Genomic DNA, 112,733 nt, shown 5'->3' on the forward strand with positions numbered 1-112,733 from the left:
CCCGCCCCCGATGCCCACGCCTCCGCCCGCGTACGGCGCGCCGGCTCCGCTCCCGGTGCCCGGCGCCGCGTACGGCGGCCCGCCGCCGCCCGCCGCTCCCGCGGCCGCCGCTCCGCCCGCGACGCGCGGGCGTCCCGGAGGGGGCGGCAGGCCCGGCGCGCGGGCCAGGTCCGCCGCGCCCCCGGCCCCGCAGGCGCCCGGTGGCGCGCCCGCTCCGGGCATGGCCGCACCGCCCCCGCCGCCGGAGCCGGTCGTCGGCCCGCCGCGGCCGAGCGGCGCCGAACTCGACTACGCCGCCCTGGTCCTGGGCGGCGCCGACGAGCGCCCGGGCCGCCGCGGCCTGCTCTCCCCCGCCGCCCCCGCCGACCCGGTGGCCGAGGAGCACCGGCGGCGCGCCGAGTCGGTGGCCCGGCTCGCGCTGCCCGGACACGCGGTACGGCCGCGCCGGTCGGCGGGCTCGTTCGACCACCGTTTCGACGCCGCCGCCCGCGTCGACATCCCGTCGGACGGGGTCTGGCACACCGTCACCGTCGGCGAGATCCCGATCGGGCTGCGCACCGAGTACCTCTGCGTGCCGTCCGTGGAGCCGACCGTGTACGCGACGCTGGTGCTCTCCAACGCCACCGACCAGGCGCTGCTCGCCGGCCCGGTGGAGGTCTCCCTCGACGGCGACTTCCTGCTGACCGCCGCCCTGCCGACGCTGGCGCCCGGCGGCGTCCGCCGGGTGGGCCTCGGGCCCGCGGAGGGCATCCGCGTGACCCGTCGTACGCATGTGAACGAGTCGACCGCGGGACTGCGGAACAACGTCACCGTGCTCGACCACAAGGTCCATGTGGAGCTGGCCAACGGGCTCTCCCGGCCGGTCACGGTCGAGGTCCGCGAACGGGTGCCGGTCACCTCGGAACCCGATGTCCGCATCGAGGAACGCGCCGGCTGGACGGCGCCCGAGGAGGACGGCGCGGTGAAGCCCGAGCACCACGCCCCCGGCACCCGTCTGTGGCGGGTCGACCTGCCGGCCGGCGGCACCGCCGCGCTCGACGGCGGCTACGAGATCCGCATCCCGGCCGGCAAGGCCCTCGTCGGCGGCAACCGCAGGAGCTGAGGCACACCATGTCCGTCACCACACCCGCCGCCGCGGCGTCCGCGCCGCCGCTCGCCCTGCCGGTCACCGCCGTCACCTGCCTGGAGGACCGCGCCCACGTCGAGCGCAGCGTCACCCTCGGCCTGGAGGCCGGGGTGCAGCGGCTGCGGCTCGGTCCGGTCAGCGCCCTCGCCGTCGACCGCACCCTGCACGCCGAACTGACCGCCGAGCACCCGGCGTCGGTGCTCGACGCCCGCCTCGTGCGCACGTGGACGCCGCACGGCCCCCGGCCGTCCGACGACGACTCGGCGCTGCGCCACCGGGTCCACGCCCTGGAGGAGGAGCGGGAGACGCTCGACGGGCGGTGCGACCGGCTGCGCGGCCGGCTCGACCTGCTCGGCCGCATCGCCGCCGACCTGCTGCGGGAGATCGGCGAGTGCTCCGGCGCCGGGGAGACCGACCGGGACCGCTGGGCCCGGGAGCTGGACCGCGTGGACGGCGAACGCGAGGTGTACGGCGAGGAGCTGCGCGCCGCCGAGGGCCGTCAGGTCGCGCTGCGCGACGAGCTCGTGGACGCCCGGCGGGCGCTGGAGTCGGCCGAGGAGCGGCCCGCCGAGCTCGTCGCCTACCTCGAACTGACCGTGGAGGCGGCCGCGGCCGGGCCGGCCGGGCTGGTCGTCGGCCACCTCACCCCGTGCGCGCTGTGGCGGCCCGCGTACCGTGCCGTGCTCGACGGCGACTCGCTGACGCTGGAGACCGACGCGGTGGTCTGGCAGCGCACCGGCGAGGACTGGTCGGACGTACGGCTGACGCTGTCGACGGCCCGGTCGGCGCTGGCGTCCGATCCGCCACGGCTCGGCGAGGACCGGCTGACGCTGAAGGACCGCACGGCGGAGGAGCGCCGGACGGTCGACGTCGAACTGCGCGAGGAGGAGATCGGAGACCTGGGCCCCGCCCCGGTGGAGGGCCTGCCGGGCGTGGACGACGGCGGCGAGACGCGGGTCCTCGTGGCTCCCGCGCCGGTCTCGGTGCCGTCGGACGGCCGCGCCCACCGCGTGCCGCTGTCGGCGTTCACGACCGCCGCGAGCAGCGAGTACGCCTGCTCGCCGGAGCTGTCGCCGCTGGTCACGCGGGTGGTGCGGTGCGACAACCGGTCCGGGCACGCGCTGCTCGCCGGTCCGGTGGACCTGGTCCGCGACAGCGGCTACGCCGGCCGCGGCACGCTGGACTTCACGGCTCCCGGCGCGCCCATGGAGCTGGCCTTCGGCAGCTGCGACGACCACCGGGTCGTACGGGAGACCGAGGAGTCCCGGGACACCGGCGGCATCATGCAGCGCACGGTGGTCACGCGGACGGTCACCCTTCGCCTGTCCCGGTTCTCGGCCCCCGGCGAGCAGGGCGAGCGGACGGTCGTGGTCCGCGAGCGGATCCCCGTCTCCGAAGTGTCGGCGGTGGAGGTGCGGCTGCGCAAGGAGGGCTGCTCGCCGGCGCCGGACGCGGTCGACGCGGAGGGGATCGTCCGCTGGGACGTGCCCCTGGCGCCCGGCGGCCGCCGTACGGTCACGCTCTCGTACGAGCTGTCGGCGAGCGCCAAGGTCGCCGGTCTCTGAGCGGGCCGACGGAGTCCGGCGGTCCGCCGCCGGACTCCGTCGTCTTCGCCCCGCGTGTTCTCAATGCGGTCCGCGCTGCCCTGCGCCACGATACGAAGCGGACAAAGCAGGCAATGTCCAGCACGGCAGCCGCCGCAGAGAGCACCGAGACAGGAAGAAGGTCGGACGTGTCCGGCAGCGACAGCGAGAACCCGGCAATCCCCTCCCCCAGCCTCCCCACGGGAACGCGCCCCATGACGAACCGGGACTGGTGGCCGAACCAACTGGACCTCCAGGTCCTCCATCAGTACTCGCCCCACGCGGATCCGATGGACGAGGACTTCGACTACGCGGCGGAGTTCGCGACCCTCGACGTCGACGCGCTGAAGCGGGACGTCACAGACGTCATGACGGCCTCCCAGGAGTGGTGGCCCGCGGACTACGGCCACTACGGGCCGCTGTTCATCCGGATGAGCTGGCACGCGGCGGGCACGTACCGCATCGCCGACGGCCGGGGCGGCGGCGGCAGCGGCGCGCAGCGCTTCGCCCCGCTGAACAGCTGGCCGGACAACGCGAGCCTGGACAAGGCGCGGCGGCTGTTGTGGCCGGTGAAGCAGAAGTACGGCCGGAAGATCTCCTGGGCGGACCTGCTGGTCCTCGCCGGCAACGTCGCGATGGAGTCGATGGGGTTCAAGACCTTCGGCTTCGGTTTCGGCCGTGAGGACATCTGGGAGCCGGAGGAGATCTTCTGGGGGCCCGAGGACACCTGGCTGGGCGACGAGCGCTACGCCGGGGACCGTGAGCTGCAAGGTCCGTTCGGGGCCGTGCAGATGGGTCTGATCTACGTCAACCCGGAGGGGCCCAACGGCAACGCGGACCCGATCTCGGCGGCGCGGGACATCCGCGAGACGTTCGGCCGGATGGCGATGAACGACGAGGAGACCGTGGCGCTGATCATCGGCGGCCACACGTTCGGCAAGTGCCACGGCGCGGCGGACCCGGAAGCCATCGGCCCGGAGCCGGAGGCCGCGCCGATCGAGCAGCAGGGCATCGGCTGGCACAACCCGCACGGCAGCGGCGTCGGCGCCGACGCGCTGACCAGCGGTCTTGAGGGCGCCTGGACGAACGAGCCGACGAAGTGGGACAACGGCTATCTCGACAACCTGTTCCGCTACGACTGGGAGCTGACGACGAGCCCGGCGGGGGCGAAGCAGTGGACGCCGACCGACCCGGCGGCCCAGGGCACCGTCCCCGACGCGCACGACCCGTCGAAGCGGCACGCCCCGATGATGCTGACGACGGACCTGTCGCTGAAGCTGGACCCGGTGTACGCGCCGATCGCGAAGCGCTTCCACGAGCACCCGGAGGAGCTGGCGACGGCGTTCGCCAAGGCCTGGTACAAGCTGCTGCACCGCGACATGGGCCCGCTGTCGCGCTACCTCGGCCCGTGGGTGGCGGAACCGCAGCTGTGGCAGGACCCGGTGCCCGCGGTCGCCCACCCGCTGGTCTCGGACGCGGACGTCGCGGCGCTCAAGGAGACGGTCCTCGGCTCCGGGCTGTCCCTGTCCCAGCTGGCCACCACCGCGTGGGCGGCGGCGGCGAGTTTCCGCGGCACCGACAAGCGCGGCGGGGCCAACGGAGCCCGGCTGCGGCTGTCGCCGCAGAAGGACTGGGAGGTCAACGACCTGCCCGAGGTGGCCGGCACGGTGGCGGCGCTGGAGGGGATCCGGCAGGACTTCAACCGGGCGCACGACGGCGGCGCGCAGATCTCGCTCGCCGACCTGATCGTCCTGGGCGGCTGTGCGGCGGTGGAGCAGGCCGCGAAGAACGCCGGGGTCGCCGTCACGGTGCCGTTCGCGCCGGGACGCACGGACGCCTCGCAGGAGCAGACGGACGTGGAGTCGTTCGGCGTCCTGGAGCCGCGGGCGGACGGGTTCCGCAACTATCTGCGGGCGAACGAGAAGCTGTCGCCGGAGACCCTGCTGCTCGACCGCGCCAACCTGCTGACGCTGTCGGCACCGGAGATGACGGCACTGATCGGCGGCATGCGCGCCCTGGACACCGGCTTCAAGGGCTCCCGGCACGGCGTGTTCACGGAGCGGCCCGGGTCGCTGACGAACGACTTCTTCGTCAACCTGCTCGACATGAGCACGGACTGGAAGACGTCGGTGGACGACGAGAACGTCTACGAGGGCCGGGACCGCGCCACGGGCGACGTCAAGTGGACGGCCACTCCGGTGGACCTCGTGTTCGGCTCGCACTCCCAACTGCGCGCGCTGGCGGAGGTGTACGCGTCGCAGGACGGGGGCGAGAAGTTCGTCCGGGACTTCGTCGCCGCGTGGGACAAGGTCATGAACCTGGACCGGTTCGACCTGCGCTGAGGCATGGCGGGGCACTGCCGGGGCTGCGGCCCCGGGAGCGCCCCGCTCCCGGGTCAGGCGGGCGTCGCGGCCGGTGCGTCGACGGGGTAGCGGACGCCGATGCGCTCGCGTACGGCGTCGAGGGTGCGCATGACGGCAAGGGTGCCGTCCAGCGGGACCAGCGGCGACTCTGTCTCACCGGCCCGCAGGCAGCGCATCACCTCGGCGGCCTCGTGCTGGAGGCTGTCGCGGCGGCCGGGAACCGTGAACTCCTCGGGCTCCCGCCCCGGGCGGTGCAGGACGAAACCCTCCGGGTAGAAGAAGCCGCGCGGGAACTCGATGCGGCCGGCGGTGCCGGACACCGACGCCGTCAGGGGCGTGTCCGCGGTGATCGAGCAGGACAGCTGCGCGGTCGCACCGGAGTCCCAGCCGAGCAGCACGCCCGTGTTGAGGTCCACGCCCTCCGGCGACAGCAGCGCGTCCGCCTGGACGCGGTCGGGCTCGCCGAGCAGGAGCTGCGCGAACGAGACGGGGTAGACGCCCAGGTCGAGCAGCGCTCCGCCGCCGAGGGCGGGGTCGCGCAGCCGGTGGGTCGGGTCGAACGGCCCCATGAGCCCGAAGTCCGCGTGCACGGACCGGATCTCGCCGACGGCCCCGTCGGCGACGAGTTCGGTGAGGCGGCGGATGACGGGGCTGCAGTACATCCACATGGCCTCCATCAGGAACAGTCCGCGCGCACGAGCGAGTTCCACCAGCTCCCCGGCCTCGCGGGCGTTGAGCGTGAACGCCTTCTCGCACAGGACCGGCTTCCCGGCCTCCAGGCACAGCCCGGCGGCCGCGCGGTGCGCGGAGTGCGGGGTGGCCACGTAGACCACGTCGACGTCCGGATCGGCGGCGAAGGAGGCCCAGTCGCCGTACGCGCGCGGGATGCCGAACCGGTCGGCGAACTCCCGGGCCGAGGCGGTGCTGCGCGATGCCACGGCCGTCACCTCGGCGTCCGGCAGCTGCAGCAGGTCGGTGGTGAACGAGGCCGCGATCCCTCCGGTCGCGAGTATCCCCCAGCGCACGGTCCTGCTCATGACCACTCCTCAGATCGAAGGTCGTTCCCACTCGACGCCGGCGACCGGCACGGCGGCAGACGGCTCGCCCTACAGGTCGAACTCGACGTGTTCCAGGTCGGTGTACTCCACCGTCAGACCGTGCGCGCGGCGGCCGCTGTCGCGGAAGTAGACCTCGCCCAGCCCCTCGGCCGTGATCTCCCGCAACTCCCGTTCGCTCGCGCCCTGTTCCTGCGCCTCGAAGAGGCGGGCGGCATAGCGGGGCGGGAGGGCGACGGTGAGATGGCGCAGGCGGGCGTCGTCCGTGGTGCCGGGAGCGGCGGTGTAGCCGAAGCGGGCGCGGGTGTCGATCATGATGCCGTCGGTGGTCGTGGCGGACTTCCTCGCCTTCGCCCGCACCTGCGGCTGCCACCGCCTGCGCACTTCCCGTTCCATCGCGGCGGCCAACTGCGGCCGGGGCCTGCGGATCTCGTCCTTCACGTAGCGCTCGACGGTCCGCTGACTGATGCCGAGCAGCGCGGCGACGGCGCGGGTGCCCTTGAGCTGCCTGACCAGGTACCGCATCTGCGCGCCCGCGCTCTTCGGGATCGGGCGCGTGAACGTCCGCTCCAGGGCCTGGTCGAGGCCTTCGCCGAAGGACACCATCTCCGCGGCTCTCCCCTACTGTCCGTCGTCGTGGGCCGTGACCTCGCCGGTCTTGATGTGGCGGGCGAGGTTGAGTTCCGGCGCGTCCAGCTGCTCGCGGACGCCCTCCGCCCACAGCACGGTCTGGCTGCCCTCGTGCTTGACCATGCCGGGCGAGACCCCGATCCGGAACGAGCCGGGCACGGTCCTGCCGTCGGGCCCGTACGGCAGCACGTCCAGGACGCCCGGCCCGTCGGCCGCGTACACGGCGCAGTCGGACAGGATCGCAACAGGGTAGCGGCCGGTCGCCGCCGCGAGCGCGACGATCTTGCGGTGCATGCCGACGCGGGCGCGGGAGATGACCGTGGCGCGGATGTCCGGCCGCCAGGTCGGGCGCAGCAGGGCGGGCCACGGCCGGCCAGGCCGCCAGCCGCCGCCGCGCGGGCGTTCACGCAGCTTGCCGATGCCGCCCTTCACGGTGGCCTTGATCGCCGAGAGCACGACCGCGAGTTCGGGGTCCTGCTGCCTGGCGGCGGCCATCGCCTCCAGGAGCCGGTCGGGCGTCAGGTCGTCGGTCACGCCCAGCTCGGCCATCGTCGTCACATACGCGTCGCGCAGGCGCTTGTACCAGGGGTCCAGGTACCGGCCGGACTCCGGGCGCACCCAGGCCTCGGTCGGCGCGACGTCGTAGCCGAGCTCCTGCGCGTACGCGACGGTCGGGGTGGCGTACCAGGCCGGGCCGTCGGGGCGTTCGCCGGTCGGAGTGAACGGGCTCGGCAGCAGGCCCGGGTCCAACTGCGCCCATTCCTTGCCCGCCTTCACCCGGGACAGGTCGACGTGGGACAGGTCGACCAGCCACGAGCCCGGCGTCTTCGGGTCGAAGACCGGGGCGGCGACGTGGACGGGGGGCTGGGCCAGGCCGACGAGCGCGCCGTTCGCCGCCGCGGCGAAGGCCATGTTGACGTCGATGCCGACGACATGGCTGCGCATGCACTCGTCGTCCGTGAGCGGGCGGGCCCAGTCGTACGCCTCCTCGAAGAGCATCTCCGCCGGGCCGCGCTGGTGGAAGCGCGGCAGGTCGGCGAGGAGGGGGTGGCCGTCCGGGGCCTCGCAGGGCGCGCAGTCGACCGGCTCCTTGCCGAGGCTGCCGGGGTTGTGCTCGCTGTGCCGGACCCCGCGGGCGTCGGGGGCGGAGGCGCGGGTCGGCGGGCGCAGGGCGGTCATCAGCTCCAGGCCGGTGACCGCCGTGGAGCCGCGCGGGGTCGTCACGCGCGTCGCGTACGTGCCGAGGAGGCGCGCCAGTTCGGCTGCCGGGAGGCCGGCGGTGTCCCCCCAGTGGCGGGCGTCGAGGGCGTGCCAGCCCGGTACGCACAGCTGGACGCACTGGCGTCGGCCGCCCTGCGCGGGGCGGTAGATGCGCGCCCACGGGCCCAGTCCGCGCTGGGTGAGCCGCCATCCGGCCTGCTCCACGGCCCGGGCGGCCGGGTGGTCCTCGGGCAGCCGCCCGGCGCGCCGCTCCTCGTCGGAGAGGTGCGCGGGCAGGCCGTAGCGCTCGCGCGCGGCTTCGGTGAGGACGAGGAGCGGGTCGGCGTCCCGGCCCGCGCCGTCCAGGCGCGGAGCGCCGAGCCGGGCCTCGGCGAGGGTCCACTCGACGAGGCCGGGCAGGGTCGTGGCGGGCACGTCGAGGACGAGACCGCCGACGCAGTACCCGACGAAGCTGCCGTCGTCGTCCGCGGCGACGACGGCGAGGGGGCCGTTGGCGAAGCGCGCGTCGGGAGCGTTCGCCTCGGAGCGGGCCGGCGCGGTCGTCCGCGCGCCGGTACGGGGCGCCGCCGCGTCGGGGCGCCGGGGCCCAGGGGCGGTGGGCTGCGGGGCGGCGGGCGGCACGGTGGGGTTCTCGTGCGGCGCCTGCGCCGGGTAGCGGCTCGCCAGGCCGTCGAGGAGTCTGCGGTACGCCTCCAGGCGCTCGCCGCGCGGCTCGGCGCGGCCGCCCTCCCAGGCCTCGATGCTCGGCACGCGGACACCGAGGGCCTGCGCGACGGCCGCCCGGGTCAGACCGGCCGCCTCGCGGAGCCGGACGCGCTCGGGCGGCACGGGCAGGACGCTGCCGTCGTCGACGGCGGCCAGCAGGGCGTCGACGGCGGCGAAGGGCTCCGGCGGCTGGTTGCTCACGATGCTCTCTTTCTACCGGACGCCCTGGCGGATCCTTGAGGCGCGTCACCGGGCGCCGACGGCGCCGCGCGGCCTTCCGGGGACCTCGATCACGACGTGATCACCCTACTCCAGCCGGTCGCGCGGGCGGCGGGACGCCGGTGTCCCGCTCCGGTTGTCATGCAAGTCGTTACTTGCCTATCGTGGGGTCGTGACGGACGATGTCTTCAAGGCCCTGGCCGACCCCACCCGGCGGACCATCCTCGATGAGCTGGCGGAGCGGGACGGGCAGTCCCTGTTCGAGATATGCGTGCGGCTGACGAACCGGCACGGCATCGGACTGTCCCGGCAGGCGATCAGCCAGCATCTCGCCGTGCTCGAGACCGCGGGCCTGGTCCGGACGCGGCGGGAGGGCCGCTACAAGTTCCACGACCTCAACACCGAACCGCTCGAGCGCATCGTCACGCGATGGCTCGAGCCCCGAGCTCCGGAGAACACCCCATGAAGATCAACCTGGCCAGCGTCTTCGTCGACGACCAGGACAAGGCCCTGCGCTTCTACACCGAGGTCCTCGGCTTCGTGAAGAAGCACGAGGTGCCGATGGGCGAGCACAAGTGGGTGACCGTGGTCTCGCCCGAGGAGCCGAACGGCACCGAACTGGTCCTGGAGCCCGACGTCCACCCGGTGGTGAAGCCGTACCAGACGGGCCTGGTCGCGGACGGCATCCCGCACACGTCCTTCGCGGTGGAGGACGTGCACGCCGAGTTCAAGCGGATGCGCGACCTCGGCGTGGTGTTCACCCAGGAGCCGCTGGACCTCGGCCCGGTGATCACCGCGATCCTCGACGACACCTGCGGCAACCTGATCCAGATCGCGCAGTACAAGTAGCCCCGGACGACTGAGAGGGGGGCTCAGGGCGTGGGGACCGACATCCGGGGCTTCGTGGAGTGCCGCACCTGGGGCCCGGGCCTCGGTCACGACGAGACCGCTTGGCAAGCGGCGATCGAGCTGTCCATGCTCGGGATGACGCGGGACTACGACGGCTTCGGCTGCCTTTTCGGCGTACGGGACTTCGGCGGCCGCTGGCGGCCGGTCGCCGCCGGCCGGGGTCTGCCCGACGACGTGTCGCGGACCGCTCGCGACGAGCACGCCTCCTGGGGCGAGGCGGCGTTCGCGGCCTCCTGGCTGGGCTGGGACGAGGTCCTCGCCATGGACTGGGACGAGCCCGCGATCCCCCGGTCGACCTGCATCGCCCGGTACCGGCGCCGACCGGACGGGGACCTGGAGCTCCAGCACCGGCACGACTGGAGCCGGGGGTTCGCCCGGGTCAGCGGGGTCGACACGCTGACCGTCGACCCCGACCGCATCGCCGAACTGTGGGCCGAGGGCACGGAATGGGACGCCGGCACGACCGTCTTCCGCGCCGAGCGCGAACGGCGTCGCGACGCCGTCCCCGCCGACGGACCGTGGGAACCGGTGTGGACCGTCATGCGCGCCCTCGCCGGCGTGCACGGCGAGCGCAACGTCCGGCTCGTCGTGTGGTTCGAGGAGTGACGTCAGGGAATCGGCGTCAGGGAGTCGCGACGAGGCGACTCAGCTGGGACGCCAGCCACGGCCTGCGGCCCCCGGCGCGCATCCGGCCGGCGACGATCACCTTCCAGAGCGGGACGCGGCGGAAGGAGACCAGCAGGAACGCGGTCGGCTCGGCCGTGATCCGGCAGTCGTAGCGGCGCGGCGGGGCGTCGCGCGTGACCGTCGCCGTCCCGTCGTCGACGACGACCGCCAGCCGCGGACCGCCCTTGACCGCCAGGTCGAACGAGATGCGGACGCCGCGCGCCCGCTCGCGGTTCAGAGCCAGCGGCATCATCGTCGGCATCGACTGCCCGATCACCAGGCGCGCCTCGTCGGGGTCGACCTGCCAGGGGCGCCGGGCGCCGCGCGCGATGTCCAGGCCGTGGACCAGGCATTCGCCGAGCAGGGTCCCGGTCGCCGCGGCCAGCGGCACGGTCACCCCCGGGCCCAGCCACGGGGCGGGGACGGGGGTGTCCGGCGCGAGGCCCTTCGTCGCCCGCAGGAACGCCTCGCCGCGCTCGGCGACGATCTCGCCCAGGCGGGCGCGCTCGGCGGCGCCAACGAGGCTGACGGACAGCGCGTTCACGGCCGCGACCCGCTCGCCGAGCGGCCGGTCGCCCGGCGGCACGACGACCTCCCAGTCCATGGACTCACCGGTGAAGGCGGCGCCGTACGCGAGGTATCCGGCCGCGAGGTGCGCGCCGACGTCCCCGACCGTCCAGTCGGGGACGCCGGCGGCCGCGTCCAGGTCGGGGACCTCGCCCAGCATGCGGGCCAGCCGCTGCAGCGCGGCGCTCAGCACGCCGCGGGTCCGCTCGTGCTCGGTGACGGGATCGAACGTCGTGGTGCCCATGCCACTCCCCCATGCCGTGGACGGGCCCGAACCCTACCGTCGGGTAAGGACCTTGCGGTAGCCCTTCCGCGTCACGGCCTCAGGCCAGGACGTTCAGCGCTCCCGGCTGGACCCGTACGGTCACCGGCAGGGTGGCGTCGACCTCGCCGTCCGCGCCGTACGGCACCGGGCGGTCGGCCTCGATGCGGATCTCCTTGCCGCGCAGCACCTCGACCTGAGGGCGCTTCAGGTGGTCGCCGGTCTTCAGCTCGTTCATCGTGGCGAAGAAGAGCCGCTTGGGCGCGTCGCCGATGACGACGACGTCCAGGATGCCGTCGTCGAGGAGGGCGCCGGGGGCGATGTTGCGGCCGAAGCCGTAGTAGCCGGAGTTGGCGGCCACCACCGTGTAGCCGCTGCGCTTGTGCTCGACGCCGTCGACGGTGATGGTGTACGCGGCCGGCCGCCAGCCCAGGACCGCCCGGAGGCCGCCCGCGTAGTACGAGGCGGCGCCCCGCAGCAGGCGGGACTGGTTGGCGTGGCGGTTGGCGACCGCGTCGACGCCCGCGTACACGCTGCCGAGGACGGAGATCCGGGGGTGCACCGCGGACTCCACCTCGATGGTGTCGACGGCGCGCGGCTCTGCTTCGAGCAGCACCTTCGCGAGCGCGGGGGCGTCGGTGGGCAGTCCGAGGGCGCGGGCGAAGTCGTTGCCGCGCCCGGCGGGGACGAGCCCGAACACCGTGTCCGTGCCGCTCAGTGCGCCGCCGATGCAGCCCGCCATCCCGTCGCCGCCGACGGCGAGCACGACGTGCCCCTGTTCGCCCGCCCGGTGGGCGAGTTCCTGTGCGTGCTCCAGGCTCCGGCTGTACACGGTGTCGAGCCGGGCGCCGGCCTCGCGCAGCAGCCGGGCCAGCGGGAGCAGGCCCGCCGCCCCGCTGGAACCCCCTGCGGTGGGGTTGACGACGGCGGTGAACTGTCGCATGGATCAGGCCTCCGGACGGGCAGAAAGGAGTGGACGGGCGGGCAGGAGGAGACGGGTCGCGGTCAGCGGACCGGGATCAGCACGCCGGGGCTGAGCACGCCCGACGGGTCGATCTCGGCCTTGACGGCCTGGAGCATACGGATGCCCAGCGGGCCGATCTCCTCGGCGTACCAGTCGCGGTGGTCGGTGCCCACGCCGTGGTGGTGGCTGATGGTGCCGCCGGCCGCCAGGATCGCGTCGTTGGCGGCGGCCTTGACCGGCGCCCAGTGGGCGACCGCGTCCTCGCCCTGCGCGGAGACGACGGTGAAGTACAGCGAGGCGCCGTTCTCGTACGTGTGCGAGATGTGGCACATGACGAGCGGCGGGGTGCCCGCCTCGTTGAGCTTGGTGGTCAGCGCCTCGCGGACTCCCGCGTACAGGCCCGGGAGCGCAGACCAGAAGGCGGCGGTCTCCAGCGTCTCGGCGAACGCGCCGGCGTCGAGCAGCGCGTCGCGCAGGTACGGGGCGTTGTAGCGGCCGTGCTCCCACTTGTCGCCGGGCTCTTCGCCGAGGTACTCGCCGCCGCAGGCGAGCAGGATCTCGCGGGCGGCGGCGCGGCGGGCGGCGGTCTCCGCCTCGGTGCCCTCGTAGCCGGTGATCGCCATGCAGCCGGACGCCTGCGGGGCGTCGCCTCCGCCGATGGCGTCGGGCTGGGCGAGGCCGATGAAGGTCTCGGTCTCGTCGGACAGGCGCAGCACGGTGGGCCGCGGGCCGTCCTGGGCGAGGGTGCGCAGCGCGGCGGCGCCGGCCTCGAAGTCGGCGAAGCGCCAGCCCTCGTAGACCCGCTTCTGCGGCAGGGGGCGGATGCGCACGGTCACGGCCGTGATGACGCCGAGCGCGCCCTCGGAACCGAGGATCAGCTGGCGCAGGTCGGGTCCGGCGGCGGAGCGGGGCACGCGGCCGGTCTCGAGGGTGCCTTCGGGGGTGGCGACGGTGAGCGCGAGGACCATCTCGTCGAAGCGGCCGTAGCCGGCGGAGGCCTGGCCGCTGGAGCGGGCCGCGGCGAAGCCGCCGACGGTCGCCCACTCGAAGGACTGCGGGAAGTGGCCGAGCGTCCAGCCCTGGGCGTTGAGCAGGGCCTCGCACTGCGGGCCGCGCAGGCCCGGCTGGAGGGTGGCCGTGCGGGAGACCTCGTCGACGGCGAGCAGCTGGTCGAGGCGGCGCAGGTCGAGCGCGACGAACGGCCGCTTCGTCTCGGGGCGGAGCCCGCCGACGACGGAGGTGCCGCCGCCGAACGGCACGGCGGACAGGCCGTGGGCGGCGCAGGCGCGCAGGACGGCCAGGACCTCGTCGTGGCTGCCGGGCAGCAGGACGGCGGCGGGGAGGTCCTCGACCTCGCCGGCGCGGATGCGCAGCAGGTCGGGGGTGGACTTGCCGCGGGTGTGCCGGATGCGGCTCTCGGCGTCGTCGCGGAAGCCGTCCTCGGCGGCGAGCGCGGTGCGCAGCGCCTCACGGGCCTCGTCGGTCAGCGCCGGGGCGGGGACCTCGATGTCGTCGAGGGTCGCCGGGCCGGTCTCGCGGGGGGTGACGCCCAGCAGGTCGCGCAGCAGTCCGGTCACCGCGTCGGGCAGCGGGGCCGCCTTGGCCGGGTCGCCCCAGCCGCTCCACAACATGTCCACTTCGAACGTCCTCACGGTCTTGTTCACGGTCTGTTTCGCAGGTCTTCCGCGATTTCTCACGGATTTTCGCGGTTTTGTGGCGGTCTGTTTCACCGACGGCGCTGCCGTTCGACCCGCTCTGCCATTACACTGTGACAGATGACGCCCATTCGTCACAACCACTCGGACGCAGATCCCGTGCTCGACGCCGCACGCGACTGCGTGCTCGCCGTCGGCGTACGGCGCACGACCCTGACCGACATCGCCCGCCGGGCGGGCGTCTCCCGGATGACCATCTACCGGCGCTGGCCCGACGTGCGGAGCCTCGTCGGCGATCTGATGACCCGTGAATGGGTCGCGGTCGCCGAGGGCGCGATGCCGCCGGCCGACGACACCGGGCCGGTGCGGCAGCGGATCGTGGACGGGCTCGTCGCCGGAGCGGCCGCCTTCCGGGCCCACCCGCTGTTCCACAAGATCCTCGACGTGGACCCCGAACTGCTGCTCCCGTACGTCCTCGACCGCCGCGGCGCCAGCCAGGAGGCCCTGCTCGCGATCCTCGCCGCGGGGATCGACGAGGGGCACGAGGACGGGTCCGTACGCCTCGGGAACACGGACCTGCAGGCCCGGTCGCTGCTGCTGGTCGTCCAGTCCTTCACGCTCTCGCTGCGCACCATGACCGACGAGACCGATCCCGAACTGAACGAAGCCGCCTTCCTCGGCGAGCTGCGCATCCTGCTGGAGAGGACCCTCACCCCATGACCCCCACGAGCAGCCCCGCCCTGACCGGCTCCTCCCTCGACGCCGAGCGCCGCGCCCGCGAACTCGCCGAGCTCGCCGACGGCGCCGAGGTCGACGTCCTGGTCGTCGGCCTCGGCGCGACCGGCGCCGGCGCCGCGCTCGACGCGGCCACCCGCGGGCTCCGCGTCGCCGCGATCGACGCCCACGACCTCGCGTTCGGCACCTCCCGCTGGAGCTCCAAGCTGATCCACGGCGGTCTGCGCTACCTGGCGGTGGGGCAGCTCGACGTCGCGCACGAGAGCGCCGTCGAACGCGGTGTCCTCATGGAGCGCACCGCGCCCCACCTGGTCCGCGCCCAGCCGTTCGTTCTCCCCCTCACCCCGCTCGTCAGCCGCGCCCAGGCCACGCTGGCCCGCGCCGGCTTCCTGGCGGGCGACGTGCTGCGGGCCGCCGCCCGCACCTCTCGCTCCACCCTGCCCGCCCCGCGCACCCTGTCCGCGGTCGAGACCCGTCACCTCGCCCCGGCGCTGCGCTCCACCGGGCTGCGCGGCGGCCTGCTCTCCTGGGACGGCCAGCTCACCGACGACGCACGCCTGGTCACCGCGATCGCCCGCACGGCCGCTGCCCACGGCGCGCGCATCCTGACCCGCGTCCGCGCCCTCGAACTCGGCGGCGACGGGGCGCTGGTGCGCGACGAGACCACCGGCGAGGAACTGCGCATCCGGGCCCGCACGATCGTCAACGCGGCCGGCGTGTGGGCGGGCGGCCTCGTCGACGACGTCCGTCTGCGACCCTCACGCGGCACGCACCTCGTCCTGCGCTCCGAGGACCTCGGCCGGCTCTCCGCCGGTCTGCACATCCCGATCCCCGGCGAGACCAACCGTTTTGTCCTCGTCCTGCCGCAGGGCGACGGCCGGGTGTACGTGGGTCTCACCGACGAGCCCGTCGACGGGGACATCCCGGACGTGCCGGAGGTCCCAGAGACCGACATCGGCTTCCTGCTCGACGTGCTGGGCTCCGCCCTCGACGTCACCCTGCAGCGCAGCGACGTGGTCGGCGCCTTCGCGGGCCTGCGTCCGCTGCTCGACACGCAGAACTCGGACGGGAGCACCGCCGACATCTCGCGCAAGCACGCCGTGCTGACCTCGCCCGACGCGGTCGTGACCGTGGTGGGCGGCAAGCTCACCACGTACCGGCGGATGGCGCAGGACGCCGTCGACGCCGCCGTGGCGGCGCGCGGCCTGGCCGCCGGTCCGTGCCGTACCGCGTCCGTGCCGCTCGTCGGCGCCGACCACCCCCGCCGGCTCGCACAGCTCGACGTGCCCGCCCGGCTCGTCCGCCGCTACGGCACGGAGGCGACGGCGGTGCACGCGCTCGGCGTGGCGGACCCTGAGCTCGCGCGTCCCGTCGTCCCCGGCCACCCCGTCACCGGGGCCGAACTGCTGTGGGCGGTCCGGCACGAGGGCGCGCTCGACGAGGGCGACGTCCTGGACCGCCGTACCCGCATCGGCCTCGTCCCGGAGGACCGCGGCGTCGCCGAGGCGGCGGCGCGGGAGGCGCTCGCCCGGGCGGCGACCGTCTGAGGCCCTGACCGAGGGCGTCCCCCCTCGTCCCGTTCGCGAGTTTTCCACAGGCCTGTCGGGAACCGTCCATGGCTGGAATCCTGTCCCTGTCGACGGGGTCGACGCGGCAGCGCGACGCCGAGGGGGGACGGGGATGAACGGATGGACGGTCCCGGGCTATACGGAGCACCGGGAGCTGGGGGCGGGGGCGAGCGGTCGTGTCGTGCTCGCCGTGCACGACACCACCGGGGTGCCGGTGGCCGTGAAGTACCTGAGCGAGGAGCTGTACGCGAACGAGGCGTTCGTGCACGGCTTCCGCTCCGAGGCCCGGCTGCTCGGGGCGCTCGACAGCCCGCACGTCGTGGGGCTGTACGAGTACGTCGAGGCGCCGGAGGGCGCGGCCATCGTCATGGAGCTGGTCGACGGCGTGCCGCTGCGCGCGCTGATCGCGCAGGAGGGCGCGACCGGCCCCGAGGCCGCGCTCGTGGTGCTGAAGGGCTCGCTGCTCGGCCTGGCGGCCGCGCACGCGGCGGGCGTCGTGCACCGCGACTACAAGCCGGCGAACGTGCTGGTCGCCGCCGACGGTCACTCCAAGCTGGTCGACTTCGGCATCGCGACCGACCGCGGCAGCACGCCGGGCGCGGCCGGGACGCCGGCCTACATGGCGCCCGAGCAGTGGCGCGGCGACCCGGCCTCGCCCTCGGCCGACGTGTACGCGGCGACCGCGACGTTCTTCGAGTGCCTGACCGGCCGGAAGCCGTACCCGGGCGCCCATCTCGCCGAACTGGCGCTGCAGCACCTGGACGCGCCCGTGCCGGACGGGCAGGTTCCGGAGCCGCTGCGGCCGCTGGTCCGGCGGGGGCTCGCCAAGAGCCCCGACGAACGCCCGCCGCACGCGGCGGCGTTCGTGACCGAGCTGGAGACGGTGGCGACGGCCGCTTACGGGCCGGACTGGGAGGAGCGTGGCCGGGGCCGGCTCGCGGCGCTCGCCGCCCTGCTGCCGCTGCTGTTCCCGCTGTCCGCCGGCGCGTCGGAGGGGACGACGGCGCTGGCCACGACGACGCTGCCGCGCCCTTGGTGGCGGCTCCCGTACGGACTGCCGGCGGGCGTCGCCGCGCTCGTCCTGGCCGTGCTGATCGCGATCGCCGCGAGCGCGGGCGTCCCGGGCTCCGACGTCGAGGAGACCGCTGCGCGGGCTTTCGCGACGACGAGCGCGGCACCGGAGGAGCCTGCGCCGAGTACGGGTGCGGGGCCGGAGTCTCCGTCGCCGAGCCCGGAACCTTCGGACTCGGCGACGAGCCCCGAGCCGACCCCCACGGCGACCGCGGAGCCCTCGGACGACACGTCGACCGAACCGCCGACGCCGACCGCGACCACGACCACTCCGCCGGCCGAGCCGCCGGTCACGCCGCCGACCACGTCGACGCCGCCCGAGCCCGTCGTCTCCGTGACCTCGGTGTCGGTCACGAGCCTGCGCCAGATCGGGCCGACGGCCGCCGAGGCCGTCGTCTCGGTCACGACGGACGGGCCGGGCCCGGTGACGGTGGCCGTCGAATGGTTCACCGGCGACGAGAAGGGGGTCCCGGGCACACCGGACGGCTCCGAGACCTTCCGCCGCGAGGGCGCGAAGCAGTACACGCTGACGCTCCGCCACACCGTCCAGGGCGGCGGCTGCTACTGGGGCGTGCGCGCCACCACCGATCCCGCCGCGGCGAACGGCGGTTCCCTCCAGCAGGTCTTCATCCGGCGGTGCACGATCACATGAACGACGACGCCTACAGCGCCACCGAACTCGGCAGCCACTGGATCCAGCGCCCGGCTCCCGACGCCACGACCCCTATGCCGGCGCCCGGTGCGCCCGCGCCCGACCGGGTCGACGGCGCGGTCCTGCGCTTCGGCCCCGGCGTGACCGCGGCGGCGGTGCACCGCGCGCAGAACACCCCCACCGCCGCGCAGATCTGGCACGGCACCCTGCCCGGAGGCACACCGATACCGAGTCCGCCGCCGGAGAACCGCTGGGCACGCCGGTACGCTCCCGCGGCCGTCGTGCTGGTGGTCGTCCTGGCGATCCTCCTGTGGTGGCGCTTCGGGCCGGGCGTCGCGGTGCGGTCGGTGGCCGTCAGCGCCCCGCAGGGCGAGCTCGGCTGCGACGGCACGGCGGACGTGGTGGGCGTGGTCCGCACGGACGGCGGCCGGGGCGTCATCACCTACCGCTGGGAGCGCAGCGACGGCACGGTGTCACAGCCGCTGACCGAGCGGCTGGCGCGAGGTCAGCGCGAGGCCAGGCTCCATCTGCTGTGGACCTTCCACGGGCCGGGCGTCCACCGGGCGACGGCCCGCCTGGTGATCACCGACCCGACGGTCCACCACGCGACGGGGAGTTTCACGTACCGCTGTATATGAGGCGCGACCTGCAGGGCAGGCGGCCGGACTATTCCTTGCCCTCGCCGTACTTGCGCTCGAACTTGACGATCCGGCCCTCGGAGTCCACGGTGCGGGCCTTGCCGGTGTAGAAGGGGTGGCTCTCGGAGGAGATCTCGACGTCGACGACGGGGTAGGTGTTGCCGTCGTCCCACTCGATGGTGGTGTCGCTGTCGGCCGTCGAGCGGGTCAGGAAGGCGAACCCGGCGGAGCGGTCCCGGAAGACCACGGCGCGGTATTCCGGCTGCTTGTCCTTCTGCACGTCGTCTCCTCCTCGGAACTGCCTGCGCGTACCCGCCCAGCCTGGCGGCAGCCGGGACCGGCGACCAGCGTCGCCGGTCCGACCGGGTGACGCGCCGACGCTTGTGTTCAGTCGGGGTCGGCGGGGAGTTCGCCGCGCAGCCGCTGGGCGCGCAGCACGAGGAGGAGTTCGAAGCGGCGGTCGGGGTCGTCCAGGGCCTCGCCCCACAGTTCACGGATCTGGCGGATCCGGTAGCGGGCGGTCTGGGGGTGGATGCCGAGCCGGTGGGCGACCTCCGGGGCGCCGCCGGAGGTCTCGATCCAGGCGAGCAGAGTGGCGGCGAGGCGGCGGGCCTGGGTCGGGCCGACGCCCTGCAGCGGGGTCAGGCAGCGGGGTGCGGCGGCGTCGATGAGCTCGCGGGACGGCAGCAGGACGAGTTCCTCGGTGCGTTCGGCGCAGTGCTGCACCTCGCCGCGGGGCAGCAAGCCGTCCTCGATGAGCCGTACGGCGGTCTCCGCCCAGCGCAGGGAGGCCGGGGCCTCGCCGAGCGGCACGGACGGCCCGATCGCGCCGGACCAGCCGGTGGTGGCGCGGCGCACGAGGTCGGCGCGGCCGGCGGTGTCCGGCTCGGGGATGACCATGCGGGGCTGCTCGCTCTCCATGTCGAGCAGGATTCCCTGGCCGACGGCGGGCGCGACGGCCTCGCGGGCGGGCCGGATCAGGACTCCGACGGCGATGGCGGCGGGCAGTTCCCAGCCGATGCGCGCGGCGCGCTCGCCGAGCGTGCGCTCGGGGTCGGCGTGCGGCGCGGCGAGCATCCGGTCGATCAACTGCCGCTGCAGCCGTAACCGTTCGCTCTCCTGGCGGGCGGCGGCCTCTGCGTAGCCGCGGACGGACTGCTCGACGAGCCCGTCCAGGTACTCGAAGCCGGACTCGGCGAGTTCGTACATGGCGGGCGCGGCGATGTCGACCTGCTGGCCGATCTCGGCGAATCTGCGCCAGGCGAGGCGCACGCCGAGCCGGTAGACGGCCTGGAGGGAGTCGAGGCTGCGCCCGTTGAGCCCCTCTCCCTTGCCGAACTCCTGGAAGACCTCGGGCGGCATCCGCGGGTCGGCCGCTCCGGCCGCCAGGTGCTGGACGAAGCCTTCGATGGCCCGGCGGATGCCGACGAGCGCCTTCGGCTCGCCAGATTCGTCCTCCATGAGCCGCAGTTGGGGGAACTCGCTGCGGATCTGACCGAGGATCGTCTGGGCGAGGTCGCCCGATTCGGCGAGCGCGATCGCGGCGAACCGCTCCACCTTGGGCCGGGGCACCTCGCTCCACGCGTTTCGGATCATCAAGGCCGTGCGGCCGTCTCGTAGGTGATCAGAGGCACGTTGGGCTGCTCCGGAGGCGCTTCGAGCAGGGCCACGATCCCAAAGGCGGCGCCGGCGGCCAGTGCCGCGGCGAACGCCGCGGTGGTCAGTGCGGCGAGCAGTCTGCGCATTGTGTCGGGTCAGCTCCTCGTTGGAGACGATCCCACCCCGGCCGGCCCCCACCGGCTGAACGCCCAGTGTTGACGTGACATTGACAATCCGTCAAGTGCGGGCCTACGGTCTCCAGCCACGAGGGCTCGACCGGCCCTGGGGTCCGTGCGTCTCCGTGCGAGTTTCTCGAACCAGGAGTGCCCGGATGCGCCGTTCCGCCTCACCGCTTTCCCTGACGCTGTTCGGCGCCGGGGTGTTCCTGCTGGTCCTGGCCCCGCTGCTGGTGTGGTACGTCCAGCCGTACGCGAAGCGCACCCCCGTGGACGTCGACACGACGACCGTCTTCACCGGCACCGGCCGCTCCTTCGACGTCGGACGACTCGAGACGGTGGACGGGCAGCGGATCACCATCACGCGCAAGGTCCGCGGCGACGTCGCCGACAGCCTGAAGAGCGGCAACGCCGTCTGGGACGTGTCCACGTCGGTCGACACCGACGCCACCCTGCCGGCCTCCGACACCCGCGACTCGCTCCAGTGGACCCTGGAACGCTGGGTGACCGACCGGCGCACCAACGAGCCGGTGCACTGCTGCCGCGAGTCGCCCGCCTTCGACGGCGAGGCGTACCTGAAGTTCCCCTTCGACGTCGAGGAGCGCGACTACCGCTGGTGGGACGGCACGCTCGGCGGCGTCGTCCGGCTCCGGTACGAGGGCCCGCGCACCGTGCAGGGCTACGAGGGCCTGCGCTTCACCGGGACCGTGCCGCCCACCAGGACGGGGGTGCGGCAGGTGCCGGGCCGGCTCGTCGGCCTGCCGAAGACTCCGCAGGTGCTCGCCGAGGAGTGGTACGCCAACAGCGGCATCGAACTGGTCGCGGACCGGCGCACCGGCCGCATCCTGTACGCCGCCATCGGCCCGAGGAAGACGCTGCGCGCGCCGGGCTCGTCCGAGGACGCGGTGGTGCTCCTGGAGAGCGACGAAATCGCCTTCACCGACGATACGCAGCGGCAGCAGGTGGACCTGGCGGCGGCGGACAGCAGGAAGCTGGAGCTGCTCGGTCGCACCGTACCGCTGGCGGCCGGGGCGCTCGGCGCGGTGCTTGCGCTGGTCGGAGGCGTCCTCGTGGCACGGGGGCGGCGGAGCGAGCCCGAAGCACCGAATGCTCACCTGATGACGAAACAACCCGTCTGAGCAAGGGCCAAGTTGTCATACCGGTGAGTAGCCGCGCATCGAGCACGTACCGAAGACTGGCGTTCCCAACCAAGCACGGCCCCACCCGGTCACCCCCCACGCCCCACAGACCACCCCCCACACCCCCACCCCCGGTGGTGTACCCCCCTGCTGGCGTACACCGCCCCACCCCCCTGTGGCGTCCCCACGTCCCCACTGCTCTGCCCTCCCCCCACCCCCCGCACCCCGACACGAGTTGGAGCACCCATGCCCCAGCACGTCCCTCCCCCACGGCTCCGCCCCGCTCCGCCGCAACCGCTCCGGCAACCAGTCCCGCGGCCGATCGGAAGCCGTCCCCAGGTCCATCCCCAGGTCCATCCCACGGTCCTTCTCCCAGCCCCTCCCCACGCGGCCGGGGACGCGCCCCGGCGCATCGCCTTCCTCGCCCATCGCGACCTGGGCAACCCGGCCGCCGGCGGCTCCGAGCTGCTGATCGACCGGATCGCCTCGGGCCTCACCGAGCTGGACCACGAGGTCACCCTGCTGTGCGGCGGCCCGGCGGCCGACCGCCCGTACCGCGTCGTGTCGGCGGGCGGCGCGCTCGGGCACTTCGTCGGCGCGCGGTCCGCGTTCGCCCGCGAAGTGGGCTCCTGCGATCTGCTCGTCGAGGTGTGCAACGGGATGCCGTACCTGTCCCCGCTGTGGCACCGCGGCCCCACCCTGTGCCTGGTGAACCACGTCCACACCGAGCTGTGGGGGATGCGCTTCCCCGGCCCGGTGGCCCGCGCCGGCCGGCTCCTGGAGCACTGGGCGCTGGCCCGGGCCCACCGGGGCAATCTGCTGGTCGCCGTCTCCCCGTCGACCGCTGCGGCGCTGCGGGCCATCGGCGTGCCGCAGGAGCAGATCCGCGTGGTGCACAACGGCGTCCAGGAGCCGGGGCCGCGCGCGCCGCGGTCGGCGTCGCCGCTGTTCGTGGCACTGGGCCGGCTGGTCGACTACAAGCGGATCGATCTGCTGCTGCGGCTGTGGGAACGGGTCCGGCCCGTCACCGGCGGGCGGCTCGTGATCGTCGGCGACGGGCCCGAGCGGGAGCGACTGGAGCAACTCGCCGGTCCCGGCGTGGAGTTCCGTGGCCATGTGTCGGAGGAGGAGAAACACCGACTGCTGTGCGAGGCATGGCTGCTGGTGCATCCGGCGGCCGTCGAGGGCTGGGGCCTGGTGGTGACCGAGGCGGCGGCCCGGGCCACGCCCACGCTCGCGTTCGACGTGCCGGGGCTGCGCGACTCCGTCCAGGACGGCGTCACCGGTCTGCTGGCGCGCGGGGACTCGTCGTTCGCCGCGGCCTGGTGCACGCTCGCGCTCGACGACGAGCGCCGCGAGGCCATGGGCAAGGCCGCCGAGGAGGCGGCCGTCGCGTACCGGTGGAGCAGTACGGTGCGGCGGTTCCGTGCCGTCGCCGCGGAGGCCGTGCACCTCGCGGGCCGCCCGCAGGGCCCGGGCGCCCACGCTCCGGGCGCGCAGGCGGAGGGCGTACGGACGTGAAAGACCCCTCGTTCCGCCGTTCCCTCGCGCTCTTCCGGGCCTTCATGCGCGAGCAGGACGATCCGCACACCGCGTACGAACTGCTGGCCCGCGACGCCGCCGACCAGGTGGAGCGCCATCTTCCGCTGGACGGCCGGGTGGTGGCGGACGTCGGCGGCGGACGCGGCTACTTCAGCCGGGAGTTCCGCCGCCGTGGAGCGCAGAGTCTGCTCTTCGAGCCGGACGCCGCCGAGCTCGCCGTCGAGCCCGGGGCGGGGACGATCGTCGCCGACGGTTATCTGCTGCCGTTGGCCGACGGCGCGGCCGACGTCTGCTTCTCGTCCAACGTGCTGGAGCACGTGCGCGACCCGGACACCTTCCTCAGCGAGATGGTGCGGGTCACCCGGCCCGGCGGGCTGATCTACGTGTCCTTCACCAACTGGCTCTCGCCGTGGGGCGGCCACGAGTGGGCGCCCTGGCACTATCTCGGCGCGGAGCGGGCCCGGGTGCGGTACGAGAAGCGCACCGGGCGGGCCGCGAAGCACCGGCTCGGCGAGAACCTCTTCGCGATCGGCGTCGGGCCGACGCTGCGCCACGTCCGGGGCCGGGACGACGTGGAGGTCGTCTCCGCCCGCTCGCGGTACTGGCCGGTGCTCCCGGAGCTGGTGCCCCGGCTGCCGGGGCTGCGGGAGTTCGCGACGTGGAACCTCCTCCTCATACTCCGGCGGTGTTCATGACCAGCGCAGTCCACGCCCGCCCGCCGGCCTCCCCGGCCACGCCCGGTCCGCCTCCGGGCGCGCCGGGCGGGCCGCCGCCGCACCGCCGCTCGCGGCGCTGGCTGCTCGGCTTCTGGGCGGCGGTGTTCGCGGCGTTCCTGGCCGTGTCGCCGGGGCGGATGACGTTCGAGACGAAGCTGGGGGTCGTCGCCGACCCGTGGCAGTTCCTGCGCGACCTGGGCCAGTTGTGGCACGATCGCGCCGGTTTCGGCGGGATCGCCGACCAGTACGTGGGCTACGCGATCCCGATGCTGCCGTTCCACGCGGCCGCCGACCTGGTGCGGCTGCCGGTCTGGCTGGCCGAGCGGCTGTGGCTCTCGCTCGTGGTGACCACCGCGTTCTGGGGAGCGCTGCGGCTCGCCGAGCGGTTCGGCGCCGGCTCGCCCGGCTCGCGGCTGGTCGGCGCGGCAGCGTACGCGCTCTGGCCGACGTACACGATCGTCGTCGGCTCGACCTCGGCCGCCGCGCTGCCGGGCGCGGTCCTTCCGTGGGTGCTGCTGCCGCTGACGAACCCGCGGACGAGCGCGCGCCTCGCCGCGGCGCGCTCGGCGCTGGTGATCCCGCTGATGGGCGGGGTGAACGCCGCGTCGACGCTGGCGTCGCTGCTGCCCGTGGGCCTGTACCTGCTGTCCCGGCCCGGCGGGCGGCGCAAACGCGCCCTGATCGCCTGGTGGACGCCGTGCGTGCTGCTCGCGACGGCCTGGTGGGTCGTACCGCTGCTGCTGCTCGGGACGTACGGCGAGAACTTCATGCCGTACGTGGAGTCCTCGCAGACCACCACGGCGACCATGTCGGCCGCCGAGGTGCTGCGCGGCGCCGGGAACTGGGTGGGGTACCTGCACTTCGGCGAGGCGTGGCTGCCGGCCGGCTGGGCCGTGGCCACGTCGGCGGTGGTGATCGCCGGCTCGGTGCTCGCCGCGGCGCTGGGCCTGGCAGGCCTGGCCCGCCGGGACCTGCCGGAGCGGCGCTGGCTGGTGCTGACCGCGACGGTCGCGGCCGTGATCACGCTCGCCGGGTACGGCGGCGCGCTCGGCGGGCCCTTCCACGCGACGGTGCAGGACTGGCTGAACGGGCCGCTGGTGCCGTTCCGGAACATCTACAAGTTCCAGACCGGGCTCGCCCTCGCGCTCGTCCTGGGCCTGATGCACCTGACGGGCACGGCCCTGCCGCGGGCCCTGCGGCGGGCCTCCGCGCCGGTACTGGTCCGCCGCCTCGTGCCGGTGCTGGCCGCGGTGCTGGTGCTGCCCGGCCTGGCCTGGCCCTACGTCAACGGCTCCATCCTGCAGCCCGGTTCGTTCCGGCAGCTGCCGGCCTATTGGGAGGCGACCGCCGACTGGCTGGCCGAGCGGGCGCCCGACGACCGGGCCCTGGTCGTTCCGGCGACCGCGCACGGCGTCTACACCTGGGGCTCGCCGATCGACCAGCCGCTGGACGTCCTCGCCCGCTCGCCGTGGGCGCAGCGAGACTACGTACCGTTCGGCACGCCCGGGAACCGTCGGGCGCTGGACGCGGTGGAGCAGGCGCTGACGTCCGGCGGCGAGGTGCCGGGGCTCGCGGCGTACCTCGCGCGGGCGGGGCTGTACCACGTCGTCGTGCGCAACGACCTCGACCCGGACCAGATCGAGCACGTGCCCACCACGACCGTGAAGCGGACCCTGGAGGCGTCCGGGTACCGGCGCGTGACCGGCTTCGGCCCGCTGCTGACCGACGGCCGGATCGCCGACGACACGCCGGTGCAGGTGGAGGGCCTGTACCCGCGGCAGCAGGCGGTGGAGATCTACGAGCCGCCGTCCGGCACCCCGCGCCCGGGCCGGGCCCGCATGACACCGGTCTCGGACACCGCGGTCGTCAGCGGCGGACCGGAGTCGCTGCTGCCGCTGTCCGGCTCGGGCGTCCTGGACGGCCGCGCCACGGTGCTGTCCGGCGACGCGCACCCGGGCGTCGACCGGCCCGCGCTGTACGCGGCCGGCGACGGGCTGAGGCGCGCCGACACACGGTTCGGGCTGGTGAAGTCGGGGACCTCGCACACGTACACGCGCGAAGAGCGCAACGCGGAGCGGGCGGTCCAGGACCCGGGCGAGGAACCACGGCAGATCCTGCCGCTCGACGGGGTCGGGCATCAGACGACGGCGGTGCTGCGGGGCGCCGCGTCGGTGACCGCGTCCTCGGTCGGCAACTGGCTGTTCCACCTGCCGCAGTACGACCCCGTCAACGCCTTCGACGGCAACCCGGACACCGGCTGGGCCGAGGGCTCCCCCGGTTCCCCGGCGGGCGAGTGGCTGCGCATCGCGTTCGACGGTCCGACCCCGGTCCCGGGGACGGTGGACGTGACGCCGCTGCCGAGCGGCAATGTGCGCGCCGCGCCCACGGTGGTGCGGGTGGAGACCGACCGGGGCAGCCGGGTCAGTCCGTTGCGGCCGGACGGCAGCACGCAGCAGGTCGCCGCGCCGGAGGGCCCGGCGAAGTGGCTGAAGGTGACGATCCTGCAGTCGCAGCAGGGTCGTCCGGGGCTCACCGGAGCCGGGTTCTCCGAGATCACGGTGCCGGGTGTACAGGTGACGCGGATGCTGGAGCTGCCGGCCGACGCGCCGCCCGAGGTCTCCGGGGCCGGTACGCCCGTCGTGTACGCACTGTCGCGCGGCAGCGACCCCGGCGGGCTGTCCGCGGTGTCCGCCGAGGTGGGGCTGCACCGGCAGTTCGAGGCGGCCGTGACCGGCGCGTACACGGTGCGGGCGAGCGCCCTGCCGGTGCCCGGCAAGGAGCTGGACGACCTGCTGTTCGCCCTCACCGGGCAGCGGGACAAGCTCGTCGTCACCGCCGACTCGACCGCCCGGCTCGGCACCAACCTGAGCCCGCGCAACCTGACGGACGGCGATCTGACGACGGCCTGGATCGCGGGCGAACGGCCCGTACTGCGCCTGCGGTGGCCGGAGAAGACGGCGGTCGGGGAACTCGTGCTGGCCGCGGCGGGCGGGCTCGCCACCCGCCCCGAGCAGGTGCAGATCAGCTCGCCGGACGGGACCGCGATCGCGGCGGTCGACGAGAACGGGCTGGCCCGGTTCTCCCCCATCAGGACCGACCGGATGGACATCACGATCTCGCGCGTCGCACCGCTGACCCTGCACAACCCGGTCGCGAACGAGGACCTGCAACTGCCGGTCGGACTCAGCGAGTTGTTTATTCCGGCGCTGGAGAAGCTGCGCACTCCGCAGCCGGATCCGGCCCAGCGGTTCACACTGCCGTGCGGCAAGGGGCCGATCATTTCGGTCGACGGTCGGTTCCTGGCGACCCGCGCCGAGGGACGGGTGCGAGACCTGACGGAGCGCCGGCCGATCGCGGTCTCCCTGTGCACGGACGGCAGCCGGGTCTCCCTCGACCGTCGCACGCACACCGTGGAGGCGGGCGACACCGGGCCGCTGGCGGTCACCCGGATCGACCTCACGACCGGTGCGGCGCAGGGCGCGACATCCACACCGCGCGAGGTGGAGTCCATGTCGGGCGACGGGGACCGGCGCACCCTGCGGGTGGCCGCCGGCGAGGCCTCGTACCTGCAGCTGCACGAGAACCACAACGCCGGCTGGAAGGCCACGCTGGACGGCGAGGAGCTGCGGCCGCTGCGCGTCGACGGCTGGCAGCAGGCCTGGCTGGTCCCCGCGGGACGGGGCGGCACGGTGACGCTGGTCTACGAGCCCTCGCGGGTGTACGGGGCCGGGCTCGTCGCGGCCGCGGCACTGCTGGTGGTGCTGGTGGGGCTCGCGATTGCGGGACGGTCGTCGGGGCGGCGGCGTGCGGTGGAGCTCGCGGCGTCGCAGCCGCCGCCCGGGCCGGGCTTCGTCCTCGGGACGGTGATGCTGACACTGGCCGGCGCGGTGATCGCGGGGCCCGTGGCGGCGGTCGTACCGGTGCTCGCGGTGGTCGCGTGGCTCCGCCCGTGGCTCCTCGGCCCGCTCGCGTTCGCGGCGATGGCCGCGGCGGGCGTGGCCGTGCTGACCGGGAGCGGCGAGGCGACGGCGCTGGGCCGGGGGGCGTTCGGCCCGGTGGCCCAACTCCTTGCGCTGACAGCGCTGTTCGCGGCTCTGGTGACGGTGGGCGAGGGCCGGGAGCGTGGCGGTCGAGGCGAGGGAGAGGGAGGCGACGGGTGAGTGCGGTTCAGGGGGTGCGCCGGGAACAGGATCCGGAGCCGAGGGCGGTGCGCGTGCCGTTCTCCGTGGTGGACGAGATCGCCCGCCACTGCGCGGACGCGCGCGAGCCGAACACGGTGCACATCGAGATCCACCTGCCGGGGCGGGTCGAACGCGACCGGCTACGGAGGGCCTTCGCGCAGGCACTCGCGCGGCATCCGCGGGTGCTGATGCGGGAGCGGGTGCGGGGTGCGCTGGCCCTGCGGTACGAGTGGGAGCTCGTCGAACCGCTGGGCGCCGACGTGGTGTCGTTCCCGGACTGCGCGCCCGGGGCGCTGGCGAGGGCCCGGCAGCGGGCGCTCAGCGAGGCCCCGTCGCTCCTCGCCGCGCCGCCGCTGCGCCTCGAGGTCGTGGAGGAACCGGGGCGGGACGGATGCGTGCTGCTGTTCACGGTCCACCACACCGCTCTCGACGGCCCCGCCTGCCTGCGGATCGCGGCGACGGCGGCGGAGATCTACGGCGGTCGCGCGACGGAGCCCGTACCGACTCCGGTCCGGCAGCCGGCCGCCGAGGCGCGTGGGGACGGCGCGTTCCCCGCCGCGGCGAGACCCGCGCGCGTGGCGGCGGGCCGGCCGGCCGACGCACGCGGCAACGGCATGCTCGTGACCGAACTACCCGTCCCCCGACGGGAGTCGGGCGCGCCGTACACCGTGAACGACCAGCTGATGGTCGCGACAGCGCTGACGGTCGCGGACTGGAACCGGGAGCAGGGCGCTCCCGACCGTCCGCTGCGCATCACCATGCCCGTCGACGACCGCACGCGTGGCCCCGCCATGCCGATCGGCAACGGCACGCGGCTGGTCGAGGTCGGCTTCACGGCGGCGGAGACGACCGCGGACGCCGACATGGGTGCGCTGCTGCGCCGTACGGCGGAACGGACGCGCGCCCTGAAGGCACGCCCTCGCCCTCAACTGGGCCGGGGCGCGGCGATGTTGACGGCTCCCGTCCTGCCGGTCGCGGCGCGCGCCGTGCTGACCCGCGGGGTACGGCGACTGGCCGCGCCGTGGACGTCGACGACGCTGCTCAGCAACATCGGCCGCATCCCGTACCCGCTGGACTTCGGCGCGGCGGGCCGCGCCCACGCGGTCTGGTTCTCGGCCCCGGCCGGGATGCCCCGCGGCCTGACGTTCACGACGGCGTCGACCGGGGGCCGGCTCCACCTGGTCCTGCGCTGGTCGCGGGCGCTGCTGGGCGACGAGGACGGGGCGAGACTGCGGCAGTTGTTCGCGAGCAGGCTGGCGGCGACGGACGGGGAGGGGCAGTGAGCGGGGAGACGCTGACGACGGAGAACGAGGGAGGGCCGCCGGCCGAACCGGCGACGGAGGGACGGCCGCCGACCGAGTCGGGAACGGAGAACGAGGGACGGCCGCCGGCTGCGTCCGCGGGGGAGAAACAGGAGCAGCCGCCCGCTTCTCCCACCCTCCGGGACTTCTACGAGAACCCGACCGTCCCGGTCGCCTCGGGCGACGCGAGAAGCCGTCGGCAGGCGCGGCTGCTGGCCGCCGCCCTCGCGGCCACGCCCGGCGCGCTGATCGTGGACGTGGGCTGCGGTGACGGCACCGCGGCGGCGGTGGCGGGCCCGATTCTGGCCGGTCACCGGATCGTGGGCGTGGACTGGTCGCAGGACGCCCTGCGCCGGGCCCGGCCGAGGATGGCGCAGGTGGTGCGGGGCGCGCTGGACGACGGCGGGCTGCCGCTGGCGGACGGCTGCGCGGACGCGGTGCTGTTCAGCGAGGTCGTCGAGCATCTCGTGGACCCGGACCGGGCGCTGGACGAACTGCGGCGCATCCTGCGCCCGGGCGGTCACCTGATGCTCTCCACCCCGAACCTCGCCGCCTGGTACAACCGCGGCCTGCTGCTCGCGGGCGTGCAGCCGGTGTTCTCGGAGGTGAGCCTGCGGGGCGTCCACGGGCGCCCGGGCTCCGAAGTGGTGGGCCACCTCAGGCTGTTCACGGCGCGGGCGCTGCGCTCGTTCCTGCGGTCGGCCGGCTTCCAGGACGTACGGATCACCGGCGCACCGTTCCACGGCGTGCCGCGCGGGCTGCGTCTGATCGACCGGGCGGCGTGCGCCGTGCCGTCGGCGGCGTCGATCCTCCTGGCGCACGCGCGGCGGAGGTAGCGGGATGTGGTGGGGCGTGGCAGCGGCACTGACGGCGAACCTCCTCTACAGCGTGGGCTTCGTACTGGAGAAGCGAGCCCTGGGCTCGCTGCCGGCGCTGTCGGCGGGCAAGCCGCTGCGGGTGGTGGGGCTCCTCGTCACGAGCCCATTGTGGCTGGCAGGCTCGCTGGCACTGGCGGCCGGCTTCGTGGCGCAGCTGGTGGTGTACCGCGTGCTCCCCATCGCCGCCGCGCAGGGCATCTTCGTCTCGGGCCTCGTCCTGCTGCTTCTCCTCTCCTCGGCGGTGCTCGGCGAACGTCCGTCGGGGCGGGAGCGCCAGGCGCTCGGGATGGTGCTGGTGGCCCTGCTGATGGTGGTGGCGTCGCTGAGCAAGGGGGACGAGGAGGTGAGCACGGGAGCACCGTGGATGCTGGTGCTCCTGGTGTCGGTGCCGACGCTCGCGGCGGGGCTGCTGCTGTACGAGCGCGTGGAGCGCAGATCCCGCCGCCGGCACCGGGTGCCGACGAACGGCATCGGGTACGGGGTGGCCGTGGGCCTGCTGTACGGGGTGAGCTCGCTGGCCATCAAGGGCGCGTCGGGCCGCCTGACCAGCACGAACGTGGCCGAGTCGGCGAGGGCGCTGCTGGGGTCCCCGTACCCGTACCTGCTGCTGTTCACGGCGGGCGCGGGCCTGGTCATGTCGCAGGCGGCCCTGCAGCGCTGCCGCGCCTCGCTGATCGTGCCGGTCTGCACGACGGTGACCTGCCTGTTCACGGCGATCGTCGGAACGCTGACGTTCGGCGAGCGCCTGCCCGAGGACCCGTGGCTGCTGACGTTCCGCGTGGCGGGGACGGCGCTCGCCCTGTCGGTCCTCCTGATCATGCCGCGCCACGACACACCGCAACCCGCGTAAGCCCCTACGAGCGAACGAGGCCGAAATGACCCCCGACGACCCCCTCCTGACCATCCTGGCCTGCCCTCTGGACAAAGGCCCTCTGACCCTGACGCCGGACCGGGAAGCCCTCTGCAACCCACGCCTGCACCTGCGCTACCCGATCGTCGACGGCATCCCGCAACTCCTCCCGAGTTCGGGCATCCGGATACCGGCGGACGAGGCCCAGGAGGTGAACGGGTCCCGGACCCCGGGCGAGGGCAGGCCCGACTGACGCCTCACCCCACCAGTTCCTCCAACCTCATGAGATCGTCCCGCAACGCAGCGCGCTCCGCGGGGGTGAGATCCACGGCGGCGGCCTGCGCGAGCAAGGCCGCCGCGGCCTCCTCGTCCCCAACGCGCAGCGCGACGTCCCCGCGCAGCACGAGCGCCCTGAACAGCTGTGCGGGCGTGGGAGGCTCCCCCTCGCCGTGAAGCACCCGATCGAGAATCCGCGCCGCTCCGTCGAGATCCTCCTTCGAGTCCGCGAGCAGCGCCGCGTGATGCAGGGCCTTGCCGACGGCGTCCTTGGGCGCGGCCCGATGGTGCAGATCCTGGCTGATCGGCTGCCCGATCCGGAGACAGTTCCCGCCCGGATCGGTCATCGGAAACCTCCGAGGAAACCCTGGCCTTCAGGCCGGGGAGGAATCGGACTCCTGCGGAGCAGGGCAGCGAGCGGGGTTTCGCCCCCTGGGCGAAAGACCGTGCTCTGACCCGCAGATTTGATCTTTACAGGCAGGCCAACTAGTTTGTGAGCGTGACCGCGACGTGTGTGAAGCGGGCGTTCAAGTACCGCTTCTATCCGACCGATGCGCAGGCGGCTGAGCTGTCGCGCACGTTCGGCTGTGTCCGCAAGGTCTACAACCTGGCACTGGCCGCCCGCACGCAGGCGTGGACGCGTCAGGAGCGGGTCAACTACAACCAGACCTCCGCAATGCTGACGGCGTGGAAGAAGACCGAGGAACTGGCATTCCTCAACGACGTCTCCTCCGTCCCGCTCCAACAGTGCCTGCGTCACCTCCAGGTGGCGTTCACCAACTTCTTCGGCAAGCGGGCCAAGTACCCGCGTTTCAAGTCGCGGAAGAAGTCCCGGAGGTCCGCCGAGTACACCACCAGCGGCTTCCGCTTCCGTGACGGGGAGCTGACGCTGGCGAAGATGACGCAGCCGCTGGACATCGCCTGGCACCGCCCGCTCCCGGACGGCGCGAAGCCGTCCACGGTGACCGTGTCCCAGGACGCGGCCGGACGCTGGTTCGTCTCCCTGCTGTGCGACGACCCCGGTATCAAGCCGCTTTTCTCCACGGGCACGGCCGTGGGCATCGACGTGGGCCTGAACCACCTTCTCACCCTCTCCACCGGGGAGAAGATCGCCAACCCCCGCAGCGAGCGGCGTGACCGTGCCCGGCTCGCCCTGGCCCAGCGCCGCCTGGCGAAGAAAGCCAAGGGCGAGGGCACCAACCGGGCCAAGGCCCGGCGCAAGGTCGCCAAGGTGTACGCCAGGATCACCGACCGACGCAGGGACCACCTGCACAAGCTGACCACTCGACTCGTGCGCGAAAACCAAACGCTCGTGATCGAGGACCTGACCGTACGCAATATGGTCAAGAACCGGAAACTCTCCCGCGCCATCAGCGACGCTGCGTGGTCGGATTTCCGGAGCATGCTGGAGTACAAAGCCCAGTGGTACGGGCGCGAGGTGATCGCCGTGGACCGGTGGTTCCCCTCGTCCAAGCTGTGCTCCACCTGCGGCACCCTGCAAGAGAAGATGCCGCTGAACGTCCGCACCTGGACGTGCGGCTGCGGGACGACCCACGACCGGGACGTGAACGCGGCGAAGAACCTTCTGGCCGCCGGACTGGCGGTTACAGCCTGTGGAGCTGGTGTAAGACCCCAACGGAGCACTCCGGGCGGGCAGTCGGCTGTGAAGCAGGAAGCTTCCCGGCGCGAGCCGAGAAGCCCCCGCCTTTAGACGGGGGAGTGTCACGAGGAACTGCCGCACCCCCGTACGTGGTGTCCTTGAGCGCCCCGATCCGCGGCAGCCCCCGCGTCGGCACCCGCCCATAGGCGGCCTTGAGCCCGCTGCGGAAGTCCGCATGCAAGGCGTCGACGTCGTCGGTCTGCACGAGACAGGCACTGTACGAGGAGGCCGGCTCGTAGCCCTTCATCCCGAAGAAGTGCAGCTGGATGCCACCGCGTTCGACGACGGCGTACGGATTGGGGCTCTTCTGCCGGAAGGTCACCTCGAAGCCGAGGGCGACGTAGAAGTCCAGGACGGGCTGGAGAGCGGACAAGGCAGCATCGGAATGGTCTTCTCACGCATGCGGCGACTCTAGTCAAACTTGACTAGAGTCGCAACGGCAGCCCGACGCCGACAGGAAACTCGGGCGACAAGCCATCCCTCCGCCACTACCGTCGCTGCCGAAAACGACACGACGGAAGCGGTGGGGCGATGAGCGACATGTGGACCGGCGAGCGGATCCGGCTGCGCGGCGTCGAGCCGGAGGACTGGGAGGGCTTCCGTGACCTCGCCCGGAACACCGTCGACGTCCGCAACGCCGACCTCGTCGAGCCGCCCCGCTCGGACGCGAGCTTCCGCGCCTGGACCGCCGAACGCGCCGGCCGCACGCCGGACAGCACGTCGTACCGCCTCGTGATCGAGGTCCTGGCCGACGGCTCGTTCGCCGGCTCGGTCACCGTCGGAGAGGCCGACCGCCGCGCCGGCCGCTTCAAAACGGGCATCGAGATCTCCCGCGACCACCGCCGCAAGGGCTACGCGGCCGAGGCAAGCGAACTGGTCCTCACGTACATGTTCGCCGAACAGCGCTACAACAAATGCGAAGTGGAGATCTACGCCTTCAACGAGCCCTCACTCGCCCTCTACCGCAAGCTGGGCTTCACACAGGAAGGCGTCCTCCGCCAGCACGAGTTCTTCGCCGGCGCACACCAGGACCTGGTCCTCCTCGGCCTCACCGCCGCCGAACACTGGTCCACCCACCACCTCCCGCACCTGGCCTGAGCACGGCACGGACGGCGCCCCTTCGCGAGCGGGCATAGGGCGTGTACCGAGTCGGGATCATCATCCGGCCCGGGTGAGGTCTTTGATCCAGATCATCGAGGCGCGCAGGTGGAGGCCGGCGAGGTAGCCGTCCGGGGTTTTGTCGTACCGGGTGGCGATGCCTCGCCAGGCCTTGAGCTTGTTGATCAGGCGCTCGACCGTGGTCCATGGACAGGTCCACCTCACGCCGCTTCGCGGCTTCCGTGATCAGGCCCTCCAGCAGGGCCTCGAAGACGCCGGCGTCACGCCACTGCGGGAAGCGGTTGTGGACGGTCGACCAGGCGCCGGAAGCCGTCGGGATCTCCCGCCACTGCCCGCCCGTCTTGAACCGCCAAATCACGCCCTCGAACTGCCGGCGCAGCCGCTCGGGGTACGGGCCGTACCCGCCAATCGGCAGATACGGCCCGATGAACTCCCACTCATCGTCCGTCAGTTGCGCTCACGTCACCCACGAGGATCTACCGGATCAGGCCTCGGAGCGAGGGCAAATTCCGCAGATTGACCACGGCTCGATACGTGCACAGTGGGCGCGGCCGCAAGTATTGATCGGAATTATGCGCCAAGTCGCCCGCCCGTGCGAGTGGGGCGTTCATGCGGACAAAGCTCGATGCGCTCCTGGCGCCTATCGCCGACCGCGAGCCGCACCTCCGACTCGCCGCCCAACAACCAGAATTTCCGGCCGCGTGTACTAGGATTCGCCTCTATCATCACTCGATCGACCATTGCTCACCCAATCGACAGGAGGCCCGATGATCGGCGTACTCGTGACTTTCACGCAGACCGACAAGTTCGATCGTTCAACTCTTGCAAAGATTGCCGGCGAACTCCGAGGACCGTTCGAAGGCATGGCGGGCCTTCGCCTTAAGAGCTTCATGCTTGACGAAGACGGCGTTCAGGCAAGGAACTTCTACGTGTGGGATGACGAGGAGAAAGCCCGTGCCTTCTTCACGGAGGAGCTCGTCGGCAAGGTGACGGGAATTTATGGCGTCCCGCCCAAAATCGAATACCTCGACATCGTGGGGTTCGTCGACAACTCTGGCACCTGATTCTCAAGGAGGCTGTCGCACAAACCCCTTCCGTCCAGGCCGTTTTGGGCCATCGGGGCATGCCACAGAGCTTCCTTACATGCGATCGAGACCAACCGCTGCTGCGGCCCTGCAGCCCCCTGACTGAGCGACTGAGCATTTTCAGCGTGGCCACTGATCAGGTGACGGGATTGGTAGCCGCAACGCACGAGGCTCCCGTGCTGTTGGGGGAGGTGTTCGAAGTCTCATCCCACAGGCACAGGAGCCGCGTTGGTTCCGTATTCTGCCGCACTCGACCTGCCTCACGCCCTGATCGAGTGGGTCACGATGCTCATCGTCACTCGCGAGGGTGACCGCCGCTGCAAGCTCCCGCCGCACCAGCGTGCGCTGGTCGGGCTGGTGTACCTGCGCCGGCACGACACCCTCGCGCAGATCGCGGCCGGCTTCGGCATATCTGTCTGCACCGCCCATGCCTACACCGCCTCGGTCATCCACCTGCTCGCCACCCGCGCGCCCGGCCTGTTGCGTGCCCTGCGCGAAGCCGACCCCGACTACGTCCTGCTCGACGGCACGCTCGCCGAGTGCGACCGGGTCGGTGACAGCCGCGCCGACTACTCCCACAAGCACCGCCGGCACGGAGTTAACGTGCAGGTGGTGACCGATCCAGCCGGGCGGCTGCTGTGGATCTCGCCCGCGCTGCCCGGCCGGGCCCACGACCTGACGGCGGCGCGCGGCCACCGGATCATCCGGATCTGCGAGCGCCAAGGTGTCCCAGTCCTCGCTGATCGGGCTTACATGGGAGCCGGATCGTGGGTGACGACACCCCTCAGACGCCCACCGGGCCGCGAGCTCACACCGACCCAGCAAACCGTCAACCGTGCGTTGTCCGCGGCGCGGGCACCGGTCGAGCGCGGCGTCGCACGACTGAAGTCCTGGCGCATCTTCCGCAGGTCCCGGTGCAGCCCGAATCGAATGACGTCAATCGCCGCGGCCGTCCTCACACTGGAGCGGCAACGCTGAAAATGCTCACTGGCTGCCCGAGGACCACCTCGCCTGGTTCGTGATCAAGGCGATCGAGCAGCTCCACCTCGTTTTCTACGGCACCTATCGGCCCTCGCTGACCTCTTCGGCCAGGTGCTCGACCTCTGCGCCGAGGCCGGCCTGGTCGAGATGGCGGTGCTCGCCGTCGACAGCTCGAAGTTCGAGGCCTCGGCCTCCAACCACGCCAGCCGAAGCTACAAGCAGATCACGAAGAACATCCTCGCGAAGGCGGGCCGGATCGACGCTACAGAGGACGAGCTCGACGACGATGCGCCGCCCGGGTACGACAAGACCCCGGACAGCTACCTCGCTGCCTCCACCTGCGCGCCTCGATGATCGCGCTGCCATCGCACTCTCTTCAAGAGTCCACACAACCCTTGATCATCTCGCGGTGGCCGCACGCGTCAGGCGTCGTAGTACTCGCCGTCGTCGCCCTGGACCCGCGCACCCAGCGTCTTCGCCACCTGGCACATCTTCGCGAGCAACACGTCGCACGGCCACTTGGCCGTGATCCTCCCGGCCCGCCAGTCCAGAGCTCCTCCGATCTCTGCGGCCTCCGGGCTCGTGACAAGTTCGGCAATCCATCGCGGTTCCACAAGCCAGCCGCCTTCGGGCATCGGAAACATCACCAGGTCGGGATCGGCAGCGACCACCGCCTCCCACTCCTGACTGCTGATGCCCGGTCCCTGCTCGTCCCACCAGTTCTCACGCCGCGTGATGTGCACGTCGTAGCCCATGACCAGGCACGGTAGACCACGGAACCGACAAGATCACGAAACCGCACTGGAGTGCTAGTCCCTGGCGTCCCCGCGCAGGACCAGGTCCAGCAGGCCCGGGAAGCGGGTGTCGAACTCGTTGCGGCGGAGGCGGTTGACGCGTTTGGGGCCCTGGTCGCGTTGTTCGACCAGGCCGGCCGCGCGGAGGACGGCGAAGTGGTGGCTGAGGGCCGCCTTGCCGACCGGGACGTCGAAGCTGCCGCAGGCGCGGGACCAGTCCTCGGAGCCGGCCAACTCGCGGACGAGGGTGAGGCGTACGGGGTCGGCGAGTGCGGCCAGGGCCGTGAGGACCGGGACGTCGTCGGGGTGGGTGTGCTCGGGGGCGGCTCGATGACTGGCTGCTGCGGCGGCCACGGGTCCTCCTGTTCAGGCGTCGGGGCTTGCCGAGTGTTCGATGCAGATCATACAGTCGAGAGTGTTCGCTTTTCATTGAACAGTCGAGCCGGAGGTCTGGCATGCGCGCGATCGAACTGGTGGAGCACGGCGGTCCCGAGGTCCTGAAGGCGGTGGAGACCGAGGCCCCCGAGCCCGGCCCGGGCCAGGTGAGCATCGACGTGGCGTACGCCGGGGTGAACTTCGCCGACGTGCTGGCGCGCGCCGACGGATACCGCGTCGAAGCGCTCCCGTACCGCCCCGGTCTGGAGGTCTCCGGGCGGGTGCGGGCGCTCGGCCCGGGCGTCACCGGGCTCGCCGTCGGCCAGGAGGTGACCGCCCTGACCGGCGGCGGCGGCGCCTACGCCGAGGTGGCCGTGGCGGAGGCGGTGACGGTGTTCCCGCTGCCGCCGGGCGTCGGCATGCGGACCGCCGCCACCCTCCCGACCGTGCTGCCCACGGCGTACGCCCTCGTGCACACGGTCGGCCGGCTGCAGGCCGGCGAGACCGTCCTGGTCCACGCCGCCGCGGGCGGAATCGGCACGGCCGTCGGCCAGTTGGCGAAGGCGGCGGGCGCCGCGGCGGTGTACGGGACCGTGTCGTCGCCCGCGAAGGCCGCGTACGCCCGCTCGTACGGCTACGACGACGTCCTCGTCGGCGACTTCAAGGAGGACGCCGCCGGGCTCGAAAAGGCGGTCCGCGAAACGACCGGCGGCCGTGGCGTCGACCTGGCCCTGGACCCCGTCGGCGGCGAGAGCCTCAAGGGGTCGCTCGCCGCGCTCGCCGTCTTCGGCCGCCTCGTCTCGTACGGGAACGCCGGCGCGGCCGAGCCGTGGCGGGTGGGTCAGCCGGACCTCGCCCCGACCGGCAACGCGGTCGGCGCCTTCTCCGTCCTGACCCTCGCCCGCACCGCACCCGACGCCCTGCGCGCACTCGCCGAGCGGGCCTTCGCGAAGGTCGCCGACGGCACGGTCACGCTCCCCGTCACCGCCGAGTTCGCCCTCGCCGACGCGGCGGAGGCACACCGGCTGATGAGCTCCCGAGCGAGCACCGGAAAGTTGCTGCTCAAGGTCGCCGCCGGCTGAGCGGCGACGGGCCGGGGCCGGCGCTGGGGCTGGGGCTGGGGCTGCTACTCGGCGATCTCCGTGCGTTCCCACCACTCGTACACCCGAAGGGTTCCTTCCTCGGTGTCCTGCCGGCGCGGGGTCTCCCTGAAGTGCTCGTATCCGCCGCGGTGCGGAATCTTCAGGTCCTCACCGGGGGTCTCGATCGGGGCGATCCGCTCGTGCAGGTCGTCCGGCCCGCCCTCCAGAAATGCCTTGTGCGTCATGACACCAGTGTCACCAACATCGACGCTCACCGCACCGCGACGAGCCCGCCGGCACCGCCGCCGGAAGGGTGGCGCGTCACGCTGAAGCCAGGGGCGCTCGGGCGAGGCCGGCTCGGGTGCGTCGCAGCAGCTCCAGGGCCAGCGCCTCGCTCGGCGCATCGGTTCCGAGAAGGCGGTTCGCGTGGAGGTGCACGTAGCTCTGACACAGTTCCTCGGCGGTCCTGCACAGCCCCCCGTCGAGGCGCAGTGCGGTGATGAGGTCGACTGCCGGCACGAGTGCCGAACCCCGGGCGGTAAGGAGCCGGGACACTTCGGCGCCGTCGCCGACGGGGCGCGGACCTCCCAGTGCCTGGCGGAGCGCGTCTTTCCGCATGCGGTACTCGGTGCCTCCGAGCCGTGAGACCGACGGCCCCCCGTAGGAGAAGCCCGCCCGTTCCTCCGCGGACAGACCCAGGTGCGCGAGCAGGTCGTCGATGCTGATCACCGCCAGCTCCAGGAGGTCCATGCCGAGGCTGCCCTCGGCGTGCGCCCGCAGCATGCCGGCGACGCTGGGGCTGTCGGCCATGAAGAGCGCCTCGGCGGCCGTCATCCCGCCTTCTCCTCCGTACCGCTCGACTTCACGGTCGTATGTCTCGAACGAGAAGCGCCGGCACAGACCGTCGACCCGCAGCCCGCCGGCCCAGGCACAGGCCTGTTCCATCAGAGGCCCCGTGAGCAGTGCCGGGTCGCCGTGGAAGCGGAGCCGCACGTGGCTCTCCGGGTCCGCATAGCGCACGAAGAACCAGCCGGCGCAGCGCCCCGACTCGACGGCGTACCGCCCGAAGTCGGACAGCGGGCCGGCGATCAGGTCCTCCTCCTGCTGGGGGTCGCAGTAGAGCTTCAGATACAGCCAGTCGCTGCCCGGCGGGCGCAGCCTCGCTTCGGGCTCGACGACGTGGACGACGGGAGACGGCCGGCTTGCGGCCGGCTCACCGGCCCGCCGCACGAGCGGTGCCACCAACTCGCACATGTGGCCGCCGTCCGGCCCCGGCAGCCAGGCGTGTTCCGGTCCCGGCAGGGCTTCTTGGAGCAGTACGGTCCGGGCGGCCCCGCCCGCGCGCAGCTCCTCGTGGAGGAGTTCGACGTCCTGTGCGTCGTCGAGGTCGAGCAGCAGGCGGTTGTCGGCGACTGCCAGGTAGACGTGGCGGGGCACCTCCCATACGACCCGCCACCGCGTCAGTGCCGCCGCGAACGCGTCGTCCCGGTCGGGCCCGATGACCTCGGCCGGGTCGAGCCGCCATTGCGCGAGAGCCACGACGGTGCGGCCCCGCTGCACCCGGGGCAGGTAGGTGAGGCCCGCCGCCGGCCCCCAGGAGAACGGGGCGAAGCGGCAGCGGCCCTCCTGGGCGACCTCGAGCAGGAAGCGGACGGCGGCGGGCGCCCTGGCGGTGTTGAGCATGTGTCCCTGGACCGCGACGACCTCTGCTCCGCCCGAAGGCCAGCTGACCACGAAGCGCCCGGCCCGCCGGCCGACGACGAGTTCGCTCAGCGGTATCGCAGCGTCGTCAGGTACGCCGGGCCACGTGTCGACCACGATCTCATGTCGGCGGATCGGTGGCGTCAGCGCCACGTTCGCGGAGCGGGGCGGGTCGGGTGCGTAGATCACTTCGGCGAGAAGCCTGCCGGGCTCGAACGTCTGCTCGATCCGCGCGAGCTCCTCCAGAGCCGCATGCGCGGGCGGTCCCAGGAGCCCCGCGAAGCGTCCCAGCGTCCGGCCCGCGGCCGAGGCACCGAGAGTCGGACCGACCACGAGCTGGAACTCCCCTCTGTCGATGGCCTCCGCGGAGCCGGCCGCCAGGAGGAACGACAGGTCCAAAGAGGGCGGGAGGCGATCGGGCTCGGTGTCGGTGTCGGACGGAGCCAGCCGGGCGAGGAGCTCGTCATCGAGCTCGACAGCGGTGCGGCGCTCCCGGTTCGCCTCCAGCGCGAGGTTGAGCAGCACGTGTTCGCGTGAGTCCTGGCCGTTCGCGCCTCCCGTGCTCGCACCGTGGCCGGAGGGCGGGCCCAGGCCCACGGAGGGGTCGAGGAGTTCCAGCAGGGGTACCTGACCGTGCGTCCCGTAACGGCCTTCGAAGGCCCTGCCGTACTCCTCCATCCGCAGCGCCCCGTCGGAGGGGCGGCTCAGGCGCAGGAGCAGGTCGGCGGCCGCTGCTGCCTCGGTCCCCACCGACGCGTGCACTCCCGTGGCCGTGAGGGAGAGAGCCGTGTCGGTCTGCAGGCGTTTCGCGCTGCCCGGGGCGGGGCCGCTGCCGCTCCCCGTACCGTTGCCGCGATCCGTACCGTCGGCCCGGTCGGTGCCCTTTGCGTCGGGGAGTATCTCCGCCATCTCCCCCATCCGGTCTAGCAGGGACGGCAGGTGCTTCCCCTTCCGGTCGAGAGGCAGCTCGTCCCATCGCGCGAACTCCTCCAGCAGTCGCGCCAGCTCATCGGCGACGGCCAGCGCTCGGCGGGATCCGGCGGCCTCCAAAGTGGTGCGCAACCGCGTCACCGGATCGCCTCCGGTCGGCGCCGGGGACGACTCCGGGATCAGGAAGCCCTGTTCCGTCAGCCCGTCGACCAGCCGATCGGCCCTGTCGGGTGTCGCACCGGGGATGCCCCCTACCGCCTCCCGCAGGTCGGCCCGCGCAGTGGCCCGGCGCGCCATGGTGAGCACACTCCGCACGGCAGAGGTGGCGCGAACGGAGGTCCCCGCACCAGGGCCGCCATCCGGAAGGAAGGCCCGTCCGCTGCGCACGAGGATGCCCGGCGCGGCCCTGAGGCGCAGGCGCGGACCGATGTCCGGGTCGCTGCGGAGCGCCTCGGCCACGTCATGCACCCATCCCATGTCGGCCCGTGAATGCGTGCGTGACTCGGCCGGGGTGATCGCGACGTCGGTGGCCGGCGCCCATCGTGCCAGGCCGACCCCGGCGAACAGGCCAAAGGGCGTCGGCCTGGTGGACATCCTGATCGCGTAACGCCTGAGCTTGTGCGCCAGCCGTGGTGCGGGGCGGTCCAGCGGACCGGTCCGTTCCCACGCGGCGGCCAGATCCGGACTCGCCACCCGAATGGCGAGGTCGAGCAGCGGATCGGGCGGGAACGAGGAGGAGTCCGAGAGGGCCGAGCGAGCAGAGGGGCGCGCGTCGGCCGGGAGGAGCGGGGCCCGCAGCAGTGCCCATCCGAGCGGCTCGTACCGCGCGGGCCGCTGGTCCCGGCCGCGCCCATGCGTGCGAGGGGTTCCGGTCATGACAGAAGGAACATCCGGTCCCAAGCCGGCTCGACGCCGGCAGCGGCAGCCATGAGGACCATGGCGACACCGGCGGCGCCGCTCAGCAGCCCGGCGCGGTCCACAGGGGCTTCCCCGGCCTCCAAGGAGGCGTATCCGAAGGGTAGTTCCGGGTCGTAGGCGACGAGAAGCTGATCGACGAGTGCGGTGACGGCGTCGTCGAGAGGGCGTGAGGCGGTGTCCCGGGCGAACCGCAGGACGACGTTGAGCAGCCCTGCCACGCCGTGGCAGTAGGTGGGAGAGCTGAGATATCGCCGTTCGACGGGGCGTCGCAGCACGCTCATCACGCCTTCGACCGCCGAGCGGCGCAGTTCGTCGTCGTCCAGAGCCTCTCCGGCGAGCCACAGGGAACGAGCGACCCCGGGGTTTCCGTAGCACCATGCGCCTCGCGTCGCGACGGAGGTTCGCAGGGACGCGGCCCGGCCGTCCGATGTGAGCGGAATGGCGTCGGGCCAGCTCCCTCCCCACGCGTCGTCGACCCGCTGTGCCAGCAGCCATCGGGCGAGAGCACGCACCGCCTCGACCTGACCGGGAACCTCGTGGCCGGCGCTCAGGGCGAGGGACAGCACCGCCAGTGGCCCGGGTATGCCGTGTGCCAGACCGCAGTTGATCTGTCCTGACGGGTATGCGCGGCGCAGAGGCTCGGTGGCCAGCAGCTCCGGCGGGGTGGCCCATCGAGGTGCGCCGTGGGCGTCCGGCTCGGAGCGGCGGACCAGGCCGGTCAGAATCGGCGGAAGCGACCCGAACGCATCGCGCCTCAGCAAGTAGGCGGCCACGCCGCTCGCCCCGTAGATCGTGTCGAACGCGCTCGTCGGCATGCCGTCCACGCCCACGCCCACGTCCACGTCCACGTCCACGTCCACATCCACGTCCAGCCTCGCCGCTGCAGCTGCCGCCTGTGGGACGAGCATCTCGTCCACGGCCCCGAGCATGCGCTGATAGCGGACGCCGTTCCGGCTCAGCGAGTCGACCGCGAAGGCGAAACCGCTGAGCCCGTCGAAGAGTCCGGGGTGCGTCGGCCCTCCGTGGCCCAGGGCATCCGCCCCCTCGGCGAGGAATCCGTGGCCGATCGCGTCCCAACCCTCCCCCGGGAGGCACTGATCGAGATAGGAGCACATCAGCGCGATGCCGGCGCTGCCCCCCGAGAGCCCCCACGGGCTCCAGCGAACCGACTCCGGATAGCGCGTCTGCCTGCGGGCCCGCGGCAGCGACTGAGCGATGAGATTCCGGTCGGCGGCGCGTATGGCGACATCGCGCGCGACGAACAGGGCCGCGCTCCGCCGAGGTGCGTCGAGGCTGCTGGGCCAGGACGTGGGATGCCCCCGATGGCGTGTGCTGGACTCCGGCATCTGGCCTCCCAGAGGCTGATCAGGATGGTGTGACCGGCGCCAGGCGGCCTCAACAGCGCGGACTGCAGGCCGTCTCGATGCAGCTCAGGGTCCTGTCGTAGTCCTCGGTCGGAAGGCACCCTCCGCACGTCGTCGCCTCGCAGGTGTCGACACAGGAACCCAGGGTGTCGTAACAGGTGCAGGTCCAGAACTGCTGCGAATGACACTCGAACATGTAGTCGGTGTTCGTCCATTGGTCATGCTGGCACTTCCACGTGCGCAGGCCGTCGTCGTCCGCCCGGTAACGCGGCGAGGGACGGCTTCGCGGGGGGCGCCGACGCCGGAGGTCCAGATCGAACTCGTCCGGCGGACGTACCGACGCGCTCTGTGTGTACGAGATCTCGGCGCCCTTCCGCAACGTGACCTGCGTGGCCTCCGTGCCGGGGAACGGCGCCTTCTCGGCAGGAATCCGTGCACTGTCCAGGACGTCGTCGACGGAGAACTCGACGAAGTAGTCGAGCTTCGTCGTGAGATAGAGCCTTCGGCGGCCAGGTCGATCGCTGTCGCCCAGGAACCCGTGCACCGTCAACCCCGCTTCGGGCGGCCTCGAAGGCTCGGGGCGGAGTCTTTCGACGAGTGGGTCCTGGGGCCCTTCGACGTCTCGGCGACCGCTCTTGTCCTCAGGGTCGGTCATGGCGTGCTCCCCACGCGATCGGACAGACCCATTTTCCCCCGGGCTCACGACACATGCCAACAGACGCTTCGCTGCTGGGGGTGGTCGAGACGCCCGGGGCCGTCCTCAGTGCGTACTCAGGCGACCCGGGCGGCGATGGTGCGGGCGCAGTCGAGGGACTCGACGTGCGTCGTGTCCACCTCCAGGTCGTAGGACACGCCCTCGTGGACCAGGTCCGCCTGTGTCGCGGCCATGCCCGGGGTGCGGTCGCCGCGCGCGAGCTCGCGGCCGGCGGCGACCTCGCTGTCGCACCTGACGCCCACCCACAGGACGGGCAGGTCGCCGAGGGCCTTCAGCCAGCGCTGCTGGGAGGCCGCGCCGCCGAGGAAGACGTCGTCGATGACGATCTTCGCGCCTGCCCGGGCCATCGCCACGATGCCCTCCGTCCAGGCCGCCTCCAGCTCCCGGAACTCCGCGCCGACGCTCACCCCGCCGTCCGCCGCGAAGACGATGCCGTCGTCCGACGTCTGCATGCGGGCGGGGAGGGCGTCGACGAACGCGTCGCAGCCGAACGCCAGCCACTGCCCGGGCAGTTCTGCCTGGAGGCAGCGCACGATGCCGGACTTCCCGGAGCTGGAACCGCCGTTGAGAATGATCATGCGAGTCGTCATCGTGACACTGTACGGCCCTTAGCGCAGCTCCACCGTGATGCCCAGCCGCTCCAGGAAGCCCACGACCGCGTCGAAGTAGTTCAGTTCGCCGTCCGTGTCCTCGCTCACGTCGGCCAGGGCGCGGCGGGCCACGTCCGCGTCGTGCCAGACGAGGGTGAAGGGCGGGCAGTGGATCTCGCCCCCGCACTGGCAGCCGCGCAGCGCGCTCCAGCACTGGTGCCAGGTGCGCCCCGGTCCGCCGATCGCCTCGCCGAGCGCGCAGTGCAGGCCCGGGACGTCGGTGATGTACCGCCCGTCCATCTCGCAGACCGCGCCGGGCTCCTCGGGACCGAGGCACGTCTCCGCGAACCCCAGCCACGCCGCGCGCCCCGCCGTGGGGAAGCGCGCCCACGTGCTGCGTTCCCGGGGCCGGCCCTCGTGCCAGGCCTCCCACACCGGCCGGGCCTCGAGCGGAGGCAGCACGCGGCGGAACAACCCGCGCTTGAGTGTCACATCGATCAGTGCTCCGCCCATGGCCGAGGGGCGGCATTCGTCGACGTCCACGTTGATGTGCTCCTGGACCGCGGTCGGCCGGCCCGTCCGGTCGATCAGCCAGAGTTGCAGGCTGTCGCCCCCGTGGCGCGCCTGGACCAGGCGACGCAGCAGGTGCGGCGAGGGTTCGCAGCCGATGAGCCGTACGGGCGGACGGTCCGGGCCCGGACGGTCCCGGTACAGACCCTCCACCCGTCCGCAACGCCCCAGCGGGAGGCCGCTGGTGCCGTTCAGCAGGCCGACGTCCGCGCGGGCGGGCTCCTTGTGGGACGGCCTCGGTGCGCCGGTCACGATGCACTCGACGACGAGGTCGAGGAGTGCGGGGTCTGCGGGGTCTGCGCTGGCCTCCGTGCTCGGCCTGCTGTCGACGATCACGACGTCCTCGAACTCGCAGTACGCGTAGTCGTACTCGTACTCGTCCTCGGCGTCGAGGTCGTTCACCATCAGGTTGAGGTCGCCGAACGGAACCGGCCGGCCCTCCGCGCACCGCTCCGCCGCCTTCCGCAGTCGACCGGTCGGCGCGCAGTCCTTCAGGGTCAGACGTTCCCGGTAATCGGCACGGTCCTGGAACAGCCCCTCGACGTCGACGCACCGCGCCCACACCGTCTGCTCCCCGTCCCACTCCTCGCTGATCAGTGCATAGCGCAGCGGCAGATCACGCTGCCAGACCACCTCGCTCAGCGGTTGGAACTCTTCCTCGCCCCGGCCCTCGCCCTGACCTTCGCCCTCGTTCACAGCGCGACACCCCCTCTGACCTCCGTCGTCCCCGCCGCGATCATCGATCATAGGCTCCGGCCCTAGGCCCCGGTCCCGCCCGTCCTACGTCTCCGGTCCGTTACGGCACCGGCCCCGCCCCGCCTACCGTCGCCCCATGGACACGAGTGACGGCAAGACCATCGCCCCACGCATCACCGCCTACGCGACAGGCACGCTCGACGAGGCGCTCCAACGGCTGCACGGCTTCGGCCCCGAGCGGCTCGGCCGGCTGACGAATCACGCGCCGATGGCCGTGGAGGCCCTGGCCGCCCGGGGCCAGGCTCCCGGCGTGCACCGGTGGCTCGACCTGTACGCAGGCAAGCTTGAGGACTTCCCGTCCCGCGTCGAGCCGATCAACGCCGCCGACCGGCGCGGCGCGCTCGGGGACCCGCGGCGCGCGGCCGACTGGATCGACCACTTCACCCGCGCACTCGCCGTACGCCCCTGGCGCGACGTGCTCGCCGAGTGGTGGCCGCGGCTGCTGCCCGGCATGTACGGCGGGTCCACGCACCCCGTGATCCGCGTCGGCCACGCCGTACGCACCCTGCTCGCCGGCGAGCACACCGAGGCGCGCCTGACCGAGCTCGCGCACAGCCTCGGCTACTGGGCCGCCCGCCACCACCCCGTCTCCGTACACCGCTCGGCCCTGCCGTACGGGGTCGGCACCGCCCCCGCGGCCGTCGCCCTCGACGCGGTCGTGCCCATCGCCGAGCGGGACGGCGGCTTCCCGACCCGGCTCGGCCGCGTCGCCGAACTGCCGGTGTGGGCGGACGCGGTCACCGACCCCGAGACCGTACGGGCGCGCCTCGCCGAGCTCGTCCGCGCGGCTACGCACCGGTACGCCACTCATGGCCACGGCGAGGAGACGATGCTGGTCCACGCGGCGACCGCGCCGAACGCCGTGCTGCGTACCCTGCCCGCGCTCCCCCACGAGCTGTGGGCGCCGAGCCTGCAGGCCGCCTGGACGGCGTCCGCAGCCGTCACGGCGATGTACGCACCCGACGAGCCGGTCCCGTACGTCCCGCCCGGCACGATCACCCCGGAGGAGGTGGCTGAACGCGCCCTGGCCCACGGCGACGAGCACGTCATCAAGCTCACCGACACCGCGCTCGACTTCGCCGACGAACCCGCCCTCGCGGCGGCCCTGCGCGCCATCGAGATCAGCGCCCCGCTGCGGTAGTCCACTCCGACCGGCGGAACGAGAATTCGCTCGACCGGCGGCCGGTCGCGCCGCGATCATGCATGGATGAATCCGGTCGAGTCGGCAGCCCTTCGTCTCCAGGACCTCGCCGTGCTGTGGAGCGTGGGCGAGTGCCGCGCCGCCGACGTCGTCGACGCGGCCTGCGACGCGCTGGTGGCCGGACTCGACAGCCCGGGGCTGCGGGTCCTGGCCGCCTGCACCCGTGCAGAGGCGGATTACGACGTGCACGATCTGCTGCCGCCGGCACTCGACGAACTCGGGCTCGTCCACTATCCGTTCGGGGACGAGGACTCCGCCCCGGAGGCCGCCGCGCGGGCGTTGGCACGCCGGATGCTGGCCGGTGAGTCGACGCCTCGGGAGTTCGCGCGGCGCGTCCACGCGCGCTACGGGCACGGCCCGGCCCTGACCGAGCGGGTCGCCGAGCTCGACGACGAGTACGACGTCGTCGAGTACGGCAACGGGACGGCGGCCGACATCGACGCCGAGGTCATCGCCGAGGCCCGACGGCTGGCGGCAGTGGGAGTCCGCGGCTCTCAGTCCGACGGTTCAGGCGACCTGGCCGATCGAGCCTGACGTGCCGTTCTCGACGTGGAGCCTGGCCAAGCCGGCCGACTTCCTTGTCGCCGAGGGGTGGTCGACGACATCAGCCACGAGGGACTGCGGGTCCTGCTCCGCGAGGGGCGTCACGCCGTCTTCGTCTACAGCTCACGCGCGTACGCCACGACCGGGGTGCTGGACTTCGCCGAGGGGGCCAAGTTGTCCGAGGCGATGATGAGCGACCTCCTCAACGGCCTCCCCCACTCGACCTACGTGGTGGTCAACAACGAAGGACCCCATCCGGTGCAGATCTCCGCGTCAGCGCTGCTGGCCTACGGCTAGGGCCCGTCGGGAAAGTCGGTCTTGGCCGTGAAATGATCACGCGTTTCCGGCATTCCGGGGGAGGACGCCTCCCCGCACGCGGCGCAGTAGTGGGTGGCGGCGGTGCCGGCCTCGGCGGCACGGTCCACGGCGGCCCGCGCCTTCCGCGCGTCCCGGTTCTCGCTTCGGACGATGGCGATCGTGCCGACGAAGAGGAGCACCGCGACGACGGCCCCGACCGCCGTGAGCCAGGGCCAGCCCCGCTCGTCGGCGTAGTACTTGCCCGCAGCCCCGGCCACGAACGCGATCACGGTTCCCTCGGCGAAGTGCATGCACCCGCTTGTCTCGGTCGCGTTGGCGACCGCCACGGTGTCTGCCGCTCCGCACTGGGGACACACCGCTGGCCCGTTCACCGTCCCGCTGTCCACTCCATTCGTCATGGCCCCATCATGACGCCCCCCTGCGTGTCCACGCCAACCGGCCCGGGGCGGGGAGGACTGGGCGAGGCGGCCCGGAGCCGGGCGGGTGCCCGATGTTTCCGGCCGGCCGACGGGCTGACTCGGTCGGTGGGCGGGACAAGGTGCCCGCCGGCCGCGCGTAGGTCCTGCGGTGCGGCAACAGCCGATGGACGGCATGCGCGGGCGAACCCGAGGCCGGCGCCGAAGCGAGAGTTCAGGCGGTCCTGCACGAGGCTAGTTGCATTGCCCACAGAGGTTGGTACTCCAGCTGTAGATCCTGATCTTGCTGGCTATGGCTGAGTACTCCCGTCGTCGCGGTCAGTCAGCCGTCCCAGCTACCCTCCGCCCATGGAGCAAGACCACCCCCTCGTTCGCGACGTCTTCCCAGATCTCATCGCCGAGCTGACTGCCCTCCTGGAGGATGAAGGAGAACGTGAGCTGGCGCTCTGCGCGTGGGATCTGCGTCTGGTTGACGAGTGCAGCTGCGGCGATGACTTTTGCCAGAGCATCCGGACGGCAGATCATCCGAAGGGGCAGCCGTATGGCGCGGGCCATCGGTGCGTGCCTCTCTTGCCCTCGAAAGGCATGCTGATCCTGGACGTCGCGGACGGCCGGATCATGTACATCGAGATACTCGATCGGCCACCCATGCACCGTCAGGGTGCACAGCCGTGACGTTCGCCCGAGCGGAACACGAGGTGCGGGCTCGGGCTTGCTAATTCGCGTGCTCGGGCCTACTGATTGGGCCTGGTTCGGGTGCGGGTAGGCCACTGTTGATCATCGTGACGTGTGTGGAGTAACGATGAGACGGTGGCCGCAGATCACCGTATAGATCCCGCTCGTCGGCGCGAGGCGTTCGAGGTGGCCATGGGCCGTATCGCGGGATGGTTCGCCCGGGTCGAACCTCGGCGCCGGGCCGTGCGGTTGGTGCTGGGGTTGCTGTCGGACCTGCCGCGCAAGAACTGCTGGACGATCGCGGAGTGGGCCGGGGAAGCGAGCCCGCACGGCCTGCAGCATCTGCTTTGCCGGGCCTCTTGACAGTCCTCAACAAGCCGACCTGCGCGCGGGTTTACCTGTTCCACGGCAGACTGGTCGAACGCAACGGGACGCAAGCGGCCTGAGTAGACTTCGCCGGCATGATCGGAATGGATGCTCGTTTCGTCGGAATCGCTGAGCTGGTCGAGGCCCCGCCCGTGGCGGTCGTGGTCGACGTCATGCGTGCTTTCACCGTAGCTGCCTGGGCCTTTGCCCAGGGGGCGGAAAAGATCGTTCTCTCCGAATCGCTGGACGACGCCCTGGCGCTGAAGACCCGCCACCCGGATTGGGTGGCACTCAAAGACGGTCCGCCCTCGGCTGGGTTCGACATGGTCAACTCGCCGGGCCTGCTGCGGGATGCTGACCTTCGCGGACGGACCGTTGTGCAGAAGACCACCGCAGGGACGGTCGGCGCCCTTGCGGTCAAGGATGCACCGCTCGTGCTGTGCGCCAGCTTCGTAGTGGCGGAGGCAACCGTTCGGCTGTTGAAGGCACACAAGAGTGACAGCGTCACGTTCGTGATCACCGGCGAAGACGGACAGGCCGATGAAGACTTGGCGTGCGCTGAATACATCGCTTGCAGGTCGACCGACGCCGAGGCGGATGCTTCTGCGTTCCTCCACCGAGCCGCCGAGTCGCGCGCCGCTGCCGAGCTTGCTGAAGGCGTGCGTCAGGGAGCGCATCCTGACGACGTTCCACTCTGCCTTGAGCTCGACCGGTTTCCCTTTGCCATGGTGGCAGCCCTGGAAGACTCGCTCATGGTCCTGCGTCCGTGCGCTGTACCTACGCAGACCGACGACCCTGCGATCCGATAAGCGAGGAGAGGCAACATCTGGTCGGGCATCCGTCAGCGGGCATGTCTCATCGCCACCGCCACCGCTGCCCTCAGCCGCCGTCCACCGTCCACCGTCCACGGCCAACGATCAGGGCGGGCGGCCGCCGCACCCGGCAGGATGGGCCCGTGCCGAAGAACCCCCCGGAATCGATGCAGCATCACTTGCGCCAGCGTCTGAACCGCTACGCCCGCGAGTGCTGGCCCCACGTGGACGCCATCACGGTCTGCTTCCGCACAGGATTCGCCTACGTGGCAGCCGAGTTGCCCGGCGAGAAGAGCCTGCCGCTGTGCCGACTTCGCTTCGCCGGCGCATTGCACACCTGGAGCTTCGCCCTCTATCTGGCCAGCAACGACAGTTACCGGGACAACATCCTGCCCAGCGGACTGCCGGCCGGCTCCCCGGAGGAAGCCCTCGACTGCGCAGGCGGCTTCTACCTCGACACTCTCGCGCCGGCCATCCGGGTGCCGACAGGACTCGTCGTCCTCGTCGGCCCACCAGCCTCGGGCAAGACCAGCTTCGTTCGGGCACTGATCGCACGCCGGCAGATCGACGAGGAAGCCGTGGTCTCCAGCGACGAGATCCGCGCGGAGCTTTTCGGCACCTCACCCGCACAAGCAGAATCCGACGCGGCGGCGGACGCACGGATCTTCGAGGAACGGGACCGCAGGATCGTCGCCAGGCTCGCCACCGGACACAGCGCCGTCGCCGAGTCAACGAACGTCACGCCGCAGGCACGCGCACGACTCATCGCCATCGCCAGGCGCTTCAACGCCCCGGTGACCATGCTGCGATTCAACCCGGACGTCACCGACCTCCTCCAGCAGTTCACCGAGCGAGGCCGCACGGACCTCACCGCCGAGGACATCCGCACCTACGCCGCCATCATGACCCGGGGCGCCAGCGCCGACCAGCTCCGCTCCGAAGGCGCAACCACCGTCCACGATGTCCCCGGACGCCGCCAAGCGACCACGCCCGCTGAAGCCGCCGCACACTTCTCATTCGCCTGACACATCCGACGTGTCCAGACCAGCACTCCAACACCCCTCCACGAACTTCCGCGGAGCAGCACCAGTGCCTCGGTATCGCGGCGACGAGGCAGGCGGCGGCCTCCGGGGCGACACTCTCCTCGCCTTTGTCGCCCAACTGTCGGAGACCCGGCCCGCGCCGGGCGGTCGCCCGGCCGGAGTCCGCTCAGGCCGCGGCCAGCTCCGCGTTCGCGCGGTCCCTGATCAGGCCCAGTACGCGGCCCGCCACGGCGAGGTCCTCCGCCGGGATGCCGGCGTACAGCCGGGCGGAGAGCTCGGCGCTCTCCGCGGTCGTGATCTCGTACAGCTCCCGTCCGGCGTCGGTGGGCCGCAGGCGGGACGGCTCCGTCGGATCCTCCTCCAGCAGCCCGGCGGCGGTCAGTTCGCCGATCACGCCGCGCACCTCCGACTCGTCGACCTTGAGCGAGCCGATGACGTCGCGGACGAGCGCGTCCCGGTCGAGGGACCCGCCCGCGACCACGACGACCCGGAGGGTCACGCTCTGTTGGAACGTGGCGCCGTGGCGGCCGAGCACGCCCTCCAGGCAGGCGCGTACCGCGTAGTGCGCCACGCCTATCACCCGGCTGTTGAGGGCCGCAGGTACGTTGGCGTTCACGGTGTCCGTGGTGTTCGTGGTGGTCATGACTGCTCCTTGTCGTTCGCGGTGTACGGATCGAGAGGCGCGTCGAGCAGGATCGCCAGTTCACGGGTGAACTGCCGCGTCCGCGGGCTGTCCTGTCCCCCCAGGGGCTCCAGCAACTGGTCCAGCAGACCCTGGACCACCTGGATGGCGCGGCGCGTGACATCGCGCCCCTGCTCGGTGAGCGAGAGCTGCATCGCGCGCGGGTCGCTCGGGTCACGGGTCCGGGCGACGAGCCCGGCGGACTCCAGGGCGCGGGCCAGCTTGGACACGTACAACGGCTCGAGCCCCGTACGGTCGGCCAGCTCCCGCTGACTGGGCCGCAGCCCGGACCGCCCCATGCCGTACAGCGAGGCCATCAGGGCGTACTGCGCATGGGTCATCCCGAGCGGCGCGACCGCACGGTCGACGGCTACCCGCCACTTCATCGACAGCCGCCAGACCAGAAATCCCGCCGTGGCGCGCTCAGTTGCTGAACTCACAGGAAAATAATGTACATGGCTACTATGTACATGGCTACTAAATTCACGGTGTCGTTTCAGCATGTGGACTAGACCAATCATGAACCGGAACGCCGCCCGTCCGCCGCGCACCTTCCTCCACCTGCGCAGGCTTCCGCCGAGCGGACGGCAACCACCCTTTCCTGCACAGAAGTTGGTCTAGACGTTTCGCGAAGCGCGTCATTACGTTGAGCCGCGAACGATCAAGGGAGCTCCCGCCTCACCGTCGTCCTCACTCCTTTCATCCGGAGGAATCTCATGGTCAAGGCCCTTTCCAACCTCGCCGGCCGCGCGCTCGCCCGAGTCCTGCCGCAGAACGAGGCCGCCGCCGCGTGTGCGTGCCCGGCCGGCACCTCGAGCTGGTGCTCCGGCGGCAACCTGTACACCCGCACCTGCTGCTCCTGGAACTGCGCGGTCGCGCCGACCTGCACCACCTACGTCATCATCGGCGCCTGCTGACGTTCCGTCGCACCCTGCGGGGTCCCGGCGGCGGTCCCTGCCGCCGACGGGACCCCGTCCGCCGGTCGCTCCGGCGCCCCCGCGCCCCGGCGCTCCGACCTAGGAGAAGGACATGGACTACCTGCTCTTCGGCGCCCGTTGCGCCATCGCCGTCACCCTGGCCGCCTCCGCGCTCGGCAAACTCCGTGCGCCCGGCGAGTTCCGGGAGACCGTGCGCGACCTCGGCTTCTTGCCCGAACGGCTCACCGCCGCCGTGACCGGAGCCGTCATCGGTGCCGAAGTGGCGCTGGTCGCCCTCGTCTGGCTGCCCGGGGCGCTGGGGGCGGCGGCGTTCGTCGCCGCGGGGCTGCTGCTCATCGCATTCACGGGCGTGCTCATCGTCCTGATCCGCCGCGGCTCGGACACGTCCTGCGCGTGCTTCGGCAGCTCGCGTACGCGGGTGGGTCCCGCCCATCTCGTACGCAACGGGGTGCTCGTGGCGATCGCCGCGCTCGGGGCCGTCGCGGCCTTCACAGCGTCCGGCGGCGCGCTGCCCCCGGCGTTCCCGGCCGCGTTCGCCGCCGCACTGGCGGCCGTCGTGATCAGCGCGCTCGTGATCTCCACCGACACGCTGGTCAGCCTGCTCTCGCGCCCGGCGTGAGCAGCCGAGCCAACCCCCTCCCCCGTCGCCCCTCCCCCGTGAACCGCACCGAAGTGAGGCCCACTTGTCCGCCGTCACCGCCGTCGTCACCTGTCTCAACGCCGTCATCGGCGTCCTGAACCTGTTCCTGCTCCTCGCCCTCGCCCGCCGCGTCGCCTCCGGCGACCACGGCGGACACGCCGGGCACGGCGCCCAGGGCGAGGCCGGGGTCGAGATCCCCGAGAACCGGCTCGCGGACGGCTCCGCCGTCCCCGACTTCCGGGTGACGACCCGTCAGGATGGTGTGCTCACCGGCGCCGACCTCACCGACGCCACGGCCGTGGGCTTCTTCTCCACCACCTGCCGCCCCTGCCGCGAGCAGGCCCCGGGCTTCGCCCGGATCGCCGCCTCGCTGCCCGGCGGCCGCGACCGCGTCGTCGCCGTCATCAAGGGCTCCGGCAAGGTGGCCGAGGACCTCGTCGAGCTGCTCGCCCCCGTCGCACGGGTCGTCGTCGAGTCCGACGACGCGAACGACCCCACCCTGCGGCCGGAGATCAGCCTGACGTCCGAGGCCTTCGGCATCGTGCGCTGGCCCAGCTACGTCGAGGTCGGCGCCGACGGCCGGATCGTCAACCGACTGGCGACGTCGGAGCTGTTCGCGGACGCCGCTCCGCAGGCCGTCTGAGGCCCGCGCACCGTGTTCGGAGAACAGTACGGAGCATCACGCACCAAGGAGCCCCGCCGGTACCGCGAGGCCCTGCGGTCCGCGACGGCCGCCGTCGCACTGGCCTGGCGATCGGGGCCGGGCGGCATCACGGCGTACGTGGCCGTGAGCGTCGCGGGCGGCCTGCTGCCCACCGCGGCGGCCCTGCTGGTCAGCCGTCTCCTGGACGGCCTGAACCAGCCCGGAGACAACGGCCTCGTCACCGTCACCGTGCTACTCGTCGCCGCGACGCTCGGGACGTCCCTCGCCACGCCGCTCGCCGAGTTCCTGCGCGGCCAGTGCACCCGGGCGCTGCGCCTGCGCGTACAGGACGAGCTGTTCGACGGCGTCAACCGGCTGCCCGGGCTGCGGCACTTCGAGGACCCGGCGTTCCAGGACCGGCTGCGGCTCGCCCAGCAGGCGGCCGGCAGCGCGCCCGACCTGCTCGTGGGCTCGCTGGTGAGCAGCGTGCAGGCGGCCGTGATGCTGGCCGGCTTCCTGGTGACCGTGTTCGTCATCAACCCGGTCCTCGGCGTCGTCACCCTGCTCCTTGCCCTGCCCGCCCTGCGCACCCAGCTCACCGCCGGGCGGCGGCGGGCGGAACTGCTGCGCGACACGATGAACAACAGCCGCCGCGAGATGTTCTACGGGAGCCTGCTCACCGACACGGACACGGTGAAGGAGATCCGCCTGTACGGTCTGCAGCGCTTCTTCAGCGACCGGGCGGCCGCCGAGCTGCGGACCGTCGTCACCGCGGAACGCGGCACCGAGCTGCGCAATCTCCGGCAGCGCACGCCCGATCTGCTGCTTGGGGTCGCGGTGTTCGGCGCGGGGCTGGTGTGGGCCGTGCGGGCCGCCCGGCAGGGCGCGCTGACCATCGGCGACGTGTCCGTCTTCATCGCCGCCACCGCCGGCATCCAGCGCGGTGTCGGGCAGCTGGCCAGTACGGCCTCGATCGCGTACCAGGCGGCGCTGACCTTCACCTCCTTCCGGACGCTTCGGGAGGCGCCGGTCGATCTGCCTCTGCCGGCTGCGCCCCGTCCCGTACCGTCGCTCGCCGACCGCGTCGAGTTGCGGGACGTGTGGTTCCGGTACACCGCGGACTCGCCGTGGATCCTGCGCGGTGTGGACCTCACGCTCACGGCCGGTTCGGTCACCGCGCTCGTCGGCGTCAACGGCACGGGCAAGAGCACGCTGGTCAAGCTGCTGTGCCGGATGTACGACCCGACGCGCGGCCGGATCCTGTGGAACGGTGTCGACATCCGGGAGTTCGAGCCGGACGCGCTGCGGGAACGGGTCGCGGCGGTGTTCCAGGACTACGGGCGGTACGACCTGACCGCCGGCGAGAACATCGGCCTCGGGCGGGTCGACCGCCTCGACCGGGAGGACCTGGTGACGCAGGCCGCCGAGGCCGCCGGCATCCACCGACGGCTGTCCCGGCTCGGCGACGGCTACCGCACGCTGCTCAGCCGGATCTTCGCCGCTAGCGGGGCGGCGGGGGCCGCGGAGGGCGAGCTGCTGTCCGGCGGCGAGTGGCAACGCGTCGCCGTGGCACGGGCGTTCATGCGGCGCGACGCGGACATGATGATCCTCGACGAGCCCAGCTCGGGTCTGGACGCGGCCGCGGAGCAGGAAATCCACGACAGTCTGCGGGAGTTGCGGGCCGGCGCGACCGTGCTCGTCATCTCGCACCGGCTCAGCACGCTGCGCGACGCCGACCGGATCGTCGTCCTCGGCGAGGGCCGCGTGGCAGAGAGCGGCACGCACGCCGAACTGCTCGACCGGGACGGCGCGTACGCGCGGCTGTGGCGGCTGCAGGCCGCGGGCTACTCGGCGGGCGACGACGACGCTCCGCCCGCGGAGCCCGCGGCCGTGAACGCGCCGGGACTGTGACCTCGTACGTCCGGAAGGAGTTCCGACCCCCGATGCCGAATCTCGCCGTGGCGGTCCTGACACCGCTCGCCGCCCTCGCCGGCCTGCTGCTCCTGGCCCGCCGGCTGCTGCTCGTCGTCACCGTGCGCGGCGCGAGCATGACGCCGACGCTGACGCCGGGCGACCGGATCCTGGTGCTGCGGCGCTCGGCGCGCCGGCTGCGGGACCGGCGCGTCGTCGTCCTGCGCTCCGACCGCATCCCCACCTCGGGCCGCACCGACCTGGTCGTCAAACGCGTCGCCGCCCGTGCGGGCGCACCCGTACCGTCCGGCACCGGTCGCGTACCCGAAGGCCACCTGGTGGTCCTGGGCGACAACCCGGCCCTCAGCACCGACTCCCGCATCTGGGGCCCGGTCCCGGCGGCGAGCGTGGTGGGCGTGATGGTCGGCCGAATGGGCCGCGCGGACGGCGCCCGGCATTGACCGCCGCCCGGTCCGTGTGATTGAGCGCTTGAGTTGGCACCGCTGGCCTGCTCAAGCACTCAGCCCATCTGCGATCAGACAGTTTCGCCTCGTTCCGGCAGTGAGCCTCGACGGCCCCGGATCGCCGCTACGGGTAAGGGAGTCACAAGTAGCCCGGTCGGAAGGGAACCCAAGCTGGCCCCAGGGAGAGGCGGGTGCGGAGGTGATCGGCGAGGACAAGGCCGGACAGGGCGCCATCGGCAAGCTCCTCCGACCAATCAGCGGCCAAGTCGTCGAGATCGAGGAAGGGCTCGGGGTCCCACCCCACCATGGCAGTGAGGTAACCCTCGAAACGTGCGAGCACCCCATAGAGACCACAGCCGAGCTCCGTCAACTCAGACTCAGTGAGGTCGAACCGCGGCAGGCTACCGTCGGCCGCAACACCATGGCCGACAGCCACCGGCAGGATGGCGAGCTGCGCGGCCGTGCCTGAGATCGACAACATGGGCCGGTGCAGCGGGATCCGGAACGCACCCGCGCGAAGCGTGTCCATGAGCCGGGACACGATAGTTGGAACCGATGCGGCGAGGTGACCTGGCCGTCCTGACCTGCTGGGACGCGCTTGTTGGAACCATCTGGTCACGCTTCTTGCAACGTTCGGCGAATTGCCAATCACGATGCAGCACGGCGACGCCCTCATCGAGAAGATCGAATCGGGCACCAGCATGCCCATTCGCTAGGTTCTGTCTACTCCGCCAGCGGCGCCCAGCCGCACCCGGTGACGCTGGAGGTCGACCTCGGTGACCTTCACCGTGATCAGCTCGCCTTCATCGACGAGCTGATCCGGCGTCTCAACCGGCTCGTCAGTCAGCTCCGAGAGGTGAAGGAACCCCACAACGTCGGGAGCAAGCTGCACGAACACGCCAAAAGGAACGATCTTGGTGATCGGCCCGGTGAGGACCCGGCCGACTTGATCCGCAAAGCGCATGAGTGGATCTTCCTGCAGAGCCTTCAACGAGAGAGTGACTTGTCCGGAGCGCGTTTCGGCAATGATCACCTCAGCGGTGATCCGCTGACCGGCTTCGACTGCCTCGGAGGGGTGGTTGATCCAGCCCCACGTCAGGTCCGGCACCCGGATGAAGCCGGTGCAGAGGCCGTCTGGTTCGCCATCGACGTGAACGAAGACCCCGAAGTTGTGAACCTCGGAGACCGTCCCAGCGACGACCTGCCCTCGATCAAACGCGAGGAGAAAGGACCTCAAGGCTGGAATCTCGCACGCCCTGGCGGAGAGGTGAAGCTGACCTTCGCGCCAACGCCCGATCTCTTCGGCGTTGATCTCCTGGCCGACCTCAAACAGCTCGGATGGATGCTCCATCCGACGCATGGACGCCTCCTGGCGAGGAATCCGACCGACCTCGGTCCCTCCGTCGGCAGCCACAAGCTCCACCAGGAGATCCGCTCCGTCAAACCCGATGACCTTCACCGTTCTCACAGCCCCTGGCTGGAGCTGGTTGATCAAGGACTGCATGCGAGGGTCAGGGGCTGGCTCGGACATGGTGGTGAGCCTAGTCGGCGTCGGCCGCACTGGTTCCAACTCTCATGACCAGGTTCCAACTACCGTGTCCCGGCTCAGTCCAGTTCCCGGATGACGCGCTCACGGTGCCAACTGAACTGCTCAAGTGCCAACTCAGGTGCTCAGTCACAGTCCGGCCCACGGCATCACAACCGCCCGCGCAGCCAGGCGTCCAACTCCACATAGTCGCCCTCGGTCAGCCCACGCCGGGGGTCGACGCGGTGGAGCAGGGCAGGTCCCGGGTGGTGGGCGGCGACCCAGTCCTGGTCGGCGGCAGCGATCTCGTCGTCCACCCAGACGAAGGCGCGCCCCGCCGCAAGGGCGACGAGGGCGCGTGTCTTCCAGTGCAGACCCGTGCGCCTGTCTTCCTCCGCTTCCTGGTCCGAAGGCTCCGGCCAGGACACGATGGGCAGGGCGGGGAGCCCGAGGCGCGGGGCGACGGTCTCGTTCGCCTCTGCCATCCATGTCGTGGCCCAGACCAGTTGGCACGGCAGCGCCGCCAGCCGGGGTCCGTGGGCGGGGTCGAGCCGGGCCAGGAGCGGATTGGCCCGCGGGTCCGTCAGCGCCGGGTCCGGTGCGTACGTCCGGTACGTGGCGGGCTGCGCGCCGAAGGGGATGAGGGGGCCGTCGACGTCGAGGAAGAGCAGCGGGCGCTGCGCGGAGCCGGTCACAGCAGCACGATAGCGATCAGGCGTCCACCTCCAGCGGTGGTTCCTCGTGGGACCACGGGCGGTCTGCTTCAAGCTGAGTCGCCAGGGACAGCAGGTCGGCCTCGCCGCCGAGCGGGGCGACGAACTGGACGCCCAGGGGCAGGCCCTGGGGGGTGCGGTAGCCGGGGACGGACATGGCGGGGCGGCCGGTCATGTTGGCGAGCTGGGTGAAGGGGACGGTGGAGAGGTTGGTGAGGACGACCTGCTGCCACAGGCTCGTCCGGGCGAGACCGCCGACCAGCCCCAGCCGCATCATCGCCCGGCCCGCGGCCTTCACTGCGGCGGGGGTCTCGAGGGCGCCGATGCGGACCGGCGGTTCGGCGAGCGTGGGCGTGAGCAGCAGGTCGTACTGCTGATGGAAGGCGGCGAGGGCGCGGGCGTGTTCGTTGCGGCGGTGGATGGCCTGGTGGTACTTCGTGGCGGGCAAGGAGCGGCCGACCGCGGCGAGGAGCAGGGTGTCGGTCTCGAAGTCCTGGTCCCGCGCGCCGGTCGTGCGGCGCAGTTCGGCGACGGTGGCCGCGGTGCCGGCGTACCAGGCGGTCATGAAGTCGAGCGCCAGTGCCTGCCCGTCGATCCCGGGTTCGGCGGGTTCGACGTCGTGGCCGAGTTTCGTCAGGAGCGCGACCATGTCCTCGACGGCGGCCACGGCCTCCGCGGAAACCGGTGTGCCGATGGGCGAGGCGGTGGTGAAGCCGATGCGCAGCCGGCCGGGCGGGCGCTGGGCGAGTTCCGCGTACGAGGTCTCCGGGCGGGCCGCCAGGTAGGGGCCGCCGGGGTCGTGTCCCGCGGTGAGGACGTCGAGCATCGCGGCGGTGTCCCGGACGGTGCGGGAGAGCACGCCGTCGGTGGCGAGGCCCTGGTCGTACTCGGCGTGGACCGGCCCGGCGGGCACGAGTCCGCGGCCGGGCTTGAGGCCGAAGAGGTGGCAGCAGGCGGCGGGGATGCGGATCGAGCCGCCGCCGTCGTTGCCGCCGGCCACCGGCACGATGCCGGCCGCCACGGCGGCGCCCGAGCCGCCGGAGGAGCCGCCGGGCGTGTGGTCGGAGTTCCACGGGTTGCGGGCGGGGCCGTCGACGGTGGGCTCGGTGATCGACTTGAGGCCGAACTCGGGGGTATTGGTCTTGCCGAAGACGACGAGGCCCGCGTCGAGCCAGCGCCGTACGGCCTCGCTGTGCCGGTCGGGGACGTGCCTCCTTGCGGCGCGCGAGCCGCTGCCGGTGGGCTGTCCGGCGTAGTCCTGGAGCAGGTCCTTGATCAGGAACGGGACGCCGGCGAAGGGACCGGCGAGTTCGCCGGCGGCGCGTTCGCGGGCGAGGTCGTGCAGGGGCCGCACGATCGCGTTGAGCCGCCCGTTGACCGCGTCGGCGCGCTCGATCGCGACGTCGAGCAGTTCCTGGGCCGACACCTCGCGGCGGGCGACCAGTTCGGCGAGCCCCACCGCGTCGAAGCGCCGGTATTCGTCGTACCGCATCGGCATCCCATCACCTAAAACTAGAGGTCGTAGTTTTGCGTTAGGCTAGCCAGGGCCCGAGGGCCGGGACAAGAGCGGAACGAGAAAAGGCGTCAGGCATCCGGTGGCACGCCCCAGTACGAGACTGATCACCCGCGAGCGCATCATGACCACGGCGCTCCGGCTCGTCGACGACCACGGCCCCGAGGCGCTGTCGGTGAGCCGGGTCGCGGCGGAGCTGGGCGTGAAGGGCCCCTCGCTGTACAACCACATCGCGGGGAAGGCCGAACTGGTCGAGGGGCTGCGGGAGCTGCTGACCGAGCAGATCGGCACGGCCCCGGCGGAGCTGCGCCCGTGGACGGTCGCGGCGACGCGCTGGGCGCACAGGTACCGTACGGTGTTCGCCGCCCACCCGCGCGTGGTGCCGCTGCTCACGGCCGAGCCGATCGGCTCGGCGGCGACGCTCGACGCGTACGAGCGGGCGTACGAGGTCCTTCGCGAGGCCAGCTGGCCGGAAGGGGAGGTCCCGGCCGTCGTCCGGGCCATCGAGTACTTCGTCGTGGGCTCCGCGCTCGACCTGATCACCCGCGACCCCGAACAGGCCGAGCTGGGCTTCGAGATCGGGCTGAGCTCGCTGATCGGCGGCCTGGAGGAGCGGCTGCGGCGGCACTTGGAGGGTGCGGGCGAGGCTGCCGGCGGGGCCGCGGGAGAGCCTGCTGGCGGGGCATAACCGCTTGGGCGCCGGCAGCGGGGCCTGAGATCATCACCGGCATGGCGAACTGGGCGATGTACCTCGTGATTCCCGAGGACGGCGGCGCGCACGAGACGTACGCGCCCCGGTTCGGAGCGGTGGGGATCGACCTCGACCTGCTCGCCGGTCCGGACGTCGTCCTGCCGCTCCTCCGCGCCCGCGAACAGTTGCAGGGGCACTGGATCGACGAGGGCAGATGCGAGGCGGGCGCGCTGATCGACCTGCGGCGCAGGACGCTGTTCCTGTTCGCCTCGGAGGGCCCGATCACACGGCTGCGGCACCGCGCCGCCCTGTGGGAGGCGCTGGGCGCGGCCTGGCCGGGCTGGGAGCTGCGCTGGACGTACGACGGCCCGGCGGAGCTGCGGGAGTACCTGGGCCTGGACCCGGAGGACGTCCGGTGGCACGGCGGTTCGCCGTACCCGGAGTTCGCGATGGAACGCGACGACGAGGAGCTGAGCGATCCCGACCCGATGGTGCGGGTCGTCACGATCGGCGCGGATCGCTGCCATGTGCTCGCCGCGACCGGCAGGACCCACCCGGTCGCCGAGGGACCGGAGTTGCTCGCCCGGCTGGCGGACGCGCCGGACCACGGGGTGTACGCCGCACCCGCGGACTCCGGCCTCCACGTGGACCCGGAGCGGCGGCTGGTGGGCTGGTGGCTGCTGGACACCTCGGCGGGCGCGCATCACGTGGCGGAGCGGTGGCCGGGCTGGTCGGTGGAGTTCTGGGCGGACCGCGGGGAGGAGCACGTACGCGCGGCCGGCGGCCGGTTCGTCCCGCCGCCCGTCGACCGCGCTCAGGCGCGGGCGGAGGTACGCGCCGAGGCCCTGGAGCACTGGTCGCCGCAGGACCCCGACGACGTGCCGGGCTGGATGCAGGTCGCCGCGCCCGAGGTGGCGGCGAAGGTCGTGGCGAAGCTGGCGGCCGGACTCGCGGGCTGAGGCGCGAATGCTTCACGCGGGCCGGCCAGCTCGAAGCCCCGCTCACCGTCGGCCCGTCCACCGTCACGACACGGCCGAGGGCCCCTCTCGGTAGGGCGGCGCCGACCGGGCGGGCTTGTGCGGACCGCTTCCATGCCGGCGGGCCCGAGCCGAGCCCTCTGGGTGCTGCCGTGAAGACCGACAGCTGGATCCGGCAGATGGATATCGACTGAACGACCACCGTCCCTCTCGCGCCATGTGTGCGGGAGGGGCGGTTTCGTGTCCGGGGTCAGTCCAGCGGGAGCGCTTGGTGTGCCGCGACGATCGCATCGATGCGCGCCGCGAGGTCGAAGTCGGCCTCAGTCAGCCGGTACCCAACGTCGTGTGTCGTGATGGTCACCCGAAGGTGGTTCATACGCAGGTCGAGGTCGGCATGATGCTGGATCCGCCGCGACCGGTCGGCGATTGTCACGATCGCCGCCACAGCCGCGTGATAGCGGATCTCGTACGTGCGGGTGATCTCGTCGTCCTTGCGCTCCCACCCAGGCAGCGCGTCGAGAAGCTCCGCGATCTCCTCGTCGGACAGCGGTACTGGCACGCCCGTCGTCATCTCCCCTCGGTCACGGTCGCGAGGACCTCGGCAAGGTCCCGCCCGACCGGGGCATCCTGCCACGGCCGCATGGCCCGCTCCAGGGTGCTCAACTCCCGCCGCATCCGCGCCGATCCGGTGTCGACCGCGATGGCCGCGACCGCGCGGGCGATCTCCAAGGCGTGGTCCGGCTCCCGCGCGGCCGCGGCCGCAGTCGCCTGCCGCGCCATGTAGACGCCACGGTCTCGACGCGCCGTGTCCGGCACTCCGGCAAGGACTTGCGACCACAGCGCGCCCGCCTCCGCGCCAAGCCCGAGCCGCCCGTAGCAGGTGGCTCTCTGCACCTCCAGGTAGCCGGGCGTCCGCCGGCACGCGTTGCCCCACGGCATGTCGTCGTCGACTCGGCCAAGGAGCCTGCCAGCCTGGTCGATGAGGCCGTCCACGGCGTCACGGTCGCCGACAAGGCTGGCTCCGTGCGCCTGTTGTTGCAGCGACGTCACGCGGACCTTCGGCGCGAGTCGGTCGGCGTCGTCGAGGGCGGCTTCGCACAGGTCGATGACCGCGTGCCCGTCGCCGAGGTCGGTCCGCACCTGAGCCTGGTTCACGAGTGAGTACCCGATCAGGTGCGGGTCGCGGGAACGCAGTGCTATCTCCTGTGTGACACCGCGCCAGAACGCGGCGGCATCCAGGTCACCGGCGTCCTGGTAGAGCCAGCCGACGAGCGCGGCGTAGGCGGCGCCCACGCGGAGCAGGCCGCCGCGGGTCTCGCCCTTCGCGGAGCGGATCAGCTTGTCAATGAGCTGGGATTGCGCGGACACGGTGCCGATGAGGTCGTGCGGGCCGAGGAACATGTCGGCCCGGTAGTGCCCTTCCAGCTGCTGCTGGAAGTAGTCAATCAGCGCGGGGTCGACATGCTGCGTCGCCTGGGCCCAGGGACGAGCGCGGCGGCAGTGACCGTGACGAAGGCGCGACGTCTCACATCAGCCTCTTCATGATGCTCCGGCCGGATCCAGCCCGGCGGGGTGGTGAATCCGAGGTCCTCGGGCCAGCGGCCGAGGGCGTCGTGGATGACGATGGCGGTCTCCTCCGACGGCCACCCCGGCTTGTCGCCTTCCCACCGTCGCCAGGTGCGCGAGGAGACGTTGAAGTGGGCGTCCTCGAGGAGCTGTTGTCCATGCGCGGTGAGCTGGGATGCCGCCTGGTCGATCGTGCGCCAGCCACGTCGGAGGCGCGCAGCGCGTCGTTACGACTCATGCTGACAGTCTGGGGTGTCATCGGGCCCCCGTTCGGCCATGGCCGCCACGTGGCCGCGGATGGCCACGGAGCGACCTAGTTGCTCGTCAACGTCCCGACCCATCTTCGACCTGTAGCTGAGGGGCATACAGGCGAACGGCACAAATGCCCCCGACGAACGGTAGGAGTGGGCAGCCCCAGCGCATCAGTCCCAGCACGTTGCCGCCAGCCCAGACGGACGGCCAGCAGCGCGGGCGGGACTGCGTTGTGTGCAATGTCGTCCTCGCACCAGGCACGGCCCGAGACCTGAGGCCCCGGCTGGTTTCGCCCTCGCGACGTGATCAGACAGGCCGTAACCCCGCTCTGACCTGCCTGTTCACGACCTTCTGCAACACGCTCTAGAGGCAGCCCGCTCGAAGCGGTCGCCGGCGAACCGGCTCGGCTTCGCGTTCTCATCGAGACCGGCACCGAGCCCTACCGACTCGCCCAGACCAGAGCCAAGCAGCAGCGCAGCTAGGAAATCGCATGGAGATCGACGAAGGCCCTGGCAGGCTGGCGGCATGGTGTCTCCCGGTGATCAAGAACTGAGCACGGCCCTTCGGAATGCCGATTCCCCGGACTGGTCCGTTCGCGCAGCAGTCGGTCGGCTGCTTGCAGCGTCGGACAAGCTCGACGAGGTGGCGGACGTCCTCCACCGTCTCCTCTTGGATCTCCGAGACTCCGCGGTCACCCACGAGACGGCAGAGGCACTGCTTGCACGCAGGGACACCGCCGGCCTTCGCTGCGTGCTACTGGCCAGCAGCCAGGCTGTCGAAATCTGGACCATGGATCAGCTTGGGGACGCTCTGGACAGCCACTATGAGTGGATGACGACCGATGGCGCGGACCGGCTGATCCAGCAACTGCACGAGCTCGCCGCCGATGACGATGCCGGGGTCCGCGACGAGGCCCAAAGGATCCTCTCGCGTCTGCGGCCGCGCGAGGAATGGGCACGAGACTCGGACGACGGCCCACTCTGATCCGACACGACAGCACCGGGCTCCTGACGGAGCGGCAACCACCGCGTGACTCGCCTGTCTCCGGACTACCTGGAAAGCCGTTAGGAGCGGCCCCTGTTCAGCACAGGATGTGCCGCCCGTAGCGCACCAGGGCCGCATGGGGCCAACGGACCAGGGCATGGGCCCAATGCCTCGACGTCCCTGGCCAGCGACGTGTTGGCTCAGACGATGGCGGCTCGGACACGGTCGTCGTCTCCTGCCGCATCCACGGAAGGATCATGTTCGTGCCCGTGCCCCGCCGCGTCGTCCTGGCCTCTGGCCTCGCTGGCCTTGCCGCGACCGCGCTCCCGACCCCGGCTGCCGCAGACGCTATGGCCGCTGACATGGCCTCCCCCGTCGAACACTTCACGCAGCTCCGCCGCGTGGTCATCCAGACGGACAACCTGGTCGGCTCCCGCAACGTTCTGCCCATGCTCCGGCAGCACCTTGCCCGACTCGCCACGCGACGCCGGACCGCTCGTGGCACCGCCGCAGCCGAGCTCCTCGCGCTGGAGACCCGGTATGAGGAGCTAGCCGGCTGGCTCGCCCAGGACAGTGGCGATGAGCGCGCTGCGCAGGGTCACACCGCGAAGGCCCTCGACGTCTCGCACATCACCGGCGACACGGACCTCACCGCGTACATCCTCGGCCGTAAGGCACAGCTCGCTGTCGACACAGGTCACCACGCTGACGCCCTGGGGCTCGCGGCTGCCGCCCGCCATACCTCTCGGCCTGGGAGCCGTCTTGAGGTCATCGCCCTCATGCACCAGGCCCACGCGCCCGCCGTCCTGGGCGACGGCGCCAACGCCCTGACCACGTACGACACCGCTCTCACCCTCCTCGACCGCGCGGACGCCGACGGCGTCTGGGGCTCCTGGCTCGACGAGGCGTACATCAACACCGCCCGCGCACGGTCCCTTGCTGCGCTCGACAGGTACGAGCAGGCCGTCGCTGGCTTCGACACCGCGATCGCCTCACTGCCGCCTGTTTACAGGCGCGACCGCGACGTCTATCTCGCTCGCGCTGCCCGTGCTCATGCTGGCACCGGCAACATGACTCTGGCCGCCGAGATCGGGCTGCAAGCCGTCGGGATCGCCGCTGAGACCGGCTCCGCGCGGATCATCGGGCAGCTCGACCGGCTCGACCAAGCGCTCGCCCCAGCCAGCCACCAGGACGGTGTCGCCGAGTTCCACACTGCGCTCGATCGGATCGTCCTACACCCCGCCTGACCCTTCCCACCTTCTGGAGCTCACCGTGCCTCGCCCGTACGTCCTGCTGTCCGCCGCCGTCTCCCTCGACGGATACCTCGACACCCGCCCAGGCGAGGACCGCCTCCTGCTCTCCAACCCGGAGGACTTCGACCGCGTCGACGCCGTGCGCGCTTCTGTCGACGCGATCCTCGTCGGCGCCGGAACCCTCCGCGCGGACAACCCCCGGCTCCTCGTCAACTCCGAGGCACGCCGGGCGGCCCGGGTCGCCGCTGGCCTGCCGGAATATCCGCTGAAGGTCACCATCACCGGCACCGGCGACCTCGACCCAGACTGGAAGTTCTGGCACCACGGCGGCGACAAACTCGTCCTGGCTGTCGGCAACGAGGCAGCGGAGAAGGCCCGAGCGAACCTCGGCGACCTCGCCATCATCCAGGGCGTCCCTACCATGTCCACCGCCACCTGGAGCGCGGCACTTGACGTACTTGGCGACGCCTACAGCGTGAAGCGTCTCATGGTCGAAGGCGGCGGCACCATCCACACCCAGTTCCTCGAGTGCGCGCTCGCCGACGAGCTCCAGCTCGTCATTGCCCCTCTCCTCGTCGGGCAGGCCGATGCTGTCCGCATGCTTGGCCCCGCCCACTACCTCGGCGGCCCCACCGGCCGTCTCCGGCTCCTGGATGCCCGGCAGATTGGCGACGTGGTACTCCTTCGGTACGCCCCCAAGGACATCTCGACGGAGCCCCGATGAGTACCACTCCCGCCAGCGCTAGCGGCCCGGGCACCGGCCGCGAACCGAACGCCGCAGACCGGGCCTGGCTCACCCTCGCTTGCGAGCTCGCCACGCTTTGCCCCCCGTCGATATCTGCCTTCTCTGTCGGCGCGGTCATCGTCGCTGCCGATGGCTTCGAGCTTGCCCGCGGCTACTCCCGCGAGAACAACCCACACGATCACGCCGAGGAAGCCGCGCTCGCTAAGCTCCCCGCCGACGAACCGAGGCTGGTCACGGCGACGATCTACAGCTCCCTCGAACCCTGCGCGAAACGAGCCTCCCGCCCCCGCCCCTGCGCTCAGCTCGTCCGCGACGCCGGCATCCGCCGCGTTGTGACCGCTTGGCGTGAGCCCGACACCTTCGTGCCCGGTGCCGACGGCGTTGAGCTTCTCCAGGACGCCGGCGTCACCGTCGTCGAAGTTTCAGAGTTCACGGACGCTGCCCAAGCACCGAACCAGCACCTGTTCTGACGCAGGCGCGCAAAGCGGTGGCGTACGGCCTGTCAGTGCCGTACGCCACCATCTAGCACGCCTTGCGAAGGGATGCCCTGTGGGAAAGACCCCGCCCGTTCCACGGACCCACGTGCCTGTACCGCTCCTTCGACGAGATCGGCGACCTCCTCTACGTGGGGATCTCCAACGCGCCCAAACAGCGCTGGAAGCAGCACGCCGCCGATAAGCCCTGGTGGCCCCTTGTCGCGGCCCGAACTGAACGGTGGTTCGAGACCGAGGTGACGCCGAGAAGGCCGAACGCGTGGCACGGCGTGCCGAACAACCGCGCTTCAACACCACCGACTCCAAGGGCCGCAACATCAAGGCCAGGGAGCTCTCCCCCGCGCAGGTAGAGGCTGCCCGCCAGGAGGCCCTGAAGCGGCTGGCGGAGGACGTAAAGGCTGGCGTCTTCTCCCCCGACAAGCTGATCCCACCTCGGAAGGTGCTAGCCGAGAAGCACGGCGTCTCAGAGGCAGCTGTCGACAGCGCAATGTGGGAACTGGAGCAGCAGAAGCTCCTGACACGCGCTACCGGGAATCGCCACATCGTCTCATGCAGGCAGAACACCACCGGCATCACGTCCAGAGACCTGATGCTTCGAGAGATCCAGCAGCACTTCGGCACCGTGCCCTTCACCTGCTCCGAGCTGCACACCGCGACAGGTGGCTTTATCGAGCAGTAGCGGGTTCTGGCACACATTCCGTGAGGACGATCGGCGGCGTTCTGTCACGGTGATGCCGCGTCATCTGGGACCGTGGTGCGGTGTGATGACCTCATCGCGGTGCTGTTTCCGCACTTCAGCGCGGTCCTGGTGGAGCGGGTGTTCACGGAGTGCGGTGTGGTGAACATCGTTGCGAGAACCATCGATGGCTCTGCTCCGTGCCCGGGCTGTGAGCGTCCGTCGGACCGAGTGCACAGCGGCTACGAGCGTCGGCTGGCTGATACTCCGATCGGCGACCACCCGGCGCTCATGAAGCTGACCGTGCGGCGGTTGTACTGCGACTACGCGCTATGCGAGCGTCGTACGTTCGTCGAGCAGGTCGCGGGGCTGACGTTCCGGTACGGGAGGCGGACGCCTGCTTCGCGCCGGGTCCTGGAGGCCGTGGCCGTCGCGCTTGCTGGCCGGGCGGGAGCCCGGCTGGCCGTGGTGCTGCACAGTTCGGTCAGTCGGACGACGCTGCTCCGGCTGCTGATGGCGCTTCCTGACCCCTCCTGGGAAGTGCCCAAGGTGCTCGGGGTCGATGATTTCGCCACCCGCCGCGGGCAGCATTACGGGACCGTGCTCATCGACTGCGAGACCCGCAAACCACTCGCTCTGCTGCCCGGGCGGGACGCTGGGACCCTGGACGCGTGTCTGCGTGACCATCCTCTCTTTGAGCTCTGCGTGCAGGTGAACGGCATTGGTGTGGCCCTCTGCCCAGCGCCTGTCCAGGTAGGGCTTGAAAGGATCCAGCTGGCTGGGCCGGGGTTGCCGCCGGCCGCCGAGCAACTCTTCAGGGGTCGCCGCACGAGCGCATCGGCGGACCGTGTTCCCACTCATGTGTAACTCGCGGGCGATCTCCCGGATGCGGGCTTCGATCGGCGACATCTCCTTTGCCAGCGGCGGTTCGACGTCCGTCTGGTCACCTGGGTCGGAACCGGGTGACCGCAGGCATCCTGTGTGCCGGCGCACGCATTGCTCCACCGCGGTGCCGAGGTTCTGCCACAGGTGAAAGCAGTGAGCGACCTGGACTGCCTGTGGGGCCCCGACGCGGGCACCTTCAGCGTAGGAGCCGGCACGATCCAGCTGACCGAAGTCCTCGCCCGTTGTCCGGAACTCTCGGCGGCCCACCGTCTCGTCCGCAGCTTCGCCGCGATCCTCTCCACCCGCACCGGCCAGCATCTGAAGGACTGGGTTGTCAGCGCGCGAGCCGAGGATCTTCCCGGCGTTCACTCCTTCGCCGTCGGCCTGGAGAAGGACTGGGACGCCGTCGTCCAGGGCCTGACGAGCCGCTGGAACTCGGGTCCCGTTGAAGGCCGGGTCAACCACATCAAGATGGTCAAGCGCCAGATGTTCGGCCGCGCCAAGCTTCCGCTCCTGCGCAAACGGGTGCTTCTCACCGCCGCTCGATGATGGCCTGATCAGGCAGGACGAAGCCGTCGGAGTACGAACTCCGATGGCCAGCAGAGGGTTCGAACAACCACGTTGGTGACGACGAAGTATCCCGGACCGACCCATCCGTCCTCTTTGCCCACAAGCCCCGGACCGTCCTCGCGGTGGTAGCGATGCAACATACGGCGCAGCAACGGAGTCCCAGCCACCAACAAAACCGGTGCGCCGACGACTGCACCGACCGTCACGCCGAGCCGGATTGCATGGATCCGGGCAACGCTCTCTATCCGCATCTCTCCAGTCTGCCGATCAGAGGAGCCCCGTCCAGCGCTCTCACGGAATGCGTGCCAGAACCTCCTAGAGATGAACGAAGCCAGTCCCCAGACCCACAGTCGCGTCTCGTCGTAGTTCCGCTGCTCCCCGCACCCGCGGGGATGGTCCCGGTCAGCGCGCTGCAGCCGCTCCAAAGCGGGCGATCAAGAGCCGGGCCGGGACGTCAGGGGACTGGGCGACCAGGACCCGGCACTGGGCCGGATCTGCCTCCAGTTGAGCGAAGGCGTGCTTCCACAGAAGCCCCGCGTTCTCGAAGTTGGTGACGATCCCATGTTCGTTGGCGTATTCGAGCGAGAGGATCTGGCGCTTGGCCATCGCCTCATCGCCCGCCCACCGGTCCCGGCCGGTCATGCCCACCATGACGCCCCCAGACCGAGGCCGTCCCACGACCGCGGCCTCCACCACCGTGGGCTCATCCTTCTCCGCCGGCCCAGCCTTCATCCAGCCCGACCCGAGGTCGATCACAACGTCCACGCCCTGCACCCTTCGCTTCCAGACGGGCCGTACACGCTGCAGGCCCTCGTTGCCCAACGCGGCCCGAAGCTCCCGGTCACCTGATCGTCAACCCATGACGGTTCGGCACGCATCGTCTGTGCCGCCCGCGGCAAGTACCTGGGCGATCTCAAAACTCAGGCTCTGGCTCAGTTTCTGTGGAACTGCGTCGGCCCCGGACGAGCGCGCTTCACGATCTGCCCCTCGCCGCCCCTGCTGCGTGCGCCACACGCACCATCCAAGTAGTTTGGCTGCGGCAAGATCGCGGTCATGGACCCACAGGTGATAGCCGCCGTCGTCGCCAGCCCCACCGCGCTGATCGCCGCTTGCGCGGCCTACATGGCAGGACGCCACCAAGCCCGCGGAGCCCATCGCGGCCCTGTCGACGCAGTGCGTCGACAGCACCAGCGGGACGCCTATGCCGCCTTCTTACAAGCTGCCGAGACCTACTCTTACGGGACGCGACGCACCGTAACCATTGCCCAGGCTCGCGCGGAAATGACCGATACAGGAGGCACCTTCGAGCGTGAAGGCGTCGAAGCGCGCGCTGTCGTACTGCGAGCGGAGGCTGCAGAGCGGGACGATGCCCTGCGGGGGACACTCCCCGTCGTCCAGCTCGAAGGGCCACAACACGTCGCCGACCTTGCTCAGGAGGTCGCCAACGCGGCCTTTCAGATTCGGCTCGCCGCTCGACAGAGGGACTACTCCGACGCTGCCTCCGTGCAGGCTGCCCGTGATGAGCACCATCACCTCACGCAGGCCATTGCTGCCTATGTGACCGCAGCCCGCGACCACTTGAATGGCGACAACGCCGGCCGATGACCGCCCCTCGGCGCAGCACCACAGAAGTTGAGCCAGAGCCGAAACTCAGCTACATCGTCTTCTCCCAGAAGGACATGCTCCTGGCCCTGAGCGACAAGCACTCTCGCAACTCGTCGACAAAGCCATCCCCGCGGACGAGTACAACCGCCCCGAGTAACACGTGGCGGGATTCGGCCCCGAGTGTCAGCGGCCGCTGAAACACTCGGCGGACCGCCGTTCCCGTACCGAGAGGAATCCCGTGGGCGGCGAGCAGCAGGAGCCGACGCCGGCCGAACTCCGTGTGCTGGCCGCGGAGGCAGAAGTGCTTGAGCAGCGGATACTTCACGCCACGGCCCGGTTGCATGCGAGCGACGAGACACGGGACACGGCATTCCGTCTGGGCGACGCTGCCGAGAATGTGCGCCGCGGTCGGGAGGCACTGGAACTCACCGTTGCTGATCTGGCTCGCGCGCGTACCGCCCGCGATCCGAAGCTGTGCGGCGTGCCGTGGGGCGTGTGTCCCGAGCACGGCAGCACTCTGCGCAGCAGCGGCGGCCGCGCCTGGTGCAGGGCTGCTGGCTGCCAGCGGTCGTGGGGGTACTACAGGCTCGGCACCGCGTGCGGTGAGCCCGTCGCCCACAAGGTCACCGACGCGGCCGGTGGCTCGTTCCTGGCCTGCTTCGGGCACACCCTGGACGCGGAGAAGCGTCTGGAGGGCGGCACCATCGAACCCTGCCCTCGACGACAACCTGACCGTGCTCCGCAGGACGGCTACGCTGGCCCGTACGACAAGCTCGCCCCGGGGAGGCAGACGTGACGGCACGTGAGACGTGGACGGTGGACAAGCTCAACCACGCCCTGCCGCACTCGGCCTCGCGCCAGCAACTCCTAGCGGACGTGAACCTCACCCCGATCGACAAGCTCCCGGCGGTGCTGGACCGGTGGGCCGCGGCCGCCGAGACGCTGCAGGACGCGGCCAGCCGGATCGAAGCCGCCCGCGCCGCCGCGCAGCGCACCGCCGAGCCGGCCAAGGACCTGGCCGACCGCACGGCGGACGTCCTGCGCGACGCCGGCCACCGCAGCGACCGCGGCCAGGGCGCCGCGTGACCTACCGGCTCAGCTTCCCCGCGGACGTCTTCGACACCTACAAGCAGCTCCCCGACACCGCCCGCCAGGACCTCGCGGTATGCCTCGTCGACGCCCAGGAAGACCCGATCGGGCACTCCGAGCCGTACGGCGAAGACGACGGCATCATCCGCACCGTCGCCCGCGGGCACGTCACCGCCGTCATCCTCGTCGGGCACCCAACCAGCACCCTGACCGTCCTGGCCATCGCCTACGCCGGGGTGTAGCCGACCGCCGCGTCGGCTGTGCCGGAAAAGCGGGAGGAGTCGGCCTGGAACGGGTCCCGGCGCTCGCTCCCGGCAGCGGGTGAGATCCTGAACGGATGACCGAGACATCCGCTGCTCTGGCGGCCGCCCGGTGGCCGCTGACCGGGGCCGGGGAGACCGGTTGGTTGCGGGAGCTGGCCAAGGACGACGGGCTCACCGGATTCATGCCGCCGGCCCTGCCCGACGCGGCCTGGGTGCTCCACTCCATGTACGAACACGAACTCGGGCCCACTGACACGTCCTTCGTCGCGTATCAACGAGCCGTGCTGAATGGCGGGGGACCTGAGATCATCCCGGGCCTCGACCCCGCGGAGGTGTTCACGGGCACGGCGGGCGAGCACCCCGGACCGCGTTGGCGCCGTCTGCCCTGGGCGGAGCTCGCGCGGAGGACCGGTGATCCCCCGGTACCCGACGATCGACTGCCCTGCTACCGCTCCTTCCCCTCGCTCCGGAAGTCGGGCGGCTGGCCGGTCGGCATCTCGGCACCGTCGGAGGGCAGCCTGGACCGAGCCGACTGGAACCGACTGGTCGACATCCTCGCCGCACACAGCCCACAGGGCCCGGAAACCCGCTGCCTGGCCTACTACAGCCCGCTGTTGCACGGGGCCGAGGACATCGAGACGTACACGTCCGGGCCGGCGTCCTTGAGGACGCAAAGGTGCTGTACGACCACCCAGAAGAGGACGGTTGGACCCCGTCCAACCTCTGGGCCCAGGACCGGTCCTGGATCCTCTGCACGGACTACGACCTCTGGGGCACCAAGGTGGCGGGCCCTGCGCCGCTCGTCGAGGCTCTCCTCAGCGACACGGAAATCGAGGCCCTACGGCTGCCCTGGGCCCACTGATCCCGACTGCATGTCCGGAGAACGGCCAGGGCCGTCACACGTGGCGCCCGCCGTGGGCCGGCCGCACGGGGCAGGGGTGTACTGGACGACGGTGGTCTCGCACGCCTCGGCATAACCGTCCGCGCGTCGACCTCAGCCTGGTCCGCGAACAGGCACCAGCGGAGCCTCATCGCGGTCCACATCCTCGACCTGAACCGGCCTTGGGGCACATCGGTCTTGCTCCGCGCCCGTCGGCGCCGGCCTGGCGGGGCCGTCCAGACCGGCGGAAGGGGGAAGTCACGCAGGGACAACGAGCGGCGGGTGCTCGAGCACGCGAGGCTTGTACTCGACCAACTGGATGCGGCCGTCGAAGGTGCGGTGGTCGATCATCTCAAGGGCAACATCCGGATAGCCGTCGTAGATACGCTCCTCGCCCGTGGCCCCGGTGATCACCGGGAACATCACGACCCGGAAGCGGTCGACGAGCCCGGCCCGTAGCAGGGACCGGCACAGGCTGAGGCTGCCGATCGTGCTGAGAAGCCCTGAGTCACTCAACTTCATAGCATGGACCGCCTCAACGGCGTCGTCACGGACGAGCGTGGAGTTGGCCCATGTCAGTGGCTCCTCGAGTGAGGAGGAGAACACCACCTTGGAGGCTTGCGTGAGCGCGTCGACGGACGCCTCTTCCTCCGGCCTGAACTCGTCCTGGCCACTCGGGACCTCACCCGCGGCAAAGCCCGACATCAGACGGTAGGTGTTCGCTCCCATCAGGTAGGTGACCTCGGGCTGCTCGCCGAGCCATGCGAGGTACTCCGGGCCCTCGAGGCCCCAGAACCCGGGCCATCCCTCTCCCGATGCGTAGCCGTCGAGGGAGGTGATGAAGTCGACGAGAAGCTCCGACATGGCAGTGTCCTTCCTAGGGTGTCACGAGCTTGGACCGGCCAGGAGCCACAAACTCATCGGCCGCGCTGTGGAGTAGCGAGAAGACCCATGACGATGCAGCCGATCAGGTCAACGGGGCGGCTTCCTGCGCGGCTCCGGCCAAGCCGCGATCACCGCCGTGCGTAGCCGTCCGATAGGTCACGCCGTGCTTGCGCTGCAGGGCCCGCATCGATGCATCGATCCCGTGATCGCACCCCCGCGGGTGCGGGGAGCAGCGGCCCATCATCGCCCAGGAGCCGAGCTTAGAGGTCGCGCAGGTAGGTGCAGAGGCTGATGTTGGTCATGAACGACAACAGCATCGCCCGCCGCCCGGCAGTTGATAGCGTGATCGTCGTGAAAAAGCTGGAAGAGCTGGTCCTGAGCCCCGGCGAACGGGCCCGGGGGGTTCACGTCGACAGCGTAATGTTCACGATGGACTGGGCCGGTGAGGACTACCCGGGCCAGCTGGCTGCGTTCGTGGCTGGTCGTGTACGGGCTTTCGGGGCGGAGCCGACAGACGTCGACACCAACGTCGTCTACCGAGCGGCCGAGACCGACCCGGCTCTGCGCCCCGGTGATTTGCCGGTCCGTCAGCTCGATCACCTGTCCGGTGTGCTGGCAGATCTCCGCTGCACGCTCATGGTGTGGGAGAACGGCACCGACGCCTACGAGGTACTGGTCGCGCTGACCGATGAGCGTGAGCCGACCAGGTTGATGCACCAGGGCCTCCCGGTGCGGGCCTGGGGCTCGGAACCCGAAGAGACCCTGGTCAGCTTGGACTGCCCGAACTGCTCGCAGATGCTGGTCTGGGAATTGTCGGCGGACCAGACCCTGGCCGACGAGCGCTGCGATTGTGGAGCCGCGTTGTTCGACGCCACTGGCCGTCCGCTGCCCCACGTCACTCTCCACGGCTGAGCCGCTCAGCGCCCTCTGACCCCGACTCGTCCCCACCGATGCACTGCTCATCGAATCCAGCGCCCACTGACCGCCACGGAGCAGTAGCCGTCGGCAATTTCGGGCTACGGCGCCGGGTGTAGTGGATGACGGTGGTCTCGCAGGCCTCCGCGTTACACCGCCGGCCTTGGCATGGTCCGCCGGTAGCCCCAGCGGAGCTGCGTGGCGATCCCTGGATAGCTGGCCGGCTGCCGCGGAAGCCGTCGACTGTCAGTCCCTCCTGGCAGGCTGGCGCGGAAACGCTCCCCAGAGAAAGCGGCGAGATGAGCGATCGATCCTTCCTCGACTCCGACGGCAGAGCCCTTCCGCTGCCCCCTGACCCCTTGAGCCCGGTGCCGGACGAGGTCGAGCACGGACTGGCGGCGTACAGGGCGGGGGATGCTGCGCAGGCACGAGAGTTACTGGCCGCGACTGCCGGAACGGGACGCACCAGCGTGGCCGGGCATGCGGCAATCGCGCTGGCGGGCATCGAGATCGGCGAGAACGGGCTCGGCGGCTCCCACCGGCGGTGGCTGGAGCAGGTGGCCGTCGGAGAGGACCCCTGGCTGGGGCCCTTGGCCGCAGTGATACTCACCCCGGACTTCCGGTCGGGCACGTCCTCGGACTCGGGCCGAATACTCCTCCTGAGTCTCGCGGCTCAGCTCACCGGCGACCTGGACACCGCCCGGGCCGGGTTCGAGCGTGCCTTCAAGACTCACAAGGGCACCGAGCCCGGAGACATCGCAGGCCTCCTGCTCGGCAACCTTCTCGTCCAGACCGGTGAACCGGCCGCCGCTCTGGAAGTGCTCAGCTACACACGAGAAATGTGCGACGCCACGTTCGCGGGCTATGCGGCTCATGTCGAAGGGCATGTCCTCATCGGGCAGAACGAGGACGAGCGAGCGAGCAAGGTGCTCAGGTACGCGCACAGGGAGTCTCACCCGGCCAACGGCGGTGACAGAGGTCTGCACTCTTGGGTCGCCGTCCGCTTCGGCGAGGTGCTGGCGAGCAACCCATGGGTGGATCCGGTCTGGGACCAGATGGAGGAGAGCGGTGTGAGCGAGGGCACGGTGATCCGAGAGCCTTTTGAGTCTGCTTACCGGGAAGAGGCGGGCACTCCCGCGCTCGCCGGCATCGGCTTGTTCCTGTTCCCCGCCACGTTCGAACCCGTGCACGCGGGTCTGGAGCGTCTGAAGACATGGAGCGACGAACGATACGAACGCGGCCGCAGGCTGGTCCTCACGCTGCACACCTTCGTCGAGGACGTTCGCGACGCCGAACGCACCCAGGGGTTGGCGGACCTCCGAGCGAAGCTCGACCTGCCCAAGCCCGACTGCTGAACCGCCGCGGGCTCGAGGAGGTCGCACCGGGCTTCGGCGTTCCAGAGGCCATACCCGCGGGTGCGGGGAGCAGACCGTGTGACCTGCAACTTTACGGCGTTCAGCGACTCGTACGTCTCGTTCGTCGGACTCAACGCGAACACGTCCAAGGTCTGCACGAGTGGCCCACGCACGAAGCGGGGCCATCGGCACACGAACAGATCGCCCCAAACTCATGCAATGACGTTCCTGGCACCAGAACACGCTGGTGAGAGCACCCGATCGTGTGATCACGACCCGCGCGCATGAGCGAGACTTCCGCCCCTGGATCCAGCGCTCTGGCCCAGGGGCGTAGTGCGTCGGCGCGCGGGAGCTACGGCGCCGGGGTGTAGTGGACGACGGTGGTCTCGCAGTCCTCGGCGTACACCGTCAGCGCGTCGACCTCGGCCTGGTCCGCGGACAGGACACCTCGGGGTGATGGGGCTCCTTGATATTCGCCACTCCCCTGCTCGAGGGTGCCCCGGAGCCGCTCGATGGATCTCCCGTCCATTCCTGCACTTGGCTCGGGGCGGGATCTGCTTCGGGCTCACCGTGAAGCCGGCACCATGAGGGCCGAACGTTCTGCCGTCCCGACACAGCCTGTGGTGGAGTGCCGTGGTGTTCGGGCTATGACACGTTCTGACCGGCGCCGCTGTCACCAGCCGGTGTCGGTGGGCCTTCGGGCGGCTTTGCGCGGTAGGGGTCCAGTGCTGCGGCACGTTCGTGGTGGGGCAGTCGTGACATCTTGGAGACCAGTGCCCACATGTCGCGCTCGCGGGCCAGCTCGCCCGGTAGGACGAGCCCGAGGGATTCCGCGAGTGGTTTGCGTCCGGTGTTCACGAGTGCCCTTACAGCTGCAGACCATTCGTCGGTTGCCGACACGGCCGCGCGGTACCACACCGGGATCAGCAGGCCTGGCACGGCAATGGCCGTGAGCAACAGTGGGACATCGGGGTGCGCCGTGGTCAGGGCTGCCACTGCGCAGAGGACGACGGCGCAGTGGCCATAGAGCAGAGCGACGAAGAAGTCGACATTCGCGCGGGCGAGGTCGATCTGGCGGCGGACCTGTTCCGGAGAGTTGCCGGTCAGTTCGTTCCACATCACCTGCGTGTCGAGGCGGAATCGGTCGTAGCCGTACTCTTCGAACCGCCGGATTGCGTTGCCGAGCCTCGTCGGTGCCAACTGCGCGGGGTCGACGGGGTAGCGAGCAAGCCGTTCGCGGAGCAGCGCGCGCTGCACAGCCGTACGCTGTCGGTCCTTGCGGACAGCCCGGGCGATCCGCGGGGCGGCGCGCAAGGCAGTCAGCCGGACGGTGTCATCCGGTGCCAGCCGGCCCTCCCGCTCGTGGCGTTCCAGCCGAATCAGCGTGAGGCGGTCCTGCAGATCCTGCTTGGCCTGCCGTCGGCGAGCGCACCCGTAGGTGTACAGAGCGTTCGGCCAGAGGGCGTACCCCTCCAGCACACGGTAGAGGGGGTTCTGCACGGCGTTGAGCGCCAGCCCGAGCAGTACCGAGACGCTCAGCATTCCGACGGACAAGGACGTGTCCCCCGCCGGCCACAACTTCACGGATTCCCCGGTGCGCCGCAGGCTCGGCCAGACAGCCAGTGTGAAGAGGGCCACGTTCAACGCGGTCGGCAAGAGCCATCCCACCAGCACCGTCCATGCTCCGCCGAGAGCGCTCCTGGCGATGTCACCCACGCGTCACCACTCGTCGTCATCGTCACCGAACGGCGGACCGGGCGGTGTGATGCTTCCACCCCCCGCAGCCGGCGGGGGTGGGGCCGGCGTCTGTACCTCCGGATGCGGCGGCACGGCCGCTCCTGGGGGGCCAGAGCTCGCGGCGGACCGCAAGTCGACCACGAACGCGTGACACGAGGCGTAACGATCCTCGGGAGACTTGGCCAGCGCCTTGGCCATCACCACATCGACACCAGGCGGGATGTCCGGACGTCCCAGGGAAACCTCAGGGGGCAAATCGTGCATGTGCGCCCACAGCAGCTGCATGGGGTCATCGCGCTGGAACGGCGGCCGACCAGCGAGGGCTTCGTAGACGACGCAGGCCAGGCTGTACAGATCGCTCCGGCCATCCACGGGCTGCTCGGAGATTCGCTCCGGTGCCATGTACTTTGGGGTGCCCAGAATCTCACGATCCCGGCCGGAGCCGTCGAGCAGCGGCTTCGCCAGCCCGAAGTCCTTGAGGTAGACGAACTCCGGGTGATCGCGGTCCGTGCCCTCGGCGACCAGGATGCTGCCGGGCTTCACGTCCCCGTGCAGGACACCGTGGGAGTGCACCGCATCAAGCGCTGATGCCGCTTGCGCGGCGATGCGCACAGCAGCTGCTACGGGCAGCGGACCATCACGGTCCAAGAGAGTTCCCAGGTCGGGCGCGAGGATGTAGCGCATGACGAGGTACAGGAGGCCGTCGTCTGTCTCCCCCGCTTCGAAGATCGGCACGATATGAGGGTGATCGATCGCCGCTACCACCCGTGTGTCGAACGCGAAACGTCGACGGAATCGATCGCTTTGACTCAAGCCAGGTGCGAAGACCTTCAAGGCCACATCGCGATCCAGGCGCGGATCCTTCGCGCGGTAGACAACGGCCATCGCCCCACGGCCGATCTCGCTCTCCACCTGGTAGCCCGCGATCCGTTCCCCAGTCAATCAGCCACCACCCTTACGCCGGAGGCTGCTTCACGATCGCCTCGGAGGTCGTCACCGCAGCACTGAACACCTGCAAAGGGGAGGCGGCTGGCCCATTGAGCAGGCCGTCTACTCAAAACTCCACCCCGATGGGCTGAAATCTGGGTGGCCGACGGCGGACAGCGATGCCGCTTCCACGAGAAGGCGCGCAAAAGGGTTTCAGCGTCCAGGCCGACCCCCAGGGGGTGCGATCACGGGATCGAAGTGCCTACCGCGGGAATCCGCCAGGGGCCTGGCATGGGAGAACGTGAAAATGGCTCGACCGATCTGGTCCGGCGCTGTGAGCTTCGAACTCGTCAGTTCTCTGAACTAGGCGGTCGGGGCTGCCAGTGGACCCGTGCGGTGGGTGTCGTACCTGACGGTGGCCCCTGGGCGAGGGTGCGGAGCCGAGAAGGGCTGAACGAGCGAACGCCTTGCACGGTTTCACCCTCTGTACACCAGAAACCTCTACTCTGTAACGCTGAGTGAGGATCTGTTCGGTGTTCGTGCCCGTCGCGAGGGAGCCACATCGTCATGCCCATGTTGCTGATCAAGGGTTCGTACCATCTCATCGGAGGCCGGCCGGACGGGGACACCGTCCAGTTCACGCCTGACAAGAAGGAGGAGTGGGAGCTCGTCCCCGGCCCCCACAAGGTCGAGCACAACACGTCCGGCAAAGGCAGGCTGCGGCTGGACGCCATCGACACGCTGGAGACCCACTACTCACGCAACGGCAACCCCGAGGTCCACCAGCCGTGGCTCCACGGCCGAGCCGCCCGGGACGAGCTGACGAACTGGCTCGGCTTCACCAGCGTGGAGCGCACGGAGGACGAGACCGTCACCGCGGCCACTCCCACGACCCGGCCCGGCTGGATCCTGACCCGCGGCGCGGGCCGCGACAAGCGCTGCATCGCCCTCGTCGGCACGGGCACACCCCCGGGTACCAGCGGCACACAGATCCACGTCGACGAGGCCCTGCTGCGCACCACGTTCAACCACCACATCCTCGACATGGGTCTGGCCTACCCGACGTACTACAAGAAACTCTTCCCCGACCTGCGCGACGAGTTGACCGCCGCGGTGCGCCGGGCGCAGGCGGAGAACAAGGGACTCTGGAAGGACGACGCCACGCTGGACGGCGCGACCGTCACCGGCATCGACTCCCTCCAGGACGACGTCGTGATCCTGCCCAAGCTGTTCCGGCGGCTGGTGGACTACCTGTACCTCGGCGACCCCCACGCACCGGACCTGACCGGTTTCCCGGACTTCCTGGATCAGGAGGCGGACGAGTTCTGGATCATCTCCACCGGTCACCCCACGACGGGTCTGGACGAAGTCGTCGAAGTCATCGACAGCAAGGTGCGGATGACCCATCCGGCCGAGGACCTCGTATTCGTCGAGAAGTGAACGAGGAGCGCGCCATGACCCACGCCGCGGACTTCCGCGCCCTGTCCGAACTCCTGACCGGCGAAGCGCCGCTGGACCAGGCCACCGCGGATGCGCATCGCACCCGCCTCGAAACCCACTACCCGGCCGCACTCACCCGCCTGGTCGATGCCTACCGCACCGCCTCAGGTCAGCCCGACCCAGGGGCTGCCTTGTTCGCCGCGGTGAACGCCGATCCCGAACTCGCCCGCATCGCCCGCGAGACGCTCGCGATCTGGTACACCGCCCAGTTCACCAGGCCCGACAACACCCAGGCCGGGCCCGACACCCCGGCCCGCTACCGCGGTGCCCTGGTGTGGCAGGCGATCAGCGCGCACCCGCTCTCCGCGGCACCGGTGCCCGGCGGGTACGGCTACTGGGCCCAGCACCCCTGAGACGAGGACATTCCATGGACACTGCCTACGACGTCGTCATCGTCGGTGCCGGCGTGGCAGGAGCGCTGTGCGCCTGCCGGATCAAGGAAGCCAAGCCCCAGGCCCGCGTGCTACTCATCGACGCCGGCGACAACGGCATCGACGACGGCCAGCGCGCCGCGTTCGTCGACGCCTACCAGGTCTCCGCCTCGAAGAACGTGCCCTCACCGTACGCGGCCCTGCCCAACAACAAGGACGGCTTTGCCCCATCCTCCGACGGGGTCGGCGACCCGGTCGCCATGAACCGCTACTACGTCGAGGCCGGCCCCGACCTGTTCAAGAGCGGGTTCCAGCGCATGGTCGGGGGCAGCACCTGGGCCTGGCGCGGCAACAGCCCCCGCTTCCTGCCCAGCGACTTCGAGATGAAGAGCCGCTTCGGCGTCGCCGTCGACTGGCCGCTGACCTACAACGATCTCGAACCCTTCTACGCGCAGGCCGAGAACGAGCTCGGAGTCTCCGGCAACCACGACGAATGGACTGCCCTCACCCCGCGCAGCACCGACTTCCCCATGCCCGGAATCGTCGCCAGCTACGGAGACGAACTCATGCGGGCCGCGCTCGCGACCATCGACGAGATCGACGAGATCCCCGTCACGGTGGTTACCACCCCGCAGGCGCGCAACTCCCAGACGTACCAGGGCCGCCAAGCCTGCCAGGGCAACTCCAGCTGCATCCCGGTCTGCCCCTCGGGCGCCAAGTACGACGCCTCCATCCATGTCCGAAGAGCCCGCGATGAACTCGACGTCGAGGTACGCACCGGGTGCACCATCACCCGGCTCATCCCCCGCCCCGGCAGCGCCTCGCCGACCGTGGTCTTCCGCGACTGGACCACCGCCGACCGTGCCGAGCAGCAGGTCAACGGCACCCATGTCGTCCTGGCCCTCAACGCCATCGAGACCCCGAAACTGTGGCTGATCTCCGGCCTGGACAACCGCAGCGACCAGGTGGGCCGCAACCTCATGGACCACCTCGCCGAAGAGGTCGTCGGCCTGTTCGGGCAGCCCGTCTTCCCCTTCCGAGGTCCCCAGTCCACCCTGAGCATCGAGACCTTCCGCGACGGCGACTGGCGCCGCACCACCGGAGCCTTCCGCATGACGATCGGCAACGACGGCTGGGGCCGCTTCGAATCCCCCGCCGCCGCACTCGACAAGCTGATGTGGGACCCGGTCGGCAAGAAGCTCAAGCACTACGGCGACGACCTCAAGGACAAGCTCGCCGAGCGCGTCACGCGCATGGCGCGCATCGGCTACTCCACCGAACAGCTCCCCGATCCCGCCAACCGGGTCACCCTCTCCGACCAGCGCGACGGCCTCGACGTACCCCGCCCCAAGATCGCTTTCAAGATCGACGACTACTCCAAGCGGGCCCTCGCCTACGGGCACTCGGTCGCCCGCCGCCTCTGGCAGCACCTGGAGGAAACGGCCGGCGCGGAAGAGATCGAACCGCTTCAGCCCACCCTGAAGTACAACGGAGCCGGACACCCCATGGGCACCACCCGCATGGGCACCGACCGAGCCACCTCCGTCGTCGACGCCGACGGCCGCTCCCACGCCCACCCCAGCCTCTGGGTCGTCGGCAACTCCGTCTTCCCCACCGGCAGTACCGCCAACCCCACCCTCACGCTCGCCGCTCTCACCCTCCGCACGGCCGACAGACTCGCCGCAAGCCTCTGACAGCACATCGATCATGACCGTCACCACACGTCTGGTCATCGCCCGCCACGGACAAGCCCGGTGCAACGTCGAAGGCCGCGTCGGCGGACCAAAGACCTGCACCGGACTCACCGACCTCGGCCGGCAACAGACCGAACGCCTGGCTGCCCGACTCGCCGCTGCGCAGAGCACCGACGACCGTATCGACGCCGTGTACGCGGGGCCCCGCCGACGCCTCCAGGAGACCGGTCGCCTCCTCTCGGCCGCCCTCAGCCTCCCCCTCCTCACCGACCCGGGCCTCGACGGCCCCCGACACGGCCAAGCGGACGGCATGCTCTGGCGTGAGGTCGAAACAGCCTTCCAGGGAGCCCCGCAGACCCATCCGGACCGCCCGTACGCACCTGGTGCCGAACCCTGGAACAGCTATCTGGCCCGAGCCACCCGCCACCTCACAGGTCTCCTCGAACGCCACGACGGTCAGCACGTCCTGCTGGCCGCACACGGCGAAACCCTCTATGCGGCCTGCCATCTCCTCCTCGGCATCCCGGTCAGCCAGAGCCCGGCGATCGGCTTCGGCACCTCCCACGCAGGCCTCAGCCGCTTCGAACGACGCCAGGACGACTACCACAACACCCGCTGGATCCTCGCCGCCCTCAACGACACTGCCCACCTGAACGAGTCCGCCTGACCAACGGCGACGCCTGTACGTTCGGGTGCGGCCGCCAGTGCGTCAAGCAGCCCCGGCCACTTCCGGGTCACGATGCAGCGAACGTCGGGACGCAGGACGTCAGCGCAGATCAGCGCGCCGATTCCGCACGAGAGATCCTTCTTCTCGCTTTCCATGAGCTGTGCTTCAACACGTCGGGAGCGCCTCGCGCTTGCCCGCGGAGGAGATCGAGGGGGCGCCGGCCCTGGTGGACACCATGACGGTCGAGCACCTGGCCGACCTGCAGCTCGTCGACCACCACCGTGATGCGCTCGTCGAGGTCATCGAGGCGAAGACGGAGCACCGCCGCCAGATCAGCTCCTGGTCGTACAGCTCGAGCATCACGCCGTACAGCCCGATCTGCTTCTCCGTCCACCCGCCTCCCGGCGCGGGTCGTCCTCGGCGGCGCTCGCCTCGAAGTTCGGCGGGTGGATGGTGTGGAAGTAACTCGAGGGCGCTACCGGCTCGGGGGACCCGGCGCCCTCGTGAACGAGCGCTGCATCGACGCGACGCTGTTCTTCTGCGTTGGTCCGCCGCTGCTGGTCGAGGGTCGCCTGCACAGTCGATATCAGCGCGTCGGCCTGTCGATTTCCCGCGTGTTCGGCCGCCGCGGCTTGTCGGTGGCCGGCCTTCCACGCGAAGAACCCCGTCACGAATTGCCCAAGATGGCCGACCCGGCGGCGATCAGGGCGATTCCCCAGTCACTCATGCCCGGTCACCCTCCGGCCCGCGAAACGATGGCTCGTACATCATCGGTGGGGGGAACAGCTGGCCGGTGAGGGCTTCGGTGTTCCGGATCAGGAACGTGTTGATGTTCCAGTAGGCGGTCTGGGTCTGGCTCAAGGTGTCGTCGAGCTCCGGATCGGGGATCGGCGCCTCTGCGCTTCGATGGAGAGTGTTGCGGATGCGATGCGAGGTTTCCGAGAGCATGTCTGCAAGGGGGCGGGAGTCGAATGGGCCCACCGGCGTCGTGCTGCTGCCTGTCAGGCGTGTGTCGGGAAGCCGGCGTCCCGCCAGGCGGTACAGCGCGGAGATGAACTCCGTTGACGCCGCCTCCGTCTGCTCGTCGTAGCGGTCGACGTCGACCGCCCGCCCATGCCGTAGGTCGTCGATCACGCGTTCTGATGTGCTCAGCCAAGCCTTGGCCGCAGCTCGCGCCGTGGCGATGATCTCAAGGGTGAGCTCTTCCCCTGCCCGCCAGGCATCTCTCTCGGCGGCTGCGGCATCGTCGCGGCGTTTCGCCCGCTGCATCACGAGGGCCCCAGCGGCACCAAGGCCGGCGCCGCCCTGGCCAGTGACCGTCGCGAGGATCGTCTCCAACATCGCCATCGCGTGATCGTCCACCGCCCGAGCCAAGGGCCACAACGCTCCGCTGCGCCGAATCTGGCCGAGAAGCTGTGGCCGCTGAGAACGTCCTGAGGCGGTGATGAGCAGACAGAAGATGAAGACGACGCCCATCATCAGGTACACGAAAGCGCCGTCGCGCTCGTAGCCACGGATCTCCATCCGCTTCGGCTTTGCCGGGTCGTAGTGGACAAGCGCCTTTCCGCCGGGGAAAGCGCCGAGCTCAGGGGGATACAGCTTCCCCTTGCCTGACTCGACCTCCACACGCTCGCCCCCCGGCGGGTGAACGCTACGACCGGATAGAAGCGGGAGTCGCCGTCGGAGTCCTCGATCTCGCGAACGGTGACCACGTCCGCCTCGATCCACTGCCCGCGCCTCGCCAGGCAAAGGCGCTGCCACGCCGTTACCAGGGAGATGAGAGCGCCTCCCGCGATGATTGGCCCGAAAACGACCCACATGATGTGCTTATCCTCCATACGGCGCAACCTGCACGTCACGCCGTACAGCCCGATCTGCTCGGTCCATGCCTCCCGGCGGAAATCGTCGTCGGCCGCGCCGCTTTCGACTTCAGCCGCCTCCGCGGAGGACTCTTCTCAGATCGACCGCAGGTCTTCCCTGCATGCCCGCTCTGGACGGGGGCGCCGGCATGTCCGCGAGGTGGCCGGTTCGGGCCCAGAGTGTCAGTGGTCGCTGCGATACTCGGACTTCAGACTGATGATCACCAGGGGGAGCCGATGTCTGGATTCGCGAGGGATCCGAAGTACTACGGCGACCGGCTCGTGTACGAGCCGCTGGAAAGCAAGTGGAGCCGCTACCACGCGACGCACTGCGGCTGCGGGCAGGACTGGCTGACCGCCCACGTCATCCCCGCTGGATTCACCGTCATCCCGCGCGGCAAATCCGGCTACTACGGTCTGGTCGGGCCCGGGCTCACCGAGGGTGTCGACGAGCAGGCCCTGACGGCCAACGCGCTCTGGGAAGCCGTCACCGGCAAACCAGGCACTCAGCCCTGGCACGAGACCGTTCATGTCACCTGCCGGAGCCCTGAGGCCGAAGCCGCGCGGAAGGCGGAGAACGAACGCGTCTACGGGCCGCGGCGGGAACGTGCCGCGAAGGCCAAGACCGAGCCGGCCACGGACAAGCAGCTGGCGTACCTGGCGAAGCTCGCGGAGACCGCGGGCAAGGAGCGGTTCGACGCCGAGTTCTTCAAGGCGACCAAGGGGACCGACATCAAGCCGCGTGCTCCCCGCGAGCGGATGACCACGGCGTCCAAGAGGCTGACGAAGGCCGCGGCACGGAAGCTGATCGGCGCCCTCGCCGCCCTCGAGGCATCCTGACCAGACCCACGTGGTCGGCTGCTGCGCCAGCCTCGACGGAGCATTCGACCGCCGGAGGGACCCGATGGCGAACCTGACCTTCAACGAGGCCGAGCAGCGCGAACTGCCCGATGCCGCCCGTGCCGAGTTCCCCAGGAACCTCGCGCTCGCCTACGTCCTGGAGAACCTCGCCGCCGAAGGCATCGACCTCGACCGGTGCCGCGACTGGGAGGACATCCGTCTCGAGAACGGCCTGCCCCCCGCGCGACGACCAGGCCCAGGGCGTCGCCCTCGACGGGACGCTCAACGAGATCGCCGCCGATCCTGTAGCGGTGACGCGCCACGCCACGGCGTCGGCCCTCCGCGACTACCAGCACGAGGGCGTGCGGATCGTGTTCTACGCGACCGCTCTCGGCAGCATCCTGATCGTCACGTACGTCGAGGTCGACTGACCCCGTCGCCGGCCGGACACCGGTACAGCGCCTGCGGCGACAGCATCACTCCACCGCACCGGCCAGACCACCGGCGCCCGCCGCCGTTGGTTGCGGCGTGATGACGGATGGCGTCGGGGGCGGCAGTGCAGGTCAGTGCGCCTTCGCGGTCTCCCCTATCCTGTCGCGGTGAAACATATGTTCGGGCGCGTTCGGCGCCTCCTTAGCTACTCGCTCGGGGTGGCGATCGCCGCCACCGTGCTGGCACCCGCGCAGCCGGCTGCGGCGGCAGATCTCATCGAGCGCACCGGTTCGTGGACGCTCACGCGGGTGGACGGCGACAAGCGCCAGTTCATCGCGTCGGTCGAAGCAGCCGGCGTCCAGAAGGCCTCCGTCACCGAGGTCCTCGGGGAGAACGACGGCATCGCGGGTCTGTGCCATGGCACGGGCCTGAACGGAACGCTGCGGTACGACGGGTACTGCTGGGGCTCCGAGCTCGACCACAGCAACTACGCCGATCCGGCGGGCGGCTGGATGCCCCAGGGCTTCGCAGGGGCCCACGCCGCCACCGACTCAGGCCTGTACCAGGGGCAGTCCTCTCTCAACGTCTCGTCCTGGTATTTCGGCACGTGGGTGGACGGACGGAGCCCGTCCACCATCGAGGAGTACACGCGCGTCACCCTCTCGCAGGCCTTCAACAACGCCGTCTCCTACGGAAACATCGCGCTCGTCGAGCCAGTGAACGGCAACTTCAAGGAGCTGACGTACCGCTCCCACGCGGATGGTGTCGCGTGGTACGAGGACATGCTGTTCGTCGCGAACGGCATGGAGCTCCAGGTCTATGACCTGCGACACATCTGGCGCATGACCGACACAGCCGGCAGCGGCACCGGTCTGTCCGGCGGCAAGAGCTCGGCACGCCACCACCGCTGGGCACTGCCCCTCGTCGCGCGCTACACCACCAAGGCCAACGCCCAGGTCGACACGGACCTGCAGCCCTTCGGCGCGGGCGGCCCCCGTGCCTGCGGCCCCCACCTCGGGCCGCTCTGCCTCAGCACCTTGAGCGTCGACCGTTACACCCACACCATGGTCTCGGCCGAGAACTACGGCAACGCCGGTGGGCGCATCGTCCGCTGGGACCTCCCGAGCCTCGCCTTCGCCCCGCCGTCCGTGCAGCTCGCGTCGACGGGGACGTGGCTGGAGAGCCCCGTTTGGGGTATTCAGGGCATAGCCCGGGACGGCGCGACCGGCAACTACTTCATGTCCGGCGTGTGCCCCGCCGGCTATCCGATGGGCGACACGGGGGACAGGTACTCGTGCCTCCACATGGCCAAGCCCGGCGAGGCGCCCCGCGTCCTGTCGCAGGCGCCGCAGCTGACGCAGGGGCTCTCCTGGGACTGGCGTGCACAACGTCTCTGGGGCCTCAACGAGGGTCTCGACAGCAAGGGCTGGGGAGCACAGCGAGTGGTGTTCTCCCTCGAAGCGTACGCAGGCCGGGCGGACGCGGAAGGCTACGGCTGGCTCGTCAACCCCTGGCGGCCGGGCTTCATCTGCGCGACGCCCCAAGGCGACAAGACCGACAACGGCACCCCGGTGACGATCTGGGCCTGCACCGGCTCGGAATCCCAGAGGTGGAAGCTCGACAACGGCCTCCTCGTGCACAAGGCCAGCGGAAAGTGCCTCACCCCCCAGGGGAACGGAGCAAACGTCAACGGCGCCCTGCTCACCCTCTGGACCTGCAATCCCGCAAGTGACGTCCAGAAGTTCTCCCAGGTCGGCGGGCAGATCATCAACGGGTACGGAAAAGTCATCACGCCAAAGGGCAACTCCCTGGAAAGTGGCGTGTGGCTCACCCTGTGGAGCAAGGACACCGCGGTCGCGGAGAACGTCTACCAGAAGTGGCACGTTCGCGACTTCTAGACGGACTCAGGTCCGAACTGCTCGTCGACAGCCGGTGAGGCCCTGAACTGAGCAGTATCGACAAGCCTGGCTGATCCTCGGGCTTCACCAACACGGGTCGGGGTCCCACCGGGGCCCCGACCCACAACGGTTTCCTGTCTCTAGGAACCACGACAGCGGCACTGTCCCCACTTCGTTGAACACGGGCCTAATTGAGGCGTGGAGCTACGCCGGCCGGTTTTCAAGAATCGCCCTGCGGTGGCTGCGGCCAGCGCGGCGTCCTTCGGCGTGGAGGGTGACAGGCCGGGGTTCTCGTCGAAGGAGGCGAGCTCGGGCGGCGGCCACGTGCGCCCGGTGGCGCGGGCGATGCCTTCGTCGTTCCGCCGGGCCGGACGCGGTCTCCGAGCCGGTCGAGGGCGGTGTCTGGTGGTTCCAGGCGAAGCGTTCCGCGAGCCCTCTTACGGGAACTGCTTCTCCTCGCGGCCGATGTCGTCGATCGGGCCGAGGATCGTCCAGCCGGGCCCGAGGGGGCGGGTGGAGCGGAAGCCGTGGGCGTCCGCGTACTCCTCGGCCTCCTCCGTGTCATCGTCATCGCCCTGTTCACGTACGACGGCGGCACCAGCGACGACAAGGCCCACAGGCCCGCGCCCACGAGCGCCGCGGAGCAGCCGGCCGCCAAGCCGTCCGCAAAGGCCCCGGCCAAGGAGGAGCCGGCCAGTGACTCCCCGGTGAAGGTCACCGCGACGAAGACCAAGTTCGCGAAGTCCATCCTGGCCGGAGACGAGGCGTACACGAGCGTCAAGGTCACGATCACGAACAACGGCGACGAGACGGTCGACGTCAACCCGCTGTACTTCACCATCACGGACACGAACGGCACGAAGCGCACCCACGAACTGGCCGCGGACGAGAACCAACTTGACGCTGTGAAGCTCGCCCCCGGCGAGAACGTGTCCGGCGTCGTCACGGGGAAGGGCGCCTTCACGGCGGACTACGTGACGTTCACCCCGGGTCTGTTCGGCGATCCGGTCCGTGTGAAGGTCTCCTGATCCGCACGGGTTCGTCGTCACCCCCTCCGACGACGAACCCGTAAGTCGACCAGGAGGCGGCCCTCCGCGCCGGCGTCTCGTACGTGCACGCGGGCTGGGGCTACGGCACCCCGAACTCCCCGGCCCCCGTCGTCGCTGAATCGCCGAAGGTTCTGCTGCACCTCCTTGGACACCGGGCGTTCTTCGAAGGGGGCCTGGTACGACGCCGCCCAAGGACAACGCCCTCGGCATCGCCCCGGCCGAGGCCAATAGCAAGCCCTTGTGGGCGCTGGTCGGCGAGGGTGCCTTCGCCGACCGTGAAATCCGACCGGATCACCACGTCCGAACTGGAGGCCCTGCCGTTCGACCCGGAGGAAGCGGAAGCACGGGTCGAGCAGGTGGTGGAGGCCCTCGTTCGTGGTGGCCCTGGACCGGATGGTGACGGCCGCGGTGTGCACCTCGTACGGCAGCGGCGGCAGGTCGTAACAGCTGCTCGCGAGCGCCGCAGGCGCGGCGGCGGGCGACGCACTGGCGGTGGCGGTGGACAGCACCGGCAGGACGAGCGCGCCGAGTATCGCCGCAGAGAGCGTAATTCGGGTGGAGCGCAGGCACCTCCGTGAAGGTGGAGTGATCGCGTGGAATGGTGCCGTGGGAGTTGTCCCGGCGGCTGTATAAGCCCTGCGGTAGAAGTCGAAGCAGCCCACTTCATTCGGGACGAAGAGGTCGTGGGTTCAAATCCCGCCACCCCGACAGCTGAGGCACCAGGTCAGGGGCCTGATTCGAGAAGTCGATCAGGCCCCTGACTGGCTTTGTAGATCGTGTTCGTGAAGCGGATCCCCTTACAGATCCGTGACGCGCGGCCCGTCGGACACCTCGCTGGAACCGAGGCGGCATAGCTTCAGGGCATGCGCGTACTTGTGACTGGAGGAGCGGGCTTCATCGGCTCGCACGTCGTCGCCGAGCTGGTCGGACGTGGGCACGACCCGGTGGTGTTCGACATGGCGGAGGACGGGCGGGACGTACGGGACCCGAAAGCAGTACGGGACGCCCTGGCCGGGGTCGACGCGGTCTGTCACCAGGCGGCCAAGGTGGGCCTGGGCAAGGACTTCGGGGACGCACCCGGATATGTGTCGGCCAATGACTTGGGTACGGCGGTCCTGCTGGCCCAGATGGCGGAGGCGGGGGTACGGCGGCTGCTGCTCGCCGGATCGATGGTCGTCTACGGCGAGGGGCGGTACGAGTGTGCCGCGCACGGCGTGGTCCGACCCGGTCCGCGTGCCGAGGCCGACCTGAAGGCCGGTCGGTTCGAGCCGCGCTGCCCGGACTGCGGTGCCGACCTTGCACCCGGTCTGGTCGCGGAGGACGCGCCGATGGACCCCCGGAACGTCTACGCCACCACCAAGCTCGCGCAGGAACACCTCGCGGCCTCATGGACCCGGGCGGTCGACGGACGCGTGATCTCACTGCGCTACCACAACGTCTACGGTCCCGGCATGCCCCGCGACACCCCGTACGCGGGCGTGGCCGCCCTGTTCCGGTCCGCGCTCGCGCGCGGCGAATCGCCGCGCGTCTTCGAGGACGGCGGGCAGCGGCGGGACTTCGTCCACGTACGGGACGTGGCCTCCGCCAACGCAACGGCGCTGGAGGCGATGACGGAGGGGCCGGCCTTCGCCGCGTACAACGTCGGAAGCGGCGATCCCCGGACCGTCGGCGACATGGCCGAAGAGCTGGCCGCCTCGTGCGCGGGGCCGTCCCCGGTGGTCACCGGCGAGTACCGGCTGGGCGACGTCCGACACATCACCGCCGACTCCGCGCGGCTACGCCGCGAGCTGGGCTGGCGTCCAGCGGTGCCGTTCACCGACGGGATGGCCGAACTCGCGGGCGGCACGGAAGGCCCGGCTCTCGCGACTGCCGGTCTCGCCCGGCAGCCGTAGGAGCGGCGGCGAGACGGCTAGCCCGCCGAGCCAGCATGGCCCCAAGTTGTCATCCGTCCGGCCGCGGCTCTGGCCCAGGTAGCCTCCCCCGGGATGGCGTCCGCGTTTCGTAAAGACTGGAAGGGGCGTTTCCCGCTCCTCGGTTCCTACGGTGTGGAGGGTGACTTCATCTGCTTGCGCAGAACGGCCAGGGGTACCACTGGAAAGCGTTCAGCAGCCCCGTGAACAACTCGAAGATCCCCGCGGCGACGAGCACGGCCACCGAGAAACGCTCCAGCGCATGCCGGACCGACCGGACCGGCGGCCACGCGAAGAGCCGCGGATAGACCGCCCACAACTTGGCCGGCAGCAGCGGAATCGCGGCGATGCCCGAGGCCACATGCAGACCCTGGGTAAGCCGATAGCCCCAGTACGGTCGGCTCGGCAGCCGGTCGGCAAGCCAGGCGGGCGGGTGCCGAAGGAAATGGCTGAGCACACCGGTCGCGAAACAGACCACGATGGCGAGCCCGAGCCAGCGGCCGATCACGGTCGCGGTACGGACATCATGCAGACGCGCCTTGCAGCTGATCGGCGGTCCAGGAGACGGGATGAGACGCATGAGCCCATGACACCCCCGCCACGACCCGCGTGGGTGGCCGGAACACCTTACGAAACACGGACACGCGGGGCGCCCGACCGCACATCCGGGACCGTTCCTGGAACGCTGCGGTCGTGAACCCGCGCACCGCCCTCACCGCCACGGCCCTCGCCGCCCTCACCACCGTCATCGTCCTCACCATCCGGTACGACGGCTACCGCGCCGACCCCGGCGGGCTGTTCTGGTGGTACGCGGCGTGCTGGGTGCTGTTCGCCGGCGCTCTGCTCGCGCTGCGCCGGGTTCCGGCCGCCCATGTCGTACCCCTGATCGCGGCCGGGGCGATCGCCGTCACGGTGACCGGCCTGGTGGCGCCGCCCCGGACCAGCACCGACTCCTACCGCTACGCCTGGGACGGTCGCGTCCAGTCGGCCGGTGTCTCCCCGTACGACCACGCTCCGCAGGACCCGGAGCTGTTCCGGCTGCGAGACTCGTGGCTCTTTCCCACGGGGGCGGCCTGCACCGGCCCCGACCTCGCCCGCATCCCCCACGCCGGGCCGGTACCGCACTGCACGCGTCTCAACCGGCCCGCCGTGCACACCATCTACCCGCCTGTCGCCGAGGCGTACTTCCTGGCCGTCGACAAGCTCTCCCCTGAGGGGGCCCGGCACAAACCCCTCCAGATCGGCTCCGGCCTGATCTCCCTGGGTGTGACCGGTGCGGTGCTGCTGATCCTGCGCCGCAGGGGCACGGACCTGCGGCGGGCCGCGTACTGGGCGTGGTGCCCCGCCGTGCCCATCGAGGCGGTCAACAACGCCCATGTGGACGTCCTCGGGGCGCTGCTGGCCGTGATCGGACTCGGGCTCCTCGCCGTCCTTCCGCATCGCCGGTCCGCCGGCGGACTGGTCCTCGGCGCCGCCATCGCCACCAAGCTCATGCCCGCCATCGTCCTGCCGGGGGCGCTGTCCGGAGTCCGCCGCGTCCGCGACGCGACCACGGTGCTGCTGCCCGCCGCCGCGTTCATCGCGCTCGCCTACGCTCCCTACGTCCTCCTCTCGGAGGGCTCCGTCTTCGGCTACCTCGGCGGCTATGTGGAGGAGGAAGGCTACGACGACCCCGCCGCCGGACCCCGATACGCGCTGCTCCGCCTGGTCCTGCCCGACAGCTGGGCACTCCCGGTGACCCTCACCGTCATGGCGGGCGTGTCCCTGTACGTGATGCGGCGCAGTGACCCCCGACGGCCGTGGAGCGGCGCGCTCCTGGTCACAGGCTGGGCGTTCGCTCTCCTCACGCCCGGGTACTCCTGGTACGCCCTGCTCCTGGTCGCCCTCGTCGCACTGGACGGACGATGGGAATGGCTGGGCGTCGCTCTAGCGGGCCCGGCCGTCTACGTCCTCGGCCGGGTCTTCGCCGAACGGGAGCCGACGGCCGCGATCGCGTACGGACTCGCGGCCCTCCTCGTCCTCGCGAGCGCTGCCGTGCGGTCGCGCCGCGGAACCGGAACCCGTCAGCCCGAAGAGGTCTCCATCCAGGCGTCGGGGCCGGGATCGCCGCCCGCTGCCCGGACCGCGAGCCAGCCGACGTAGTGCTGCCAGCCTTCGGCGTGTGCGGCGCGCCCCTCCAGGTGCTACTGCAGCGGCACGTCCGAGGCAGGCGAAACCGTCTGCAACCCCTGTCACTTGGGCGGCAGCGTGCTCGCGAAACCCACGGCCGTGGTGATCCAGTGGTCGAGGACCCGGTCCTCTGCGAGAGAGGGGCCTCCGACCGTCACCCAGCCGCGCATGGGCTTGCCCGTGAAGTCCATCGGGCGCCCCTCAGGGCGGGCCGGCGCCTCCTCGGCGCGCTCGGGACCCACCCGGGCGATGAGTTCGTCGCCGACCACGCCCACGGTCATGTTCCCGCCCAGCAGGAAGGCCAGGCCGCCGAACATCCGCTTCTCGGTGAGGCCCGGCCGCTCACCGAGCTCCTCCCGGATCCGCTGGGCGAGCCCTTCGTCGTACGTCATGGAACGTACTCTTCCGCACGACCCGACGACGCGCCCTGCGGGAGAGGCCGTCAGACCGGCACCGCTCGGGTCTCCAGCAGCTGGCTCTCGCGTCATCGCGCGGCTTCGCGTGCCCGTCGCTCGCGTCGTGCCGCTCGTCGTCGAGGTGCCGATTCATGCAAGCGCCGGACGAGGAGGACCGCTGCCGAGGCGACGAAGAGAGCGGCTGTGATCAGCAGCCAGCGCTCCAGGAACCCGTCGGCCGGGAGCCCTGTGTACGCGGTGTAGTGGTCGACCTGACCCAGGATCAGTGGCCACCAGACCAGCAGCAGAAGCCCCGAGACGAAGACCGGGACACGCACGTAGTTGACGCTCGGCCTCGGCGACCTCTCCCCCGGAATCTCCCAGAACAGGCGCTGCGCGGCCCGGTCGGTCACCCCGTACAAGGGGAGCAGCACGAGGTCGTGCAGGAGCGCCGCCCCGACGAACCATAGGGCCACGCCCAGGGTCTCCCCCTTGAGTAGTCGGACGCCGGCGTAGGCGGCGAGGGCGAAGGAAGCCAGGACGAGGAGCAGGTGGAGCGGGGAGGCTCCATAGCGGCGACGGAAGGCGGTCATGCGGCTCATACCGGCTCTCCGAAGGTGATCCGGGTGACCCATTTGGTGTTGTGGACGCCGGGCGCGCCCGGGACGATCACGCGGGCAGGGTAGCCGTGGTCCTGCGAGAGGACGGCCCCGTTGACACGTACGGCCAGGAGTGATCGGTGGTCGCGTACCTGGTTGTCCCTCAGCACGACGGAGCTGAACGATCCTCCCCTCTGTACCGATTCCACCAAGGCCCGTGGGGTGTCCGTGCCCCGCCCGACCAGTGCGGCCAGGTCGGTGAGCCGGACACCGCTCCACAGCTGGTCGGGGGTCGACCAGCCTTCCACGCAGGCGATGGGCAAAGCCGCTTCGTGCTGCTCCATGGCCAGCAGTTCATCTCGGGTCAGCACGACTTGGCGCCCCGCGCCGCGTACGGTCAGCCGCCAGGCGGGGCCGATGTCGCTGGGCCGGATCCCGACGGACGCCGCGGTCTTGTTGATCTGGAAGCCGTTCGGTCCGGTGCCGGGATCCTGGCCGTGCGGGGCGAGCAGCGCGGTCCGGCGCCACAAGCCCCCCACGCTCTGCCCGGCCGTCACCACGAACAGCGCGAGGGACCCCAGCCCGACCATGCCCAGGGCTCCGCGCCGGGAGATGGTCGGCGGCGCGGGCCGAGGCGACACAAGTCCGGCCGCCTCCTCCGTACCGGCCTCCGGCAGCTCTCGTCCGTACCTCACCGCGCGAAGGGCACGCCGCAGCCGGAAGGACACGTGGACGACGAAGGCACCGATGAACACCCACGCCCCGTAGAAGTGCAGGACGTAGAAGGAGCCCGGGAAGATGTAGTGCAGCTGCACGTTGAGGATGCCCGTGGCGAACTCGAAGATGGCGCCGCCCACCAGCAGAAGCAGAGACAGACGCTCGATGCCGTGGCTGACCGACCGCACGGGCGGCCATTGGAACAGCTTGGGGATGACCGACCACAACTTCGCCAGCAGCACCGGCACGAGGACGACACCCAGGACCACGTGCACACCCTGGTTCACCCGATAGAGCCAGTACGGCGAGGTCGGCCAGGAGAACAGGTAAAAGCCGAGCCACCCCTTGTCCGGCGTCTGGTCGTTGACCGGCGACAGATCCGGGTTGTAGGCGGCGTACGACACCAGACCCGTCACGAACAACACCGTAACCCCGACCAGCAGCACGAGCCCAAGCACCGCGGTCAGCCACAGCCCCCGCAGCGGGCTGCGCCAGAACTCCGGACGCGCCGGCCCCGGCGGGGGCCCCGACGCGACGACGGAATTCACGGCAGTCTGCAAGCGCCTCAGAGGAGCAGGACGCTCCGGAGGCTCAGACGGCGCCGGGGGTGTGGGCTCGGGCCGATTCCGCTCGCTGTCGCTCGCCTCCACCGGGACACCTCCGCACACTCACCAGTCGCCGGGACGAACATCCCGCACCGGAGGCCGGACCGGATCCATGACACGCCCACCGAGCCCCCTCGCCCTCCCATGGGCGGGCACGCATCTGGTTTCGTGTGTGCGTCGGACGCCTTCGCGGGGGGATACCGAATCGATTCCCACGTCGACGGCAGGCACTATCCAGATCGTCCCCTGAAGCCTCATCCGCTCCGCCCGCCACACGGAACAGAACTCCACCCGCGAGCACCATGAGCAGCACTCCGACGACAGTTTTGGCGCGTGTGCTGGTGATCTCTGCCCCATCTGATGCATGCGCGACCGACGAGCCTCGTCGGTCGCAGGTTTCCGCCCTGTCGCCCGCGTGCGGCAGCGCCTGTTGCTCCCGAGACGGTCACGTCCTCAGCGCGATGTGTCGCGCCGCTCTGTCACCGACGCCCACAGCACCAGGATCGTCGCAGCGAGTATCAGGAGCGGGCCGGCCGTGATCCGCAGCGGTACGAGTTCGTCTCCCGGCACTCCGGCGAGGCTCAGTACCGCCGGGGTCAGGGAGCCTGCGTAGAGCGTGAACGCGGCGATGCCGCGTGCCCTGGTGACGCGCGCACTGCAACCGCGCACCCAGCGCGGGGTCCATCCGCGCAAGGAGGCGATCCCGATGGGCACGAGGCTGGCCGTGCACAGCACGATCCACACGACCTGAAACATCATCAGTCACCTTCCGCACTGCAGATCCGAGCAGCCAGGAGCCCGGCGAGGACGGCCCATACATAGGACGGCTGCCGGTCCGGAATGCGCCCACCCCACCGCGCCGAGGACCAAGGACGTGGCCGCTCGGGCGGCCAGGATCCGCCGTTGCCGGAGGACGGACCACTCTCGCCGCGCGCTCCCTGGTTCGCGCATCTCACGTACGGCGGTGCGAATGATCAGGACGGCGACCACGACGGCCGTCCCGAGGGCCGCGGGTCCCGCGTCCTGCATGGTCACCGGCTGCCGCCCGCTGGCCCCGTCTGGTAGATGTCGGGGATGCCGTCCGCGTCCTCGTCGCGCTCCTCGTCCTCCCACAGGCGCCGGTAGAGCCGGTTGCGGCGGCGTAGCAGCGCGGCGGCAAGGACGGCGGCGGTGAGGGAGCCGATCAGGACGGCGGCCTTGATGTGCTCGGCCTCGGTGGCGTTCGGGAAGGCGAGTTCGCCGATGAGGAGGGCCACGGTGAAGCCGATGCCGGCCAACGTGGCGAGCCCGAACACGTCGGCCCAGGCGAGGTCGGGGTTGAGCTGGGCTCGGGTGAAGCGGGCGGCGAGGTAGGTGCCGAGGAAGATTCCGAGGATCTTGCCGACGACCAGGCCGAGGAAGACCCCGAGGGGCTCCGGGTCGGTGAAGACGTGGGTGAGCGCGGCGCCGGAGATGCCGACGCCGGCGGCGAAGAGGGCGAAGAGGGGGACGGCGACGCCTGCGGAGAAGGGGTGGACTAGGTGGGAGACGCGCGCCCCCGGGGACGCGGCCTCGCCCTTGTCCCGGGTGGTGCGAAGGATGAGGCCCATGGCGACGCCGGCGACGGTGGCGTGGACGCCGGAGTTGTACATCAGTGCCCAGATGCTGACGCCGAGCGGGACGTACCACCACCAGCCGCGGACCCGGAGGCGCTGGAGTGCGTAGAAGAGGATCAGGCCGGCGAACGCCCCACCGAGCGCCCAGAAGTTGAGGTCGCTGGTGAAGAAGATGGCGATGATGAGGATGGCGCCGAGGTCGTCGACGACGGCGAGGGTGAGGAGGAACGCCCGTAGGGCGGAGGGGAGATGGGTGCTGATGACGGCGAGGACGGCGAGGGCGAAGGCGATGTCGGTGGCCATGGGGACGGCCCAGCCGTCGAGGCTTCCGCCGCCCGACGCGGCGACGAGGGTGTAGACGGCCGCCGGTACCGCCATGCCGCACAGGGCGGCGATGACGGGCAGGGCCGCCGTGGCGGGGGTGCGCAGTTCGCCGACGACGAGTTCGCGTTTCAGCTCGATGCCCGCGACGAGGAAGAAGATCGCGAGGAGTCCGTCGGCGGTCCAGTGGGCGACCGACAGGTCCAGGCCGAGGGCGGGGATGCCGAAGTGGAAGTCCCGTACGGACTCGTACGCGGCGCTCCACGGGCTGTTCGCCCACACCAGCGCGACGACGGCGGCGGCGAGCAGGACGAGACCGCCCACGGTCTCGGTGCGCAGGGCCTCGGCCACCGCTTGGCGTTCGGGCCAGGGAAGCAGGCCGAAGACGGTCTTGCGGGGGCGTGCCTGGGTCATGGGGAGGAACCCTCCGGGGCATGTCGACAAATGGGCACAGAGGCCCCTCGGACGCCGACCAGACTTCCCGGCACACCAGCATCGTATTGATGCGTTCTTAACACCCTATCGGGTGGCCGGGGGTCTCACCAGGCGTCTCTCACCTGCTGGAACAAGGGTGAAGGGCCCTGACCCCACCAAGGCGCGAGGTGGGGTCAGGGCCCTTCCGGAGCCGGGCCGCCGGGGGGCGGTCAGACGGTGGTCCTCACCGGCTCCTGGTCGGTGTCCTCGTCCGTGTCGAGGCCGGCGTCGCGCTTCTTCACGAAGGCGAGGAAGGAGTTCAACTCCCGCTTGACGACCGGAGCGAGGAGGTACAGGCCGATGATGTTGATGACGGCGAGCATGAAGAGCACCGCGTCGGCCATGTCGATCAGGGTCTGCAGGGTCAGCAGCGAGCCGGCCACCGCGAACAGGGTGTAGAAGACCTTGAAGGTCACCTCGCTGGCCTTGCTGCGGCCGAAGAGGTGGGTCCACGCCTTCATGCAGTAGTAGCCCCAGGTCAGCACAGTGGAGATGGCGAACAGCATGACCGCGAGGGTCAGGATGTACGGGAACCAGGGCAGCACCGTGCCGAAGGCGTCGGAGGTGATCGTGACACCGCCGATGGACTCGCCGCCTTCGCGGACCTCGACATAGCTGGCCGGGTTGGCGATGACGATGGTCAGGGCGGTCATGGTGCAGATGATGACCGTGTCGATGAACGGCTCCAGCAGGGCGACCAGACCCTCGCTCGCGGGGTGCTTGGTCTTGACCGCGGAGTGGGCGATCGGGGCGGAGCCGAGACCGGCCTCGTTGGAGAACGCGGCCCGCTTGAAGCCGATGATCAGGGCGCCGAGGACACCACCGGCGACACCCTGGGGGTTGAACGCGCCCTCGATGATCGTGGAGATCGCGGACGGGACGGCGTCGACGTTAACGGCGATGACGACGAGGCAGGCGACGATGTAGATGCCGGCCATCGCGGGCACCAGCTTGCTGGTGACGGAGGCGATCGAACGGATGCCGCCGAGCAGCACGATGCCGACCAGGGCCGCGATCAGGATGCCGAAGAACAGCGCGCCCGCGGACCCGCCCATCAGGCCGTCCTCGCCGCCGGTGACGGAGACCAGCTGGGCGTAGGACTGGTTGACCTGGAAGAGGTTGCCGCCGAAGAGGCCGAAGAACAGCACGAAGAACGAGGCGAGGACCGCGAGGACCTTGCCGAGGGTCTTCCCGTTCTTGCCGAAGCGCTCGGCGAGGCCCTTGGGCAGGTAGTGCATCGGGCCGCCGGACACGGAGCCGTCGGCGTGCACCTCGCGGTACTTCACACCGAGCGTGACCTCGACGAACTTCGTCGCCATGCCCAGCAGTCCGCAGAGGATCATCCAGAACGTGGCGCCGGGGCCACCGATGGAGACCGCGACAGCCACACCCGCGATGTTGCCGAGACCGACGGTGCCGGAGACGGCGGCGGTCAGCGCCTGGAAGTGGTTGACCTCACCGGCCGACCCCTTCTCGTCGTACTTGCCCCGCACCACGTTCAAGGCGAGCTTGAACTTGCGCAGCTGGACGAAGCCGAACCAGCCGGTGAAGACCAGACCCGCGACGACGAGCCAGGCCACGATCAGCGGCAGCTCCGTACCCCCGACGGGGACGGAGTAGAAGACCACTTCTCCGAGCCACTTGGCTATGGGCTCGAAGAATCCGCTGACCGCCTTGTCGACGGACTGGGTGAAGGAATCGAGTGACACGGTGGGGACCTCAGTAACGCAGGACCGACGCGCGGGAGGCTGCGCCGGTGGATGTGCGGGCTTTGAGCGAACGCCGTTGTCCGATCGGCGACCCGAGGGTCGACGTCCACGGACTCGGAACGTGATCACCTTGGTCGTGCTGCCGGTGCGTGCCGGCACTGCGCAGGAGCGGCGAGGGGTGGTGCCACCTGCGAAGTTGCGCATTCCTACCACGACATCCGCCGCCTACTGTGTGATGCAAGTCACATCACGTAGGGTGATCTTCGAGAATCCCAGGGAGCGTGACACGACCGTTATTCGGACAGGTGCGTCCGTTCACAGTGCACTTATCTCCGCAGGTAAGGAGCGTTGGGGGTCATGCGCATGTTTCCTGGTCAGCTCCCCGCCTGGTCTTCGCGCATCGGCAGCAAGGCGTGTCGTCCGGCCGGGCGCGCGAGGAGGTGACGCGGGTCCGTCGCCCGGGTGATCGCCGTCTCGACGGCCGTGATGCGGTCGGCGAGCAGGCCGAGGGCGGCGACCGCCCGGCTCAGCGGGTCCTCTCCGGCGCTGCCGAGTGCCTGGGTCCGCAGGTAGGCGGTGGTCACCTCCGACCGGCGAGCGGCCTGCGAGGTGGTGAGGGTGCCGCGCAGCTCGGCGAGCTTCAGGAGGTTGGTCTCGGCGTCGGTGGTGAGGGTCTGGGCCTCGGCGGTGTAGTGGTCGTCGATGACCGCGGCGAGTTCGTCGTCGTTCATGGCGGGTGAGATGCGGGCCGCGATCTTGTTCATGTTGCGGTACGAGCCCTGGAGTCGGAAGGGCGGTTCGGTGCGGGCGTCGTCGGACTGGGCGGCGGAGGCGATGTAGGCCGCGTTGACCGCGAGGACCGTCCCGCGGGCGGTCAGCAGGTGGCGCAGGACGGCGAGGACGCGGTCGAGTTCGGCGGGGGCGTAGGGATGGGTGAGCCGGTCGCGCCGTGCGGTCGGGTCGCCCGTGGCCAGCCGGGTCAGGAGCTCCAGGTCGGTGCGGTCGCGGCCGGCGAGCGGGGCGAGGACGGGGTGGGAGGTGAGGGCGTTCTCGACGAAGCTCAGCGCGAACGCGTCCTCCTTGCCGGTCAGTACGTCACCGAGGTTCCACACATCGGCCCGGTTGGCGAGCATGTCCGGCACACGGAACCGCTGCCCGGACTCGGTGTAGGGGTTTCCGGCCATGCAGACGGCGAAGCGCTTGCCGCGCAGGTCGTGGCCGCCCAGCGTGCGGGTGGCGTCGCAGAGCGGGATGAACTTCTGCAGGAACTCCGGCGACGTGTGCTGGATGTCGTCCACGTACAACAGGACGTTGTTGCCCGCCGCGAGTGCGAAGGCGATCTTCTCCAGCTCCCGGCGCGCCGCGGCGTCGGGCGCTTCGGCGGGGTCCAGCGAGGTCGTGTCCTGGCCGAGGGCGGGACCGTCGACCTTGACGAGCAGCAGGCCGAGGCGGTCGCCGACGTACTCGATCAGCATGGTCTTGCCGTAGCCGGGCGGGGAGAGGAGCAGCAGCAGGCCGTGGGAATCGGTCCGCTTGGCGTCTCCCGCCGCGCCGAGCTGCTTGGCGAGGTTGTCGCCGATCAGGGGGAGGTAGACCTCGTCGACGAGCCGGTTGCGGACGAAGGACGACATGACCCGGGGCCGGTACTCGTCCACGCGCAGCCGCGCGCGCTCGGCCGCGACGAGCTCTGCCCGCTGCCGCTGGTAGGCGCGGAAGGCGGGCACGTCCAGCTCCGCGAAGGCCCGCGTCCTGGCCAGGTACTCGTCGAGCCGCAGCTCCAGTGCGCGGCCCCGCACACGGGGGTGGGTGCCGAGGAGTCCGGCGACCGTGGCCGTGGTCGGCGCGCCCACCTCGTAGCGGACGAGATCCGGGCTCAGCTCGACGGCGACGGCCTCTGCCAGTACGCCCTCGTCGAGCTGCTCGCCGCATGCCGACGCGTACGAACTCAGCCATGCCTCGACGAGTTGCAGGCGCGCGTCCTGCTGCGTGAGGGCGGCGAGGGTCTCGCGGTACGCGGAGGCGCCGACGGCGTGGCGGAACTTGTCCAGCAGTGCGTGCGCCTCGGCTGCGACCGCGAAACCCGCCTGACCGGAGGCCAGTTCGGCGATCAGGTACGCGGCGGCGCTCTCGCTGCCGATCTCCCCGGCCAGCTCGCGCTGGAGTCCGTCCAGGGCCGATGCCGAGCCGAAGAGATCACGGGCTTGCGTGAGTGACACCGCGCGTCGGGTCCACTGGTCGCGGCCTTCGGCGGTGGTGGAGTGCGCCCAGAACATCTGGGCGGCGGCGCGCGCCTTCGCCGGGTGACCGAGAAGTCCGGCGCCCTCCTGGAGCCTGAGCACCGTCTCCAGGATCGCCGCGGCGTCGTGGTCGTGGACACCGCGCTCGTAGCCCTCGTCGTAGGGGGCCTCGGCAGCACGGCGTGCGAGTCCTGCCAGGTCGGCGCCGTCCAGGCCGTCCGCGCCGTGTTCGGCCAGCAGGCGGGCGGCCAGATGCTCGGCGCGGTAGACCTCCGGCGACTCGGACGGCAGCGTCCGGTTCCAGTACGGCCGGGTCGCGGCGAACTCCGGGTCGGTGACCGGGGCACGGTAGTCGGTCCCGGTCAACGCGAACGCGAGTGTCTCCCCGTGCGGTACGAGCGTCAGCTCGGGTGCCTGCCGGTTGACGGCGAAGTGGTGCCTGCCGAGCTGGATCGTGTCGCCGCCATCGGAGAACAGCTCGGTGCGGTCCCGCAGGGCTCGGCCTGCCTCCTGGCGGACGGCGGCGAGTCGGCCGTCAAGCTCCTCCGCCCGTACCTGGTCACCGAGTTCCCGCAGGTCCGCGACGAGGCGCCGGACCTTGGTGACCATGGGGTCGGAGGCGAAGTACGTGTGCACCTCGTCGACGTCATCCAGGGCGGAGGCGCGCCGGGTGATCGCCTCAAGCACCCGCACCGCCGACTCGGCGAGGCGCTCCGCGCGGCGGGCACGGGAGTCCTGGAGCGACTGCTTGCGCGCCGTGAAGGCTTCGTAGATCTCGGTCCGCTTGGCGCCGATGTCGGCCAGGAAGCCGTCGTGCTCGGCGAAGCGGGACTCCAGGTTCTCCAGCTGGAGCAGCAGCCTGCCGAGCTGGTCGTCGCAGCGGTCCGGGGTGTCCGAAGCCGCCAGAGCGCCGGTGACGGCCTGGCCGAGCAGGGCGAGCTCGGCGGCGAACTCCGCCCGGCCCTCCTGGTCGAGGAGTTCCGCGCGCCGCGAGGTCAGGACGGCGCGGGCGCGGTTGAGCGAGCCGAGGACGTCTCCGATCCGCTCCAGGATCGACGTGCGGACGGTCGCGTCGCCGATGTCCAGACCGGCGACGATCTCGCTGAGCGTCCGCAGGCCGAGCGTGTGCGTGTCGATCTGCTCGCCGACAGGGACGGCACCGGCGAGGGTTGTCAGCTCCTGGGCCTCGGCGGCGAGGCGTTCGGCGTCCCTGTGATGGCCGGTGAAGGCGTCCTCGCGCTGGAGGAACAAGACCGCCCGCTGCGCTGCCGAGGCGATATCGGCCTCGACGTCCCCCGTGAGCGTGTCGATCCGCTCCGTGTCGGCGTAGCGCATCACCTTCAGGGTCACAAGGTGCCCTTGGGCCTGACGGAGTTCGGTGATCCGAGCGACCCACTCCTCGGCGCCGGCGGGCGCCTCGCCCCGGACACGTCGGACCAGCTGGGAGATCCGCTGGGCGGACTCCGCCAGCGCCTCGGCCGCCTGACGGGTGAGTGTGGTCACGGTCTCGAACTCGTCGAGGACCTGAGCGGCGGTGTCCTTCAGCGCGGCCAGCGGTCCGTACAGGTCGCCCGTCTCCTGATCGCCCAACCAGTGGTGGAGATCGGCAGTCCGTGCGCACGCGCCGACCAGCGACACGTACACCGCACCGGTGGGCGTCGTTTCGGTGGCCTGCCGGGCGATGGCGAGACAGTCGGAGATGCCTCGGACGAGATCCGAGTTGCCGATGCGGGCCAGCGGTCCGGTCCCGGCCGGAGCAAGGTGGGTGTCGGCCACGTACGGGGTCCGCCAGATCTGCACGGGGTGCACGCGGCCGGGCTCTCCGTCCTCGGCACGCAGCACGACCATCGTTCCGTCGTCGAGGAGCGTGTATCCGCGGCAGGCGACCGGGTTGGCGATCTCCTTCCGGATCAGGTTGTACGGGAGAAGAAGGCTTCGGTCGGCCTCCTGGGCCTGGAAGACGAAGAGGATGTCCTCGCCGTTGGGTGAGCGGATCGCCCGCTCGAACGTCAGACCGGACGAGTTCGTGTCGAAGGTCTTCACCGTTCCGGAGGCAAGGCAGTAGCCGCCCGGGAACACGATCCCCTCGTCCTCCGGCAACCGCAGACACGCCTGTCCGATGCCGTCGAGCCTGACCACCGTGCCGGCCAGGGTGTTGAAGACGAGGTGCCGCCGGACCTCCTCCTTGTACGGGCGGACCCGCACCACGATCAGCGCACCCACCGTCGCGTACGCGACCTCCGCGTCGGCCAGGGACTGCAGCGGCTCGTCGACGGGCTCGCTGTGGACGTCTTCGGCGGTCTCCGTGTCGTTCTCCGTCTTCACCGTGAGCGCCCCGCCGACCGTGGACACGAAGAGACGGCCGCCGAGCGAGATGTGCGGATGCCGGCCCAGTACGTGATCGTCTCGGGTCGTCTCCACCCAGTCGACGTCGTGGGAGGGCGGGAAGACGTGGTCGCGCTCGCCCTGGGCATCGAGGAAACTCAGCTCGCCCGACGGCCCGACGGACCACCGCAGGACACGCAGGTCGTCGGCCTGCTCCCCCGTCTGGAAGACCGCGAGAAGACGCCCTTCCAGGCGGCGCAGCCGCAGCAGGCGAGTGCCCCGGAAGTAGCGGTGCAGGCCGGTGAACTCCCGTACGAAGTCCGGATCGTCGAGGAGACCGGGCACCGCGCCCTCGGGCAGCGGGTTCAACTCGCCGTCGTACAGCGTGAAGACATCGGAGACCGAAGTCTCAGCTCGCCCCCCGGATGTCGTGTGGCGGCCGAAGAGCAGGACACCGTCGCCGACGGCGACGATGTCCCGGGCCAGGCCGTTGCTCTCGGTGCGGATGCGGTCGGTGCCCGCGAGGGTCAGCTCGCCCGAACCGAACTCCGTGATCCGCGCCTGGTTGAGGGCCTCGGCGCGCCGGGCCAGCTCACCGGCCTGCGCGACGAGGCGGTCACGCAGCACCGTATAGGTGTCCTGGTCGATTCCCGCGCTCATCCCGTTCCGCTCCTTGTACCGTGGTGGATACGGGTCCGGTGCCGGTAACTCCCCCGTTTGCCGGCACCGGACCCGCTTTGACCGCTCCCCCGTGGGCGGTCAGCTCTTGACGGCGCCGTTCAGGACGCCGGTGTCGGCGCCCGTGTCGAGGACGCCCGACTTCATGACCTTCGCCAGCAGCGCGGACACACTGAGGTTCTGCACGTCAGCGGTGGACAGCGAGCCCAGCACCTTGGTCAGGTCCTCCGTGAAGGACCCGTCCCCGCTCAGCCACGGGCCCGCGAGCGCCTGCGCGGTCTGTGAGTGCTCCATGAAGCCGTCGACGGACTTGCCGAGCGCGATCGACTGCATCAGCCGGTCGAGGAAGACCGACTCGCCGCCGACGATGTTGATGTCGGCGTTCTCCAGGCCGGTCGCGAGCACGGTGGCCTGCGCCTCGGCGACCTGCCGCTGCACGTCGAGCCCGGCGAGCCGGATGTCCTTCTCCGCCTCAAGGCGCAGCCGGTACTCCTCGTGCGTGCGGGACGCCTCGTCGAGCGCGGCCATCGCCGCCGCCTTCTCCGTCAGACCGGCCGCCTCTGCCTTGAGCTTCTCCCCGATGGCGGTCGCCTCGGCGAGGGCCTTCTCGCGGGTGCCGGCGGCCTCGGCACGCAGCCGGGCCTCCGTGGCCTCCGCCTCCGCGCGGCCGGCCTTCTCGATGGCGTCCGCTTCCTTCTCCCGTACCTGCACGGCCGCGAGCCCTTCGGCGGCTGCCTCGGCCTGGATGCCTTCGGCGAGGCGGATCTTCGCGCGGGCGTCCATGTCGGCAGCCTTGTTCCGGGCCTCCGCCAGGGTGAGTTCCTCGGCGGCGCGGTGGACGGCGGCCTGCTCGGCGGCCTCCGCGGCCTTGATGTCCTTGACCAGCTTCTCCTGGGCCTCGGCCTCCGCCGCGATGATGACGGCCTGCCGCTCGCGCTCGGCCTCCTCGACCGCCCGAAGCCGCTTGATCGACTCCTCCTGCTCGGCGACCGTACGGTCCACGGCGACCCGCTCACGGATCACTTCGGCGATCTCCCGGCGCTCGGCCTCGACCTCCTTGTCCGCGGAGATGCGGGTCAGCTCGGTCTCCCGGTCCCGGGCGATGACTTCCAGCAGCCGGTCCTTCTCGATCCGCTCGTTCTCGATCGCGATGACCCGCTCGCGGTTCTTCTGCGCGACCGCGACCTCACGGGCCTGGTTCTCACGCTGGATCCCGAGCTGCTCCTCCGTCCGGAGGAAGGCACTCTGCGCGCGCAGCCGCTCCTCCTCCACGACCCGAGCGGTCTCCGCCTCCTCCCGGGCGCGTACGGTGTCGATCTCGCGCTTCTGCTTGATCTCGGCGTCCGCCTGCCGACGCTCCAGCTCCAGGATGGCCTCTCGGGCGTCGACGTTCTGGCGGGTGATCTCCTTCTGCTCGTTCTGGCGGTACTCGTTGGTCCGGACGTTCTCGACGGCCGTCAGCTCGGTGATCTTGCGGATGCCCTGGGCGTCCAGGATGTTGCCGGGGTCGAGGTGGGAGAGCGGAGTCTGCTCCAGGTGGTCGATTGCCGCGTCCTCCAGGCTGTAGCCGTTGAGGTCGATGCCGATCAGCTCGATGATCTTGAAGCGCAGCTCTTCGCGCTTGGTGTAGAGGTCGGTGAAGTCCATCTGCTTCCCGACCGTCTTCAGCGCCTCGGAGAACTTGGCGTTGAACAGCTCCTGCAGGGTCTCCTTGTCGCTGGCCCGCGCGGTACCGATGGCCTGCGCGACCTTGATGACGTCCTCGACCGTCTTGTTGACGCGGACGAAGAACGAGATGCGGATGTCCGCCCGGATGTTGTCCCGGCAGATCAACCCGTCCCGGCCGGTCCGGGAGATCTCGATCGTCTTCACCGAGATGTCCATGAGTTCGGCCTTGTGCAGGACGGGCAGCACGACCTGTCCGGTGAAGGTGACGTCGACCTTCCGCATCTTGGACACGATCAGGGCCTTGCCCTGCTCCACCTTCCGGAACAGCCGGGTGACGGCGAAGAGCAGGGCGACGCAGATGAGCAGGACAACGGCGATCAGCACGCCGATGCCCGGGGTGATGGCATTCATGAGAAACCCCGTGTCGATGGAAGAGTTGGGAGCCGCGGGCTCAAGCGGCGGCGTTACGGGGGCGAGCGCCCTGAGGGTGGCCCGGCCCCGGACGAACTACCGGCCTCGGCGTACGGCCTCGGCGGCGCGACGCTTTCCGCGGGCAGCGGATCGGTCCCGTTCAGGCGGGTCTGACAGACCCGTGACCTCCGACCGGGACCGCCCGGGTTCATCAGGGAACAGCCGCGCCAGCGGCCGTACGAGCCGTCGCGTGACCAGCCAGGAGAGGAGTGGGGCCACCAGCAGCAGAGCCGTGGAGAGCAGATGCGAAGAGAAGCCAGACATGCCGGCACGCGTGAGGAGCACCGAACCGCCCACGCTCAGGAGCCAGCCGACCACGATCGACAGGGTCGCAGCCACGGAGACCGGCACTCCGCCGAGACGCAGGGCTTCGACGTCGACATCGGAGTCGAAGCCGTCGCGTTCCGCCAGACCGAACAGGACCAGCAGCCAGAAGCCCGCGACGACGATCAGGGCAGCGGTGAACAGCATCGAAGGAAAGCCGACGGCGGCGTCCAGGAACTCCCCCATCGTTCCCCCCTGCTGTCTCGAAGTTTCCGGGTCCCGGCATCGCCTCGATGCCTGGGCCCTCTCGCGAGACCATTCTGGCGCAGCAGCGACCGCGTCGGCATTGCCGTGAACCGGCAGCGTTTGACGTCTTCTTGATGCCAGAGACACCCCCCTTTGGCCGGCGTGCGAGTCTTGGTCCGCGCGCGTCAGGAACTCGTCAAAGACGCGACAGGAAACCGGGAGGGGCCGTGACGGAGCGAGCGACCAACGAGCAGTATCTGGAGGGGTATGCCGAGATCCTGTCCAGTGTCTGCGCAACGCGCCGCAGACTCACTCGCGACGAGCTGGAGGCGCTGCGGTCCCGTGGGGAGCGGGCCGCAGAGGCCGGCATCGGGCTGCGGAGTCTTGTCCGGGCCCACCTCTCCGCCGCGGAGCGTGTCCACCCCGAGCTGTCGCAGGCAGCGGCTGCCCATCTCCTGAGCGCCGTCGGGCAGGCCGTGGACGCCTTCGCCGAGGGGCACGAGCGGGCGCAACACCTGGCGATGCGCCAGGAGGAGGCCGCTCGACGCGAGTTCATCGACGATCTCCTCTACGGCCGCAGCGACCTCGGCAGGCTCGCCGAACGGGCGGAGCGCTTCGGGCTGCTCCTCTCCCACGCCCACGCGGTGGCCGTGGCACAGGGCCCGGAGGCGTACGACGACGGCTACGCGGTCACCCGCACCGTCGAATCCTCGCTCGTCGCCCGCTTCGGCAACCGCCGCATCCTGCTCACCACCAAGGACGGCCGACTCATCTGCGTCTCCCCGGCCGACGAACCCGAGGTACTGGCCCACTTCGCGAAGCAGGCATACGCGGCCACCGACGGCGGTCAGGTCGCCATCGGCCGCTCGCACCCCGGTGCCGGCGGCGTCGTCCACTCCTACGAGGAAGCCCTCAACGCCCTCGACCTCGCCTCCCGCATGGACCTGAACGAGCCGGTCCTGCACGCCGCCGACCTGCTCGTCTACCCCGTCCTCACCCGCGACCGGCAGGCCATGGCCGACCTCGTACGCAGCGTCCTCGGCCCGCTCCAGCAGGCCCGCGGCGGCGCGCAGCCGCTGCTGGACACCCTCACCGCGTACTTCGACACTGGTTGCGTCACCGCGCAGGCAGCCCGCCACCTGAACCTCAGCGTGCGGGCCATGACGTACCGCCTCGAACGCATCCAACGCCTGACAGGCGCCGACCCTGGCGACCCCGTCCAGCGCTACACCCTTCAGACCGCCGTCATCGGAGCACGCCTCCTCAGCTGGCCCGACCAGGATCTGTGACCGCTCAACACGTCGAGGCGGACGGGAGGGGCACACTGACTGACGCGCCAAGTGGTCGTAGAGGACAACGAGGGCGACGGACAAAGGCCGCAAGCCCCAGAGCTGCGTACCCGCACACAGCGCGCACGCCGGTCGACATGCCGACCAGGCGCGGGACCTCTCCGGTCAGCACCACCCCGTACAGCGCCACGCCCGCCCAGCCGAGCAAGGGCACAGGTCCCTCGGACCGCCGCAAGCTGCCAGGTCTCCAGCCTCGTAGAAGGGCGATGCTCGGCACGAGGACGAAGACGGCACCGGTGGCCAGGAGCGTCCAGCTCGCCCACGGGCTCACGCCGACTCTCCCTGCGCGATGCCGTGCGCACGTGCGCGGTGCCGACGTATTTCGAGGATGCCCACGAGTGCCGTGGCCGCATTCAGCGGGAACGCGAAGGTCTCCGCGACGATGCTCGTGCCCGTGGCCCGGCTGAGGCTCGCGGCCACAGCAGCACAGAGCAGAATCGCCGGCATCGCGCGGCGCCACCGAGGCAGGTGGGTCAGCCGCCAGACCCGCAGGGCGATGACGGTGTTGAACGTCAGGAAGGCGAGCGCCCACAGGGCGAGCAGGACGAGGGTCAGAGACATGGTGGATGCTTCCAGGCAGGCGGAGGACTGTGCCGACCAGGCTTCCCGGCTCACCCGCAGGGGATCCTAACGGTCAGGGGAGCTCTGTAAAGGTCTCCACAGCCGCGGTCTTGCCGGTGACGACGATGATGTCGCCCTTCTCCACGACCGTGTCGGCGGTGGCGTACGTGAAGTCCTCGCCGGGGCGCTTGATGCCGACGACGGTGATGCCGTACCGGCTGCGGACCTGGGACTGCCCGAGCGGCCGGCCGGTCGCGACCTGGGGAGCGACGGTCTTGACGAGTGCGTAGTCGTCGTCGAACTCGATGAAGTCGAGCATCCGTCCGGTGACGAGGTGGGCGACCCGCTCACCCATCTCGTGCTCGGGGAGAACGACATGGTGGACGCCGAGGCGTTCGAGGATCTTGCCGTGCTGGCGGCTGATCGCCTTGGCCCAGATGTTCGGGACGCCCGCTTCGAGGAGGTTCGAGCTGACCAGGATGCTGGCCTCCACGTCGTTGCCGATACCGACGACGGCGCTGGTGAACTCATGGACGCCGAGCTGGCCCAGGGCGTCCGGGTCGGTGGAGTCGGCGACGACGGCGTGGGTGAGCAGGTCGCTGTACTTCTGGACGAGGCGGGCATCGGAGTCGATACCGAGGACGTCCCAGCCCCGGCGCATCAGCTCGTTGGCGAGGGAAAAGCCGAAGCGACCGAGCCCGATGACGGCGACACGCTGGTCCGCAGAGACCTGGGGCTGCTCACTCAGCCGCCGACGCCGACGCTTGCGCAGATTGTGCAGGTAGTCAGCCAATGACGGGTCGCTCCTCGGGCAGTTCATAGCGTCGTGTGCGTTCGCGCAGGGCCAGTGCGGAGACGAGCGTGATGGGACCGATGCGGCCGATGAACATCAGGCCGATGAGGATGAGCTGTCCGAGGGCGGGCAGGTCGGCGGTGATGCCGGTGGACAGCCCGACGGTGGCGAAGGCGGACACCGCCTCGAAGAGGACGGCGTCCAGCGGCTCCTCGCTCACCGACAGCAGCGCGAGGGTGGCGGCCATGACCACGCCCACGCCGAGGAGCGCCACGGTGAGCGCCTGGCGCAGCACGTGTGGGGCGAGACGGCGGCCGAGGACGACCGAGTTCGGCTCGCCGCGTACCTCGGCCAGGATCGCGGCGGCCAGGACGGCGAAGGTGGTGACCTTGATGCCGCCGGCCGTTCCCGCGCTGCCGCCGCCGATGAACATCAGGACGCAGGTCATCAAGAGCGTGGAGGATTGCAGCGCGCCGATGTCGAGGGAGTTGAACCCGGCGGTGCGGCTCATCGACGAGTAGAAGAAGCTGTTCAGCAGCTTTCCCCAGACGTCGTGGGCTCCGAGCGTGGCGGGGTTGGTCCACTCCAGCAGGCCGGTGAGCGCCGTCCCGACGACCAGCAGGACCACGGTCGTGATGACGGTGAGCCTGGTGTGCAGGGTCCAGTTCTTCCGGCCGGTCGTGCGCACCCGGTAGCGGTGGCGCAGCAGTTCCAGCATGACCGGGAAGCCGATGCCACCGAGGATGACGGCGAGCGCGATCGGCAGCGTGACCCAAGGGTCCTGGGCATACCGCGTGAGGCTGTCGGCGTGCAGACCGAACCCGGCGTTGTTGAAGGCCGACACCGCGTGGAAGTAGCCCAGATACGCGGATTCGCCGAAGCCGTGGTCGTACCCGAAACGGAACCGCAGCGCGAGGAACGCGCCGACGGCGAGCTCCACGGCCAGCGTCGTGCCGGCCACGCCGAGGAGGACCTTGCGTACGTCTCCGATGCCGAGGCTCTTCGTCTCCGCCTGCGCAGTCAGTTGCATCCGCAGTCGGAGCCTGCCCGAGACGAGGAGGGCGAGCAATGACGCCATGGTCATGATGCCGAAGCCGCCGACCTGGATCAGCACGAGGATGACGCCCTCGCCGAAGCCGCTCCAGTAGGTGCCGGTGTCGACGACCGCGAGGCCGGTGACGCACACGGCGGAGGTCGACGTGAACAGTGCGGTCAGTGGACCGGCGCCGCCACCGTCCTCCGTCGCGAGCGGCAGCATCAGCAGGACCGTGCCGATCACGACCACACTCGCGAACCCGAGCACCACCGTTCGGGCGGGATGGGTCGTGAAGAGGGCTCGTACGCGCTGGGGCACGGTTACGACCACCGGCGCTGCCCCTTGCCCCTGCCGATATGGCGTCAAAAGGACGTCAATGGACCGCGCAACGATATCGCCCTCGCCCGCCGGGATCGGTGTCTGGCACGATGCGGTGCCCGTTTCGCCGTTCTACGATGCCGCGATGCGATCGATCTACCGCAGCGCGGCCGCGCACGACCGTGTACGCGACTGGTGCGAGAGGCACCTCGACGCATGGAAGGTGCCCCACACCCGCTCGTATCTCGACACCTCTGCGGGAGCCACTCACGTGACGACGGTGGGGCCCGCCCCGACTCCAGGGACTCCGAGCATCGTCCTCGTGCCGGGAACGAACATGAACGCCGCCGTCGCCCTGGACACATTGGAGTCCCTGTCAGGTGTCGGTCAGGTCATCGCGCTGGACGTTCCGGGGCAGCCCGGTCTGAGTGCGGGCGCTCGTCCCAGGAGCGCCCGTGCGGCCTGGGACGGGAGCTGGCTGTCGGAGGTCATGGACCGGGTCGCGCCCCGGGGCGCGGTGGTCGTGGGGCATTCGCTGGGTGGGGCGATCGCGCTCGCATGCCGATCAGAGCGGATCACAGCCCGTGTACTGGTGTCGCCGGCGGGACTGGTCTGGCTACGAGTCGGCCCCGCCGTCCTCGGAGCGACCCTTCCGTGGTTGCTGCGTCCGACTGTTCCCCACGCTGAGCGTCTCCTGCGGCACATGGTGGCACCTGGCGCCGAGCCCCCGGTCGGCCTGGCCAACTGGATGGCGCTCGTAGGCAGGTCGTGCCGCAGCAGCCTCGCGCCTCCGCCACTGCCTCGGTCCGTACTGACGGCCGCCGCCCGGAAAGCTCCGGCCTTCGTGATCGTGGGGGCACACGACGCCTTCCTCCCCACGTCTTCGCTGCGTCGCGCCACGGGACGTCGCCTGGCTTCCGGCCTGCTCGTGGTCGGCGACGCGG

General features: G+C 70.8%; 107 protein-coding genes and 5 pseudogenes (1 of these 112 running past the window's edge). 63 read left to right on the plus strand and 49 right to left on the minus strand.

Features of this window, described 5'->3' with window-relative positions; all coding sequences use genetic code 11:
- The 3 genes from ACGFMM_RS32065 to katG all read left to right on the plus strand — a co-directional run.
- On the plus strand, positions 1–1,102 hold a 1,102-nt coding region (locus ACGFMM_RS32065), incomplete at its 5' end, for a DUF4139 domain-containing protein (RefSeq protein ID WP_393649994.1).
- Between the two features lie 8 nt (positions 1,103–1,110).
- Entirely contained in the window at positions 1,111–2,691 is a 1,581-nt protein-coding gene (locus ACGFMM_RS32070; RefSeq protein ID WP_393649995.1) for a DUF4139 domain-containing protein, read from the plus strand.
- Between the two features lie 167 nt (positions 2,692–2,858).
- Entirely contained in the window at positions 2,859–5,051 is a 2,193-nt protein-coding gene (gene katG / locus ACGFMM_RS32075; protein ID WP_393649996.1) for a catalase/peroxidase HPI, read from the plus strand.
- 53 nt (positions 5,052–5,104) lie between these two features.
- Here katG and ACGFMM_RS32080 read toward each other — a convergent pair whose 3' ends face one another.
- The 3 genes from ACGFMM_RS32080 to tap all read right to left on the minus strand — a co-directional run bounded on the left by ACGFMM_RS32080 (position 5,105) and on the right by tap (position 8,884).
- Positions 5,105–6,109, minus strand: a complete 1,005-nt coding sequence (locus ACGFMM_RS32080) for a Gfo/Idh/MocA family protein (RefSeq protein ID WP_393649997.1) — start codon at positions 6,107–6,109, stop codon at positions 5,105–5,107.
- A gap of 69 nt (positions 6,110–6,178) precedes the next feature.
- Positions 6,179–6,733, minus strand: coding sequence for a telomere-protecting terminal protein Tpg (gene tpg / locus ACGFMM_RS32085; protein ID WP_393649998.1), 555 nt, complete (start codon positions 6,731–6,733; stop codon positions 6,179–6,181).
- Between the two features lie 15 nt (positions 6,734–6,748).
- Complete coding sequence (tap, locus tag ACGFMM_RS32090; protein ID WP_393649999.1) at positions 6,749–8,884, minus strand: telomere-associated protein Tap; 2,136 nt, start codon at positions 8,882–8,884, stop codon at positions 6,749–6,751.
- 190 nt (positions 8,885–9,074) lie between these two features.
- Between tap and ACGFMM_RS32095 the strand changes: the two genes are divergently transcribed.
- Genes ACGFMM_RS32095 through ACGFMM_RS32105 form a run of 3 tightly spaced genes read left to right on the plus strand, consistent with a single transcriptional unit; the run spans position 9,075 to position 10,417 of the window.
- Positions 9,075–9,368 (plus strand): ArsR/SmtB family transcription factor, encoded by a 294-nt coding sequence (locus tag ACGFMM_RS32095; RefSeq protein WP_393650000.1) that lies wholly within the window; start codon positions 9,075–9,077, stop codon positions 9,366–9,368.
- The gene (locus tag ACGFMM_RS32100; RefSeq protein ID WP_393650001.1) at positions 9,365–9,751 is read left to right on the plus strand and encodes a VOC family protein; all 387 of its coding nucleotides are present in this window, start codon (positions 9,365–9,367) and stop codon (positions 9,749–9,751) included. The genes ACGFMM_RS32095 and ACGFMM_RS32100 overlap by 4 nt, the downstream gene beginning before the upstream one ends.
- Positions 9,752–9,781: 30 nt before the next feature.
- Positions 9,782–10,417: a hypothetical protein gene (locus ACGFMM_RS32105; protein ID WP_393650002.1), complete on the plus strand. Its 636-nt coding sequence runs from the start codon at positions 9,782–9,784 to the stop codon at positions 10,415–10,417.
- Between the two features lie 16 nt (positions 10,418–10,433).
- On the opposite strand, the gene ACGFMM_RS32110 is transcribed toward ACGFMM_RS32105, so the two are convergent.
- The 3 genes from ACGFMM_RS32110 to ACGFMM_RS32120 all read right to left on the minus strand — a co-directional run bounded on the left by ACGFMM_RS32110 (position 10,434) and on the right by ACGFMM_RS32120 (position 13,907).
- Entirely contained in the window at positions 10,434–11,288 is an 855-nt protein-coding gene (locus ACGFMM_RS32110) for a maleylpyruvate isomerase N-terminal domain-containing protein (protein ID WP_393650003.1), read from the minus strand.
- A gap of 79 nt (positions 11,289–11,367) precedes the next feature.
- Positions 11,368–12,249 (minus strand): diacylglycerol/lipid kinase family protein, encoded by an 882-nt coding sequence (locus tag ACGFMM_RS32115; protein ID WP_393650004.1) that lies wholly within the window; start codon positions 12,247–12,249, stop codon positions 11,368–11,370.
- A gap of 62 nt (positions 12,250–12,311) precedes the next feature.
- Positions 12,312–13,907: an FAD-binding oxidoreductase gene (locus ACGFMM_RS32120; protein ID WP_393650103.1), complete on the minus strand. Its 1,596-nt coding sequence runs from the start codon at positions 13,905–13,907 to the stop codon at positions 12,312–12,314.
- A 138-nt stretch (positions 13,908–14,045) separates the two neighbouring features.
- Between ACGFMM_RS32120 and ACGFMM_RS32125 the strand changes: the two genes are divergently transcribed.
- From ACGFMM_RS32125 to ACGFMM_RS32140, 4 genes are all read left to right on the plus strand, one after another.
- Positions 14,046–14,645, plus strand: coding sequence for a TetR/AcrR family transcriptional regulator (locus ACGFMM_RS32125; protein WP_393650005.1), 600 nt, complete (start codon positions 14,046–14,048; stop codon positions 14,643–14,645).
- Positions 14,642–16,207 carry a glycerol-3-phosphate dehydrogenase/oxidase gene (locus tag ACGFMM_RS32130; RefSeq protein ID WP_393650006.1) on the plus strand — a complete coding sequence of 522 codons (1,566 nt, stop codon included), beginning with the start codon at positions 14,642–14,644 and terminating at the stop codon, positions 16,205–16,207. Before ACGFMM_RS32125 ends, ACGFMM_RS32130 begins: the two co-directional genes overlap by 4 nt.
- A gap of 133 nt (positions 16,208–16,340) precedes the next feature.
- A complete protein-coding gene (locus tag ACGFMM_RS32135) occupies positions 16,341–17,951 on the plus strand; it encodes a serine/threonine-protein kinase (RefSeq protein WP_393650007.1) in 1,611 nt (536 codons plus the stop codon).
- Positions 17,948–18,589 carry a hypothetical protein gene (locus ACGFMM_RS32140; protein WP_393650008.1) on the plus strand — a complete coding sequence of 214 codons (642 nt, stop codon included), beginning with the start codon at positions 17,948–17,950 and terminating at the stop codon, positions 18,587–18,589. Before ACGFMM_RS32135 ends, ACGFMM_RS32140 begins: the two co-directional genes overlap by 4 nt.
- Positions 18,590–18,617: 28 nt before the next feature.
- Here the strand turns inward: ACGFMM_RS32140 and ACGFMM_RS32145 are convergent, their stop codons facing one another.
- From ACGFMM_RS32145 to ACGFMM_RS32155, 3 genes are all read right to left on the minus strand, one after another.
- Positions 18,618–18,869 (minus strand): type B 50S ribosomal protein L31, encoded by a 252-nt coding sequence (locus ACGFMM_RS32145; RefSeq protein WP_393650009.1) that lies wholly within the window; start codon positions 18,867–18,869, stop codon positions 18,618–18,620.
- Positions 18,870–18,976: 107 nt separating this feature from the next.
- Positions 18,977–20,185 (minus strand): helix-turn-helix domain-containing protein, encoded by a 1,209-nt coding sequence (locus tag ACGFMM_RS32150; protein WP_393650010.1) that lies wholly within the window; start codon positions 20,183–20,185, stop codon positions 18,977–18,979.
- Complete coding sequence (locus ACGFMM_RS32155; protein ID WP_393650011.1) at positions 20,185–20,334, minus strand: hypothetical protein; 150 nt, start codon at positions 20,332–20,334, stop codon at positions 20,185–20,187. Before ACGFMM_RS32155 ends, ACGFMM_RS32150 begins: the two co-directional genes overlap by 1 nt.
- Before the next feature lie 185 nt (positions 20,335–20,519).
- Here ACGFMM_RS32155 and ACGFMM_RS32160 point away from each other — a divergent pair, with 185 nt between their 5' ends.
- The 8 genes from ACGFMM_RS32160 to ACGFMM_RS32195 all read left to right on the plus strand — a co-directional run bounded on the left by ACGFMM_RS32160 (position 20,520) and on the right by ACGFMM_RS32195 (position 31,224).
- Positions 20,520–21,503: a DUF3068 domain-containing protein gene (locus ACGFMM_RS32160; protein WP_393650012.1), complete on the plus strand. Its 984-nt coding sequence runs from the start codon at positions 20,520–20,522 to the stop codon at positions 21,501–21,503.
- Between the two features lie 246 nt (positions 21,504–21,749).
- Positions 21,750–23,024 carry a glycosyltransferase family 4 protein gene (locus ACGFMM_RS32165; protein ID WP_393650013.1) on the plus strand — a complete coding sequence of 425 codons (1,275 nt, stop codon included), beginning with the start codon at positions 21,750–21,752 and terminating at the stop codon, positions 23,022–23,024.
- Positions 23,021–23,740: a class I SAM-dependent methyltransferase gene (locus ACGFMM_RS32170; protein ID WP_393650014.1), complete on the plus strand. Its 720-nt coding sequence runs from the start codon at positions 23,021–23,023 to the stop codon at positions 23,738–23,740. The genes ACGFMM_RS32165 and ACGFMM_RS32170 overlap by 4 nt, the downstream gene beginning before the upstream one ends.
- Positions 23,737–27,921, plus strand: a complete 4,185-nt coding sequence (locus ACGFMM_RS32175; RefSeq protein WP_393650015.1) for an alpha-(1->3)-arabinofuranosyltransferase family protein — start codon at positions 23,737–23,739, stop codon at positions 27,919–27,921. The genes ACGFMM_RS32170 and ACGFMM_RS32175 overlap by 4 nt, the downstream gene beginning before the upstream one ends.
- Complete coding sequence (locus tag ACGFMM_RS32180; protein WP_393650016.1) at positions 27,918–29,225, plus strand: condensation protein; 1,308 nt, start codon at positions 27,918–27,920, stop codon at positions 29,223–29,225. Before ACGFMM_RS32175 ends, ACGFMM_RS32180 begins: the two co-directional genes overlap by 4 nt.
- Positions 29,222–30,079, plus strand: coding sequence for a class I SAM-dependent methyltransferase (locus tag ACGFMM_RS32185; RefSeq protein WP_393650017.1), 858 nt, complete (start codon positions 29,222–29,224; stop codon positions 30,077–30,079). Before ACGFMM_RS32180 ends, ACGFMM_RS32185 begins: the two co-directional genes overlap by 4 nt.
- Before the next feature lie 4 nt (positions 30,080–30,083).
- Positions 30,084–30,971: a hypothetical protein gene (locus ACGFMM_RS32190; protein WP_393650018.1), complete on the plus strand. Its 888-nt coding sequence runs from the start codon at positions 30,084–30,086 to the stop codon at positions 30,969–30,971.
- 25 nt (positions 30,972–30,996) lie between these two features.
- Positions 30,997–31,224 carry a Trm112 family protein gene (locus tag ACGFMM_RS32195; protein WP_393650019.1) on the plus strand — a complete coding sequence of 76 codons (228 nt, stop codon included), beginning with the start codon at positions 30,997–30,999 and terminating at the stop codon, positions 31,222–31,224.
- 4 nt (positions 31,225–31,228) lie between these two features.
- Here the strand turns inward: ACGFMM_RS32195 and ACGFMM_RS32200 are convergent, their stop codons facing one another.
- Positions 31,229–31,594: a hypothetical protein gene (locus ACGFMM_RS32200; RefSeq protein WP_393650020.1), complete on the minus strand. Its 366-nt coding sequence runs from the start codon at positions 31,592–31,594 to the stop codon at positions 31,229–31,231.
- Positions 31,595–31,740: 146 nt separating this feature from the next.
- Between ACGFMM_RS32200 and ACGFMM_RS32205 the strand changes: the two genes are divergently transcribed.
- Entirely contained in the window at positions 31,741–32,958 is a 1,218-nt protein-coding gene (locus ACGFMM_RS32205; RefSeq protein WP_393650021.1) for an RNA-guided endonuclease InsQ/TnpB family protein, read from the plus strand.
- 3 nt (positions 32,959–32,961) lie between these two features.
- Here the strand turns inward: ACGFMM_RS32205 and ACGFMM_RS32210 are convergent.
- Positions 32,962–33,309: pseudogene (locus tag ACGFMM_RS32210) on the minus strand (bleomycin resistance protein); the annotation flags it as partial.
- Between the two features lie 129 nt (positions 33,310–33,438).
- Here ACGFMM_RS32210 and ACGFMM_RS32215 point away from each other — a divergent pair.
- Complete coding sequence (locus ACGFMM_RS32215) at positions 33,439–34,005, plus strand: GNAT family N-acetyltransferase (RefSeq protein ID WP_393650022.1); 567 nt, start codon at positions 33,439–33,441, stop codon at positions 34,003–34,005.
- Between the two features lie 60 nt (positions 34,006–34,065).
- On the opposite strand, the gene ACGFMM_RS32220 is transcribed toward ACGFMM_RS32215, so the two are convergent.
- Both ACGFMM_RS32220 and ACGFMM_RS32225 read right to left on the minus strand, forming a co-directional pair.
- Positions 34,066–34,230 (minus strand): hypothetical protein, encoded by a 165-nt coding sequence (locus ACGFMM_RS32220; protein WP_393650023.1) that lies wholly within the window; start codon positions 34,228–34,230, stop codon positions 34,066–34,068.
- Positions 34,211–34,477 (minus strand): annotated as a pseudogene (locus tag ACGFMM_RS32225) (transposase); the annotation flags it as partial. The gene ACGFMM_RS32220 and the pseudogene ACGFMM_RS32225, both read right to left, overlap by 20 nt.
- Before the next feature lie 316 nt (positions 34,478–34,793).
- Here ACGFMM_RS32225 and ACGFMM_RS32230 point away from each other — a divergent pair.
- The 3 genes from ACGFMM_RS32230 to ACGFMM_RS32240 all read left to right on the plus strand — a co-directional run bounded on the left by ACGFMM_RS32230 (position 34,794) and on the right by ACGFMM_RS32240 (position 36,446).
- Complete coding sequence (locus tag ACGFMM_RS32230; RefSeq protein WP_393650024.1) at positions 34,794–35,090, plus strand: hypothetical protein; 297 nt, start codon at positions 34,794–34,796, stop codon at positions 35,088–35,090.
- Between the two features lie 249 nt (positions 35,091–35,339).
- Positions 35,340–36,089, plus strand: coding sequence for a transposase family protein (locus tag ACGFMM_RS32235; protein ID WP_393650025.1), 750 nt, complete (start codon positions 35,340–35,342; stop codon positions 36,087–36,089).
- Between the two features lie 114 nt (positions 36,090–36,203).
- Positions 36,204–36,446 (plus strand): hypothetical protein, encoded by a 243-nt coding sequence (locus tag ACGFMM_RS32240; RefSeq protein ID WP_393650026.1) that lies wholly within the window; start codon positions 36,204–36,206, stop codon positions 36,444–36,446.
- A 68-nt stretch (positions 36,447–36,514) separates the two neighbouring features.
- On the opposite strand, the gene ACGFMM_RS32245 is transcribed toward ACGFMM_RS32240, so the two are convergent.
- The gene (locus ACGFMM_RS32245; RefSeq protein ID WP_393650027.1) at positions 36,515–36,847 is read right to left on the minus strand and encodes a hypothetical protein; all 333 of its coding nucleotides are present in this window, start codon (positions 36,845–36,847) and stop codon (positions 36,515–36,517) included.
- 54 nt (positions 36,848–36,901) lie between these two features.
- A complete protein-coding gene (locus ACGFMM_RS32250) occupies positions 36,902–37,240 on the minus strand; it encodes an ArsR/SmtB family transcription factor (protein WP_393650028.1) in 339 nt (112 codons plus the stop codon).
- A gap of 101 nt (positions 37,241–37,341) precedes the next feature.
- On the opposite strand from ACGFMM_RS32250, the gene ACGFMM_RS32255 reads away from it, so the two are divergent.
- A complete protein-coding gene (locus ACGFMM_RS32255) occupies positions 37,342–38,343 on the plus strand; it encodes a zinc-binding alcohol dehydrogenase family protein (RefSeq protein WP_393650029.1) in 1,002 nt (333 codons plus the stop codon).
- A gap of 44 nt (positions 38,344–38,387) precedes the next feature.
- Here ACGFMM_RS32255 and ACGFMM_RS32260 read toward each other — a convergent pair whose 3' ends face one another.
- From ACGFMM_RS32260 to ACGFMM_RS32285, 6 genes are all read right to left on the minus strand, one after another.
- Positions 38,388–38,588: a DUF5988 family protein gene (locus ACGFMM_RS32260; RefSeq protein WP_393650030.1), complete on the minus strand. Its 201-nt coding sequence runs from the start codon at positions 38,586–38,588 to the stop codon at positions 38,388–38,390.
- Positions 38,589–38,664: 76 nt separating this feature from the next.
- Positions 38,665–41,850, minus strand: a complete 3,186-nt coding sequence (locus ACGFMM_RS32265; protein WP_393650031.1) for a lantibiotic dehydratase — start codon at positions 41,848–41,850, stop codon at positions 38,665–38,667.
- Positions 41,847–43,238 carry a lanthionine synthetase C family protein gene (locus ACGFMM_RS32270; protein WP_393650032.1) on the minus strand — a complete coding sequence of 464 codons (1,392 nt, stop codon included), beginning with the start codon at positions 43,236–43,238 and terminating at the stop codon, positions 41,847–41,849. The genes ACGFMM_RS32265 and ACGFMM_RS32270 overlap by 4 nt, the downstream gene beginning before the upstream one ends.
- Before the next feature lie 49 nt (positions 43,239–43,287).
- Positions 43,288–43,911 (minus strand): hypothetical protein, encoded by a 624-nt coding sequence (locus ACGFMM_RS32275; RefSeq protein ID WP_393650033.1) that lies wholly within the window; start codon positions 43,909–43,911, stop codon positions 43,288–43,290.
- Between the two features lie 116 nt (positions 43,912–44,027).
- Positions 44,028–44,561 carry a chloramphenicol phosphotransferase CPT gene (gene cpt, locus ACGFMM_RS32280; protein ID WP_393650034.1) on the minus strand — a complete coding sequence of 178 codons (534 nt, stop codon included), beginning with the start codon at positions 44,559–44,561 and terminating at the stop codon, positions 44,028–44,030.
- Between the two features lie 18 nt (positions 44,562–44,579).
- The gene (locus ACGFMM_RS32285) at positions 44,580–45,827 is read right to left on the minus strand and encodes a hypothetical protein (RefSeq protein WP_393650035.1); all 1,248 of its coding nucleotides are present in this window, start codon (positions 45,825–45,827) and stop codon (positions 44,580–44,582) included.
- Positions 45,828–45,963: 136 nt separating this feature from the next.
- Here ACGFMM_RS32285 and ACGFMM_RS32290 point away from each other — a divergent pair, with 136 nt between their 5' ends.
- The 3 genes from ACGFMM_RS32290 to ACGFMM_RS32300 all read left to right on the plus strand — a co-directional run bounded on the left by ACGFMM_RS32290 (position 45,964) and on the right by ACGFMM_RS32300 (position 47,928).
- Positions 45,964–47,028 (plus strand): hypothetical protein, encoded by a 1,065-nt coding sequence (locus ACGFMM_RS32290; RefSeq protein WP_393650036.1) that lies wholly within the window; start codon positions 45,964–45,966, stop codon positions 47,026–47,028.
- A 66-nt stretch (positions 47,029–47,094) separates the two neighbouring features.
- Entirely contained in the window at positions 47,095–47,622 is a 528-nt protein-coding gene (locus tag ACGFMM_RS32295) for a hypothetical protein (RefSeq protein ID WP_393650037.1), read from the plus strand.
- 57 nt (positions 47,623–47,679) lie between these two features.
- Positions 47,680–47,928, plus strand: a complete 249-nt coding sequence (locus ACGFMM_RS32300; RefSeq protein ID WP_393650109.1) for a hypothetical protein — start codon at positions 47,680–47,682, stop codon at positions 47,926–47,928.
- On the opposite strand, the gene ACGFMM_RS32305 is transcribed toward ACGFMM_RS32300, so the two are convergent.
- Positions 47,925–48,239, minus strand: a complete 315-nt coding sequence (locus ACGFMM_RS32305) for a hypothetical protein (RefSeq protein ID WP_393650038.1) — start codon at positions 48,237–48,239, stop codon at positions 47,925–47,927. The two genes, ACGFMM_RS32300 and ACGFMM_RS32305, sit on opposite strands and share 4 nt — an antisense overlap.
- 474 nt (positions 48,240–48,713) lie before the next feature.
- Here ACGFMM_RS32305 and ACGFMM_RS32310 point away from each other — a divergent pair, with 474 nt between their 5' ends.
- From ACGFMM_RS32310 to ACGFMM_RS32325, 4 genes and pseudogenes are all read left to right on the plus strand, one after another.
- Positions 48,714–49,040, plus strand: coding sequence for a hypothetical protein (locus ACGFMM_RS32310; RefSeq protein ID WP_393650039.1), 327 nt, complete (start codon positions 48,714–48,716; stop codon positions 49,038–49,040).
- 192 nt (positions 49,041–49,232) lie between these two features.
- Positions 49,233–49,397: pseudogene (locus ACGFMM_RS32315) on the plus strand (IS701 family transposase); the annotation flags it as partial.
- Positions 49,398–49,510: 113 nt separating this feature from the next.
- Positions 49,511–50,215, plus strand: a complete 705-nt coding sequence (locus tag ACGFMM_RS32320) for a 2-phosphosulfolactate phosphatase (protein WP_393650104.1) — start codon at positions 49,511–49,513, stop codon at positions 50,213–50,215.
- 146 nt (positions 50,216–50,361) lie between these two features.
- Entirely contained in the window at positions 50,362–51,243 is an 882-nt protein-coding gene (locus ACGFMM_RS32325; RefSeq protein WP_393650040.1) for an AAA family ATPase, read from the plus strand.
- A 184-nt stretch (positions 51,244–51,427) separates the two neighbouring features.
- Here ACGFMM_RS32325 and ACGFMM_RS32330 read toward each other — a convergent pair whose 3' ends face one another.
- On the minus strand, positions 51,428–51,904 hold the full coding sequence (locus tag ACGFMM_RS32330; RefSeq protein ID WP_393650041.1) for a MarR family transcriptional regulator: 477 nt from the start codon (positions 51,902–51,904) through the stop codon (positions 51,428–51,430).
- Positions 51,901–52,383, minus strand: coding sequence for a MarR family winged helix-turn-helix transcriptional regulator (locus tag ACGFMM_RS32335; protein ID WP_393650042.1), 483 nt, complete (start codon positions 52,381–52,383; stop codon positions 51,901–51,903). Before ACGFMM_RS32335 ends, ACGFMM_RS32330 begins: the two co-directional genes overlap by 4 nt.
- A gap of 276 nt (positions 52,384–52,659) precedes the next feature.
- Between ACGFMM_RS32335 and ACGFMM_RS32340 the strand changes: the two genes are divergently transcribed.
- The 5 genes from ACGFMM_RS32340 to ACGFMM_RS32360 all read left to right on the plus strand — a co-directional run bounded on the left by ACGFMM_RS32340 (position 52,660) and on the right by ACGFMM_RS32360 (position 56,536).
- A complete protein-coding gene (locus tag ACGFMM_RS32340; RefSeq protein WP_393650043.1) occupies positions 52,660–52,860 on the plus strand; it encodes a hypothetical protein in 201 nt (66 codons plus the stop codon).
- Between the two features lie 112 nt (positions 52,861–52,972).
- Positions 52,973–53,500, plus strand: a complete 528-nt coding sequence (locus ACGFMM_RS32345; protein ID WP_393650044.1) for a MauE/DoxX family redox-associated membrane protein — start codon at positions 52,973–52,975, stop codon at positions 53,498–53,500.
- A 64-nt stretch (positions 53,501–53,564) separates the two neighbouring features.
- Positions 53,565–54,164 (plus strand): TlpA family protein disulfide reductase, encoded by a 600-nt coding sequence (locus tag ACGFMM_RS32350; RefSeq protein WP_393650045.1) that lies wholly within the window; start codon positions 53,565–53,567, stop codon positions 54,162–54,164.
- A 12-nt stretch (positions 54,165–54,176) separates the two neighbouring features.
- The gene (locus tag ACGFMM_RS32355; protein WP_393650046.1) at positions 54,177–56,075 is read left to right on the plus strand and encodes an ABC transporter ATP-binding protein; all 1,899 of its coding nucleotides are present in this window, start codon (positions 54,177–54,179) and stop codon (positions 56,073–56,075) included.
- 32 nt (positions 56,076–56,107) lie between these two features.
- Complete coding sequence (locus ACGFMM_RS32360; protein ID WP_393650047.1) at positions 56,108–56,536, plus strand: S26 family signal peptidase; 429 nt, start codon at positions 56,108–56,110, stop codon at positions 56,534–56,536.
- Positions 56,537–56,678: 142 nt separating this feature from the next.
- On the opposite strand, the gene ACGFMM_RS32365 is transcribed toward ACGFMM_RS32360, so the two are convergent.
- From ACGFMM_RS32365 to ACGFMM_RS32380, 4 genes are all read right to left on the minus strand, one after another.
- Positions 56,679–57,068, minus strand: a complete 390-nt coding sequence (locus ACGFMM_RS32365; RefSeq protein WP_393650048.1) for a hypothetical protein — start codon at positions 57,066–57,068, stop codon at positions 56,679–56,681.
- Positions 57,069–57,251: 183 nt separating this feature from the next.
- Positions 57,252–58,043, minus strand: a complete 792-nt coding sequence (locus tag ACGFMM_RS32370; protein ID WP_393650105.1) for a S1 RNA-binding domain-containing protein — start codon at positions 58,041–58,043, stop codon at positions 57,252–57,254.
- A gap of 191 nt (positions 58,044–58,234) precedes the next feature.
- Entirely contained in the window at positions 58,235–58,759 is a 525-nt protein-coding gene (locus ACGFMM_RS32375) for an HAD domain-containing protein (protein WP_393650049.1), read from the minus strand.
- A gap of 16 nt (positions 58,760–58,775) precedes the next feature.
- Positions 58,776–60,269 (minus strand): amidase, encoded by a 1,494-nt coding sequence (locus ACGFMM_RS32380; protein WP_393650050.1) that lies wholly within the window; start codon positions 60,267–60,269, stop codon positions 58,776–58,778.
- Positions 60,270–60,372: 103 nt separating this feature from the next.
- On the opposite strand from ACGFMM_RS32380, the gene ACGFMM_RS32385 reads away from it, so the two are divergent.
- Complete coding sequence (locus ACGFMM_RS32385) at positions 60,373–60,978, plus strand: TetR/AcrR family transcriptional regulator (RefSeq protein ID WP_393650051.1); 606 nt, start codon at positions 60,373–60,375, stop codon at positions 60,976–60,978.
- Between the two features lie 41 nt (positions 60,979–61,019).
- On the plus strand, positions 61,020–61,940 hold the full coding sequence (locus tag ACGFMM_RS32390) for a hypothetical protein (protein ID WP_393650052.1): 921 nt from the start codon (positions 61,020–61,022) through the stop codon (positions 61,938–61,940).
- 268 nt (positions 61,941–62,208) lie between these two features.
- On the opposite strand, the gene ACGFMM_RS32395 is transcribed toward ACGFMM_RS32390, so the two are convergent.
- Positions 62,209–62,529 carry a 4a-hydroxytetrahydrobiopterin dehydratase gene (locus tag ACGFMM_RS32395; RefSeq protein WP_393650053.1) on the minus strand — a complete coding sequence of 107 codons (321 nt, stop codon included), beginning with the start codon at positions 62,527–62,529 and terminating at the stop codon, positions 62,209–62,211.
- Positions 62,526–63,359 (minus strand): Twin-arginine translocation pathway signal, encoded by an 834-nt coding sequence (locus tag ACGFMM_RS32400; RefSeq protein WP_393650054.1) that lies wholly within the window; start codon positions 63,357–63,359, stop codon positions 62,526–62,528. Before ACGFMM_RS32400 ends, ACGFMM_RS32395 begins: the two co-directional genes overlap by 4 nt.
- A gap of 942 nt (positions 63,360–64,301) precedes the next feature.
- Here ACGFMM_RS32400 and ACGFMM_RS32405 point away from each other — a divergent pair.
- From ACGFMM_RS32405 to ACGFMM_RS32435, 7 genes and pseudogenes are all read left to right on the plus strand, one after another.
- Positions 64,302–64,760, plus strand: a complete 459-nt coding sequence (locus ACGFMM_RS32405) for a hypothetical protein (protein WP_393650055.1) — start codon at positions 64,302–64,304, stop codon at positions 64,758–64,760.
- Between the two features lie 257 nt (positions 64,761–65,017).
- Entirely contained in the window at positions 65,018–66,007 is a 990-nt protein-coding gene (locus ACGFMM_RS32410) for a DNA-binding protein (protein ID WP_393650056.1), read from the plus strand.
- A 25-nt stretch (positions 66,008–66,032) separates the two neighbouring features.
- Positions 66,033–67,228: pseudogene (locus tag ACGFMM_RS32415) on the plus strand (dihydrofolate reductase family protein).
- Between the two features lie 62 nt (positions 67,229–67,290).
- The gene (locus tag ACGFMM_RS32420) at positions 67,291–67,602 is read left to right on the plus strand and encodes a GIY-YIG nuclease family protein (protein WP_393650057.1); all 312 of its coding nucleotides are present in this window, start codon (positions 67,291–67,293) and stop codon (positions 67,600–67,602) included.
- Positions 67,512–67,931 carry a GntR family transcriptional regulator gene (locus ACGFMM_RS32425; RefSeq protein ID WP_393650058.1) on the plus strand — a complete coding sequence of 140 codons (420 nt, stop codon included), beginning with the start codon at positions 67,512–67,514 and terminating at the stop codon, positions 67,929–67,931. Before ACGFMM_RS32420 ends, ACGFMM_RS32425 begins: the two co-directional genes overlap by 91 nt.
- Positions 67,932–68,030: 99 nt before the next feature.
- On the plus strand, positions 68,031–68,795 hold the full coding sequence (locus ACGFMM_RS32430) for a transposase family protein (protein WP_393650059.1): 765 nt from the start codon (positions 68,031–68,033) through the stop codon (positions 68,793–68,795).
- A gap of 171 nt (positions 68,796–68,966) precedes the next feature.
- A complete protein-coding gene (locus ACGFMM_RS32435; protein WP_393650060.1) occupies positions 68,967–69,362 on the plus strand; it encodes a transposase in 396 nt (131 codons plus the stop codon).
- Between the two features lie 423 nt (positions 69,363–69,785).
- On the opposite strand, the gene ACGFMM_RS32440 is transcribed toward ACGFMM_RS32435, so the two are convergent.
- Positions 69,786–70,148 (minus strand): hypothetical protein, encoded by a 363-nt coding sequence (locus ACGFMM_RS32440; RefSeq protein ID WP_393650061.1) that lies wholly within the window; start codon positions 70,146–70,148, stop codon positions 69,786–69,788.
- A 288-nt stretch (positions 70,149–70,436) separates the two neighbouring features.
- On the opposite strand from ACGFMM_RS32440, the gene ACGFMM_RS32445 reads away from it, so the two are divergent.
- From ACGFMM_RS32445 to ACGFMM_RS32465, 5 genes are all read left to right on the plus strand, one after another.
- Positions 70,437–70,988 (plus strand): hypothetical protein, encoded by a 552-nt coding sequence (locus ACGFMM_RS32445; RefSeq protein WP_393650062.1) that lies wholly within the window; start codon positions 70,437–70,439, stop codon positions 70,986–70,988.
- A 238-nt stretch (positions 70,989–71,226) separates the two neighbouring features.
- Positions 71,227–71,784, plus strand: coding sequence for a hypothetical protein (locus ACGFMM_RS32450; RefSeq protein ID WP_393650063.1), 558 nt, complete (start codon positions 71,227–71,229; stop codon positions 71,782–71,784).
- Complete coding sequence (locus ACGFMM_RS32455) at positions 71,781–72,074, plus strand: hypothetical protein (protein WP_393650064.1); 294 nt, start codon at positions 71,781–71,783, stop codon at positions 72,072–72,074. Before ACGFMM_RS32450 ends, ACGFMM_RS32455 begins: the two co-directional genes overlap by 4 nt.
- Entirely contained in the window at positions 72,071–72,319 is a 249-nt protein-coding gene (locus tag ACGFMM_RS32460; RefSeq protein ID WP_393650065.1) for a hypothetical protein, read from the plus strand. Before ACGFMM_RS32455 ends, ACGFMM_RS32460 begins: the two co-directional genes overlap by 4 nt.
- A gap of 697 nt (positions 72,320–73,016) precedes the next feature.
- Positions 73,017–73,202, plus strand: a complete 186-nt coding sequence (locus tag ACGFMM_RS32465) for a hypothetical protein (RefSeq protein WP_393650066.1) — start codon at positions 73,017–73,019, stop codon at positions 73,200–73,202.
- A gap of 276 nt (positions 73,203–73,478) precedes the next feature.
- Here ACGFMM_RS32465 and ACGFMM_RS32470 read toward each other — a convergent pair whose 3' ends face one another.
- Positions 73,479–74,084: a dihydrofolate reductase family protein gene (locus tag ACGFMM_RS32470; protein ID WP_393650067.1), complete on the minus strand. Its 606-nt coding sequence runs from the start codon at positions 74,082–74,084 to the stop codon at positions 73,479–73,481.
- A 321-nt stretch (positions 74,085–74,405) separates the two neighbouring features.
- Between ACGFMM_RS32470 and ACGFMM_RS32475 the strand changes: the two genes are divergently transcribed.
- Both ACGFMM_RS32475 and ACGFMM_RS32480 read left to right on the plus strand, forming a co-directional pair.
- Positions 74,406–75,017: a hypothetical protein gene (locus tag ACGFMM_RS32475; RefSeq protein WP_393650068.1), complete on the plus strand. Its 612-nt coding sequence runs from the start codon at positions 74,406–74,408 to the stop codon at positions 75,015–75,017.
- A 302-nt stretch (positions 75,018–75,319) separates the two neighbouring features.
- Positions 75,320–76,375 (plus strand): tetratricopeptide repeat protein, encoded by a 1,056-nt coding sequence (locus ACGFMM_RS32480; protein ID WP_393650069.1) that lies wholly within the window; start codon positions 75,320–75,322, stop codon positions 76,373–76,375.
- A gap of 352 nt (positions 76,376–76,727) precedes the next feature.
- Here ACGFMM_RS32480 and ACGFMM_RS32485 read toward each other — a convergent pair whose 3' ends face one another.
- From ACGFMM_RS32485 to ACGFMM_RS32495, 3 genes are all read right to left on the minus strand, one after another.
- On the minus strand, positions 76,728–76,904 hold the full coding sequence (locus tag ACGFMM_RS32485; RefSeq protein ID WP_393650070.1) for a hypothetical protein: 177 nt from the start codon (positions 76,902–76,904) through the stop codon (positions 76,728–76,730).
- Between the two features lie 116 nt (positions 76,905–77,020).
- Complete coding sequence (locus ACGFMM_RS32490) at positions 77,021–78,091, minus strand: hypothetical protein (protein ID WP_393650071.1); 1,071 nt, start codon at positions 78,089–78,091, stop codon at positions 77,021–77,023.
- 3 nt (positions 78,092–78,094) lie between these two features.
- The gene (locus tag ACGFMM_RS32495) at positions 78,095–79,054 is read right to left on the minus strand and encodes a serine/threonine-protein kinase (RefSeq protein ID WP_393650072.1); all 960 of its coding nucleotides are present in this window, start codon (positions 79,052–79,054) and stop codon (positions 78,095–78,097) included.
- 552 nt (positions 79,055–79,606) lie between these two features.
- On the opposite strand from ACGFMM_RS32495, the gene ACGFMM_RS32500 reads away from it, so the two are divergent.
- Genes ACGFMM_RS32500 through ACGFMM_RS32515 form a run of 4 tightly spaced genes read left to right on the plus strand, consistent with a single transcriptional unit; the run spans position 79,607 to position 83,271 of the window.
- Positions 79,607–80,479, plus strand: coding sequence for a thermonuclease family protein (locus ACGFMM_RS32500; RefSeq protein ID WP_393650073.1), 873 nt, complete (start codon positions 79,607–79,609; stop codon positions 80,477–80,479).
- Between the two features lie 14 nt (positions 80,480–80,493).
- Complete coding sequence (locus ACGFMM_RS32505; protein ID WP_393650074.1) at positions 80,494–80,892, plus strand: sugar dehydrogenase complex small subunit; 399 nt, start codon at positions 80,494–80,496, stop codon at positions 80,890–80,892.
- Positions 80,893–80,906: 14 nt separating this feature from the next.
- The gene (locus ACGFMM_RS32510; RefSeq protein WP_393650075.1) at positions 80,907–82,604 is read left to right on the plus strand and encodes a GMC family oxidoreductase; all 1,698 of its coding nucleotides are present in this window, start codon (positions 80,907–80,909) and stop codon (positions 82,602–82,604) included.
- Between the two features lie 13 nt (positions 82,605–82,617).
- Complete coding sequence (locus tag ACGFMM_RS32515) at positions 82,618–83,271, plus strand: histidine phosphatase family protein (RefSeq protein ID WP_393650076.1); 654 nt, start codon at positions 82,618–82,620, stop codon at positions 83,269–83,271.
- Positions 83,272–83,994: 723 nt separating this feature from the next.
- On the opposite strand, the gene ACGFMM_RS32520 is transcribed toward ACGFMM_RS32515, so the two are convergent.
- Positions 83,995–84,897, minus strand: a complete 903-nt coding sequence (locus tag ACGFMM_RS32520) for a hypothetical protein (RefSeq protein WP_393650077.1) — start codon at positions 84,895–84,897, stop codon at positions 83,995–83,997.
- A gap of 470 nt (positions 84,898–85,367) precedes the next feature.
- Here ACGFMM_RS32520 and ACGFMM_RS32525 point away from each other — a divergent pair, with 470 nt between their 5' ends.
- The 4 genes from ACGFMM_RS32525 to ACGFMM_RS32540 all read left to right on the plus strand — a co-directional run bounded on the left by ACGFMM_RS32525 (position 85,368) and on the right by ACGFMM_RS32540 (position 91,241).
- Positions 85,368–85,970 (plus strand): hypothetical protein, encoded by a 603-nt coding sequence (locus tag ACGFMM_RS32525; RefSeq protein WP_393650078.1) that lies wholly within the window; start codon positions 85,368–85,370, stop codon positions 85,968–85,970.
- Between the two features lie 608 nt (positions 85,971–86,578).
- Entirely contained in the window at positions 86,579–88,300 is a 1,722-nt protein-coding gene (locus ACGFMM_RS32530) for an RICIN domain-containing protein (protein ID WP_393650079.1), read from the plus strand.
- Between the two features lie 527 nt (positions 88,301–88,827).
- The gene (locus tag ACGFMM_RS32535) at positions 88,828–89,328 is read left to right on the plus strand and encodes a DUF4352 domain-containing protein (protein ID WP_393650080.1); all 501 of its coding nucleotides are present in this window, start codon (positions 88,828–88,830) and stop codon (positions 89,326–89,328) included.
- 884 nt (positions 89,329–90,212) lie between these two features.
- On the plus strand, positions 90,213–91,241 hold the full coding sequence (locus ACGFMM_RS32540; protein ID WP_393650081.1) for an NAD-dependent epimerase/dehydratase family protein: 1,029 nt from the start codon (positions 90,213–90,215) through the stop codon (positions 91,239–91,241).
- Between the two features lie 181 nt (positions 91,242–91,422).
- Here ACGFMM_RS32540 and ACGFMM_RS32545 read toward each other — a convergent pair.
- Positions 91,423–91,839: pseudogene (locus ACGFMM_RS32545) on the minus strand (molybdopterin-binding protein); the annotation flags it as partial.
- 113 nt (positions 91,840–91,952) lie between these two features.
- Here ACGFMM_RS32545 and ACGFMM_RS32550 point away from each other — a divergent pair.
- Positions 91,953–93,401, plus strand: coding sequence for a glycosyltransferase 87 family protein (locus ACGFMM_RS32550; RefSeq protein ID WP_393650082.1), 1,449 nt, complete (start codon positions 91,953–91,955; stop codon positions 93,399–93,401).
- 89 nt (positions 93,402–93,490) lie between these two features.
- Here the strand turns inward: ACGFMM_RS32550 and ACGFMM_RS32555 are convergent, their stop codons facing one another.
- The 9 genes from ACGFMM_RS32555 to ACGFMM_RS32595 form a co-directional block, all read right to left on the minus strand.
- Positions 93,491–93,820, minus strand: a complete 330-nt coding sequence (locus tag ACGFMM_RS32555) for a TfoX/Sxy family protein (protein WP_393650083.1) — start codon at positions 93,818–93,820, stop codon at positions 93,491–93,493.
- A gap of 92 nt (positions 93,821–93,912) precedes the next feature.
- The gene (locus ACGFMM_RS32560; RefSeq protein WP_393650106.1) at positions 93,913–94,416 is read right to left on the minus strand and encodes a hypothetical protein; all 504 of its coding nucleotides are present in this window, start codon (positions 94,414–94,416) and stop codon (positions 93,913–93,915) included.
- 5 nt (positions 94,417–94,421) lie between these two features.
- Entirely contained in the window at positions 94,422–95,699 is a 1,278-nt protein-coding gene (locus ACGFMM_RS32565) for a molybdopterin-dependent oxidoreductase (RefSeq protein WP_393650084.1), read from the minus strand.
- A gap of 498 nt (positions 95,700–96,197) precedes the next feature.
- Positions 96,198–96,503, minus strand: coding sequence for a hypothetical protein (locus ACGFMM_RS32570; protein WP_393650085.1), 306 nt, complete (start codon positions 96,501–96,503; stop codon positions 96,198–96,200).
- Positions 96,504–96,775: 272 nt separating this feature from the next.
- Positions 96,776–98,074: a Na+/H+ antiporter NhaA gene (nhaA, locus tag ACGFMM_RS32575; RefSeq protein WP_393650086.1), complete on the minus strand. Its 1,299-nt coding sequence runs from the start codon at positions 98,072–98,074 to the stop codon at positions 96,776–96,778.
- Positions 98,075–98,304: 230 nt separating this feature from the next.
- Complete coding sequence (locus ACGFMM_RS32580; RefSeq protein WP_393650087.1) at positions 98,305–99,843, minus strand: alanine/glycine:cation symporter family protein; 1,539 nt, start codon at positions 99,841–99,843, stop codon at positions 98,305–98,307.
- A gap of 374 nt (positions 99,844–100,217) precedes the next feature.
- The gene (locus ACGFMM_RS32585) at positions 100,218–105,065 is read right to left on the minus strand and encodes a DNA repair ATPase (RefSeq protein ID WP_393650088.1); all 4,848 of its coding nucleotides are present in this window, start codon (positions 105,063–105,065) and stop codon (positions 100,218–100,220) included.
- A gap of 99 nt (positions 105,066–105,164) precedes the next feature.
- Positions 105,165–107,162 (minus strand): SPFH domain-containing protein, encoded by a 1,998-nt coding sequence (locus ACGFMM_RS32590; RefSeq protein WP_393650089.1) that lies wholly within the window; start codon positions 107,160–107,162, stop codon positions 105,165–105,167.
- Positions 107,163–107,258: 96 nt separating this feature from the next.
- The gene (locus tag ACGFMM_RS32595; protein WP_393650090.1) at positions 107,259–107,732 is read right to left on the minus strand and encodes a hypothetical protein; all 474 of its coding nucleotides are present in this window, start codon (positions 107,730–107,732) and stop codon (positions 107,259–107,261) included.
- Positions 107,733–107,959: 227 nt separating this feature from the next.
- Here ACGFMM_RS32595 and ACGFMM_RS32600 point away from each other — a divergent pair, with 227 nt between their 5' ends.
- Positions 107,960–109,021 carry a PucR family transcriptional regulator gene (locus ACGFMM_RS32600; RefSeq protein ID WP_393650091.1) on the plus strand — a complete coding sequence of 354 codons (1,062 nt, stop codon included), beginning with the start codon at positions 107,960–107,962 and terminating at the stop codon, positions 109,019–109,021.
- A 327-nt stretch (positions 109,022–109,348) separates the two neighbouring features.
- Here the strand turns inward: ACGFMM_RS32600 and ACGFMM_RS32605 are convergent, their stop codons facing one another.
- The 3 genes from ACGFMM_RS32605 to ACGFMM_RS32615 all read right to left on the minus strand — a co-directional run bounded on the left by ACGFMM_RS32605 (position 109,349) and on the right by ACGFMM_RS32615 (position 111,801).
- A complete protein-coding gene (locus ACGFMM_RS32605) occupies positions 109,349–109,642 on the minus strand; it encodes a hypothetical protein (protein ID WP_393650092.1) in 294 nt (97 codons plus the stop codon).
- 73 nt (positions 109,643–109,715) lie between these two features.
- Positions 109,716–110,435, minus strand: a complete 720-nt coding sequence (locus tag ACGFMM_RS32610; protein ID WP_393650093.1) for a potassium channel family protein — start codon at positions 110,433–110,435, stop codon at positions 109,716–109,718.
- Positions 110,428–111,801 carry a TrkH family potassium uptake protein gene (locus tag ACGFMM_RS32615; protein WP_393650094.1) on the minus strand — a complete coding sequence of 458 codons (1,374 nt, stop codon included), beginning with the start codon at positions 111,799–111,801 and terminating at the stop codon, positions 110,428–110,430. The genes ACGFMM_RS32610 and ACGFMM_RS32615 overlap by 8 nt, the downstream gene beginning before the upstream one ends.
- Before the next feature lie 133 nt (positions 111,802–111,934).
- On the opposite strand from ACGFMM_RS32615, the gene ACGFMM_RS32620 reads away from it, so the two are divergent.
- A protein-coding gene (locus ACGFMM_RS32620) for an alpha/beta fold hydrolase (RefSeq protein WP_393650107.1) crosses the window boundary here: on the plus strand, positions 111,935–112,733 show its 5' portion. The gene runs 71 nt beyond the window's last position; only the first 799 of its 870 coding nucleotides appear in the window; it begins with the start codon at positions 111,935–111,937; its stop codon lies off the right edge, out of view.

It is taken from the genome of Streptomyces sp. NPDC048604, assembly GCF_043199435.1.
Lineage (GTDB): Bacteria > Actinomycetota > Actinomycetes > Streptomycetales > Streptomycetaceae > Streptomyces.

What these genes read in the sequence shown, in the direction of transcription:
- ACGFMM_RS32445 (WP_393650062.1), top strand. Translation starts at nt 70,437, where the DNA reads ATGGACCCACAGGTGATAGCCGCCGTCGTCGCCAGCCCCACCGCGCTG.
- ACGFMM_RS32585 (WP_393650088.1), bottom strand. Translation starts at nt 105,065, where the DNA reads ATGAGCGCGGGAATCGACCAGGACACCTATACGGTGCTGCGTGACCGC.
- ACGFMM_RS32260 (WP_393650030.1), bottom strand. Translation starts at nt 38,588, where the DNA reads ATGACGCACAAGGCATTTCTGGAGGGCGGGCCGGACGACCTGCACGAG.
- ACGFMM_RS32525 (WP_393650078.1), top strand. Translation starts at nt 85,368, where the DNA reads ATGTCTGGATTCGCGAGGGATCCGAAGTACTACGGCGACCGGCTCGTG.
- ACGFMM_RS32175 (WP_393650015.1), top strand. Translation starts at nt 23,737, where the DNA reads ATGACCAGCGCAGTCCACGCCCGCCCGCCGGCCTCCCCGGCCACGCCC.
- ACGFMM_RS32080 (WP_393649997.1), bottom strand. Translation starts at nt 6,109, where the DNA reads ATGAGCAGGACCGTGCGCTGGGGGATACTCGCGACCGGAGGGATCGCG.
- ACGFMM_RS32245 (WP_393650027.1), bottom strand. Translation starts at nt 36,847, where the DNA reads ATGGGCTACGACGTGCACATCACGCGGCGTGAGAACTGGTGGGACGAG.
- ACGFMM_RS32135 (WP_393650007.1), top strand. Translation starts at nt 16,341, where the DNA reads ATGAACGGATGGACGGTCCCGGGCTATACGGAGCACCGGGAGCTGGGG.
- ACGFMM_RS32500 (WP_393650073.1), top strand. Translation starts at nt 79,607, where the DNA reads ATGCCCATGTTGCTGATCAAGGGTTCGTACCATCTCATCGGAGGCCGG.
- ACGFMM_RS32265 (WP_393650031.1), bottom strand. Translation starts at nt 41,850, where the DNA reads ATGACCGGAACCCCTCGCACGCATGGGCGCGGCCGGGACCAGCGGCCC.
- ACGFMM_RS32390 (WP_393650052.1), top strand. Translation starts at nt 61,020, where the DNA reads ATGGCGAACTGGGCGATGTACCTCGTGATTCCCGAGGACGGCGGCGCG.
- ACGFMM_RS32540 (WP_393650081.1), top strand. Translation starts at nt 90,213, where the DNA reads ATGCGCGTACTTGTGACTGGAGGAGCGGGCTTCATCGGCTCGCACGTC.
- ACGFMM_RS32395 (WP_393650053.1), bottom strand. Translation starts at nt 62,529, where the DNA reads ATGACGACGGGCGTGCCAGTACCGCTGTCCGACGAGGAGATCGCGGAG.
- ACGFMM_RS32320 (WP_393650104.1), top strand. Translation starts at nt 49,511, where the DNA reads ATGGATGCTCGTTTCGTCGGAATCGCTGAGCTGGTCGAGGCCCCGCCC.
- ACGFMM_RS32150 (WP_393650010.1), bottom strand. Translation starts at nt 20,185, where the DNA reads ATGATCCGAAACGCGTGGAGCGAGGTGCCCCGGCCCAAGGTGGAGCGG.
- ACGFMM_RS32480 (WP_393650069.1), top strand. Translation starts at nt 75,320, where the DNA reads ATGAGCGATCGATCCTTCCTCGACTCCGACGGCAGAGCCCTTCCGCTG.
- ACGFMM_RS32140 (WP_393650008.1), top strand. Translation starts at nt 17,948, where the DNA reads ATGAACGACGACGCCTACAGCGCCACCGAACTCGGCAGCCACTGGATC.
- ACGFMM_RS32605 (WP_393650092.1), bottom strand. Translation starts at nt 109,642, where the DNA reads ATGTCTCTGACCCTCGTCCTGCTCGCCCTGTGGGCGCTCGCCTTCCTG.
- ACGFMM_RS32270 (WP_393650032.1), bottom strand. Translation starts at nt 43,238, where the DNA reads ATGCCGGAGTCCAGCACACGCCATCGGGGGCATCCCACGTCCTGGCCC.
- ACGFMM_RS32310 (WP_393650039.1), top strand. Translation starts at nt 48,714, where the DNA reads ATGGAGCAAGACCACCCCCTCGTTCGCGACGTCTTCCCAGATCTCATC.
- ACGFMM_RS32555 (WP_393650083.1), bottom strand. Translation starts at nt 93,820, where the DNA reads ATGACGTACGACGAAGGGCTCGCCCAGCGGATCCGGGAGGAGCTCGGT.
- ACGFMM_RS32595 (WP_393650090.1), bottom strand. Translation starts at nt 107,732, where the DNA reads ATGGGGGAGTTCCTGGACGCCGCCGTCGGCTTTCCTTCGATGCTGTTC.
- ACGFMM_RS32345 (WP_393650044.1), top strand. Translation starts at nt 52,973, where the DNA reads ATGGACTACCTGCTCTTCGGCGCCCGTTGCGCCATCGCCGTCACCCTG.
- ACGFMM_RS32070 (WP_393649995.1), top strand. Translation starts at nt 1,111, where the DNA reads ATGTCCGTCACCACACCCGCCGCCGCGGCGTCCGCGCCGCCGCTCGCC.
- ACGFMM_RS32155 (WP_393650011.1), bottom strand. Translation starts at nt 20,334, where the DNA reads ATGCGCAGACTGCTCGCCGCACTGACCACCGCGGCGTTCGCCGCGGCA.
- ACGFMM_RS32130 (WP_393650006.1), top strand. Translation starts at nt 14,642, where the DNA reads ATGACCCCCACGAGCAGCCCCGCCCTGACCGGCTCCTCCCTCGACGCC.
- ACGFMM_RS32370 (WP_393650105.1), bottom strand. Translation starts at nt 58,043, where the DNA reads ATGCAGTCCTTGATCAACCAGCTCCAGCCAGGGGCTGTGAGAACGGTG.
- ACGFMM_RS32475 (WP_393650068.1), top strand. Translation starts at nt 74,406, where the DNA reads ATGAACGACAACAGCATCGCCCGCCGCCCGGCAGTTGATAGCGTGATC.
- ACGFMM_RS32485 (WP_393650070.1), bottom strand. Translation starts at nt 76,904, where the DNA reads ATGGACGGGAGATCCATCGAGCGGCTCCGGGGCACCCTCGAGCAGGGG.
- ACGFMM_RS32505 (WP_393650074.1), top strand. Translation starts at nt 80,494, where the DNA reads ATGACCCACGCCGCGGACTTCCGCGCCCTGTCCGAACTCCTGACCGGC.
- ACGFMM_RS32110 (WP_393650003.1), bottom strand. Translation starts at nt 11,288, where the DNA reads ATGGGCACCACGACGTTCGATCCCGTCACCGAGCACGAGCGGACCCGC.
- ACGFMM_RS32340 (WP_393650043.1), top strand. Translation starts at nt 52,660, where the DNA reads ATGGTCAAGGCCCTTTCCAACCTCGCCGGCCGCGCGCTCGCCCGAGTC.
- ACGFMM_RS32330 (WP_393650041.1), bottom strand. Translation starts at nt 51,904, where the DNA reads ATGACCACCACGAACACCACGGACACCGTGAACGCCAACGTACCTGCG.
- ACGFMM_RS32215 (WP_393650022.1), top strand. Translation starts at nt 33,439, where the DNA reads ATGAGCGACATGTGGACCGGCGAGCGGATCCGGCTGCGCGGCGTCGAG.
- ACGFMM_RS32275 (WP_393650033.1), bottom strand. Translation starts at nt 43,911, where the DNA reads ATGACCGACCCTGAGGACAAGAGCGGTCGCCGAGACGTCGAAGGGCCC.
- cpt (WP_393650034.1), bottom strand. Translation starts at nt 44,561, where the DNA reads ATGACGACTCGCATGATCATTCTCAACGGCGGTTCCAGCTCCGGGAAG.
- ACGFMM_RS32195 (WP_393650019.1), top strand. Translation starts at nt 30,997, where the DNA reads ATGACCCCCGACGACCCCCTCCTGACCATCCTGGCCTGCCCTCTGGAC.
- ACGFMM_RS32190 (WP_393650018.1), top strand. Translation starts at nt 30,084, where the DNA reads ATGTGGTGGGGCGTGGCAGCGGCACTGACGGCGAACCTCCTCTACAGC.
- ACGFMM_RS32125 (WP_393650005.1), top strand. Translation starts at nt 14,046, where the DNA reads ATGACGCCCATTCGTCACAACCACTCGGACGCAGATCCCGTGCTCGAC.
- ACGFMM_RS32295 (WP_393650037.1), top strand. Translation starts at nt 47,095, where the DNA reads ATGAATCCGGTCGAGTCGGCAGCCCTTCGTCTCCAGGACCTCGCCGTG.
- ACGFMM_RS32290 (WP_393650036.1), top strand. Translation starts at nt 45,964, where the DNA reads ATGGACACGAGTGACGGCAAGACCATCGCCCCACGCATCACCGCCTAC.
- ACGFMM_RS32470 (WP_393650067.1), bottom strand. Translation starts at nt 74,084, where the DNA reads ATGTCGGAGCTTCTCGTCGACTTCATCACCTCCCTCGACGGCTACGCA.
- nhaA (WP_393650086.1), bottom strand. Translation starts at nt 98,074, where the DNA reads ATGACCCAGGCACGCCCCCGCAAGACCGTCTTCGGCCTGCTTCCCTGG.
- ACGFMM_RS32400 (WP_393650054.1), bottom strand. Translation starts at nt 63,359, where the DNA reads ATGTTCCTCGGCCCGCACGACCTCATCGGCACCGTGTCCGCGCAATCC.
- ACGFMM_RS32410 (WP_393650056.1), top strand. Translation starts at nt 65,018, where the DNA reads ATGTTCGTGCCCGTGCCCCGCCGCGTCGTCCTGGCCTCTGGCCTCGCT.
- ACGFMM_RS32165 (WP_393650013.1), top strand. Translation starts at nt 21,750, where the DNA reads ATGCCCCAGCACGTCCCTCCCCCACGGCTCCGCCCCGCTCCGCCGCAA.
- ACGFMM_RS32560 (WP_393650106.1), bottom strand. Translation starts at nt 94,416, where the DNA reads ATGACCGCCTTCCGTCGCCGCTATGGAGCCTCCCCGCTCCACCTGCTC.
- ACGFMM_RS32115 (WP_393650004.1), bottom strand. Translation starts at nt 12,249, where the DNA reads ATGCGACAGTTCACCGCCGTCGTCAACCCCACCGCAGGGGGTTCCAGC.
- ACGFMM_RS32570 (WP_393650085.1), bottom strand. Translation starts at nt 96,503, where the DNA reads ATGATGTTTCAGGTCGTGTGGATCGTGCTGTGCACGGCCAGCCTCGTG.
- ACGFMM_RS32530 (WP_393650079.1), top strand. Translation starts at nt 86,579, where the DNA reads ATGTTCGGGCGCGTTCGGCGCCTCCTTAGCTACTCGCTCGGGGTGGCG.
- ACGFMM_RS32405 (WP_393650055.1), top strand. Translation starts at nt 64,302, where the DNA reads ATGGTGTCTCCCGGTGATCAAGAACTGAGCACGGCCCTTCGGAATGCC.
- ACGFMM_RS32515 (WP_393650076.1), top strand. Translation starts at nt 82,618, where the DNA reads ATGACCGTCACCACACGTCTGGTCATCGCCCGCCACGGACAAGCCCGG.
- tpg (WP_393649998.1), bottom strand. Translation starts at nt 6,733, where the DNA reads ATGGTGTCCTTCGGCGAAGGCCTCGACCAGGCCCTGGAGCGGACGTTC.
- ACGFMM_RS32255 (WP_393650029.1), top strand. Translation starts at nt 37,342, where the DNA reads ATGCGCGCGATCGAACTGGTGGAGCACGGCGGTCCCGAGGTCCTGAAG.
- ACGFMM_RS32360 (WP_393650047.1), top strand. Translation starts at nt 56,108, where the DNA reads ATGCCGAATCTCGCCGTGGCGGTCCTGACACCGCTCGCCGCCCTCGCC.
- ACGFMM_RS32510 (WP_393650075.1), top strand. Translation starts at nt 80,907, where the DNA reads ATGGACACTGCCTACGACGTCGTCATCGTCGGTGCCGGCGTGGCAGGA.
- ACGFMM_RS32590 (WP_393650089.1), bottom strand. Translation starts at nt 107,162, where the DNA reads ATGAATGCCATCACCCCGGGCATCGGCGTGCTGATCGCCGTTGTCCTG.
- ACGFMM_RS32100 (WP_393650001.1), top strand. Translation starts at nt 9,365, where the DNA reads ATGAAGATCAACCTGGCCAGCGTCTTCGTCGACGACCAGGACAAGGCC.
- ACGFMM_RS32380 (WP_393650050.1), bottom strand. Translation starts at nt 60,269, where the DNA reads ATGCGGTACGACGAATACCGGCGCTTCGACGCGGTGGGGCTCGCCGAA.
- ACGFMM_RS32305 (WP_393650038.1), bottom strand. Translation starts at nt 48,239, where the DNA reads ATGCACTTCGCCGAGGGAACCGTGATCGCGTTCGTGGCCGGGGCTGCG.
- ACGFMM_RS32230 (WP_393650024.1), top strand. Translation starts at nt 34,794, where the DNA reads ATGATCGGCGTACTCGTGACTTTCACGCAGACCGACAAGTTCGATCGT.
- ACGFMM_RS32200 (WP_393650020.1), bottom strand. Translation starts at nt 31,594, where the DNA reads ATGACCGATCCGGGCGGGAACTGTCTCCGGATCGGGCAGCCGATCAGC.
- ACGFMM_RS32160 (WP_393650012.1), top strand. Translation starts at nt 20,520, where the DNA reads ATGCGCCGTTCCGCCTCACCGCTTTCCCTGACGCTGTTCGGCGCCGGG.
- ACGFMM_RS32365 (WP_393650048.1), bottom strand. Translation starts at nt 57,068, where the DNA reads ATGGACACGCTTCGCGCGGGTGCGTTCCGGATCCCGCTGCACCGGCCC.